The 88,791-nt window shown below is 53.8% G+C and carries 61 protein-coding genes and 3 pseudogenes; 17 read left to right on the top strand and 47 right to left on the bottom strand.

Features of this window, described 5'->3' with window-relative positions; translation table 11 throughout:
- Positions 1 to 264 precede the first annotated feature (264 nt).
- Both yidA and AC07U6_RS14500 read left to right on the top strand, forming a co-directional pair.
- Entirely contained in the window at positions 265 to 1,074 is an 810-nt protein-coding gene (yidA, locus tag AC07U6_RS14505; protein ID WP_494761053.1) for a sugar-phosphatase, read from the top strand.
- 12 nt (positions 1,075 to 1,086) lie between these two features.
- Positions 1,087 to 2,352, top strand: coding sequence for a YidR family protein (locus tag AC07U6_RS14500; protein ID WP_494761054.1), 1,266 nt, complete (start codon positions 1,087 to 1,089; stop codon positions 2,350 to 2,352).
- Here AC07U6_RS14500 and AC07U6_RS14495 read toward each other — a convergent pair.
- Entirely contained in the window at positions 2,333 to 2,692 is a 360-nt protein-coding gene (locus AC07U6_RS14495) for a YceK/YidQ family lipoprotein (protein WP_494764399.1), read from the bottom strand. The genes AC07U6_RS14500 and AC07U6_RS14495 overlap by 20 nt on opposite strands.
- Positions 2,693 to 2,993: 301 nt before the next feature.
- Between AC07U6_RS14495 and ibpA the strand changes: the two genes are divergently transcribed.
- The gene (ibpA, locus tag AC07U6_RS14490) at positions 2,994 to 3,413 is read left to right on the top strand and encodes a small heat shock chaperone IbpA (protein WP_105595327.1); all 420 of its coding nucleotides are present in this window, start codon (positions 2,994 to 2,996) and stop codon (positions 3,411 to 3,413) included.
- 38 nt (positions 3,414 to 3,451) lie between these two features.
- Here the strand turns inward: ibpA and AC07U6_RS14485 are convergent, their stop codons facing one another.
- On the bottom strand, positions 3,452 to 4,702 hold the full coding sequence (locus tag AC07U6_RS14485; RefSeq protein WP_494761055.1) for a valine--pyruvate transaminase: 1,251 nt from the start codon (positions 4,700 to 4,702) through the stop codon (positions 3,452 to 3,454).
- A 435-nt stretch (positions 4,703 to 5,137) separates the two neighbouring features.
- Here AC07U6_RS14485 and AC07U6_RS14480 point away from each other — a divergent pair.
- Positions 5,138 to 5,404 (top strand): annotated as a pseudogene (locus AC07U6_RS14480) (DUF4432 family protein); the annotation flags it as partial.
- Positions 5,405 to 5,863: 459 nt separating this feature from the next.
- On the opposite strand, the gene mgtA reads toward AC07U6_RS14480, so the two are convergent.
- Positions 5,864 to 8,539, bottom strand: a complete 2,676-nt coding sequence (gene mgtA, locus AC07U6_RS14475; protein WP_494761056.1) for a magnesium-translocating P-type ATPase — start codon at positions 8,537 to 8,539, stop codon at positions 5,864 to 5,866.
- Between the two features lie 613 nt (positions 8,540 to 9,152).
- Positions 9,153 to 10,676, bottom strand: a complete 1,524-nt coding sequence (locus AC07U6_RS14470) for a T6SS phospholipase effector Tle1-like catalytic domain-containing protein (protein WP_494761057.1) — start codon at positions 10,674 to 10,676, stop codon at positions 9,153 to 9,155.
- Between the two features lie 413 nt (positions 10,677 to 11,089).
- Here AC07U6_RS14470 and AC07U6_RS14465 point away from each other — a divergent pair, with 413 nt between their 5' ends.
- Positions 11,090 to 12,415, top strand: coding sequence for an MFS transporter (locus AC07U6_RS14465; protein ID WP_494761058.1), 1,326 nt, complete (start codon positions 11,090 to 11,092; stop codon positions 12,413 to 12,415).
- 135 nt (positions 12,416 to 12,550) lie between these two features.
- On the opposite strand, the gene AC07U6_RS14460 is transcribed toward AC07U6_RS14465, so the two are convergent.
- The gene (locus tag AC07U6_RS14460) at positions 12,551 to 14,608 is read right to left on the bottom strand and encodes an AsmA family protein (protein ID WP_494761059.1); all 2,058 of its coding nucleotides are present in this window, start codon (positions 14,606 to 14,608) and stop codon (positions 12,551 to 12,553) included.
- Between the two features lie 194 nt (positions 14,609 to 14,802).
- On the opposite strand from AC07U6_RS14460, the gene kdgK reads away from it, so the two are divergent.
- Entirely contained in the window at positions 14,803 to 15,735 is a 933-nt protein-coding gene (kdgK, locus tag AC07U6_RS14455) for a 2-dehydro-3-deoxygluconokinase (protein WP_494761060.1), read from the top strand.
- Between the two features lie 37 nt (positions 15,736 to 15,772).
- On the opposite strand, the gene AC07U6_RS14450 is transcribed toward kdgK, so the two are convergent.
- The 17 genes from AC07U6_RS14450 to eptB all read right to left on the bottom strand — a co-directional run bounded on the left by AC07U6_RS14450 (position 15,773) and on the right by eptB (position 42,320).
- Positions 15,773 to 16,159: an alginate lyase family protein gene (locus tag AC07U6_RS14450; RefSeq protein WP_494764813.1), complete on the bottom strand. Its 387-nt coding sequence runs from the start codon at positions 16,157 to 16,159 to the stop codon at positions 15,773 to 15,775.
- A gap of 233 nt (positions 16,160 to 16,392) precedes the next feature.
- Positions 16,393 to 17,883, bottom strand: coding sequence for a M16 family metallopeptidase (locus AC07U6_RS14445; protein WP_494761061.1), 1,491 nt, complete (start codon positions 17,881 to 17,883; stop codon positions 16,393 to 16,395).
- 255 nt (positions 17,884 to 18,138) lie between these two features.
- Entirely contained in the window at positions 18,139 to 19,425 is a 1,287-nt protein-coding gene (locus AC07U6_RS14440) for a dicarboxylate/amino acid:cation symporter (protein WP_494761062.1), read from the bottom strand.
- Positions 19,426 to 19,575: 150 nt separating this feature from the next.
- On the bottom strand, positions 19,576 to 21,600 hold the full coding sequence (gene hmsP / locus AC07U6_RS14435; RefSeq protein ID WP_494761063.1) for a biofilm formation regulator HmsP: 2,025 nt from the start codon (positions 21,598 to 21,600) through the stop codon (positions 19,576 to 19,578).
- Positions 21,601 to 21,775: 175 nt separating this feature from the next.
- The gene (locus AC07U6_RS14430; protein WP_494761064.1) at positions 21,776 to 22,783 is read right to left on the bottom strand and encodes a family 8 glycosyl hydrolase; all 1,008 of its coding nucleotides are present in this window, start codon (positions 22,781 to 22,783) and stop codon (positions 21,776 to 21,778) included.
- A gap of 8 nt (positions 22,784 to 22,791) precedes the next feature.
- Positions 22,792 to 23,256 (bottom strand): cellulose biosynthesis protein BcsD, encoded by a 465-nt coding sequence (gene bcsD / locus AC07U6_RS14425; RefSeq protein WP_494761065.1) that lies wholly within the window; start codon positions 23,254 to 23,256, stop codon positions 22,792 to 22,794.
- A gap of 2 nt (positions 23,257 to 23,258) precedes the next feature.
- Positions 23,259 to 27,302, bottom strand: a complete 4,044-nt coding sequence (locus tag AC07U6_RS14420) for a cellulose biosynthesis protein BcsC (protein WP_494764401.1) — start codon at positions 27,300 to 27,302, stop codon at positions 23,259 to 23,261.
- The gene (bcsB, locus tag AC07U6_RS14415; protein WP_494761066.1) at positions 27,302 to 29,794 is read right to left on the bottom strand and encodes a cellulose biosynthesis cyclic di-GMP-binding regulatory protein BcsB; all 2,493 of its coding nucleotides are present in this window, start codon (positions 29,792 to 29,794) and stop codon (positions 27,302 to 27,304) included. Before bcsB ends, AC07U6_RS14420 begins: the two co-directional genes overlap by 1 nt.
- A complete protein-coding gene (gene bcsA / locus AC07U6_RS14410) occupies positions 29,791 to 31,890 on the bottom strand; it encodes a UDP-forming cellulose synthase catalytic subunit (RefSeq protein WP_494761067.1) in 2,100 nt (699 codons plus the stop codon). Before bcsA ends, bcsB begins: the two co-directional genes overlap by 4 nt.
- Positions 31,891 to 31,978: 88 nt before the next feature.
- Positions 31,979 to 32,776 carry a cellulose biosynthesis protein BcsQ gene (gene bcsQ / locus AC07U6_RS14405; RefSeq protein WP_494761068.1) on the bottom strand — a complete coding sequence of 266 codons (798 nt, stop codon included), beginning with the start codon at positions 32,774 to 32,776 and terminating at the stop codon, positions 31,979 to 31,981.
- Complete coding sequence (gene bcsO / locus AC07U6_RS14400; RefSeq protein ID WP_494761069.1) at positions 32,767 to 33,726, bottom strand: cellulose biosynthesis protein BcsO; 960 nt, start codon at positions 33,724 to 33,726, stop codon at positions 32,767 to 32,769. The genes bcsQ and bcsO overlap by 10 nt, the downstream gene beginning before the upstream one ends.
- 423 nt (positions 33,727 to 34,149) lie before the next feature.
- Positions 34,150 to 35,154 carry a dipeptide ABC transporter ATP-binding subunit DppF gene (gene dppF, locus AC07U6_RS14395; protein WP_494761070.1) on the bottom strand — a complete coding sequence of 335 codons (1,005 nt, stop codon included), beginning with the start codon at positions 35,152 to 35,154 and terminating at the stop codon, positions 34,150 to 34,152.
- Positions 35,144 to 36,130 carry a dipeptide ABC transporter ATP-binding protein gene (gene dppD / locus AC07U6_RS14390; RefSeq protein WP_494761071.1) on the bottom strand — a complete coding sequence of 329 codons (987 nt, stop codon included), beginning with the start codon at positions 36,128 to 36,130 and terminating at the stop codon, positions 35,144 to 35,146. Before dppD ends, dppF begins: the two co-directional genes overlap by 11 nt.
- A gap of 8 nt (positions 36,131 to 36,138) precedes the next feature.
- Complete coding sequence (dppC, locus tag AC07U6_RS14385) at positions 36,139 to 37,041, bottom strand: dipeptide ABC transporter permease DppC (protein ID WP_494761072.1); 903 nt, start codon at positions 37,039 to 37,041, stop codon at positions 36,139 to 36,141.
- 9 nt (positions 37,042 to 37,050) lie between these two features.
- A complete protein-coding gene (gene dppB, locus AC07U6_RS14380) occupies positions 37,051 to 38,070 on the bottom strand; it encodes a dipeptide ABC transporter permease DppB (protein ID WP_105593686.1) in 1,020 nt (339 codons plus the stop codon).
- Positions 38,071 to 38,266: 196 nt separating this feature from the next.
- On the bottom strand, positions 38,267 to 39,877 hold the full coding sequence (dppA, locus tag AC07U6_RS14375) for a dipeptide ABC transporter periplasmic-binding protein DppA (protein WP_494761073.1): 1,611 nt from the start codon (positions 39,875 to 39,877) through the stop codon (positions 38,267 to 38,269).
- Positions 39,878 to 40,619: 742 nt separating this feature from the next.
- Positions 40,620 to 42,320, bottom strand: coding sequence for a kdo(2)-lipid A phosphoethanolamine 7''-transferase (eptB, locus tag AC07U6_RS14370; protein ID WP_494761074.1), 1,701 nt, complete (start codon positions 42,318 to 42,320; stop codon positions 40,620 to 40,622).
- A 256-nt stretch (positions 42,321 to 42,576) separates the two neighbouring features.
- On the opposite strand from eptB, the gene AC07U6_RS14365 reads away from it, so the two are divergent.
- Together AC07U6_RS14365 and AC07U6_RS14360 are read left to right on the top strand one after the other, a co-directional pair.
- Positions 42,577 to 43,158, top strand: a complete 582-nt coding sequence (locus tag AC07U6_RS14365; RefSeq protein ID WP_494761075.1) for an HD domain-containing protein — start codon at positions 42,577 to 42,579, stop codon at positions 43,156 to 43,158.
- 154 nt (positions 43,159 to 43,312) lie between these two features.
- Positions 43,313 to 43,921 (top strand): hypothetical protein, encoded by a 609-nt coding sequence (locus AC07U6_RS14360; protein ID WP_494761076.1) that lies wholly within the window; start codon positions 43,313 to 43,315, stop codon positions 43,919 to 43,921.
- 44 nt (positions 43,922 to 43,965) lie between these two features.
- Here AC07U6_RS14360 and AC07U6_RS14355 read toward each other — a convergent pair whose 3' ends face one another.
- The 21 genes and pseudogenes from AC07U6_RS14355 to AC07U6_RS14255 all read right to left on the bottom strand — a co-directional run.
- A complete protein-coding gene (locus AC07U6_RS14355) occupies positions 43,966 to 44,319 on the bottom strand; it encodes a DUF6277 family protein (protein WP_494761077.1) in 354 nt (117 codons plus the stop codon).
- 53 nt (positions 44,320 to 44,372) lie between these two features.
- Positions 44,373 to 47,849, bottom strand: a complete 3,477-nt coding sequence (gene tssM, locus AC07U6_RS14350; RefSeq protein WP_494761078.1) for a type VI secretion system membrane subunit TssM — start codon at positions 47,847 to 47,849, stop codon at positions 44,373 to 44,375.
- 1 nt (position 47,850) lies between these two features.
- Positions 47,851 to 49,365 carry a DotU/TssL family secretion system protein gene (locus AC07U6_RS14345; RefSeq protein WP_494761079.1) on the bottom strand — a complete coding sequence of 505 codons (1,515 nt, stop codon included), beginning with the start codon at positions 49,363 to 49,365 and terminating at the stop codon, positions 47,851 to 47,853.
- Positions 49,362 to 50,717 carry a type VI secretion system baseplate subunit TssK gene (gene tssK, locus AC07U6_RS14340; RefSeq protein ID WP_494761080.1) on the bottom strand — a complete coding sequence of 452 codons (1,356 nt, stop codon included), beginning with the start codon at positions 50,715 to 50,717 and terminating at the stop codon, positions 49,362 to 49,364. Before tssK ends, AC07U6_RS14345 begins: the two co-directional genes overlap by 4 nt.
- 5 nt (positions 50,718 to 50,722) lie before the next feature.
- The gene (tssJ, locus tag AC07U6_RS14335; RefSeq protein WP_494761081.1) at positions 50,723 to 51,214 is read right to left on the bottom strand and encodes a type VI secretion system lipoprotein TssJ; all 492 of its coding nucleotides are present in this window, start codon (positions 51,212 to 51,214) and stop codon (positions 50,723 to 50,725) included.
- A 10-nt stretch (positions 51,215 to 51,224) separates the two neighbouring features.
- Positions 51,225 to 51,590, bottom strand: coding sequence for a PAAR-like domain-containing protein (locus AC07U6_RS14330; protein ID WP_494764402.1), 366 nt, complete (start codon positions 51,588 to 51,590; stop codon positions 51,225 to 51,227).
- Positions 51,591 to 51,593: 3 nt separating this feature from the next.
- Positions 51,594 to 52,205: a DUF3540 domain-containing protein gene (locus tag AC07U6_RS14325; protein WP_494761082.1), complete on the bottom strand. Its 612-nt coding sequence runs from the start codon at positions 52,203 to 52,205 to the stop codon at positions 51,594 to 51,596.
- The gene (locus AC07U6_RS14320; RefSeq protein WP_494761083.1) at positions 52,198 to 53,313 is read right to left on the bottom strand and encodes a pentapeptide repeat-containing protein; all 1,116 of its coding nucleotides are present in this window, start codon (positions 53,311 to 53,313) and stop codon (positions 52,198 to 52,200) included. The genes AC07U6_RS14325 and AC07U6_RS14320 overlap by 8 nt, the downstream gene beginning before the upstream one ends.
- A complete protein-coding gene (locus AC07U6_RS14315; RefSeq protein ID WP_494761084.1) occupies positions 53,306 to 55,507 on the bottom strand; it encodes a DUF2169 family type VI secretion system accessory protein in 2,202 nt (733 codons plus the stop codon). Before AC07U6_RS14315 ends, AC07U6_RS14320 begins: the two co-directional genes overlap by 8 nt.
- 14 nt (positions 55,508 to 55,521) lie before the next feature.
- Positions 55,522 to 57,615 carry a type VI secretion system Vgr family protein gene (locus AC07U6_RS14310; protein WP_494761085.1) on the bottom strand — a complete coding sequence of 698 codons (2,094 nt, stop codon included), beginning with the start codon at positions 57,613 to 57,615 and terminating at the stop codon, positions 55,522 to 55,524.
- Between the two features lie 33 nt (positions 57,616 to 57,648).
- Positions 57,649 to 60,222: a type VI secretion system ATPase TssH gene (gene tssH / locus AC07U6_RS14305; RefSeq protein WP_494761086.1), complete on the bottom strand. Its 2,574-nt coding sequence runs from the start codon at positions 60,220 to 60,222 to the stop codon at positions 57,649 to 57,651.
- Between the two features lie 17 nt (positions 60,223 to 60,239).
- Positions 60,240 to 61,196: a type VI secretion system baseplate subunit TssG gene (tssG, locus tag AC07U6_RS14300; RefSeq protein ID WP_494761087.1), complete on the bottom strand. Its 957-nt coding sequence runs from the start codon at positions 61,194 to 61,196 to the stop codon at positions 60,240 to 60,242.
- On the bottom strand, positions 61,189 to 63,030 hold the full coding sequence (gene tssF, locus AC07U6_RS14295; RefSeq protein ID WP_494761088.1) for a type VI secretion system baseplate subunit TssF: 1,842 nt from the start codon (positions 63,028 to 63,030) through the stop codon (positions 61,189 to 61,191). The genes tssG and tssF overlap by 8 nt, the downstream gene beginning before the upstream one ends.
- A gap of 14 nt (positions 63,031 to 63,044) precedes the next feature.
- Entirely contained in the window at positions 63,045 to 63,488 is a 444-nt protein-coding gene (locus AC07U6_RS14290; RefSeq protein WP_494761089.1) for a type VI secretion system baseplate subunit TssE, read from the bottom strand.
- A 61-nt stretch (positions 63,489 to 63,549) separates the two neighbouring features.
- Positions 63,550 to 64,068, bottom strand: coding sequence for an Hcp family type VI secretion system effector (locus AC07U6_RS14285; RefSeq protein ID WP_494761090.1), 519 nt, complete (start codon positions 64,066 to 64,068; stop codon positions 63,550 to 63,552).
- A gap of 124 nt (positions 64,069 to 64,192) precedes the next feature.
- Complete coding sequence (gene tssC / locus AC07U6_RS14280) at positions 64,193 to 65,719, bottom strand: type VI secretion system contractile sheath large subunit (protein WP_494761091.1); 1,527 nt, start codon at positions 65,717 to 65,719, stop codon at positions 64,193 to 64,195.
- The gene (gene tssB, locus AC07U6_RS14275; protein WP_494761092.1) at positions 65,716 to 66,267 is read right to left on the bottom strand and encodes a type VI secretion system contractile sheath small subunit; all 552 of its coding nucleotides are present in this window, start codon (positions 66,265 to 66,267) and stop codon (positions 65,716 to 65,718) included. The genes tssC and tssB overlap by 4 nt, the downstream gene beginning before the upstream one ends.
- A gap of 21 nt (positions 66,268 to 66,288) precedes the next feature.
- A complete protein-coding gene (locus AC07U6_RS14270; protein WP_494761093.1) occupies positions 66,289 to 67,257 on the bottom strand; it encodes a type VI secretion system protein TssA in 969 nt (322 codons plus the stop codon).
- A gap of 917 nt (positions 67,258 to 68,174) precedes the next feature.
- On the bottom strand, positions 68,175 to 68,603 hold the full coding sequence (locus AC07U6_RS14265; protein WP_494761094.1) for a CaiF/GrlA family transcriptional regulator: 429 nt from the start codon (positions 68,601 to 68,603) through the stop codon (positions 68,175 to 68,177).
- 179 nt (positions 68,604 to 68,782) lie between these two features.
- Positions 68,783 to 71,977 carry an autotransporter outer membrane beta-barrel domain-containing protein gene (locus tag AC07U6_RS14260; RefSeq protein ID WP_494761095.1) on the bottom strand — a complete coding sequence of 1,065 codons (3,195 nt, stop codon included), beginning with the start codon at positions 71,975 to 71,977 and terminating at the stop codon, positions 68,783 to 68,785.
- A 557-nt stretch (positions 71,978 to 72,534) separates the two neighbouring features.
- Positions 72,535 to 73,388: pseudogene (locus AC07U6_RS14255) on the bottom strand (TonB-dependent receptor domain-containing protein); the annotation flags it as partial.
- A gap of 93 nt (positions 73,389 to 73,481) precedes the next feature.
- Between AC07U6_RS14255 and AC07U6_RS14250 the strand changes: the two are divergent.
- The 3 genes from AC07U6_RS14250 (at position 73,482) to AC07U6_RS14240 (ending at position 76,363) form a co-directional block, all read left to right on the top strand.
- Entirely contained in the window at positions 73,482 to 73,763 is a 282-nt protein-coding gene (locus AC07U6_RS14250; RefSeq protein WP_494761096.1) for a hypothetical protein, read from the top strand.
- 126 nt (positions 73,764 to 73,889) lie between these two features.
- Entirely contained in the window at positions 73,890 to 74,870 is a 981-nt protein-coding gene (locus AC07U6_RS14245) for a metallophosphoesterase (RefSeq protein ID WP_494761097.1), read from the top strand.
- An 89-nt stretch (positions 74,871 to 74,959) separates the two neighbouring features.
- Positions 74,960 to 76,363 (top strand): DNA cytosine methyltransferase, encoded by a 1,404-nt coding sequence (locus tag AC07U6_RS14240; RefSeq protein WP_494764403.1) that lies wholly within the window; start codon positions 74,960 to 74,962, stop codon positions 76,361 to 76,363.
- Positions 76,364 to 76,451: 88 nt separating this feature from the next.
- Here AC07U6_RS14240 and AC07U6_RS14235 read toward each other — a convergent pair whose 3' ends face one another.
- Positions 76,452 to 77,726 (bottom strand): flavin-containing monooxygenase, encoded by a 1,275-nt coding sequence (locus AC07U6_RS14235; RefSeq protein ID WP_494761098.1) that lies wholly within the window; start codon positions 77,724 to 77,726, stop codon positions 76,452 to 76,454.
- 321 nt (positions 77,727 to 78,047) lie between these two features.
- Here AC07U6_RS14235 and AC07U6_RS14230 point away from each other — a divergent pair, with 321 nt between their 5' ends.
- Genes AC07U6_RS14230 through argE form a run of 4 tightly spaced genes read left to right on the top strand, consistent with a single transcriptional unit; the run spans position 78,048 to position 81,751 of the window.
- Positions 78,048 to 79,454, top strand: a complete 1,407-nt coding sequence (locus AC07U6_RS14230; RefSeq protein ID WP_494761099.1) for a purine-cytosine permease family protein — start codon at positions 78,048 to 78,050, stop codon at positions 79,452 to 79,454.
- Between the two features lie 56 nt (positions 79,455 to 79,510).
- Positions 79,511 to 79,939 (top strand): RidA family protein, encoded by a 429-nt coding sequence (locus AC07U6_RS14225; protein ID WP_494761100.1) that lies wholly within the window; start codon positions 79,511 to 79,513, stop codon positions 79,937 to 79,939.
- Positions 79,936 to 80,610, top strand: coding sequence for a DUF1028 domain-containing protein (locus AC07U6_RS14220; RefSeq protein WP_494761101.1), 675 nt, complete (start codon positions 79,936 to 79,938; stop codon positions 80,608 to 80,610). Before AC07U6_RS14225 ends, AC07U6_RS14220 begins: the two co-directional genes overlap by 4 nt.
- A complete protein-coding gene (gene argE, locus AC07U6_RS14215; RefSeq protein WP_494761102.1) occupies positions 80,603 to 81,751 on the top strand; it encodes an acetylornithine deacetylase in 1,149 nt (382 codons plus the stop codon). Before AC07U6_RS14220 ends, argE begins: the two co-directional genes overlap by 8 nt.
- An 18-nt stretch (positions 81,752 to 81,769) precedes the next feature.
- On the opposite strand, the gene AC07U6_RS14210 is transcribed toward argE, so the two are convergent.
- Positions 81,770 to 82,678 carry a LysR family transcriptional regulator gene (locus tag AC07U6_RS14210; RefSeq protein ID WP_494761103.1) on the bottom strand — a complete coding sequence of 303 codons (909 nt, stop codon included), beginning with the start codon at positions 82,676 to 82,678 and terminating at the stop codon, positions 81,770 to 81,772.
- 290 nt (positions 82,679 to 82,968) lie between these two features.
- On the opposite strand from AC07U6_RS14210, the pseudogene AC07U6_RS14205 reads away from it, so the two are divergent.
- Positions 82,969 to 83,368 (top strand): annotated as a pseudogene (locus AC07U6_RS14205) (MFS transporter); the annotation flags it as partial.
- A gap of 158 nt (positions 83,369 to 83,526) precedes the next feature.
- On the opposite strand, the gene AC07U6_RS14200 reads toward AC07U6_RS14205, so the two are convergent.
- Positions 83,527 to 84,978, bottom strand: a complete 1,452-nt coding sequence (locus AC07U6_RS14200) for a DASS family sodium-coupled anion symporter (RefSeq protein WP_494761104.1) — start codon at positions 84,976 to 84,978, stop codon at positions 83,527 to 83,529.
- Positions 84,979 to 85,347: 369 nt separating this feature from the next.
- Positions 85,348 to 86,688, bottom strand: coding sequence for an MFS transporter (locus AC07U6_RS14195; protein WP_494761105.1), 1,341 nt, complete (start codon positions 86,686 to 86,688; stop codon positions 85,348 to 85,350).
- 420 nt (positions 86,689 to 87,108) lie between these two features.
- Here AC07U6_RS14195 and AC07U6_RS14190 point away from each other — a divergent pair, with 420 nt between their 5' ends.
- Entirely contained in the window at positions 87,109 to 88,719 is a 1,611-nt protein-coding gene (locus tag AC07U6_RS14190) for an SIR2 family protein (RefSeq protein ID WP_494761106.1), read from the top strand.
- Positions 88,720 to 88,791 lie beyond the last annotated feature (72 nt).

Here is an 88,791-nt window from a genome sequence, read left to right as displayed (position 1 = left end):
CGTCTGCTTCTGCTTCTGCTTCTGCTTCTGCTTCTGCTTCTGCTTCTGCTTCTGCTTCTGCTTCTGCTTCTGCTTCTGCTTCTGCTGCCCGGTCTTGATTCTTTTTCTGCTGTTCCAGTTGCCTTACCCGCATCCCAAACGCGTCCGCCAGCGTTCGCCATTTTTTCCGTAATCCATTGGGTTAACAACTAACTGTGCAACCTGCTGGAGATCGTCAGCTGAATCGCGCTAGCATGGAACAAAACAGAAGCTAAGGAGTGTGGCATGGCGATTAAATTAATAGCGATTGATATTGATGGGACGCTGCTTAACCCGCAGCATGCAGTCACCCCGCGCGTGAAGGCGGCGATTGAGGCGGCGCGCGATAAAGGCGTGGCGGTGGTGCTGGCTACCGGACGGCCGTTCCTCGGCGTACAGCGCTACCTGCGCGAGCTGGGCCTGGAGAAAGAAGGCCAGTACTGCATCACCAACAACGGCGCACTGGTGCAAAAAGCGAACGATGCCAGCTGCGTGGCCGAAGTGCCGGTGACCTTCGAAGACTACCTCTACTATGAGCAGATGTCCCGCGAACTGGGGGTAAACTTCCAGGCGCTGACCCAGAGTCACCTCTACACCGCTAACAAAGATATCAGCCGCTATACCGTTCACGAAGCGGGTCTCACTGGAATGCCGTTGCGCTACCGTACCGTGGAAGAGATGGACCCAACGCTTATCTTCCCAAAAATTATGATGATCGATGACCCGGAGCGGCTGGACGCGGCGATTGCCCGCATTCCTGCTGAAGCTTACGAACGTAATACCATCATGAAAAGCGCGCCGTTCTTCCTGGAAATCCTCAATAAAGAGGTGAACAAAGGCGCCGGTGTTAAGCTGCTTGCGGAACGTCTTGGCCTGCAGCGCGACGAGCTGATGGCGCTGGGCGATCAGGAAAATGACCTGGCAATGCTGGAATTCGTTGGTACGGGCGTGGCGATGGGCAATGCGATTCCGGTGGTGAAAGAAATCGCCCAGTTTGTTACGACCTCCAATCGTGAAGACGGCGTTGCCGTGGCTATTGAGAAATTTGTTCTGTAAAAGGACTGCCCGATGAGTGAACAACAGATCACCTTCGCCCCCTGGCATCATCAGCTGACCAACATTAACGTCTGGACCGCCGACAGCCAGTGGCTGGTCTATGACGTACGCCCTTCCGGGGCGTCTTTTACCGGCCTGACTATTGAGCGGGTCAACGTCAGTAGCGGCGCGGTGGAGGTGCTGTATCAGGCGCGGGACGGTGCGCATGTTGGCGTGGTGACCGTCAGTCCGGATCTTCCGCCGCGCTATGTCTGTATTCACGGACCTGAGCATCCCGACAGCCTGTGGAAATATGATTTTCACTACCGGCGCGGAGTGATTATTCAGCACGGCGTGGCTGAAAATCTGGACGCCTGCGATATTACACCACCCTTCACGCCCGGCGCGTTGCGCGGCGGTTCCCACGTCCATGTCTTCAGCCCGGACGGCAGCCGCTTAAGTTTTACCTACAACGATCATGTGATGCATGAGTGGGATAAAACTCAGGATTTACGCAACGTTGGCGTTGCCGTACCGCTGCATGCGGTGTGTCCACCGAAAAGTCACCCGCGTGAATACGACGGCAGCCACTACTGCGTGCTGGTCAGCCAGACCACGCCAACGCCGAAACCGGGCAGTGATGAGATCAATCGCGCTTACGAAGAGGGCTGGATCGGAACCCGAGGCTATCAGCGCGGCGCGCAGCGGCAGCGCTGGGCGCTGGCCTTTATTGGCGATACGCTGGCGACAAACGGTGAGAAAGTGGCGGAAGTTTTCGTCGTCGATCTGCCTGAAGATAATGCCGATTTTGCCGTCGCGGGGACATTACCGCTGGAAGGTACGGCGACGCGTCTCCCTGCTCCGCCGCTCGGCGTTCAGCAGCGGCGTGTCACCTTCACTCATCATCGCCGTTATCCCGGGCTGGCCAGCACCCCGCGACACTGGCTGCGTAGCGCACCGGATGGCAGCGCGATTGCTTTTCTGATGAAGGACGATAGCGGAGTGGCCCAGCTGTGGACGGTGTCTCCACTGGGGGGCGAACCGCGCCAGATTACCCGGTCGGAGAGCGGCATTCAGTCCGCCTTCAGCTGGCATCCCGACGGCGAAAGCCTGGCGTTTGTCTGCGACAACAGCGTGACTCTTTGTACGCTGGCAACGGGAAAACTGCGCCGTATTACACCGCGCAGTGAAACCGCACCCTCGGCAGATGCGGTGGTCTTTTCTCCCGACGGACAGCACGTTGCCTATTTGCGCAGCCGCGACGGGTATCAGCAGATTTTTATGGCGTCGGTGAATTAGAGACCATCGGGGCCGCCTGCGACAGTCCGTCGGCGGTCCTGTTTTGCTGTTCGCTACGGCGCACGCGCTCGCGCGGTGAGTCCGTATCATCGGTACGATAGTAATCCCACGGCAGCAGCAGCGTATCCATCACGGCAGAGAACGGTAAATCAATCGCCGCCAGCGGTTTCATCGCCCAGCTGCTGTTTTCATCGGTCAGCACGCTGGCACTGGCGCGGGTGCCCGGATAATAGCCCTGACTGGGGCCGGTATGGGTCATAATGCTCGAGCAGCCGCTGGTCGCGCCAAGCGAGGCGCAGGTTAGCAAACCTGCAGCGGTATACTTCTTTAATGCTTTCATCATCTATTATCCCTTCAGTCGTTGCAGCCTGCTGAGATCTGTCGTCAAACGCGGGGAAATCCCGGTCCACTCTGCGGTGGCTGGCACCAAGGCCGACGAACTCATCCCTGAGTGTATGACATTTAGTGCGATCGAGTTAAAAAAATCACAATTTCCTCTTGAAAGCGTCACTGATGTCACCATTTTACTAGTACGGTCAGTGAGGTACCTGCGCCGACAGGGCGGTACCTACTGAGCCAGCGACTCGTCCATAGTGGAGAGTTGATATCTTAATAACTCGCTGTATATCAGGAGCTTAATCATGCGTAATTTCGACCTTGCCCCACTGTATCGTTCATCAATCGGCTTTGACCGTCTCATCAACCTGCTGGAAACCAGCCAGGGTCAGGGGAACAACGGCGGCTACCCTCCCTACAACGTGGAGCTGGTGGCGGAAAACCACTATCGTATTACGATTGCCGTGGCCGGTTTTGCGGAAAGCGAGCTGGAAATCACCTCCCACGACAATTTGCTGACCGTTCGCGGCTCGCATCCTGAAGAGCAGGAGCAGCGCACCTATCTGTATCAGGGCATCGCGGAACGTAACTTTGAGCGTAAATTCCAGCTGGCGGAGCACGTCCACGTGCGGGATGCTCGCCTGGAGAATGGTCTGCTGTACATCGACCTGGAACGCGTGGTGCCGGAAGCCAATAAACCGCGCCGCATTGAAATTCTGAAATAATGCTGATGCAGGGGCCGCCGTTAAGCGGCCCCTGTTGTTTATCCTTCGCTTAACGCCCGCTCTATCTCTTCCGCCAGAATCGTCACGCCCCGCTCAATCACTTCGCTATCCGGCACATAGTTCATGCGCATGCACTGATGCGTGTGCGGCCACTCTGCCTCCAGGCCCGGGAAGAAGAAATGCCCTGGTACCATCAGCACGCCGCGCTGCTTCAGCCGCTGGTAAAGGATTTCAGTGGAAATCGGCAGATCTTTAAACCACAGCCAAAGGAATATCGCCCCTTCAGGTTTATGAATCAGGCAGCGATCTTCCGGCAGATAGCGGCGAATAACCGCGATTGTCTGCTTAACGCGTTCCTGATAGAACGGTTTAATCACCTCTTCCGACAGGCGCAGCAGGTCGCCACGCTGAATCATTTCATGAGCGATCGCCGGACCAATGCTGCCGGGGGCGAGGCTGATAATGCCGTTCATATTGCTGATGGCCGAGATCACCTTCTCATCGGCAATAATGATGCCGCAGCGTGAGCCCGGCAGCCCCAGCTTGGACAGGCTCATACACAGAATGATGTTCGGATTCCACAGCGGGCGTGCTTCGCTGAAAATAATGCCCGGGAAGGGAACGCCGTAAGCATTATCAATCAGCAGCGGAATATCGTGCTGCTGCGCCAGTGCGTCCAGTTTCAGCAACTCGTCATCGGTGATGACATTACCGGTCGGGTTAGTTGGGCGGGAAACGCAGATCAGGCCGGTATCATCGCCGATATGCAGATGTTCAAAGTCCACGCGATACTTGAACTGACCTTCCGGCAGCATTTCGATATTCGGTCGGGTGGAGACAAACAGATCTTCATCCAATCCGGCATCGGCATAGCCAAGATATTCTGGAGCCAGCGGGAAAAGTACGCGCTTTTTCTGGCCGTCAGCGCGATGCCCGGCATACAGGTTAAACAGGTAGAAAAAGGCGCTCTGACTGCCGTTCGTCAGGGCAATATTTTTCGGCGAAATCTGCCAGCCCTGCTCTTTACTCAGCAGTTCAGCCAGGGAGTTCAGCAGGGTACTTTTCCCCTGTGGGCCGTCGTAGTTGCACAGCGCATCCGTCAGCTTGCCTTCATCATGCATCTGCTGCAAAAGCTGGTGGAAATAGTCATTCATAGCGGGGATCTGCGCCGGATTGCCGCCGCCTAACATCACCGTACCCGGCGTGCGTAGCCCCTCACCCATATCTTCCATCAGGCGCGTAATGCCTGAGTGGCGCGTAAATTTGTCACCGAAAGCCGAGAAGCTCATATCCTGTTAATCACTTGTTATTCACTGAGGGTGACCACCTTAACGCTGGCACCGGTGCGATGCAATCTTCGAGCAGCAGGGATCGCACGTGGTCGGGAAAGCCTGCCGGGCGATAACGATTTTTCACTGGCTCTGAAAAAATAGCTGAATCGTTAAGTCTTTTGTGAGAGGTAACTGGCTCAGAATCGCATTAATAATGAAACAGACGATCTCTGTGTGCATTTTAAAGTGAGAAAAATCACGTTTATTCGACTAAAAATGATCAAAGGGTTATGCGGTGATGACTGTCACATTTTTATCTTGCGCTGATTTGTAGTCTTGATGCGTTCTAAAGCTAAATCAATTCAGCAAAAGGGATAATATGATGAAAAAAAGACTTCTGGCAGAGGTAATTACGGCGTTAATCTGTGGTCTAAAGATGGCGTGATCTACACGCTGCTGACCATGTGGAAAAACACCGATACGCAGAAGCAGGGTTACGTGACCGGGATTGAGCCGGGCACGAACTATGCTTATCCGGTGGCGATTGAGAAAGAGCAGGGCCGCGTGAAGCAGTTGCAGCCGGGGCAGAGCACCGAGTTTACGCTGACCTATTCCCTGCTGAAGGATGCCAGCGTGGTGCAGCAGGTTGAGCAGCGGGTGCAGAAAATCCAGGGGGATGAAACCGTGGCGATTAGCGAGACGCCGATCGCGAAGGAGTAGTCCTTTCTAAGCGTTACGGGGCAGGCCGCGGTGGGATCTGCGAAATGGGGCTAACGTTACGGGCAGAACGCCGGGTCGCTGTGAATCCTTCCCTGGGGGCTTGGCTGCCGCATCCCTGCGGCAGCCACCCGGCTAACCTGTCCCGCAACGGTTCCCCTTTCAATTCATTACGTTGCTGCCAGAAGAAATCAGTTGTTCCAGCAGCAACACCAAAGCATGCAGGCAATCGGGGCTATCCGGATAAGCGGACCGTCCGAGCACAGGGAGGTGCGAGGTCGAGCGTACATGGAGGTCCGCATTCCGGATAGCCCCGATAAGCCATGCGCAGAACATGCAGCAACCTCAACCCATCCCCCCTATTCGCTAAATATCATCAGTATCGCCCCGGAAAAAATCACCACGCCGACAAAAAACAACACGATCGCCACCGCTGAATTATCTTTCTTCATCTCGTCCTCCTCAGAACCACTGGCCGAAACGGCGGATGTAAAGGCGCTTCATGCCCTGTGCGACCACGCAGTAGCCCAGCAGCGTGGCCAGCAGCCACGGGAAGTAGCTCCACGGCAGCGGCACCAGCCCAACGGCGTGACCCAGCGGCGAGAACGGGATCAGAATCCCGGCAATCATCACCAGCCCGGTGGCCAGCATCACCGGCAGCGCGGCGCGGCTCTGAATAAACGGAATTTTGCGGGTGCGCAGCATATGCACCACCAGCGTCTGAGACAGCAGCCCCTCCACAAACCAGCCGGACTGGAACAGCGCCTGGCTTTCCACGCTGTTGGCGGCGAACACCGTCCACATCAGCCAGAAAGTGGTGATATCGAAAATGGATGACGTTGGCCCAATCCACAGCATAAACCGGCCGATATTCTTCGCATCCCAGCGGCGCGGCTTGCGCAGAAACTCTTTGTCCATTTTGTCCCAGGGCAGCGCCAGCTGGGACAGGTCATACATCAGGTTTTGCAGCAGCAGATGGATCGCCATCATCGGTAAAAATGGAATAAACGCGCTGGCCACCAGCACGGAAAATACGTTGCCGAAGTTAGAGCTGGCGGTCATGTTCAGATACTTAATGATATTGCCGAAGGTTTCGCGCCCGGTCATCACGCCCTGCTCCAGCACTAACAGACTTTTTTCCAGCAGGATGATATCCGCGGATTCTTTGGCAATATCCGTGGCGGTATCCACAGAGATGCCGATATCCGCCGCGCGCAGCGCCGGGGCATCGTTAATGCCATCGCCGAGGAAGCCGACCGTATGTCCGTTGTGCTGCAGTGCCTGCAGTACGCGGGTTTTTTGCTGCGGCGTCAGGCGGCAGAACAGCGTACGCTGCTCAACCAGCAGGCTGAGCTCATCATCGCTGAGCTGGGCAATTTTACTGCCGCACAGCGGTTCTCCCGGCTCCAGACCCACGTCCCGGCACACTTTGCTGGTAATAATCGCGTTATCGCCGGTCAGCACTTTCACCGTCACGCCGTTTTCGTGCAGTGCAGCAATTGCCTCTGCCGCGCTCTCCTTCGGTGGATCGAGGAAAGTCAGCACGCCGCTGATAATCAGTTCGCGCTCGTCATGGATACTCAGCGGCAGTGAGAGCGGGCCGCCATCAATAGCTCGCCAGCCCACCACCAGCACGCGGAAGCCCTGCTGGTTATAGCTCTCTGCCTGATCGCGAAGGCGCTGACGCGCGTCGTCATCCAGCGGGCGGATTTCATCGCCGTCGCGCCAGTAGCGGGAAACCGCCAGCATTTCGTCCACCGCGCCTTTGCAGACCAGCATCTGCTGTTGGTTCTGGTCAGCCAGCAAAATCGACAGGCGACGGCGTTCAAAATCAAAAGGCAGCTCGTCAATTTTGCGATAGCGCCACAGATCGTTAACTGCCATATTGCCCTGGCTGAAGGCCAGTACGGCCTTGTCCATCAGATTTTTCACCCCGGTCTGATGGCGGCTGTTCAGCCACGCCAGCTGTAGTACGCGTTCGTCGCTGCGGTCGTGCAGATCCAGGTGGTGAGACAGAATGATGCGATCCTGCGTCAGCGTGCCGGTTTTATCGCTGCACAACACGTCCATTGCGCCGAAGTTCTGGATCGCATTGAGCTTTTTTACCACCACTTTCCGTCGCGACAGGGCAATCGCCCCTTTGGCGAGGTTAGAGCTGACGATCATCGGCAGCATCTCCGGGGTCAGCCCCACCGCAACCGCCAGCGCAAACAGCAGTGCATCGCTCCAGTCACCTTTGCTGTAGCCGTTGAGCAGCAGTACGATCGGTACCATCACCAGCATAAAGCGGATCAGCAGCCAGCTGACGCTGTTCACGCCGCGATCGAACGCCGTTTGCGGGCGCTTACCCAGCAGTGAGGTTGCCAGTGAGCCAAACCAGGTATGGCCGCCGGTCGCTACGACCACCGCCGTCGCGCTGCCGCTGGCAACGCTGGTGCCCATCAGGCAGATACCGGGCAGGCTGAGCAGCTCCTGTTCGCTGACCGGCCCGGCAACGTTCGGGCTGCTTTGGGTGTCATATTTCTCGATCGGTAGCGCTTCACCGCTTAGCGCTGCCTGGCTGACAAACAGATCGCGCGAGGCCAGCAGGCGCACGTCCGCCGGGATCATATCCCCCGCCGACAGCCGTACGATATCGCCCGGCACCACCTGCTGTAGCGGGATTTCCATCTCCACCGCTTCACTGTGTGCATGGCTGCGTCGAATCACCGTGGCGGTGGTGCGTACCAGCGATTTCAGCGCTTCCGCCGCTTTGTTAGTGCGGTACTCCTGCCAGAAACGCAGTAAGCCGCTGAGGCTGACCATCACCATCACGATGATCACGCCGGTCAGGTCGGTATCTTCACCGCGATTCAGCGGCAGCAGGTAATCGGTAACGAAACTGATGGCCGCCAGCGCGGTCAGCACCCAGATAAACGGATTATTAAACGCCTGAACCAGCTGTACAAAGGCTGCCGGGGCTTTTTCGCTGGCGACCTGGTTGGTGCCGTAGTGTTCCAGGCGCTCTGCGGCATCCTCAGAGGTCAGCCCGTGGCGTTGAGTATTAAGTTGAGCGAGGGTGTGTTCCTGGCTCCGGCTGGCTGCGCTGGCGATCGCCAGATCGCGTGCCTTTTTCAGGTCAGCGTGATGCATTTTCATCTGCCTGCTCCTTGAATGAAGTTTTTTTACGTGCAGGAGAACGTCCCCTGCAAACGAGGTTTTGTCAGAAAATTCAGGGAAGGAGGCGTGGCAGGCAGACGGAAAGGAAGAGAAACGTTAGTGCGTTATCCTCCCGGGTTCATCCTGCCATCGCCTCTCTCGTGACGGAGGTTCTTTCATCGTGTGCTCCTTGGTTAATCTGCCGGGCAGCAAAATTCGCCTGCATGGCAGAGGGATGCTCTGATAGTCAGCCACGCAGCCGTGCCGCTGGCGAAGACCAGATCGAATGAAATTGATATACGGGATGAAACAGCTCGGAAGAGAGTTGTAGCATGGCCCGCCGTTTTTACGGCAGGCACACATTAAACGGAGTGAACCTGCCTTCAGTAATGTTCAGGTAAGGGGTGACTGTCCAATGAAATGCAGGCTCCGTTAGTAATTTGCCGAGATTCTAATCGCCAGGCTACACAATGTAAACCCGGAGATTAATGACGGTGAGTAATAAAGATTATAAAGGTAACTAATTGATTTAATTTAAATAAACATCCATCTGCGTGAAAGATCTGCTGATTTTTTCCTAAACTGTTTATTAACGAATGTGTAAAACGTCCGTTCACGGCCTTGCTGAGGGATAAATCGTTCGCGTCCAGTTTTCGTCCGGGCGGTCGGGATAATTGATTAATGCCTCCCGCCTGACCGACCTGGAAACGGTGGTCAGCCATTCGCCATCGCGACAGACAAACGCTTCCTGAACGGCACACCAGCTGGCTGAAAAATGCAGATAGCGGCCTGCGATGCGCAGGTCATCATGGCTGAAGGGCTGCGGCGATTTGCCGTTTCTTAGCCGTTTCCCCTGCTCGCGGGCGAATTCGCACAGCGGTACCAGCTCCGGCGGCAGGCTGAACTCGGGATCGTCCTCATCAATTTTTGCCAGCATCACCCCGGCCTCCTGCGCAGCATCCACCATCACTCGCAGTGAGAGCTTCGCCCAGTCGTTGCTCAGACGACGGCGAAAAACCACGGCGGCCCCCACGCGTTTGCGCGGAAGCCTTTCCTGGCTGGGAGGCAGCCAGTTGTCATGCCAGCTTTCAACCTTTAGCACCCCACTGTTCAACAGCGGTTCCAGCGCCGGATTGTCCTGCAGAACTTGCATCATTTCACTGGCCTCGCGCACGACATCGGCCATTCCGTCCGGAGTATCGGCAGGTAAGTAAGTGAACCTGGGCTGGCTGAGGAACTGATGCTCTTCTTCCTGCGGATTGTAACCGCCACCGATATCCGAGTGCGCGCCGGGAAGAGTCAGCTCGGGATAATCAGGCGCAATGCTTTGCAGGCAGAAGTTATAGCGATACTCATGCGCTGCGGCAATTTGAAAGACCCGGTGTGCAACGCCCGGCGGTAATGCCAGATGAAGGCCGCTGCCGTGTGGGCTGTGGGTATCGAATTCGTTGGCCATATTCGCAATACCGGCCACGCCGTCGAACAGCCCGATAAAGCGAGTCTCGATCGTCGGTAGAGCGTGATATTCACTCTCTTTTAAGCCTTCAACAATAGCGGCAGTCAGTAGCGGATCTCGCCCTGCAACACGATTAGCAAAGTGGCGCGCCGACGCCGCACCACGACTGAAGCCGAAAAGGTCGAACGTCAGTCGGGCGATCTGCTCTTTTTTTTTATCCCGACGTATTATTTTCTTTAGCTCAGCAGAGAGTGTGGCAATTGCCTCATCCGTTTTAGCAATAATGCCACTTTTCCCTTCACCGATGGCAAAACCGCTAATGCTGTCTGCTTCACCTGAATGTGTGCCGGTCCCACTGATATATAAACCCAGCTGAGATTTAGCCTGGTCGTCCCCGGAAGAGTTATAGAGAGTAAACAGTCGATAAATATTGGTGTAATGCTTATCATAGCTATTGCGGGAGATATCACCGGGCCTGGCCACGTCAGGAGTGTCCGAAAAGCAAGAGTCACCATTGGTTTTACTACAGCACATATCCAGCCGTTTCAGTGTGTTATTTGCATTATTTCCGGTGCCGTCGAAAAAGATCCCTATCGAAAGCACGCGTTCACGATGTTTATCGGATAGGGCGGAATGAGCGTTGTTCAGGACGCGGGTATCACTGCCAGTAATTTTATCCATAATGACCTTTCCCTGGTGATTGTTGATATTTACTACAGATTTTTTATGCCATCGGAGAGCGTATTTTAATTAATAATTGGTCGGCATTAATTGACTTAAAATATAATTAAGCCACCTGCATAGAAATAGAGATGGCGAATGTGAGGTGAAAACTAGTCAAAAACCCTGGTTAAAGGTCACTATTTAGCCAAAGACAGGCGTTTATCACTGGCTCCTAACTTTTATTTGCCATTTTTTAGTGATTAACTCCGAAAAACATTTTATTTTCCCTGCCATGTTCTCGCAAATATCGCATATTAAACATTATCCTCTTTTCCAGCGGAAACCATAAAGACAGTGCGCACTTTCACCATTGAATGCGATTAAACCTCTGCGTAAGATTCTTTTTCGTTTATTAGAATAAAGAAATAATTATGCAAGCCTCTATCGCTCCATCTATCGCCGCTGAAGACGCTGCACCCGTAAACTCCCGTAGTAAAGTGGTGGTTGCTTCTCTGGTCGGTACGGCTATCGAATTCTTCGATTTCTATATTTATGCCACCGCCGCGGTGATCGTCTTCCCGCATATTTTCTTCCCGCAGGGTGATGCCACCGTCGCCACGCTACAGTCGCTGGCTACCTTTGCGATCGCCTTTGTGGCCCGTCCAATCGGCTCTGCGCTCTTCGGCCACTTCGGCGACCGCGTTGGCCGTAAAGCTACGCTGGTGGCCTCGCTGCTGACCATGGGGATCTCTACCGTCATCATCGGCCTGCTGCCGAGCTACAACAGCATTGGTGTGTTTGCTCCCATGCTGCTGGCGCTGGCGCGTTTTGGCCAGGGTCTGGGCCTGGGCGGCGAGTGGGGCGGTGCTGCTCTGCTGGCCACCGAAAATGCGCCTGCGAAAAAACGCGCGCTTTATGGTTCTTTCCCACAGCTCGGCGCACCGATCGGTTTCTTCTTTGCCAACGGCACCTTCCTGCTGCTTTCCTGGCTGCTGACCGATGAACAGTTTATGAACTGGGGCTGGCGCGTACCGTTTGTACTCTCTGCCGTACTGGTGCTGATTGGTCTGTACGTTCGCGTCTCGCTGCATGAGTCGCCGGTGTTTGCCAAAGTCCAGAAAGAGAAAAAGCAGGTTAAAGTGCCAATCGGTACGCTACTGAGCAAGCACCTGGGCGCGACCGTGCTTGGCACCTTTATCATGCTGGCGACCTACACCCTGTTCTACATTATGACCGTGTACTCGATGACCTTTGGCACCACGCCGGCACCAAACGGGCTGGGTATTCCGCGTAATACCTTCCTGTGGATGCTGATGGTTGCGGTGATTGGTTTTGGCGTGATGGTACCGATTGCCGGTATGCTGGCCGACCGCTTTGGTCGTCGTAAGACGATGATTGTGATTACCCTGATGATTATCGCTTTCGCGCTGATTTTCCCTTCTATGTTGGGTTCAGGTAACCAGGCGCTGGTGATGGCGTTCCTGCTGTGCGGTCTGAGCATTATGGGCCTGACTTTTGGCCCGATGGGTGCGCTGCTGCCGGAGCTGTTCCCGACCGAAGTGCGCTATACCGGTGCTTCTTTCTCTTACAATCTGTCGTCAATTCTTGGCGCGTCCGTGGCACCGTATATCGCCACCTGGTTAGCACACACCTACGGTTTGTTCTACGTTGGCGTTTACCTGGCTTCCATGGCGTTCCTGACGTTGCTTGCGCTGATCAAATGCCGCGAAACCCGTCACGAATCACTGTTTGATTAAACCTTCCGGTGGTTATGCCGCCTGAAGCATGAATCAACCCTCTTCGCCGCCACATTGCTGTGGCGGTGATTTTTTTAGTTTTTAGTCCGCAGCTCTCCGCGCTTCCTCTGACTAAAACGCGTCACGTTGAATTGGCTATTTCCCCTTCATCTGCCCAAGGACTTTCGTACACTGATTCTGGTCATTCTCGCTGGGCGAAATCAGCGCCAGCAGGGCCGCAGCCGGAGCGACAACGGCGCCCAGCGCCACCGCGGCGGCTCCCCGGGCAATCAGCGGGCCGGCTTTCACCCCGGCATCCGGATTTTTAAAGGTACCGCGTACGTACAGCGGCGAGCGCAGGGTGATAATGCGGATGCCTTTGCTTTCCGGATCAATCGACAGATCCAACCGTTCGTTAGCGAAGTTGGTAGTGCCGGTAATATTGATCACCGCATTTTCCGTATCAAAAACAAACAGCTGAGACGAAGCCAACCCGTTTTTGACCTGCAAATTTGCCGCTGCACAGTTGATCTTCACTTCGTCGTCACCAAACAGTTTACCCACCACGTAGTTGCCGACGTTAAGCCCGACAATTTCCATCAGGCTGCGGCTGATCAGACCATCGTTCATCAGCAGCTTCAGATTGCCGTTACTGGTTGCCAGGAGGTCGGCCACCGAATTTCCCCGTCCACTCAGCGTGGCATCACCGTTCAGTTGCCCCAGCGCGCTTTGCATCGCCTGCACGTCCGGGAACAGCTGGCGTAGCTTAAGGCTGCGCGCATGCACATCGGCCCGCCCCTGCAGCGGCGTTGTATCCCCTTCCAGATGGATGGTCGAGTTTATCGTGCCGCCCGCCATGCCGAAGCGCAGCGGATCGAGGCGCAGATCGCCGTTTTTCAGTTTCAGGTGGGTAGACAGATCGCTGAGCGGCAGCGAGCTGCCGTGTTCGATACGTTTGCCGCTGAAGCGCACGTCCGCATCCATCACGCTCCAGCTTTTGCTGTCGAATTTGTCGTGCGGCAGAATGCGATCGGCAGGTTGCGTAGAGACATCACCACGTTTCTTCTTCGCCTGTTCGGTTTTCTCACTGCCTTTGCCCGAGTTCACCCCAATTAACGGACCCAGGTCGGCCATCCGCAGCTGGCGGGATTCCAGCTCGCCCTCCAGTTTTGGCCGCGGCCTGGTCTGGCTGTAGGTGAGCGAGCCACGAATATCGCTGTCGCCAATATGACCATTAAAGTTCTGATAGCGGAACACTGCGCCCCCGGCTTCGCGGAAGCGGGCGCTGAGGTGGCCGTCGGTTTCATACGGCGGGGTATCCGGCAGCAGCACGCCGGTCAGGCCGTAGAGATTTGCCAGCGTGTCGCCGGAGAAGCGCAGCCGAAGGTCAACGCCGCCGGGAGACATCGGATTCTGGATAGTCCCCGCCAGGCGAACCCGGGTTGTTCCGCTGCGTACGTCGGCCTGCACCGGGAACGGCGTTGTTTCACTGCGTAGCGAGAGCATGCCGCCGATCTTGCCTTCACCGGTCAGTTTTTCTTTGTTATAGGTGCCGTTAGCCTGCCAGCCAAAAACAAAGTTAGCAGCGCCTTGTTGCTTGTCATCGCCGCCAGCGAGCTGGGCGTAGGGCACGGGTTTACCCAGCGGATCGACCGTTACCTTAATGTCGGCTTTGTTGATCGCGTCGCGATAGCCGATGGTTCCCTGGTCAAAAACGATATTGTCCAGACGGAATGACCAGGCGGAAGGCGGCTGATTCGGGTCTTTGTTTTCGCTACCGGCCAGATTAAAGGTCCAGTTATTTTTGCCATCGGCGGTTTGCACCAGCTTCACCTGCGGCTGCTGCAGCTTGATCCACGGTAGCCAGACTTCCTTGCCCAGCAGCGCCAGTGGTGAAATCGAGGCATCCACGCGCTCAAGGTGTGCCATGGTCAGGTCGGGGATTTCCGGCGGGTTGCCCAGCATAATGTCCTGAGCATGAATGTGCGGCCACGGCACCCAGCTGCGCCAGCCTGGCTCGGTACGGTTGCGTTCCCAGGCGACGCCCAGATTGCCACGGATGGCAAACGGACGGTTAATTTCCTGCGAAACTTTGCGGTTGATCGTCGGCTTCAGACGGTTCCAGTCAAATGTGGCAATCAGCACCACCAGAGCCACCAGTAGCAGGACCAATACGCCTGCGATCCAGCTGATTATTTTCCCGGTACGCGACATTCGCTTCACCTTACCCTTTTTGCGCTTATGTAAAGATAGCTCAGGGGGAGGGATCTGGCATCCACGAGAGCGGCGGCATCCGTGAGCGCAATAATTAAACTGATATCACGATAAAAATAAAACATTGTTTTAAATATTGACTGGGCCGCGCCGGGCGGCGAGACTGGTGAAAAATTTTCCACGGGTTGAGAAAAATGACACAACAGAAAATTGCCGTAATCGGCGAATGCATGATTGAGCTTTCCCAGCGCGGCAGCGATATGAGCCGGGGTTTCGGCGGCGATACGCTGAACACGGCCGTTTATGTCGCCCGCCAGGTGCAACCCCAGGCGCTGCGCGTGGATTATGTCACCGCGTTAGGGAAAGACAGCTTCAGTAACGAGATGATTGACGCGTGGCAGGGCGAAGGGCTGCATACCGATCTGATCCAGCGGCTGGAAAACAAGCTGCCGGGACTGTATGTGATTGAAACGGATGCCGCAGGCGAGCGGACTTTCTGGTACTGGCGCAACGATGCCGCCGCCCGTTTCTGGCTGGATAGCGAGCAGGGCGAAGCGATCTGTCAGCAGCTGGCACACTACGACTATCTGTATCTGAGCGGTATCAGCCTGGCGATCCTCAGCCCGCAGAGCCGCGAAAAACTGTATGCCCTGCTGGCCGCCTGCCGCGCCAACGGTGGCAAAATTATCTTCGACAACAATTATCGTTCGCGTCTGTGGCAAAGCCGGGAAGAGACGCAGTCGGCCTATCAGGCGATGCTGGGCTATACCGATATTGCTTTCCTGACGCTGGATGACGAGACGCTGCTGTGGGGCGAGGCCGATAGCGCAGAGGTGATTCACCGTACCCGTGCGGCGGGGGTGAAGGAAATCGTGATTAAACGCGGTGCCGATGCCTGCCTGGTGGATACCGGCGCGGAGCCACTGCTGGAGATACCGGCGGTGCGCCTGTCGGCCGACAGCGTGGTGGATACCACCGCTGCCGGGGATTCGTTCAGTGCGGGCTATCTGGCGGTGCGCCTGACCGGCGGTAGCGCGGAAGACGCTGCTAAGCGTGGGCATCTGACCGCCAGCACGGTGATTCAGCATCGCGGTGCGATTATTCCGCGTGAAGCGATGCCGGTATAGGCGTATCGGCGGCGATTGAAATCGATGCAGCCACTCGTCAGCGGCTGAATGCCGGCACCGCCAGCAGCCAGCTGTGACGCTGCGCATCAAGCGTTGCGCCGCGTGCGGCTCTGGCTTCAGGCAGCGCCCAGTCTGCCTGTTCAATTTTCTGCCGGTAGCGCTGGCTTTGCCGACGGTTGTCCGCCTGTACCAGCAGCGGAATGAGCCTGACGCCAACATGGTCGAGGCTGGGGTACGGCCAGTGTTTCCCACTGTCGCTCCAGGGGGCCATGAAATCCAGCGCGGTTAACAGCCCGGCTCCCTGCGGCGTCCGGTAGCGCCATAAATCCCCTGCTCCACTCTGGCTGGCAACGGTAGCCAGTGCGGTTAGCGCGTGCAGGTTAAACCAGCTGTAGTGAAACGAGCGGGTGCGAGCCAGCTCCAGCGGCTGCTTCAGCGCTTTATCCGCCGCGCGATGCAGCGCCTGCCAGGCCGACAGCGTGGGTTCAGGTGCCTGCTGCTGTGATAAACGCTGGCGGTTCAGAGCCAGATCGCTGTCGTTAATGAGGGCATTGGCCCTGCGCGTAACGCCCAGAAGAGAAAGCCGAAAGGAACAGCAGCAGGAAGGGAATCATTCTGCGGAAAGAAAAAGGGCGACCCTGGAAGGCCGCCCTGCGGTTACTGCGCTGGTGCATCCGTTGCTACCGCCGGGTCGGCTGGCGTGGCGGCGGCCTGAGGCGTGGCTTCAACCGGCTTCATAATTTTCTGCCAGCTTTCTTGCAGCTGCCCGGCATTAATTTCCGGTTCACCCTGCGGCTGCATCAGCATCATGGTGATGTCCTGGGTCAGCTGCTGGCGCAGTTCCTGGTTCAGCATGCCCAGCGTCAGGCCGGAGAGAAATGCCTGGCGCAGCTTCTGGTACTGTTCCGGGGCGATATCCACCACCGCGTTTTGCTGTGAACGCAGGCGCTGACTCATCAGCACATCGGTATCGGTGCGGGCATAGGTAGCGAACAGCTTGTTCAGCTCGGTATTTTTTTGCGCCATCAGCGTATCAAATTCCTGCTGGGTCAGGCCATTATCACGTACGTTAGCCATCTCTTTGGCGATCAGGTCGAGGTTGCTACTGAGCGCCGTGTTGTCCGAATCAATATTGATGGCACACTGGGCGCGCTGATACAGCACGCGGCAGTCAAAGCCAACCTGAACGCCCTGGGCTTTATTTTCGCTCAGCACGCGCTGAACGTGCCAGAACAGCGCTTCGCGCGCCAGATCGCCCTGCCAGTAGCGCTGCAAATTCTGTGATTCGCGGATCGGCATCCAGGGATTGTCCCAGACCAGCGACAGGCGGACCTGGCCGAGCGCCGGATTGACCAGATTTACCGGCTGCGGCGGCAGTGGAGAAAGCGTTGGCAGAGGCGCGGGCTGCTCACGTTTACCTTCCAGCGGCGAGAACACTTTGTTGATCTGCTCGGCCAGGCTGCGGCTGTCAACGTTACCGACGACAAAAAGGGTCATCGCATCCGGCGTATACCACTGTTTATAAAAGGCATTAAGCTGGGCCAGATCGACCGGCACTTTCACCGCTGAAGCCGGATCGTGGCCAAGCAGCGTGGAACCTTTAAGGCGGTAGCGCCACCAGACATCCTGAGTATTACTGGGCCAGGTACCGATAGGATCGTCGGCGTTCAGCGCCGCGTTAACCACCTCAGTATTGATGGTCATTTTATCCACGGTCGCCGCCAGCCAGTTCAGGGCTTCTTTCACCATTTCCGGGCGGTTATTGGGCAGGCTGAGGTTATAAACCGTGTAGTTATACGAGGTGATGGCCGGAGGGAGTGGATGCTGTGGATCGATGCTTTGCTGCCAGAGAGAACGCTGCTGTGCGGGTTCAAGGGAGGCGTTGTGCACCAGCGCCAGGCGTGGCAAAAGGTGGCTGTAACCAATTTGCTGGGCGCTTTCAACCAGCGATCCGGTATTCACCAGCAGGCGAATTTCAATACGATCGCTGGGCCGCTGTGGCGTTGTTAATAGCTGCCAGCTGAAACCGTTGTCCAGTTTTCCCTGCTGCCAGGCGGGATCGGGTTGGAGGGTTTCAGCCTGTACCGTGCAGCTGGCTGCTGCCAGTACTACCCCACCAATCAAAAGACGAATTCTGGTGCCCTGCATGTGAACCCCTACTCAATCACAAACCAAAAAGAATCACTGGTGATCTGTTACCTGCTGCCCGCGACGTTTCAGCCGGTCAATAACCCTGGGAAGCCGCTGTATTTTAAAGGAACAGCTTGTTAGACCACGCATCGGCGAGGATGTCACACAGCGGAGTAAAAAATCATAAAAAAGTGTTGGATGTTATTATGCAAATGCCCGCCGCGAGGGCAAGTCGCGTCGAGCATTTCTGTGAAATTTTAATGAATTAAGTGCTTAACTAGCGCTATCAGTGAGATTTTTTTGACTCTTATCAGCATTAAGCATCGCTTTCATCTGTTTTTCATCCAATTGGCCGACCCACTTCGCGACCACCACGGCAGCCACGCCGTTACCCACCAGGTTGGTTAACGCGCGTGCTTCGGACATAAAGCGGTCGATGCCGAGGATCAGCGCCAGTCCGGCGACCGGCAGATGCCCCACTGCGGATAGCGTTGCTGCCAGCACGATAAAGCCGCTGCCGGTGACACCTGCTGCGCCTTTGGAAGAGAGCAGCAGCACTACCAGCAGGGTGAGCTGATGGAATATGTCCATATGGCTATTGGTGGCCTGGGCAATAAACACTGCCGCCATCGTCAGATAGATAGACGTCCCATCCAGGTTGAACGAGTAGCCGGTTGGGATCACCAGCCCGACAACGGATTTCTTACAGCCGAGCTTCTCCATTTTATCCAGCATGCGCGGCAGCGCCGATTCGGAGGAAGAAGTACCCAGTACGATCAGCAGTTCTTCTTTGATATAGGCAATAAACTTGAAGATATTGAAGCCGGCCACGCGAGCAATTAAACCCAGCACGATGACGACAAACAGCACGCAGGTAATATAGAAACAGACGATCAGCTGGCCCAGCTGTACCAGCGAACCGACACCATATTTACCGATGGTAAACGCCATTGCGCCGAATGCGCCAATCGGGGCCAGGCGCATAATCATATTAATGATGCCGAAAATCACCCGCGAGAAGCTGTCAATAAAGTTGAATACCAGCGTGCCTTTATCACCCAGGCGATGCAGGGCAAAGCCGAACAGTATGGCAAAGAGCAGAACCTGAAGAATATTACCGCTGGCAAATGCACCGATAACGCTGCCGGGAATCACATCCAGCAGGAAGGCGACAATGCCCTGCTGTTCGGCCTGTTGGGCATAAATGGCTACGGCTTTGGCATCCAGCGTTGAGGGATCGACGTTCATCCCCGCGCCGGGCTGTATGACATTGACGACGATCAGACCGATAATCAGCGCGATAGTACTGACCACTTCAAAGTAGAGCAGCGCCACCGCACCAGTGCGCCCTACGGCTTTCATGCTCTCCATACCGGCAATACCGGTTACCACGGTACAGAAGATGACTGGAGCAATAATCATCTTAATGAGCTTAACGAAGCCGTCGCCCAACGGCTTCATCTGTGCACCCAGTTCGGGATAGTAATGGCCCAGCAAGATGCCAATAGCAATGGCGGTCAGCACCTGAAAATACAGGGTTTTAAACAGGGAAGTTTTCATAAAATATCCATTATTGGCGGGAATTTGGTAGGGCGAAAATAACACTCGGGTAACGGGATTGATATAACTGGAGGGAATACGGGGTTAGCCATAACGCGAATTTATGAACTGAATCACTTCAGCAAAAGATTCCTATAACCTTCAGGTAAATTAACATTCTTCGCGCTGATTTATCGCCTTTCCAAGGGAAAAATAATAGCGGTCGAACTGGCCACGCGGTAAAGGTTCTGAATAAAGATAGCCCTGGCCAATAGAGATATCACGTGCCAGTAGCCAGTCACGCTGCGCCTCGGTTTCTATCCCTTCAGCTACCACTTCGAGATTGCTGATAGACGCTATCGACGCCACAATTCTCACCATGGTGTCATCATCCGGCAGTGCAGAAACAAAGCTGCGGTCGATTTTAATCTTGCTGATCGGCAGGGATTTAAACTGGTTCAGCCAGTTCAGATTGGCATAGCCCATACCAAAGTCGTCCAGCGCCACGGAGATCCCCGCCTCGTGCAGCGCCTGCAGCAGATGCAGCGCGCGATCGGGCTCGCCCACCTGGGCCGTCTCGGTGATTTCCAGCACCAGACTGCCGGGGGTAATATTGTGGCGATCGATATGTTCACGCAGATGGGCGACCATATCGGCATCGCGCAGCTGAATCGGCGACAGATTAACGCTCAACGTCAGTCCAATGCCCCGCTGCTGCCAGTCTGCCAGCAGGCGGCAGGACTCTTCGCAGACCCAGCGCCCCAGCGAGTTAATCACGCCGATCTCTTCGGCATTCACAATCAGGTCGCTCGGCAGGCACCAGCTGCCGTCCGGCTGCTGCATGCGCAGCAGGGCTTCTGCACCAATCACTTCGCCGCTGCGCATATCGATCTGCGGCTGGAGCCAGAGGGCAAATTTCCCCTCTTCGATCCCCTGCAAAATATCGAACTCCTGGGTCAGGCGCTTCTCGGCTTTTTCCGCCAGCTCAGAATCAAAGAACAGGATCTGATTTTTGCCCTGATGGCGGGCGGACATCATTGCGGAGACGGCACGCCCCAGTAGTTCAGTGGCGTTCTGCTGAGCTTCCGCCCGCTGCGCCATGCCGATGCTGACGTTGGGTCGCAGCTGCATGTGCTGGAGACTGATCGGCTGATTGAGTGTCTGTAGCAGTGTATTGGCCAGCCGCAGTGCGCGGAATGGATTATCTGCCTGCTTAACGAGCAGCGCGAAGTCACAGTTGGACAGCTGCGCCAGCACCGTTTGTCCATCGATGCAGCTGCGGATTTTATCCACCAGCGTCAGGGTCAGCACATCACGTTCGCTGTCGCTAACGATGCCGTTGGCATCCAGCAGCGTCTCAATACGCAGCACCAGCAATGTAAAGACGCCACCGCCTTTTACCGATCGCAAATGCTGTTCAAGCAGTGCCAGAAACAGGGTTTTATTCGGCAGATCGGTGAGCGAGTAATGCGTGCTCAGACGGCTGATATCCTCGTTCATCGCCCCCAGCGTTAGCTGGTTGCGGTTGTAATTGCGGATCAGCAGGCCGATTTCATCGTTACGATGGTAGCGCGGCAGCACCAGCTGGTGGTTCAGCAGCTCCTGCGGCGTGAGGTCCTGTAGGTCCTGGGCGATTTTACGCACCGGGCGAACGATCAGGCGATTGATACACCAGCTGATGGCGACAGAGAGGATCAGCGCCAGCAGCAGGAAGGTCGTGACCATGGTTGAAACGGCGCTGAGGATAAACTGGTACACCCGCCAGGAATCGGCCTGCAGGATTAACAGCGCCAGCGGTTTAGGATTCGCCGGCTCAACGGAGTAGAGCGGCACGGTGATCTGCACCGGCAGCTCAAACAGGGTGGCAATAAACTGCGGCACCGGTTTTTCCGGCTCAAAGTCGGTATGCAGTGCCTGTAGCCCGTTGGGTAACACCACTTCGGCTCTGGCCAGGATACCTGCGGGACGCAGGGAGTTAAGGATAAATTCAGCCTGTGGGATATCCGCCTTTAGCACCGCCTGAGACAGCGGCTGGCGTACCGTACGGGCAACATTTTCCATTTGCTGGGCGTAGTCGATTCTGCGCTGCTGCACAAAGTGGAAAAGCTGTATAACGATAAAGATGCAGATAGTGACGACCGCAATACCCGACACTGTCGCCATTTGCTTAATCGTTAGTGAACGACTGACGCGCAAGCCTGTTCTCCAAAGCCTGAATCCCCGGATTCGTGGCGCATAAGGCAAAAAACTGCCCTGAGTATATCCTATGGCAACCGCTTGTTAAGCACTCACGCTCTGCGACTATCGGTTTAAGCGTTTTCCGATCGTTTTCCTCTCCGGAGTGGACAGGCGACTGGCTCCTGAGAGCCAGTTACTGCTGCTGTTGCAGAAATGCCAGCCAGGTCAGTAGATGCAGGCTGGAAGAGTAGTAATCTTCGTTACTCCCCAGCGCATCGTTGAGATAACCCGTTTCGTTCAGCGTCAGGTCGCGCACTGACAGCAGGCCACCGGCCATATTGTACGGCGCTTTCTCTCCGCTTAACACATCGATCCATGCCGGTGTTTGCAGACGCTGGAAGCCGCCCCAGAAGCGCTGGAACGGAACCAGTTGCGAACTCTGCGCATCATACCAGTGCAGATAGAGCGGGATGCGGACGGCATCGTAACTGAAGCGCGGCGGCCAGGCGGCAGTCGGGGCAAAGGTGCCGTCGGCGTTAAGCGCAACCCAGTCCAGCGGCAGATTAGTATCGCCAAAGCGCATCTGCGCCAGCAGCTCTATCCCGTCTGTAATCAGCTGATTCCACACCTGCAAATGGCTGCGCCGGGCGAAATCACGCCAGGCGGGGAAGACAAAGTAGGAAGGATTCAGGATAACGTAGCTGTTTTTATTGAAGCCCTGGGCACCCGGCAGCATCACCGTGTAGCCGCCAAACGGCACTACGTTCTGTGCCAGAATGGCCCGCTGGATGGTGTCTGACGCTTTCAGGTAGGCCTGCACGTGCCATTTTTCCCCGGCCTGCTGCAGAGCCCAGGCGATCAGCACATCGCCATCGGAGGCATTGTTTTTATCTGCCACCGGGTCAGCCTGAGTCGGGATATAACGCCAGTAAAACAGGCCGTTATTCGGGTTTTTCAGCGTGTTTTGCGTCCAGTTCCACAGCTTGTCAAAACTGGTGCGGTCGTTGTATTGCACAGCCATCAGCATGGCATAGCCCTGCCCTTCCGTATGGCTGACGTTTTTGTTACCGGTGTCCTGAATGCGACCATCGCTGGCCATAAAGCGCGTTTTAAAACTGCCCCAGCCGTCCGCAGCAAAGGCCTGGGTACACCCCAGCGCCAGTACCAGCATAATTACAGTCGCCCTCAACATCGGAATCATCGTTTCACTCAGACCTTATAGCGGAAGCGGAGTGACACATCGCTGGTCGCTTCCACGCTCAGCGAAACGCGCTCGTATCCTCCCTGCTCATGCAGCCAGCGGGCATACAATCCGGTCAGAACTGCGCTCAGGGCAAGGTGCCACTGATGTAGCGGCAGTGCGCCATCTACCGCAGGCAGCGCCAGATGTTCAATAATCATTGCGCTGTCAGAAGGCTGAATATCAATAAAGCCCCAGTTAAATCGCGCCAGAACCTGGTTCATCTGCGTTTCCAAATCGCCAACGGTTGCCGCTTTGCCCAGTGGGTAACGGCCCGCGAGGCTGTCCCCCATCTGTTGCAGGAAAGCCTGACTTTCACGCTCGCCGGCGTTGCCCATCATGCCGCCGATCATCACGCTCAGCAGGTCAAACCAGCCTGGCTGACACTGCTGCTGACGATAATATTGCAGGGTACGATCCTGTAACTGGCTCATGCTTATTGACTACCTCCCAGCATGTAACGGAAATAAAGTTGCGCTGTGCTTTCGTTATATTCACCAAAGGTGTCATAACCCAGCTGACCACCGACGGTGATGTTTTTATTAATCTTGTAATCCGCACCCACATGAAGATTATAGCCAACTCCGCTCTTACTGCCGCCGGAATAGTAGGCTTCTTTGGCAAAACCAGCAGTAACTGCTGATTCCAGCGCAGATTGCCATTCAGGATTGTTCGGATAATAGGCGCTGCGATCCTGGGTATAGGCCTGATAACCCGCCGAACCCCCGATGCGTACGCTCAGATCGTCATAACTTTGCGAGTAGTCGATCGGGAAGGCGACGCTGACGAAGTTTTGCGGGCTGAAGTAGCCGCCCTGACCGTAGCTGTAGTAGCTGAGGTTCTTTTTGAAATCCATCCAGCTCAGGCTGATACCGGTTTTCAGTTCGCGATCGTCGTAGTGGTACGGACGAACGTAGGCGCCGGCGTTAGCGACCAGGCTTTGGTTGCTGGCCACGTTCTCACCCAGATAGCTGTAGACCCCTGCACCAACGTAGAACCCGGCATCGCCATCGTCATAGCTTAGCAGCGCGTTACCGCCGTTCTTGGTCACCTGGCCCCAGTTGCTGCCGGAGAGCTTATCCTGCACGCCGACGTAGGAGAGCAGGCTGTCGGTGACGGCACGGCGCTCACCGGTGAGGATCAGCGTCAGATAATCGGTCAGCTTAGGTGCCCACTTCACGCCACCGACCATGGTGCTCAAGTCCTGACCCAGTGGCGTGCTGCCGAGGTCGATCTTGTAGCTGGTGCCGGTCAGCGCCAGGTTCAGCTCAACGCCGCTGGCGTTCTGCGAGTCGTTGGTACCGGAACTGGCACTGTCCACGCTCGGTTTACGCGTGGAGGCGACCAGATAATTTTTCAGCGCGGTGTTGTTGTTCAGGCTGGTGAGGTTGCTCAATCCGGTGGCGGTCAGCGGGTTCAACTCTTCAAAGGTAATGCCATCCAGCGCGGTCAGCGCTGTCGCCACACCCGGGTTGGTGGTGTTGAAGGTCGCCCGATCGGTCGCGTTAAGCGTGCTGATGTAGGTCTGTTCACTCTTGATGGTTTCCAGCAGGTTACCGATCGCCTGCTCGGTTGCACCGGAGCCGAGTCGGCGATAGGCGTCGCCGCTGGCGCTGCCCGCGCTGAGATTAATCGGCGTAACGGTAAAGTCAAAGTGCGCGTCGCCCAGTGGGGAACTGGTCCAGGTCAGCGGCGCTTTGGCTTCGGTCAGCTTGCTCAGGCCGTTCTCACCGTCGCGGCTGCGGATCTGTACACCGGCCTGAATCCAGGTCCCGGTGTCTTTTTCCAGATCGGCCATCATGGTATCAATCTGCGCCAGCGTCTGATTTTCGCGCAACAGTGGTGCATTGCCCATGGTGAAGGTGGCGCCTGGAATATCGCGGTAATCACGATAGGTCGGCGACAGCTGCCACGGCATGGTTTTGCCGTAGGTTGATGGTGAAGGGCGCGGCGAGAGCGTGGTGCGGTTGATAAACGGGTTATCTGACATGGCCAGACCGCCAATCCCCGCTGTGCTGCCGGTATCTGCGCCAGAAAGACCGATCACCTTGCCGCGCGCCGTGCGCAGGTAGCTCAGCGCTTCGTTATGGTCGCCGTCGGCGTTCGCCACGCGTGCCAGCAGCAGCAGGCGCTCGGGCGACTGCTGACCGCGCAGCCCGGTACTCAGCGATCGCGCACGTGGCACATCGTTTAAGGCCAGCGCCACGTTGATGGCGCCTTCGCGCGCATCCTGATTCGGCGTATCGCGGGTCATCAGGTAGTCATAGACCACACCCGCTTCTTTGTTCATTTTGCCAGACTGATAGAGCCGCGCCATGGCAAACATCAGGTCGATATTCTGCGGATCTTTTTGCAGGGCGGTAATCAGCTTGTCGTAGGCGGCCGCGTACTGCTTCTGCTCGCGCAGGCGGTCAACTTCATTGATCACCACACCGTTACGAATACCGGCCAGCTGGGTTGGCGTACTGCGCGACTGAATTTCCGGGCTGCTGAGGAAGCTTTGCGCCTCGGCACCTAATCCTGCCTGCTCAAGCACGGCGGCCTGTGCGGCATAGTCACCGGCGTTGCCCTGCACGCCACGGCGCATATTGCCGCGCACGACCGATACGGCGGTACTCATATCGCCCGCCTGGGCCAGGGCTTTCGCCAGATTACCGGCATCGGACGGGCTGGATGGCGGGTTAGCTGCCAGCACTTTCAGCGTATTGGCGGCGGCGGCACTATTGCCCTGAGCCAGGTACTGTTTTGCAACATCCATCTGCTGGTTAAAGCTGACCCGCTGTGCCAGCGTGCGCATGTCGGGGTTCTGGCTGCGGGCCGGAATACGTGACAGCAGGCTATTGGCCTGCGCCCACGATCCCGTTTCGCTGGCGAATAGCGCGGCGGCGTAAACTTCATTGCTGGAGGCACCGTTGCGGTAAGCGGGCTGCATTACACCTGCGGCCTGAGCCGAATTGCCCTGCTGCTCATAGATACGCGCCAGATCGAGGCGCAGCCACGGATCTGACGGGAAGCGCTGCATTCCCTGCTGTAGGATCGATACCGCGCGCTGCGGATTACCCGCGGCCAGCGCCTGCTTAGCTTCGTTGCGCACCGGATCGCTGGTGGCGACCGGGCGCGGCGTGACCGCCGCGCGAACGCTGGCCGGCAGCGAAGCCAGCAGCGTATTGGCTTCCGCCGTACGATTCTGCTGACGCAGCACGTAGAACAGACCTTCTTTGGCTGGGCGGTTGTCGGCATCGGTTGCCAGCACGCTACGGAAGGTCTGTTCCGCCTGATCGAGCTGGTTGCTGCGTCGCAGCGCATCGCCACGGAACAGCTTGGCAGAAACGCCTTTCTCGCCTGCGGCCTGAGTCAGTGGCTCACTGAGCGACAGCGCCTGCGCGGTGTTGCCCGACTTCATCGCCTGCTGAGCGGTGGCAAGCTGGCCGTAGAAGCGGGCATCTTCCGCCTGCTGCTGACGCTGCTGGCTGTTGTTTCCGCCTAGTTTAGCCGCACGCTCAAGGTAGTCGGCGGCCTGAGTATAATTACCGTTGCGCAGGGCAACGTAGCCCAGGCCGGCCAGCGCATCCGCATCTTCCGGGTTAACCTGAAGTACCTGGTTGAATGCGTTTTGCGCGCCGGAAACGTCGCCGCTGTTCAGTGCGTTAAAGCCCTGACCTTTAGTTTCGCCGCCGACGTTTTTACGGTAGTAGGCCATCACCGCCGTATCCTGCGGATGGCGCTGCTGGTAGTTCTGATACAGCGCATCATCGGTCGGTTTCGGGCCCAGCCACAGCAGCGCCTGGCGCAGCGAGCGGTCGGCGTCCGGATTCGCCGGAGCCATCGTTTCCAGCAACTGCAGGCCTTCGCGACGGGTGGATTCCTGATAGGTTAGCGCTTTGGCCAGCGCCAGCTTGGCGGCGTTGTCCTGCGGATTCTGAGCACTGAACTGGCGCAGGTTATCGATCGCCTGCGGCAGCATGTTTCGGTCGCCCGCCATCGTCAGATAGTATTCCGCCGCCACGCTGGCAGGCGGCTGGTTGCCGCTGAACGTGTTGCGCCAGGTTTGCAGCGCGGCGGCGGTGTTGCCGGTCCGTGCCTGCTGGCGCGCCAGCGACAGCTGTGCCGCCGGAATCGACTGCATCTGGCGGGCATTGTCCAGCTCAACCAGACGCGGGTCCTGCGGCGACACTTCGCTAAGACGGGTACGCCATTTGGTCATGCCTGCCGTGTCGTCATTCTGCTGTGACCACAGGGCCATCAGATACATCGCCTGGGTGTTGTTGCCGTCCACCATCAGCACTTTCTGTAACGCTTCACGCGCCAGATTGTCGTGCGATTTCTGATGCCAGTAGTTCGCCTGGTCAAAAAGCGCCTGAATGGCCGGGTTGTTATCAGCCGCCATCAACTGCAGGGAGATCACCGACAGCGCAAGGCTGCCGCCGATCATCCAGCGATGGCGAATTCTGGCGCTTAACTGTGTGAGTTGTGTTTTCATCATTCTTTTTTCTCGCCAGAGGAACGGGACGGTTTCGGCGGATGCAGACGGCGCCATGAGTGGCGCTTCAGCAGCACGCAGGTACTTAATCCCACTAATGTCGAACACAGCAGTGCCGCAAGGGCCATCAGTACAGGGTGCTGGTTGACATACCAGACCACCATCATGTACCACGGCATTTGCCCGCTGGGGAACCGGGCGCCAACACGGAAGCTGCGTACACCAGTTTCATCCGTAATGATAGCCGTATCGCCGCGAATACCGGCGTTAATGCGCTGCAGGGTTAAATCGTTACTCAGACGGTTCAGCTGATCGTCGTCGGTAGCGATGGTCATCACCACCAGACGGCTGTCGTTCCACGGTGAGCGATAGCTGACAAACCCACGCCAGTCTTCGTTAGAAGAGAGATAGCGGTCGGCATCCAGCGACTGACGTGACCAGTCACCGGTCAGCCAGCTGCGCAGTTTTTCCAGCGTCCCCTGTACTTTCACGCCCAGCGAATGACCGTGAACTTCATACGGCGAAGCGGCCAGTATCGACTCGTTAAACGCGGTTTGACCGAGCGTGGACACCGCCAGGACATCGCTGTTTTCCAGGCGTTGGCGCATGGCGCCGCCACCCGGTACGCCGAAAACGACGTTGTTGTAGGCCAGTGCGACACCGGTGGCATTACCAGAACGCCCTGCCATGTTTAACAGCGCGCTGATTTCGGCATTAGCCGGCTTCTCAGGCAGCATCAGTACGGTCTGAGAATAGTCAGCCAGACGCGAGAACGGGAACGAGGCACCGACGAAATAGGAGAGGTTCGGCAGCATCGCGAAATGACGTGTGTGGCTCAGATCGATCGAGGAGTCCTCTTCGATTCGGCTCTTAATATTGTTGTTGGTCAGAACGCTACAGGGTGCGTTGGCCTTCGGTTTGATATTGAAATAGAGCTGCAGCTGGTTATCACCGTAAATCAGATACGGGTCCAGTTTAAGCGTGTATTTTTCCTGGCGCGTGTCGCCGCCCAGGCGGTGCCAGATATTCTCCAGCAGCCCGAGTTTATTGACCGTCAGATTACGCAGGAAGGTGCCGTTCAGGGTGACGTTAAGCACCGAGTTATCTTCATCGATCCAGTTTTCAGACGGGAAACGATAGTTCAGCTGCAGCGGCAGCGTATCGCCGTCCCACAGGAACAGATCCGGTGCCGCGCGGAAGTTAACCCGCAGCGCATCATGCCAGATGCCGTTGGCAGTCAGGTTTTGATCCTGGCGCAGCAGCTCGCTAAGGCGAACCGGGCGCTCGGTATTAATCCAGCGCGGGGCGTCATAAGGTTTACGCAGCGGCAGCGTTTGCTGGCCCACTTCCAGCTGGGCGCTGTCCACCTTCATTGGCTGCAGCAGACGAGTTGCCGCCTGGCGCAGTTGCAGATCGTCTTTACCGACGACCAGCAGCAGTTTGTAGACCGGGTTGTCCGGGTTATCGACGATTTTCACTAGCGGTATGCTGGTTTCCGGCAGCGTCAGGCTGGAGATCACTTCACCCGGGTGGCCGAACACCACGCCGTTTTTCTCCGGCAGCTGGCTGCGAAGCACCGGGAAGGTAATCCCACGGTAGTCCGCCTGAATGCCCAGCCAAGACGCCAATATTGCCGCCGCGCTGACTTCGCCCGGCTGAATATTTTCGCCAAACGCCATGGCGACGCTGGAGGAATTCATCCGCAGCGGATCGAGGAATGGTCGCGGGAAATTGCTCAGACTGGTGCCGATATTCAGCTGCTGGCCTTCCAGCGACAGCGTGGTCGTTGGCAGAATAGTCACCTGATACTGATCTTCGCTGTCGCGCTCACACAGGAGCTGGTCGGCATCGTTAATTTTGAAGCTCAGGTTGTTGCTTGAGACCACCATCGCCGCCGGAATATCCAGCTGATAATCTTCACTTTCTTTATCCGACGCGCTTAGCGGCAGGGTTCCCAGCGGCTGACCGTTCATCATTAGTTGCAGCGAGGTATTACGCGCGGCCAGTGCGGAAGAGACCTTCAGCGACAGGTTAAGGCGCGCATGGGTAATGACTTCATCGCCCGGTAGCGTAAAGGTGATACCGGACTGTAGCTGACCACCGGTCAGCAGCACGCCCTGCGGCTGGCCCATCTGTGCAACCGTCACCGTACTGGAGATCGGATGGTTCAAAGACACCATCGGTGAGGTGTCAGCAGGTGGTGCAGGAAGCGGAGGCAGCCCCGGCAGTTCAGCCACTGAACCCGGCGGTAGTGCCGGTTCGTTGCCCGCAGGCAGACTGTTTTCCGCGCCCGTTGCCGATGCCGAATTGTCTGATGCTGCCGCGGGCTGATCGTTCTCTTCTGCTTCCGCGCCGTTACCCTGGTTAGCGGGGACAAAGTTATTCAGTAAGTTGCCAAACTGCGAATTGTTGTTTGCCGTATCTGCGGCGTTGAGATTGCTCAGCGTCAGCGCAGTACTCAGGCACAATGCGTGAAGTATCAATTGCTTCATGTCACTCCATCCTTCTCAGCACGCATACGGCGTTTTTTATTCGCGCGGCGATCTTTCCAGGTCAGCCAGAACAGCTCAAATACTGTACGAATGATATTCACCAGCGAGCGTAGCGGATTATCTTTTGGCCCTTCCGGTTTCAGCCAGGCATCCGCACGGGACAGCACCACGCGCACCAGTTCACGGCGTCGAGACAGCGGGATATCCTTGAACTGGAAGCGCAGAACGCCGGAATCAGCACTGATCAGGTGGACCGGAATCGAGATAGCGCCGGAGTGCAGCATCAGTTCGATCTCTTCAATCTCATCATTCTCGAAGCGCTGATCCGGTGCGGTCAGCTGTGCGCCGCCCATCGACAGGTTGAGGGTATGGCTGCGTGAGGAGATACCGCTGGCATAGTGGACGATGGCCGGAATTTTCACATCGATACGAATGGTTTTACGTACCTGTTTGGTTTCTCGCGCCACGGCAATCGCCGCCATCAGAATCACCAGGCTGAAGGTGGCCCAGCCAACGTTCAGCGCAATAACGTAAGGGTCAACGCCGAAGTAGTCGTGAGCGGTGGCGCGTACGATGCCGCTGATCACCCCGGCTGCCAGCAGCAGGGCGCAGATGACGTGCGGGCGGACGATGTTGAAGTCGAAGAAGCCGACGTCCAGCACGCCGCCTTTATCCGTCACGTTAAATTTGCCGTGTTTCGGCGAAATCATGGTCAGCAAAGTCGGGATAACCAGGTGGAATGCCATCACCGTTTCATAAATTTCACCCCAGAAGGTGGCGCGGAAACGGCCATTCATACGGGAGTTCACGTACAGCGACAGTACCAGGTGCGGCAGCACGTAGGCGAAGATCAGGCTGGCTGATGAGTGAATAATATTCAGGTTAAACAGCAGGTAGGCCAGCGGTGCCGTCAGGAACACCACGCGTGGCAGACCGAACTGGAAGTGCAGCATGGCGTTGAGGTAGCACAGGCGCTGCTGCCATTTCAGGCCCCGGCCCAGCAGCGGGTTGTCCACGCGGAAAATCTGCGTCATGCCGCGCGCCCAGCGGGTACGCTGAACGATATGCAGACCCAGACGCTCGGTGGCCAGACCTGCCGCTAGTGGGATGGCCAGAAACGCCGATCCCCAGCCCAGTCGCTGCATTTTCAATGCGGTGTGCGCATCTTCGGTGACGGTTTCCACCGCAAAACCGTTGATCTCTTCCAGCGCGGAGCGGCGGATAACGGCGCAGGAGCCGCAGAAGAACGTTGCGTTCCAGTTATCGTTACCCTGCTGTACCGGGCCGTAGAACATCGCGCCTTCATTTGGAATTTCGCGGGCGGCTTTCAGGTTACGTTCAAACGGGTCAGGCGAGTAGAAATAGTGTGGCGTTTGCAGCAGCGCCAGCTTGTCATCTTTCAGGAAGGCACCGACGGTGGCCTGCAGGAAGGTACGGGTGGCAACGTGGTCACAGTCAAAAACGGTGATCAGTTCGCCCTTGGTGATTTTCATCGCGTGGTTGAGGTTACCGGCCTTGGCGTGGCGGTTATCGTCACGGGTGATATAACCCACGCCAACGTCAGCGGCGAAGCGGGCGAACTCACTGCGCTTACCGTCATCCAGCAGGTAGATCTTTAATTTGTCACGCGGATAGTCGATACACTGCGCGGCCAGCACAGTGTCGCGCACCACATCCAGACTTTCGTTATAGCTGGGAACGTAAACATCTACCGTCGGCCAGAGTGAAATATCATCGGGCAGCGGTTCAATCGTGCGTTTCAACGGCCAGGACGTCTGCAGATAACCGAGAATTAAAATCAGCCAGACGTAAAGTTCGGCGATAAACAGGCCGATACCCAGGATCGCTTCGACTTCTGAATTGAAGTGCAGGGTTTCGGTCGCACGCCAGTATATATAGCGGGTGGACATGATCGCGGAAAGAAATACCATGATCAGCGACACCGGCTTGCTTTTAATAAAGCCCAGCAGGAACACAATACCGATGGAAATCAGACCAAAGGTATATTGTTTTTGGCTATCCATCGGGGTGATGATGATAACCGCCGCAACGGGCAGTAAGATGAGTAAGAGAAGATAAAACAGGACTTTATTCATAAGTCATCCTGAACACGTGTGGGTATAATTCTTCGTGGCTCACTTCACCACGCGTCTTCAGGCATCCGTGCCAGATTCCTGTGACCCGCTAGCGCGACTGAAGCGGAGCATGCATCTCGCCGTCGCCGACTTTGATATCAAGCAGCGCGGAAAGGCGTTTACTGATCAATTCGATGTCAAACGCAGCAGCGGATACAGGACTGAAATCAAAAATAGACTGCTGCGAGGCATTGGCTTCGGCCACGCTTTCATCGCGGTTTACCACGCCGATAAGCCTGTCACCCAGGCGCTGCTGCATAAACAGCGTCACGTCGCGGCTGATATTGCGGCGGCTGTCGCTCTGGTTCAGAACAAAATAATGCCCTTTGCGGTGATTAAGCGCGCTGCCAATCAGTTTTTCATTTTCCACCTGAGGCAGCAGCGACAGCGAAGCCGTGTCGGCCAGCATCACCACCAGGTGCATATCGGCCAGTGCCGCCATGGCTTTCAGTGCCGGGCCCGGGCCCGGAGAGAAATCAGCGATAATCACCAGGCCGGGATAATTCAACACGGTGTTCAGACCACGAATAATAAAGTTGGGATCGTGGGTCAGGTTATCTTCGAACTGCATACGCTGCTGTTCGGTGACATTACCGTAAGGCAGGACGAAAATGTTACCGCCGGTGGTGAGAATGGACTGGCTCCAGTCGGAAGATTCCGCAGATTTGGCGACAAAACCGCGTCCGTCCGACAGCGGTACACCAAAATGCAGACGCAGCGCATTCTGCACGTCAAAATCGATTGTCAGCACTTTGCTACCGTTGCGGGCAAGCGCGTGGGCAAGGTTGGCTGCCATGGTGGTTTTACCCACACCGCCTTTAGGGGAACAGACGCAAACTAACGGCATGAGGCAATTTTCTCCAGCAGGGATTGTAATGGCATCTCTTTAGAAACGATCTGCTCAGCCGAGCCGTGGGCCGGGCTGAATAACTGTTTATAGCTGATATTTGACGCTGTTGCCGCAGGTTGCACGTGCGGCTGTATCGCCTGACCGCTTGAAAAAAGCGGCGAGGATGCCGGTGGCAGCGACTGATAAAGCGGTGCAGCCTGCTGCTGTGGATACACGGGCTGTGGCGCGACCTGTTGAGGCTGCGAATGATGCAGCGGCTGAGTCGGAACCTGCTGTGGCGCATAGTATGGCTGCTGCACGACGAGCTGCGGTACCGACTGCGGCGCGGCGACCTGCTGTGGCTGTGGTGCTACCGGCGGCGAATTCAGCTGCGGCTGCACAGGCTGAGGCGGGAAACCCGATTGCAGCAGCGGCTGAGCGTTCGACTGAGCTGGCTCCTGCTGCTGTAACAGTGCGTTGAGCTGTGGTGCAGCAGGCTGTTCAGGCGGTGCATCATGCTTTTGTTGAGCGGTATTTGGCTGCGACTTCGCCAACTGATCGAATAGTGAACCTGACGCCTGCGCGACAGATTCCGGGCGCAGATCGGCGACTTTGGCCAGCTGCACCGCCGGTTTCGCTGGTGCAACAGACGGAACTTCCGGCTGCGGTGTCACCGGAACGGGTACTTCAGGCTGCGCGCCCGGCTTCAGCGATGATGAAATGCTGCCGAATAGCGATGCGCCCACCGATGGAGCCAGAAGCACCGACGGATCGATAGGCTGAAGAGCAACAACATCAATCCTCTGACTCTTATCCAGCACCGGATCGGTGCCATCACTGAGCAACTGCTTGATAATAGCCCAGTTAGAGCTGTCAGAATGGGGTGACTGCTCGGACATATCTTTGAATTCGATGTGGTTTGTTTGCGTCTTTTCTTTAAAACGCTGCAAGTCATCATAACTTTTCATAGAGATCGCGCAGAAGGAGGATATTTACGTTAATATAGCACACTCTTTATGAAAGATTCAGATAAATCTTATTTTCAGCTTGAAATTTACTGGTTACTAATCAGAAAATCAACGAGTTACTTGAAAAATTATTTATTGACAACAACATTGTCATAATAGTAACTATATTAATATTGAATAATTTACCGGGTTAAAGATTTTTATTTTACAAAATTGAAAAAGATTAAAAATATTTATTAACCTCTTTTTTAATTTCCCTTTAATTTATTAATATTATCCGTTAACTCGTTATCAATATTGGAAAAAATAGTAATTTCCGATTAATTGACTCTTTTACTTATCTTGAGTGTTTAAGGTGGGTACAGTTTCGGCATTGTGAAAAAGAAAGCGGAGATAATCTCCGCTTAGGCATTATGGTCGTTTTCAGGCTGCCGGTTCGCTCTCATCCTGCTCAACGGCAAAGCAGGCAACCTGCTGCCCGCCCCAGGATTTTAGCTGCGGCTGCAGCTGGGTGCAGGTACCAAACCGACGATGACAGCGAGCGTTGAAGGCACATCCCGGTGGCGGATTCAGCGGGCTGGGCAGCTCGCCGGTCAGTTTGATACGCTCGCGTCGTTCGTCCGGGTTAAGGCGTGGAGTCGCTGAAAGCAGCGCCTGAGTATAAGGATGCCGCGGATTAGCAAAAATCTCCTCTTTGGTTCCCTTCTCTACACAGCGTCCTAAATACATCACCATCACTTCATCGGCAATGTGCTCCACCACCGACAGATCGTGAGAGATAAAGATATAGGAAAGCCCCAGTTCCTGCTGCAGGTCCATCATCAGATTCAGTACCTGTGCCCGTACCGACACATCCAGCGCGGAAACCGGTTCGTCGGCAATCAGGACGTCCGGGTCCAGCATCAGGCCGCGGGCAATAGCAATACGCTGACGCTGGCCGCCGGAGAACATATGCGGATAGCGATCGTAGTGCTCTGTTTTCAAGCCCACTTTCGCCATTATCGCCAGCGTTTTCTCCCGGCGTTCAGCTTTAGTCAGGCTGGTGTTGATCACCAGCGGCTCTTCCAGAATCTGGCTGACTTTTTTACGCGGATTGAGCGAGCCATACGGGTTCTGGAAGACAATCTGAATCTTCTGTCGCCGCATCTGCTGAGCCTGCGGATCGTGCTTCAACAGATCCTGTCCCTGATAGAACAGCTGGCCTTCGGTTGGCGTTTCGATCATCGTCAACAGACGGCCCAGGGTGGATTTACCGCAGCCGGACTCTCCCACCACCGCCAGCGTTTTGCCGCGCTCGAGGTTAAACGATACGCCGTCCAGCGCTTTCACCAGTCGTTCCTGGCCAAACAGGCCTTTTTTAACCGGATAGTGTTTTTTCAGATCGATCGCCTGCATCAACAGGGGCGAATTCGTTGCTTCAGGCTTCATAAGTGGGTCTCCCGGCATCATCCAGTGGGAAGTGGCATTTGGACTGACGCCCAGCAATATCACGCAGTGACGGCTGTTCCGTCCGGCAGCGGTTAGTGGCATACGGGCAGCGTGGGTTCAGCAGACAGCCGTCAGGGCGGTCATATTTGCCCGGCACCACACCCGGCAGCGAGGCCAGTCTTGCTTTGTCGGTGGAAAATTCCGGTAGCGCGCGCAGCAGCGCCTGCGTGTAGGGATGCCGGGGTGCTTTAAAGATATCCACCGCTTTACCGGTTTCCACCACCTGCCCGGCGTACATCACAATAATGTGCTGTGCGGCTTCTGCCACCAGCGCCAGATCGTGGGTGATCAGGATCAGCGCCATATTTTCCTGGCGTTGCAGGTCCAGCAGCAGTTCGATGATCTGCGCCTGAATGGTCACGTCCAGCGCGGTAGTGGGTTCATCGGCAATCAGCAGCTTAGGACGGCAGGCTATCGCCATCGCGATCATGACGCGCTGGCTCATGCCGCCCGAGAGCTGATGCGGGTAGACATCAAGTCTGGAGGCCGGATCGGGAATGCCCACCTGGTTCAGCAGGTCGATCGCGCGCTGGCGACGGGTACGGCGATTGCCGCCCTGATGCACCTTAATGGCCTCCATAATCTGGTAGCCCACGGTGTAGCAGGGGTTCAGGCTGGTCATCGGGTCCTGGAAGATCATCGCGACCTCTGAACCCACCAGCTGACGGCGCTCTTTCTCGGAAATCTGCTGCAGGTTGCGCTGATCGAAGACCAGCTGGTCTGCCATCACCTTACCGGGATAGTCAATCAGCCCCATAATCGCCAGCGAACTGACGGATTTACCGGAGCCGGACTCGCCGACGATACCGACCACCTGCCCCTGTTCAACCTGGTAGCTGATGCGGTCTACGGCGCGGAACGGTGCTTTTTCGTCACCGAAATGCACCGAGAGTTTATCTACAGTTAATAGTGCCATCTCGCTGCCTACTGTTTGAGTTTCGGGTCAAGAGCGTCGCGTAAACCGTCGCCCATCAGGTTAAATGCCAGTACCGTCAGCAGAATGGCAACACCCGGGAAGGTGACCACCCACCAGGCACTTTGCGCATACTGCAGTACGTCGGAGAGCATGGTGCCCCACTCCGGCGTAGGCGGCTGTGCGCCCATACCCAGGAAACCCAGCGCGGCCATATCGAGGATCGCGTTGGAAAAGCCAAGAGACGCCTGCACGATCAGCGGTGCCAGGCAGTTTGGTAAGATATTGATAAACATCTGGCGCATCGCCCCTGCTCCCGCCACGCGCGAGGCGGTGACGTAGTCGCGGGTCACTTCTACCAGCACCGCCGCGCGGGTCAGGCGGATATAGTGCGGCAGGGCGACGAAGGTCAGCGCCAGCGAGGCGTTGACAATCGACGGGCCAAAGATCGCCACCAGCACCAGCGCCAGTAGCAGGCTCGGCAGTGCCAGCATGATATCGACCAGACGCATAATCGCCGCATCGATCGCGCCGCCGACGTAGCCCGCAATCAGGCCGAAGACCACGCCCATAATCAGCGACAGGACGACCACCAGGCAGCCGACCAGCAGCGAGAGACGTGCGCCGTACATCAGACGGGAAAGGACATCGCGGCCAACATCATCCGTACCAAGAAGGTACTGCCAGCTGCCGTCTTCATGCCAGACAGGCGGGCGCAGTAGCGCATCGCGGAACTGCTCTGCCGGTGCATGTGGTGCCAGAACGTTGGCAAAAATAGCGATTAAAATCATTGCGACGACGTAAACCAGGCCGATCACCGCACCTTTGTTACGTTTAAAGTAGTGCCAGAATTCCTGTAACGGGGTCATCGGCTTGGGTACAGCGGGGACGCTGCCCGGATCTACAACAGACATAGTGGCCCCTTATTTCTTGTGGCGTATGCGCGGATTGACTACGCCGTAAAGCACATCAACCAGCAGGTTAACGAGGATAATCAGCGTAGCAACCATCAGCACGCCGCCCTGTACGACTGGGTAATCGCGGCGCTGGAGTGCGTCGATCAACCAGCGACCCAGGCCAGGCCAGGAGAAGATGGTTTCGGTCAGGATGGCGCCTGCCAGCAGCGTGCCGACCTGCAGGCCAATTACCGTCACCACCGGCAGCATCGCGTTGCGCAGTGCGTGAACCACAATCACCCGCATCGGCGTCAGCCCTTTGGCGCGCGCGGTACGGATATAATCCTCGCCCAGTACTTCCAGCATCGCCGAACGCGTCATACGCACAATCACCGCCAGTGGAATGGTGCCCAGCACCACGGCAGGGAGGATCATATGCATGACGGCATCAATGAAGTCGCCCGGTTCGCCCCAAATAAGGGTGTCGATCAGCATAAAGCCGGTCAGAGGCAGCGTATCGTCGAGGAAGACCGTATCGCTGATGCGCCCGGAAACCGGGGTCAGGTTGAGCTGCACCGAAACCAGCATGATCAGCATCATACCCCACCAGAAAATCGGCATGGAATAACCGGTCAGGGAGATGCCTACCGCGGTGTGATCGAAGATTGAACCGCGTTTAACCGCGGCCAGCACGCCAACGGGGATACCGACGATCACTGCAAACAGCATGGCGCAGATGCCCAGTTCCATTGTCGCCTTGAAGCGCGGAACAAATTCGTCCCATACCGGAATGCGGCTTTTCAGCGACATACCTAAATCGCCGTGCAGCACGTTCCAGACATAGGTGAAATATTGCTGCCAGAGGGGCTTATCCAGACCGAGCTGGGCCAGCAGCTGAGCGTGACGTTCAGCGGAGATCCCGCGCTCGCCTGCCATGATCAGTACCGGATCGCCGGGGATCATGTGGACAAACGCGAAAGTTAACAGGGTGATACCAATAAACGTTGGGATAACAAGTCCCAGCCGTCGGAGTATGAACTGCAGCATATTCCGTACTCTCTTCTGTTTCCCGCCGGTCTTAGCCTGCGGGATTATTATTGCTCACATCTTGTAGCCGGGTAGACCCGGCCACGACGCAGCGAACTGCGCCTTGACCTGAATAAACAAGGATTAAACGGGCTTCGAAACATCGAAAGGGGTTGGGGAGCCACCGGTGCAGCTCTTCAACCCCTTATCGGGTCCGTTACTCAGCGATATCGACTTGGGCAAAGTAGTGTCCGCCCAGTGGATCAACCACGTAGTTCGACACTTTTTTGCTCACTGGCTCATACACGGTTGAGTGGGCAATGATCAGTGCCGGAGCCTGGTCATGCATGACCACCTGAGCCTGCTTGTACAGTTCAATACGCTTGTTGTGATCCTCAGTCGCACGTGCCGGCTGAATCAGATCTTCAAACGATTTGTCACACCAGCGTGAATAGTTCGAACCGTCTTTGGCTGCCGCACAGCTGAACAGGGTGGCGAAGAAGTTATCCGGATCTCCGTTATCACCGGTCCAGCCCATCATCACGGTCTGGTGTTCACCGGCTTTCGCGCGCTTCAGATACTCGCCCCACTCATAGGTGACGATCTTGGCCTTCACGCCAATCTTCGCCCAGTCGCTCTGGATCATTTCCGCCATGCGGCGGGCGTTCGGGTTATACGGACGCTGCACCGGCATTGCCCACAGATCGATCGCGAAGCCATCGGCCATGCCGGCTTCTTTCAGCAGGGCTTTGGCTTTTTCCGGGTCGTAAGCGTAGTCCTGTACCGCGTCGTTGTAGCCCCACATAGTTGGTGGGATCAGGTTTTTCGCCGCTTGTCCTGCACCCTGGTAAACCGCATCGATGATCGCCTGCTTGTTTACCGCCATGGTCAGCGCCTGGCGAACTTTCAGGTTATCCAGCGGCTTTTTCTCAACGTTAAACGACAGATAGCCGACGTTCAGACCCGGCTGCTCCATCAGGTTGATTTTGGTGTCTTTCTTCATGCTGGCGATGTCAGCAGGATTTGGATACGGCATCACCTGGCATTCGCCTTTCTGCAGCTTGGCGTAGCGCACCGAGGCATCAGGGGTGATGGAGAACACCAGGCGGTCAATCTTCGGCTTCTCGCCCCAGTAGTCGGCGTTGGCTTTGTAGAGGATACGTGAATCTTTCTGATACTGCTGCAGCTGGAACGGACCGGTGCCAACTGGGTTCAGATCGACTTTTTCCGGGGTACCTGCTTTCAGCATATTGTCGGCATATTCCGCAGACAGAATAGAGGCAAAGTCCATTCCCAGGTCGGCGAGGAACGGCGACTCAGGACGGGTCAGGACGAAACGTACGGTGTTGTCATCAACCTTCTCAATTTTGCTGATCAGGTTAGGCATGTCCATGCCTTCAAAGTATTCGTAGCTGCCGCCGGAAACACCGTGATACTTGTTGTTTTTATCCAGCTGGCGTTCGAAGGTGAAGACCACATCGTCGGCGTTAAAGTCACGCGTCGGTTTAAAGTCTTTGGTGGTTTGCCACTTCACGCCCTTACGCAGATGGAAGGTGTAGGTTTTGCCATCTTCACTGACGTCCCATTTTTCCGCCAGAGCCGGATGCAGTTCAGTGGTACCGATGGTGAATTCCACCAGACGGTTATAGATCTGACGCGAGCTGGCATCGTAGGTGGTGCCGGAAGTAAACAGCTGTGGGTTAAATCCTTCCGGCGAGCCTTCAGAACAATAAACCAGGGTTTTCGCCTGTACGCTGGCGGCCATCATTAGTGCGATCGCGCTGAAACCGACCTTCAGCATCCCGGATTTAGTCAGGGAAATACTCATGCTTAGCTCCAATAGTGATGTTGTGTGTTGCGTGCCGACCGATAATTTTTTTGTGTGGTCTGGCGTAATGCCTTGCGGCGTCAGTCCGGGGAGCGGAGTTTGCGGTTTTCATACGATTGAGAAACCTTCAGACAAATCTCCTTACCTTTTGTGCTGGGGTTTCAATTTGTCAACAGTTTCAGGGAACGTCAATACAATCGTAGTGTATTTACGCAGAGTGTGAGAAACCGCATGCAAATATTAAAAAAACGATTAGTTCTGTTTTGCGGATTAAAAACTTATTACCAAGTAAAAAAACCAGATTAACCGCTAAATGCGCCGCAGGTATCCAGCGGATCGCGTTGAGAAAAAACCTTTAAAATGAACCGAATTACCCCGTCTGTGGCGCGATAAAATTATCCATATGGATAACTTATAGATAAAAATGCTGCAACGGTCCGGTGAAAAATCGTCGTTCAACGTGAATCGGACATCAATATAATTCGTCGCGAATTAAGATGTTATTTACATATATAACATGATGTTAAGTTATTTTTATGCCGTTTTTAATGCGGGTTGAAACAGTGGATAATTTTGCAACAGTAGAGTTTTATGTTGGAGGGGGATATTGTCGGTGGGAAAGGGAACGGGCAGGGTAATTGCTCCTGTCCGGGTGGACGGCAAAACGATTGTAGCCCCTTAGAGCCAGCACCACGCCGGTCCATCGACGTGATTGAGTGTGGGATAGCTAAGCCAGAGGGGCCTATTTCGCCGCGGCAGGTTCTGCCGCTGCTTTCGGGTCCGCGCACCAGTTATTCGCCTGCTTAATACCGCCGTTGGGTGAGGTATAGCCCAGGCAACCCATAATGGTATCGAACAACTCTACGTGGCGATGTGTTTTGCCCGCGCGTTGCTGCTCCTGCAGGCGCTCAAATGCACTTTTATTGTTGGCATCAGCCAGATATTTGTCCGACGCCCAGACAATCATCGGCACGCGGAACTGCTCCGGTGGGGCCATATTGCGCGGCGTGCCGTGCAGGTGCATATTGTCGGTGATAGATTCACCGTGATCCGATGCGTAAAACACGATGGCTTTCTTATCGCGCAGCTGATCGAATACGCTATCCAGTACCGTATCGGTGTACAGCACCGAGTTATCGAAGGCGTTAATCAGCATGGCTTTACTACAGGTGTCATCTACGCCCATACATTCCGGCTGATAGCGCGCGTACTCACGTGGATAGCGCTGTGAGTAAAGGTAATGGGACCCTTTAGTGTGTAGCACCACCAGATGTTTACCCTCGGGATGGCGATCGATCGACGCTTTCAGCTCCGGGATCAGCAGCATGTCATCTACCGACTTGCCCTGATTACGCTGCTCTGAGCCAATCTGTTCGCGGAAGACATAGTTGTCGGCGTCGGTATTGTTGTAGAACCAGACTTCGCTCTGCATAGCGAACAGCTCAGAGCTGAATCCTAGCTCTTTCAGCACGGCGAAGACGTTCTGCTCTTTCAGGGTGCGTCCCGGGTTGTCCATGGTGCCGCCCTCGCGAACGAACATGCAGCGCAGAGAAAGCTTGGTGGCGGTATCACAGGATTCGCCGCGGAAGGCGACCAGATTTTTTTCATGGGAGAGCTTAGGTGTGGTATCGCGCTCATAGCCCAACAGGCCCATGTGGTCCCAGCGCGTGGTTTCGCCAATGACAAATACAACGTAGGTATCATCCAGACCTGCAGAAGGCGCAACGTAGGTGAATTTCTTCGCCGGATCGAGCAGGTCATCATGTTCCATTTTTTCATCGTAGCTGGTGTAGGTAAACAGCCCCAGCGCCGATAGCCAGTTTGACGGCAGATAAGAGTGGGCTACCACTCCACCGTAGCTTGGCAGGTCAATATTGGTCAGTTTCTCATTGGCGCTTTGCAGCTTGTCGAAGTAGCGAATCGGCAGCCAGACCAGAGCGACGGCCAGCAGCAGCGTCAGCAGTGGTTTAATACGCTGGCCTGGGGTTTTGAGCTGTTCCAGCAGCGTCATTCGTTGTTTATTGGTCCAGATCAGTACCAGCGGCACGATGCTGACCAGCACCATCCAGAGAATGAAGTGAAATCCCACCACTTCTTTGGACAGGTCGATATCGGTGGTCATGACCGACGCGACAATCCCATAACCAATAACGACATTGAAGAAGGTCATGTAATAGCTGGCCGAAACGGATATCAGCAACAGCAGGGTTGCCGTAACGCGATAAAACCATTTCCCACCCAGCGACAGCAGGCGCATCAGGAAGAAGGTGAGCAGGACCGCAGCGGTCACTTCGGCCAGTGCGGAGAGCCACTGCATGGGGTTGAAACTGGAAAACAGAGGATCAAAACGTCGGTAAAATACTGAAAGGTTGAGGAAAATACCGATATAAACGGCCAGCAACAGAGATAACTTTTGCTGGGTAAGCATTTTAATATAATTCATTGGGATTTTAGTCCTGGCGTAACCTAAACAATATCTATACACATTCTGAACATTTATCAGACCCTGGTGCTGTCAGAGAGTTCGGAAAAAACCTATAAACATAAATTCCCTTTTATAAACAAACTATTCTTACAGGATAAAAGCCGATACTTTTGACCATGGCCGTTCGTTAATCACGCAGTGTGATGGTCTTTTGTTAACTAACAGTTCAGCCGACACAGTCGTCTCCTTTCGAAGCCTGTAGGGGAACATCACAATGTATACACTCGAAGAACGTGCACGGCGCTATGCGGCTAAAGCACATGCGGCGGCGGGGCAAAGACGCAAGTATACCGATGAACCCTATATCGTCCATCCCGAAGCAGTAGTGGAACTGGTTCGCAGCGTCAGTAATGATGAAGAAATGCTGGCTGCCGCCTGGCTGCACGACACCGTTGAAGATACTTCTGGCACGCTCGGTGATATTAAAGCGCGTTTTGGTGAACGGGTCGCCTCTCTGGTTTCAATGCTTACCGATAGTGAAAATCTTCCCGGCCAGAACCGCGTTGCGCGTAAAGTCGCTCACTTTCGCCATACGGCGGCGGCGTCACCTGATGCCCAGACGATTAAGCTGGCCGACATTATCGACAATACCCGTTCCATTATTCATTTCGATCCGCCTTTCGCCAGTATCTATCTGGTGGAAAAGCGCGTGCAGATAGCTTTACTTACCGCTGGAAATCAAACGCTATGGCAATCCGCCAATCGAATTATTGAACAGGGTATCCATCAGCTCGGCCAGCCTCCTTACAATGTTCCCGACAGCTGGTTTGCTCTTCAGGAAGCGAAATACCGGTAAGCTAAGTATTGATGGCCAGCGGAAACAGGCTCCATCTCTAAGCAGGCAGCCACCCTGGCATTCTGTGCCATTGTATGGTCCACGGCATAGAATGCCAGGAATTCAGATTTCACATCCCTATAATTGCCTGCAGATTAGCTTACCGGGGGCAATAATGTCTGAAGACCTGCTTACAATTAGAAATAAAATTTGTGTTTTTATTATCTTTGCAGCATTTCTCAGTGCGATGATGGGATTAGTATTTATTGATGTTGTCTGGATGAGTGATGAGGTGCACGAAGCTTCCTTTACGGAAATCACTCAGGAATTAATGCTGGGCGTGATTGTAGTTTTGTTTATTCGTCATGCCAGAGATTCGGTGGATCAGCAGCCGATACGCATTCTTGTGGCTGGATTTTTTGGCTGTATGTTGATTCGTGAGCTGGATTTTTTGTTTGATAAAATCAGCCATGGAAGTTGGTTTTGGTTTGCTCTGGCAGTAACGGTTGTTTCACTTATCGCCGCGCTGAGGCACCCTCGTTATCTGATTTCGGGCCTGGCTGATTTTATGCGTCACCCTGCCTGGGGAATGATGGTGGCCGGCATGCTCACTATCCTGGTGTTTTCACGCTTGTTTGGTATGAATGAGTTATGGCGGCATCTGATGCCAGACGGTTATAACCGTACGGTGAAAAACATGGCAGAAGAAGGTAGTGAGCTGCTGGGATATACCCTTTGTTTGTTTGCCAGCCTGGGTTATTTATATCCCTGCAGGCAAAGATGATAAAACGGGCAGCCAGAGGTCAGGCTGCCCGGATAATATTATAGCTACAGCGTTTTTTTACCGGTCAGAAATTCAGCTTTCTCTTCCGGGAATCCCCTTGACACCGTATCGCGCAAATCTCCTTTAGGTATTTTAAAGTCCGCTGGCATTTCACCTTGCAGCATTTTCTGATGGTTGTTTAGATCGTTTTGTAGACTGGCAAAAACATTTCTCATCTTTTCCGTCATATCCTGACAGCCACCGATCGTATTGTTTATGACCGACGCCGCCGTGTCGCTTCCCGACAGATTCATTGCGCTCATACCTGACATAAACTCCTCAGAGAGGCTTGATTGCGCTGACTGGGAAGATTTCATTGAGCTGAGGATCGTGGAAATAATTGCATTAGCATCCAACATGGTCATTCACTCCTTAAATTAACTTTATGGAAGACTGGCTTACCACCAGTCAGTTACATCGCCTGTGGGCACGAGAAGTTTTTTAACGCACGAGACCACAGAGGAAAATCCTTCATCGTTGAACGCAGCTCAAGCCGGAAATAACCCGGTACCGCTGCCATTGCCATGGTCAGCTCCCGCCGGTCACTACCCAGTGAGGTGGAGGAGTTGGTGTCATACATGCGAAAAATAGCCCATGGCCCCTCAAACATCGCGGTCTGAATGCTGCCGCTGGTAGTTTTAAAGGTCAGGCGGATATAGCTACCGCCCTTCGGACCAGGCCAGTCAATGCGTACCGGTTGGCTGCTACCGTGACCGTAATTTATTTGCTGACCGTCGATATCCAGAACCGCTTCCTCAATATTTGCCGACAGAGAAACCGGGCGGATAAACATGGTGAATGAAGGCTTGTCACCGTTGGCAAAGAAGGTGTCGCGGATGAGTGCCGCATTTTCAAACGATCTAACGGTTGCTGCACTGACCATCCCTCCCTCCTTCGCTTTCCAGGGGCGAGAATTCATATCGATCAGGCCAGCCAGGTTTTGGTCAAAGAAAGTCTGCATCGCTCCGTTTTTGCCAAACAGGCGGGCAAAATCCTCAATGCCAACTTCTCCGCGCGCACCGCGTGAGAAAGGATAGCGCTGGCTCACCGTACCGTTACATAATCCGGAGGCAATTGAGGCCGCCCCTTTACTGAGATTCTGGCGACTCTGCTGCAGGCTTTCGCTGCTGCCAAGCTGGATCAGGTCCATCATTACGCTACGGATCGGTTCAGGCTGTCGTGCAGCGTCAATACGTGAGCGCTCCAGCCCGCTGTTCTGTGGAATCGTTTGGCCACTGCGCAACGCTGTAGCCAGCGCGGAGATCTGATTAAACAACGCGTCGAAAACCCGCGTCATCGGATCGCTGCCGCCGCCGCCGGTACGCACGTTGGATAGCTCAAGGCCAAGCCTGCGTAATTGCTGGAAGCGATCTTCCACGGCATCTTCTGGTAGCAGACGAAAACGAGAGCGTTCACCGCTAATCTCATCAACGATAGTTCGCTTTTGTCGTTCCAGGTTGGTTCGCTGGCGGTCAAACCAGCTGGTTGCACCACTCTGGTCACGACCGGTCAGGCCGGTCTCTCGCGTGGCAAAACGAACCAGATTTGCCAGTGATGATGAGGGATCGCCCAATTGGCGCGCCAGCTGAGCCGCATCTTCCAGACCGTTCACTGGGCGGGCGCGTACGTCGTTCAGAAAGGCAGTCCAGCTATTGGCATACTCCAGCAAATACAGCTTACGGGCTTCATCCGTCAGCTTCTGTGTTGAGGTCAGCGTCTTGATGCTGCCGGTCGCCCCGCCATCCTGCATTACCCAGGCCTGTTCTTTAATCACGCTTTCCGCCATCAGCTGGACCTGAGGCATAAACAGATCACGGTAGCTGGCGCGGGTATAGAACTTAGATATCGCCACATCGCTGACTGTTGCCTGTCCCTTGCGGCGTAGCGTCAATGTAACATCGGAACCCGCCGCACTGGCCAGTGTGATGTCAGGCAGATTAGAGGAGCGATTTTTCTCGTCAATGCGCCTGACCACCCGCTGCTGCAGCGGAATATTGGCTGCCTTCACTCGTGCAATACGTATCAGGTTAAAGTCCGGCTTCATCGCGGGGGTATCTTTCAGGAGAAACAACTGTCGTAGATGGTAGCTGAATATCTCTTTATTCATGTCTGTATAACCAGCTGGTGCAAACTGCTCCCAGCGTGCCATGAACCAGCTAGTCAGAGCATCTTCTTCCCGATGTTCTGGCTCTGTCAGCATGATGTAAACCTTAAGCGTATTGTAAACATCATCGCGCGTTGAAGCGACATCGCGGGAAAGTGTGCTGGCGACATAATTTTCCACCGCTGGCCAGAAAAACTTCAGCAGATGGCGATGATAGGTACGCGTTGTGGCATCGTTAATCAGACGATGTTCAAAGTAGGGATTACCCAGCGGTGAAAGAATCTGCTGTACCTGAACATTCATGTAGCCCAGCTGCTCGTAAGCCGCGATCAGGTCGTCCCCGACGCGGTTGGTCAGCGGCACTTCGCGCACCAGCCGACGGCTTTCATCAAAATGTGCACCGATCCAGGCGATGTAATCATTTTCCCAGAAGTATCGGCTGACCAGTGCCCAACCTCCGACCGCTAGCAGGGCAACAACCAGGCAGTAGCGCAGCATCAGGCGCATACGCTCCGGCCAAGGCAGGGTCGAGGAGATGCGCTGAAGTGTATGGCGCCCTGCCACCGCCTGATCCCAGGCCGTCTGGTATAGCGCACCGTTTGAGCGTCCCTCATAAATTTCGGCTTCAGAACGGTTAAACAGCGTGTTTTCTACCGGTACGGGCTGTGTACTGCCCAGCCACAATTGTTGCAGCCGGGTGACATAGCCCACCGGCGTGGCGGGGAAAATTTGCTCCAGCATATTAAACAGGGGCTTGCCCAGCACGCCGAGAGCCTCAACAAAAAACAGCAGCTGTTTTCGGTGCTCTGGGGAAGGTACTTCATGCAGCAACTCCAGCGTATACTGGCTGACGCGGTTGACCATTTGCTGGTAGCGTGATTCGTCTGCGGATAAATCCTGCTGATGCAGCCGATCAAACGCCACGGTAAACCCAATCCCCTTTTGCAGCAGCTCATCGCTCAGGAACGCCAGCAGCGTTTTCCCTCCTGCCAGTTCATCAATATGGTTAATCATCATATAAACAGGCAGATCGCAGCGAGACAGAGTCGCAATTTCCAGCAGGCGTGCACGCAGCGAATCAGCCAGTGACTTACGCTCTGTGAGGGATGCATTGAGGATCCAGCTACCGTCAAGGCAAAGGAAAATGCCGTCCAAAACCGGGTGTTTGCGAAAGCGTCGTAGTAACTTAAACAGTCGCGTCTGAGCTAGCGCAGTCTCTTCACTCAACCCATTAAGCTGTGTCCATTCTCCGGCGGTATCAATAAACACTGCCCGCTCAGTCAACCACCAGTTGCAATCCTGGGTCGGCCCAATATCCACGGTTTGTTTCAGGCCATACTGCTCTGCAAGGATAAAGGTTTCGTTACTTTCGCTGAGCAGCGAGGTTTTGCCGCTGTTTTCCGGCCCGAGAATCATAAACCAGGGACGATCGTTAAGGTAACGCTGGCTGAATCGGTAACGCAAACGCTGCCAGCCCGTACGCTGTTTCGACAGGCCGACATATTTCAGCGTGCGGATGGCATCATAAAAACGTACCGTCACGCGGTCACGCGACAGCGTTTTATTTCGGGTTACAAATGGGGTACGTACCTGGTGGATCAGCCAGCCAATGAACAGCGCGACAAAGGGCCAGCACGCCCAGCAGGCGATGGGTACGATGAGCAGTACGCGGACCCAGACGGCGGCAAAAGGTTGCCAGGTACCGATATATACGAGTGGGCCAATCCACCAGATAATGGCACAAAGGATCAGTGCCAGGACCACAATCAATGCTCGACGTATCATGTCAATTCCCTTTGCTATCTGAATTTTTTGTTTCGCGAATCGCTTCCATGAGGTCTCTGATACTCTGATTCATCTCAACGTCTTCAATGTTTTCAATCACATCATCGCGATTACCAATCTTCCACAGAATGTCTACACGTCGGTTTTTACGCCGCCCTTCTTCGCTGGTGTTTTCCGACAGCGGTTCTGTATCACCTTTGCCTACCGAGCTGATTTCGCGCTGGTATTTCTCGTTGAGGCTCATCACCTCGCGTAGTTTGGTCGCCACCGTATCCGCGCGAGCTGCAGACAACCTGAGGTTTGAGCCTTGGGTATCGTTGCGGAACGGCTGATTATCCGTATGGCCAATCACTTCCAGATCGCCAGGCCAGGGTGCCAGCGCTTCGCCAAGGCGTTCGATATTGCGTTTGCGCTGAAACTCTGCCGACAATACTGATTTTCCGGTAGCAAACGCTCCATCTGAAGTGAAAATCAGCAGCCAGCCGCGAGGGTCTTCCCGGACTTCCAGCCAGCCTTCTTGCAAAATCCGCGGCAACGGCTGGGGCAGCGTGGTCATAATATTGATCCGCTGCGGTTCTGGAGGAGTCCACGCCAGAATTGCGCTACGTAAACTGCGTGATGACTCGTGCAAATACCAGGTGGCGGCACCGTAGCAGATCAACAGGAGCAGCGCGCCACCGCAAAATAGCCGAAATGGCGTCATGTGCCTGACCTTGCCACCGACGTTTATCGGTTCAACCTGAGCTAACGTTTGCGTCGGATTTTTTGTGTAGAGCAGCGTATCCAACTGGTGGCGCAAATCAGCCAGCAATACCGACCCGCGCTCGATCACCAGAAACTTTCCGCTAAAACCCAATGACAGAATCAGATCGTAAAAAGCCAGAACCTCAGTCTTCTGCTGAGGTTCGGACCAGTATTGGTGTAGGTGTTCAAAGCACTTTTCGCCTCCCCAGGCATCCTGATAGAACTCCACCAGTAGCGTCAGGTTCAGCGAATCTTTGCCGTTAACATCCCCCAGAGTTTCATCGATATAGGAGAACAGCAGATAGGTGAAATGATGGACATCATCCGGCAGATATTGCTGCTTAAGCAGCGTCTGCTGAAAATACTGCGCCTCACGAACAAACTGTGCCCGCAGAGAACCATCATCATTTTTCATCTGCCCCCTGACGCGTTCCACCAGCAGTAACAACGGCATGGCCGCCTTGATTATTGGATTATGCCAAGTGCCCGCGCTGATCCCTGGGCGGGCAAGCGCGCTGCGGTGGGGTAGATCGTCTGCTATCGCGAGCCGATCTGTCGCCGCCGCCGGGTCATCCGTCAGCGGTGGCAGAGACGATTGTGCAACGGTATGCTGCTTTCCTCCCTGCCATGCCAGGGTTGCCGCGCCTAGTGCGGCACCGGTAGCAATTAACGCCTGATTACGGGAAAGGTTGCCGGTATTCAGCGGTTTTCTCGGTGGCGGCAGATGTTGTCCATGCAGCGCGGCTTTAATTTTTTTTTCAAAATCATTCATCCTACCCTTCCCTGGCGTAAGCCCCAGACGTCTAAGCGGAGTTCAGGAAAATCACCGACGATACTCAATGCCATGGCTGAGGCAGCCATCATCTCTTTGAAGATTGGGTCTGCCGAATCAACTTCAAAATAGGTACTGTTTGGGTAGTAAGGAATATGACGCGGCGGCGACGACATCGGGATCAGCCGTGCACCGGGCAGCTGCAGATCGATAAGGTTGATAATTTTTTCTACCGGGCCCATTTTTACCTGTGCCGGGAAGTAATTACGCAGCATATCCGGCGGCAGCGAGCTGCTGATTGCAAAGACCACTTTTTCCAATCGCAGTTGTGCATCATTCTGGCAGATAAGGATATTGTCGCCGCGCTCGGTAAAGGTTAGCGCCACCGCAGGAGCTTCAATCACCAGCGACAGAGCCCGGCGAATGGCTCTTAGTAGAGGGAAGTAGCAGCGATGAGGCTCATTGTGCTGGTAGATCAGATCCGTACGGTTCCACGTGCGTTCTCCGTCCGGAATAATGCTAAGCCGTCCCAATAGCCCCAGTAGTGTGAAATAAAGCGTCTCTGGGTGGGTTTGTGGGTTTGTCAGCAGGTGTGTAATACGTAGATGGTACTCACTGAGTAACTGCAACAATAATAGCTCCAGAAGCTCTGACAGGCCGCCGACTGCCAAAGGGACGTCAGTGCGAAACACATTCTCCAGTCGTTGTGCAATTAATCCGACCAGCTCAGACGTGGCGGCGACCAGCAGGGAAGAAGCATGAAAGTCCAGCATTGGGGGTAAAATTTCATCGTTCATGCGCAAACGACCATCCTGCTGGCGATCGCTAATTATCCCCACCGGCAGGGCTGCTTCCGCACTGCTGACATTTTCCAGCAGCTGTAAACGGCAGCTGAGGCGCGCCAGTTCCAGCGTGACAGTGCGCGGTGTTCCTTCGCTGGCCCCGCCCAGGTTACGGTCAGCAATATCCGCATCGACTGGCTCAAAACGGCTGTTTTCCCGACGGCGATCGAGATCGAGATGCACGTTGCCGGGCATATCCATTAACACCGTCAGGCAGACCTGTTTACCGATACTGTTTTCGCTAACTACCAGAGGAAGAGGTAGAGGTTCATTTTCTGGAAGATTGAAGGGGGTTCCGTCAGGAAAGATGCCGCGAGCTTTTTTTAGTGCGATTTTACCCTGCTCAAGTAGAGCGTGATCGATCTCAAGCTCGCAAAAACCCCAGTGATATGCATTCAGCGCATTAACGCGCTGGTTCAGCGTATGTTCAAAAAAACGCTCCTGCTGCTGAAAATGCTGCGGCTCCATCAGCATGCCTTCAACCCAGGCCGTACGTTGTTTAGAAAACATTATGATCATTCCTTTGTAGGCGTAATCGCAGCGATCCGATTGCGATAAACTAGTATGTTGATAGCCGTTTTCTGTATCATCGGCCAGGGCAGTTCCAGCAGAAAGTTCGCGCCGTTAATCTGCTGAAATTCGGCGGCAACAACCAGCCAACCGGGCTGCTCTACTGGCATCTTCAACAGAAATGTTTGCCGCGCTGCCGGGAGCAGAATGGTGCTGTAGCCAGCCGTTCCCCCATCGTTCCTCGTGGCCTGGGCACAGGGCGCCCCTGTTAGCGCGCCATCCGGTAACCAGCCCTGCTGTAGCGTCTGATAGAGGCAAACCCTGACCGGTTGCGCATCGCCGCTGCTATTGGGGTTAATCATCGCATCGGCGGTAAAAGTCAGTGTGAGCTGGCGGACGCTATTTATCTGCTCCGGTGCAGATGAAAACAGGCTACAGGCACAGAGCATTCCACTCGTGCCCAGCAGCATGGTCATCCTTGACAACGTAACCCACATTCCCCCCTCCTCAGGCGTTGACGAAGTACTTCGTTTGGCTCGGTTCCACCTGTGAAGTGGCTGTATTATTATTATTGGTCACACTCATATCGCCCTGTCTGGTAGTCGGCATTGAGTGCAGAAAGTATTTGTTCGACCCCTGCATAGGCTGCATTTGGGCTGAGTTCGTACCCGATGCCGTACCCAGCGTAGCGCCAGCGTCAATTGTTGAGGTACGGATCGTAGCCATATTTTGTTGATTGCTCCCCATCATGAAATAGTTGCTGACGTTAGGAGTTCCGGTCGTGTTGGGTGCAGTATTCGGTCCAGTTGACGGGACCATCGGATCTCCACCAACAAAGCTCATACCTGCACCATTAGTATTTGCAGCAGTCATCATTCACCCCATATGTATCTGGCTGCCGTCCATTTTCAGCACCGCATCAGCGTTGATCGTCGCAAGCTTGCTATTCACACGATAACTCTGCTGAGCCTCTTGTATGATATGCCTCGCCTGTACCGTATCGGCCTGCATGACGACGCGTTCGGCATAGTCGCAGCGCAGCTGAAATACCTGTGCTATCTGCCGTAGGCTTTCCGAAACCCAGCGACAGGAGCGAGAAACCAGCGAAAGATGCTGGGTGCTGAGTGCCAGAGTGTGCTGACCTTCCAGATTCAGTTCGTCGGCGCGAATGGTCAATTGATGATGGTGGCTGCTGAGCGTCAAACCACGCGTTGTATCGGCGCAGTAGAGCACGTCGATCACCACGATGTTGCCCAGATCTTCGACAAAACGCACGCGATCGCCCTCTTCCGGCTGTGTCAGGCAGCTGGTCGCTATTCTGAAAATGTAATGGCGGTAGCCTTCAATATAAAACTGGCCCTGGGTGTCAACCATCAGCGTGGCGACACGAGCCTCGCTGGTCACATCTCGCGGTGCGACAATTTCTAATTTAGCCTCACGTTGGCAGAGATTAGACCAAACGGTTGGTGCAAAACGAGTATCAGACATAACGACTTACTCCTGAAGGTAGTGAAGGGAAAGAGAGGGCTGCGTCCGGTCCTGGCTGAAACTGTGCGTACCATCGTTCGATGTCAGCCATCAATGCTTCCGTAACGGGATCGCCCTGCGTCCCCGGTATTTCTGCATCGTGCAAACGAGCCCCAGAAAGAGATTCAATCGCGGTATTTTCCGATATGCGTGATTCACGAAGGTTCGCGTGCTGCCAGCAGCAGCCATCGACGGTGCAATCAATAAACTGCGCGCGCTGCAGCAGGGCTTTTTCCAGCCGTGCCTCACTTAATTTGCAGCGAGTGAAGCGGGCATCCGTTCCCTGAATCGCCTGCATATTGCAGCCGTTCATTAGACAGTCGGTCAGCGTGGCTTCGTTGAAAATACTGCTGTTGAAGTCGCTGCCAGTCAGATCGCATGCGCTGAGCTGGCTCTGGTGAAAGCTACCCAGCGGCAGTGACTGCTGGCTAATATCACACTCCTCCAACTGGCACTTAAACCAGACAGGGCCTTTTCCCGGCGTAAGCTGCAATGAGCAGCTGCTGAATACGCTACTACCAGAAACCCAACGCTGAATGCTGCTTTCGCGCCAGTGGCACTGTTCCAGTGAGCAGCGATAGAGATTCCAGTCCTGCCCTGTTATCACGCCAAAATGCAGATGAGAGAGAGCCACCTCCACCAGCGTGAGCAGGGCGATTCGACAGGCAGTGACCTCACTTTCTGACCAACTTCCCTGCTGAACATCCACTCTTTCCAGTTGGCACTGCTCCAACAAGACGTTTTTCCATTCGCACCGAAAGCAGTAAATCTGCGTCGCGTGCAGGTGCTGGGCGTGGCACTGGTTGAGCTGACAGTCAAGAAACATGCATTGCTGCATTGAGCCACCAGCGAACACAATCTGGTCAAACTGACAGCGCTCAAAACGTACTTCCTTCAGATGGGCCGCTGACAGCTCTAACCGGCTGAACTGGCAATCAATAAAATGCAGCTTGTGCAGATCGTCCGGCAGGGGGGCATCCGGCGAAAAGTGCTGCTTGCTGATGGTACGACTCAGCTCCGGTACTTTTTTCAGCGCCTTGCTAAATGACTCCAGGTCCAGATTACTCATGGTGTTCCTCCGGTTTTGCCATATAGCCCTCCTGCGAGTGGGATCGCGGTAGCCATATCGCCCCAGTCAACAGACAGCTGATAAAGCAGGTTTCTTCATCGCGCTTGATCCTCGCCATTGCCGCACCGGCAAGGTTACACTGCAGAAAACTGGCGCTGCGTAAATCCGCATGATAGAACTGGCCCTGCTGCAGGCTGGAAGCCTGCCATACTGACCCGGTCAGCAGAGCGTCCTTCCAACGGCCACCAGCAATATCGCTGGACAGAAAACGTGCATCCGTTAGCGTCGCCTGGTCAAAATTTCCCACATCAACACTGCAGTGCTCTATGACGGCACCGTTCATTTGAGCGCCTTTGCAGCCCATTTTCTCCAGCCTGCTGTGGCAAAAATGGCTGGAGGATAAATCCGCTCCCAATGCCACCGTCAGGCTGGAAATTTGGCACTCACTGAACGAGACATTCTGCCAGTTACCTCCCAGAACTGAGGTTGCTGTGGCCTTAACGCGCAGCAGCTGCGACTGCTTCAGTACGCTCTGATTGAAAATGCATTTCTCTAACGTGCAGCGGCTTAGCTGCGCTGAGTCCATGTGTGTATCGTCGAGGGCGACGTTATCCCACAGATTTTCCGTCCAGCTACTGCGACTAAAGTCGCTCTCGGCTATCTGGCAATTTCGCCATTCGCACTGATTAAACACAGCACCGCTGCACCGACATTTTTCAGCGATAAGATATCGGGCCGTGACCTGCAGCCAGCGAATGGATCGCAGATCGTTTTCCTGTAGTGTGGCATGCTCAAACGTGACGTTTTTTAGACACGCCCCCTGCCAGTTAGTCTGTTCAAACCGGCAATGTTCAAATACGCAATCCTGTAACGTGGCCGAGGAAAAATTGCTGGTAATAAAACGACAGTAGCGAAATGTCTTACCACGGAGTTCGACCAGCTTCAGGTCGCAAAAGGTTTTATTATCCAGTTCATCCTGCTCATCAATTAGCGTGGCGGGATCCCTATTTGCGGGCCATTTTCCCCAGTCGAAAGGCTTTACCGACTCTTTGGGAGGATTCTCGCCGTACCCTTCAATTAACAGACGCACCTGATGATAGAACTCTGCGCCGATGGCTGGGTCCTGAGGTCCGACGGCGGCATTCGGGAAGCTTGGATGGTGTTCCGCGCAGGCAATAACCTCTAGCGTGCTTTCTGGCGGCATAAGATCGGGATCGCAGAGAAACTCAAACTGCGATGCCTTTTCCGCCGTCCGTCGTGCGAAAACGCCCCGATAGTGGTGCTCATCACGCGGAAGTTCAGCCTTATCAAGGCCAACCATCAGCGTCTCTACCGATTCATCCAGCATCTCCTCCAGGGGTAGCTGACCGGTGAAGATAATCAGAGCAAGGTCACTGTCAGGAAGCAGCAGTAGCGTCTTGCGTTGCAGGTTAACCATTTCCGGGGGGCGCTCACGATACTTTGCCAATACGACCGCCTGCACTGCGGGAAGGGTGCAGCGCAGAGAGCTGTCATTATGTAACCCTTCCAACTCTACGGTGACATCCGCCGGCCATTCCGGGCTGTCCAGCCACTGTTCTACGGCCGCCATTTGAAAATAGCGTGGGTCAATATTCTCCGGTAGACCGGGGAAGACCTGCTCAAGATATTCCTCACTATTCATAAATGGCTGAACCTGCTGAATATACTGCAATCTTGCTGGGAACTGATGAGGCACCGGCGATGGAGCCGCCAGCCGTTCGGCGTTGGATGACGTCAGTAACGAGATATTAGCCAACGGCTTTCCGGCGGGATTAAGCCGTCCCTCAGGACCCTGCCAGGTCTGGGAGTGATCCAGCGCCATGCGGGAAAACGGCTGTGGAAGGCTTTCCTCATTCTGGCGATCGCCGACTATTTTCCAGCTTCTTTCCAGCCTGCCGACGCGCACTCGTGCATGCGCCGTCGGCACAGGGGGATCGCGAAGGACATGCCCTGCCAGCAAAAACTCGGCAAAAGGCTTGGGCTCAGCGTTATCAATAATCGGCATGATATGCGGTGCATCGTTCCATGCCTGCCAGATTTTAGCCTCCGTAGCGAACTGCGTTGGTCGGGTCAGGTAGCATCCGGCAATCACGCTGATACCGAGCGTACTATGTTGCCCTAGCTGATAGGCCGCTTTTAGCAATACCAGCTGCTGCGGTTTGATAATTCTCATGTGTTGTCCTTACGCTAATTCGCCATCTGACAGCCAACCACAACCATTGACATTCCCATTACGCTGATACTGGAACCTATCACGTCAATCGTTGATCCCACTGTGCTGATGTTGGATCCCATTGCGCTGATGTTGGACCCCGTCGCGACGATGTTAGAGCCGATTGCCGAAACAGCATTTCCCGCCAGAGAGGTGGATGCACCGGCAAGTGAGGTAGATACACCAGTCAGCGAGGTGGCTATGCCGGTAGCGGAGGTAGATACTCCCGTAATCGCAGTTGCTATGCCGATATTCGCAAAGTTGATCCCAACCGTGCTGTTGCCAAGGCCGGCTATGTCACTTTTTATGGCGGTCGTGGCCGAAGCCAACATGCTAAAACTAGTGTTTACGCCGAAATTACTGGTGCTGGCTGTGATATTCTGAACGCGATTAGCGATTGTTGACGCATGGTTAGCAAGGGATTCCACGCGATTTTCGGTCTGGCTAATATGGTTAACACGATAGTTAATCTCATTGCCGGTATCTGCTGTCAGAGTCCGTTTTACCACCACATACTGATCCTGACCGATATCCGTCACGTCATTACGCTCGACGGTAGTTTGCAGATCGCGCTCAGCGTGCATCATCAGCCGCTCATTATTTCGCTTATCGTCAAAGGTTAGTTGGCTTGCGTGCTGGGGTTGACCCATTTTTAGCGAGCGTGAAATCATCCCTGAATAGTTAATCTGTTCCGGCAGCCGGTAAGGTGGTGGGTTATCGCCATTGTAAACAATACCGGTCACCATCGGCCGATCCAGATCGCCATCGACATAAGTAACCAGCACTTCCTGACCGACGCGTGGCATCGCCAGTACTCCCCAGCCTTTCCCAGCCCAGGCCTGAACCACCCGGATCCAGCAGGAGCTGTCCTCTTCGCTGGTTTTATAGCGATCCCAGTGGAAGTGCACGCGGATGCGGGCATGTTCATCCGTGTGCACTTCCGATTCAGGTGCACCGACCACTGTGGCACTCTGCAGGCCAGGCATCCGTGGTGGCGGAGTAATACGCAGCGGTCGCCAGGCTACATCGTCATTAATTGCGGTGAAGCGGCAGACAATATTGCGTCCCTGGCTGCTGCTGTCCGGGCCATCCTGAACGAATTCATAGTCGCAGCGTAGTAGCTTGTAACCACGGTTACGGCGCAGATCGGGATGCAGCAGCAGCTCAAAGCGCCGCGCCGGCAACAGGCCGACCGCATTACTTTCACCGTGCAGCAGCTGTCCCTGTGCCTGTAGTTCTTCCAGACGCACGCGGGCCAGCCATTCTCCGCGTTCGGTATCGGTATAGCCTGTAGCATAGTCGTACCATTCCAGAGGGGTTTCAGAGAGTCCTTTAGTATTCTCTTCAGCTTTAGTTTGTAGATTTTTACGCGGATTAAGGTAGTCAAAGTCCCGTAGAACAATTTCATTTGGGCTGACAATGCGGTGACGTTCAATTCGTTGTATCCCCTCTCTGATAGCGCGCCCCTCCTCTGCATCCGGAGTGAACAGCAGCGTCTGGTAGAGTGCGGGCAGATCGGAGAAACTCTGGCGATCGCTAATCACCATGGTGTGACCATCGTCTGTGTGCTCAATCGAATAACCAATGCCTTCATCTTCAAGCAGGCGGTTGATAAAATTAAAATCGGTTTCAGCAAACTGTACGCAGTATTCGCGCGCCGTGTAGGTGCCTTCAATATCCAGTCGGTAGTTGGCTACACCATAGCGCTCAAAAATTTGTGAAATAATTTCAAGTACATTCAAATTCTGGAAAATACGACAGTTGCGGTTTTGCTGTAAAAACCACAACCAACTGCTCAACGTCAGGCCGAAAACATATTTATTACCGTGCTGGCCGCGATCTTCACCACCGATAATATAAGCATTAAATGGCCGCCTGCTGCCCGAAGGTTCCTCAATGGATACGGTCACCATTTTTCCCAGCAAGGGATCAAAATCGACATCGGGCTGTTTACATTCAAAATCCAGCTGATAGCGGGACGCCCGCGACAGGCTCTCCTCAGACTTAAAGCTGAGGGGGAAAGCACCTATGGAATTTAACTCTGCATTATTCAATTCAATCAGTGACATACAACCTCCATGTTGCTACTAGTGAAATATTTATCAGGCAAACGTGAGTATCAGGTCATCATTCTCAATGCCGAGTTGGATCTCATTCAGCTCTTGCCGGTCACGCTGGCGCTGCAATATTTCATTGCCGATCGGCGGTAGAATGGTCTGGTGTAAAAGCCCCTCCACGGCGCGGCCGCTGGAAGGGTGCAGCAGCGCACGGGCAGTAATCCAGCCCGCCACATCACCGCTAATATTCAGGTTGGCACCGGTTTCGGCGAACAGCCGCTGGTTCAGCTTGTTCAGATGACTGTCCGCAATATCACGGATGGCTTCCTCACTTAGCGGTACAAAGGGTAGTAATGTCATTCGCGCTAGCAGCGCCGGTGAGAAAACGCGGTTCAGCGCCTCATGTACTATTGGTCGTAGTGTGGATAGTTTGAGCTGCTCTTGTTCGCTTGCTGCTGCGATGATTGCCTCACTGCCCGCATTGCAAGTCAGCAGGAAGAAACAGTGGCGGAAGCTGACCTGTCGCCCTTCACCATCTTCCATCACCCCCTTGTCAAATACCTGATAGAAGACGTCATGAATATCCGGATGCGCTTTTTCAAACTCATCCAGCAGAATAATTGACCAAGGTTTACGCCGGACAGCTTCGGTCATTTTCCCGCCCTTGCCATAGCCGACATAGCCTGGCGGTGCCCCTTTTAGTGCGGAAACGCTGTGTGCCTCCTGGAATTCACTCATATTGAAGACGATCAGGTTCTGCGCCCCTCCGTACATGGCTTCTGCCAGGGCTATTGCGGTTTCCGTTTTCCCGGTCCCGGTAGGACCGGCAAGCATAAATACGCCGAGTGGCCGCTGCGGGGCTTGCATACCGGATCGGGCAATACGAACAGCCTGTGCCAGCTCCTTGATTGCTGCCGTCTGGCCAAAAATATGTTCCGACAGCCGCGGTTCCAGTTGGAGCGCATTATCGATATCGCTTTGCAACATGCGTCCTGAAGGAATGCCGGTCCAGTCGGATAGCACATCGGCGATCACTCGTTCATCAACCCACGGATAAACCAGCGGTGTATCATTCAGGCTGGCAAATAGCTCAGCCGGAGCTGGCAGGTTTTTCCCCGCGTCCTGCATCGCGCAGTACTGCTGAAAAACCTCCTGTTCCTGCTGATACTGTAATGCCAGCTTATTCCGTTGTTCCTCCCTTTGAGCGATACGTTTTTCCAGTTGCGCCAGCCGCCGCCTTGTGCCGTTCTCTGCCAGGTTTTCTGCTAGCAGATTGCTGCGCTCAAGCACCAGTGCTTCAATCTCTGCCAGGCAGTCGGTGAGCGCCGGTGGTTTGCTATTGTGGCTCAATGCCACGCGGGCGCAGGCGGTATCGAGCAGGCTAATCGCCTTATCCGGTAGCTGGCGGGCAGGTAGGTTACGCTGAGACAGGCGCACCGCCGCCTGCAGTGCCGTTTCCCGGATAATGACCTGGTGATGCTGCGAAAATTTTGGTGCAATCGCTCGCAGCATCGCCACGGCGTGTTCTTCATCAGGTTCGTTGACCAGAACCGTCTGGAAGCGGCGGGTCAGTGCCGCATCAGGTTCGATAAACTGCTTGTATTCGGACCAGGTTGTGGCTGCAATCATGCGCAACTCGCCGCGTGCCAGCATTGGCTTCAGCAGGTTTACCGCGTCCCCTGTTCCGGCCTGCCCGCCTGCACCAACCAGCGTGTGGGCCTCATCGCAAAACAGAATGATAGTGCAGCTCGCATGGCGAATGGCGTCGATCAGCGCTTTTAAGCGCGTTTCAAACTCGCCACGAACGTTCGCACCAGCTTGCATACTGCCCAAATCGAGCGACAGCAGTCTGGCGCCCTGTAAACCTGGTGGAACTTCACCAGCGGCTATATGTCTTGCCAGGGCTTCAACAACCGCGGTTTTGCCTACTCCGGCCTCTCCGACCAGGATCGGGTTGTTTTGCCGGCGGCGCTGGAGAATATCGATTAGCAGGCGCAGTTCTTTTTCACGGCCAATCACCGGATCGATTTCACCGGCGGCGGCCTGTGCCGTCAAATCGGCGCACCAGCGCGTTAGTGCGGATCCATCAACAACATCGTTCTCTGTATCGGCTGGCGTGCCGGTTTTTGTTACGCTGTTTTTAACCTGTTCCAGCGAGCCTTCCGTCAGGGCCGCATAATGTTCAAATACCTGCGGTATCGGCAGCTTCTTGAACTCCTCACTGAGCCGGTACAGGCCGCGTTGAGCGATTGGATCCTGTAAGATGCCCAGTAAAATATGTACAGTCCGCACTGGACCGCCGTCATCGTTCAGTTGGCTAATCACCAGCCCTCTTTCTACGGCATTTTCTACTTTTGCCGAGAGATCGCTGACTGTGCTGGAGCGGTTAGGCATGGTGTGCAGGATTTTTTTTAATGAATCCGCAACGCGGACCTGATCAATCCCATAGTGCCGAAATAGCAGCGGTATATCACCCCGCTCCTGGCTGGCCAGCACGCTAAGCCAGTGCTCCAGCTCAACGTACTCATGACGAAATGTGCGGCACAAACGCGTCGCATCAACAAAGGTTGAATAGGCAAATTGCCCCAACCGGGAAAACAAACGTTCACGCTGATCCACCTTAAACCTTCCTTATTTCAGGTTGCCGAATACCAGACTGACTGGGGAACAATCCCCTCCCTGGCTTTTAACCAGCCGCTGCGACCCGTTTTTCCCTGCCCTAACCGGCAGGCCATTTGCGGCGTGGTCCGGATAAGCAAACGGATTTCAATGGCATACTGATGGCGGAAAAATGCCTGACAGCTTTTTGCCAGGCAGAGCAGACGAGGCTCTCCGCGCTGATAAAGCTGGTAGTCTGGGGCTGCAAGCGGGCCAATTTCCACCCGCACTCCGTGTTGAGCATCGTAAAAACGCTGCCCCAGCCTTGTTGCCCCCAGAGCTCCCATTTTGTGCTGCTGAAAATCTTCCGGCTCTTCAATCCACATCCCCTGATTAATCAGGATGCGCAGCGGCACGGAGAAATAGTGGGTCAGCATGCGCTGAAGTTCGTTGACCGAACCACGCCCTGGCAGCCAGGCACCCGGCCAGGTCTGACGTAGCTGATGTAAATGCTGCTCATCGCCTGAGGTCTGTTTGACGCCTGCTATCATTCTCAACCGCTGTAAGAAGGCATTTTTCGACGGAGTACGATCGTGGCCTACGACCGGGTTCAGCTGGCTCCATGCGCGATAGTTGAGTATCGCCAGCCGCTGGCTGAAAATGGCTACGAACGCCTGAAAAGCGCGGTTACGCAGTAGCAGCACTTCGGAACGTGCATGTTCGGTAATATGGATAGGCAGCGGACCATAAGGTGCAAATAGCCCAAAATAGCGGGCCATAATCTCCAGGCGTTCTCCCGTTATCGTCACTTCTATCAGCTCCCTCGGAGCGAATGACGTATCTGCTGGTTGGGTAATACGCAGCCGGCTGAGGCTGTTATCGTTCACCTCACCTAAACACGGTTGTCCGGGACTCACCCGTTCCAACTCGCGCATCAGAGCAAAAAAATCCTGTCTGGCGCTGAAATATCCATCGGAAGTAAGCAGCTCAGACATTGTTCAATGGCCCCCAGTTCGTCAGTGGTTCACCGTCCATTGATAGCGACATGCGCAAACTCTGATTTAATTCGCAGTACTGGCTCAACGCATGATGCAGAACCATGGCAAAGATCACACCACCCTGGTCAGAGTGGCTGCTGCGTCGAAGATCCAGAGCCAGCTCAGCGCCACGTGTCCAGGCAAGTGGGCCACTACCGCGATAACGTTCAAAACGATAATTTACCGATGCCCGTTGAATGCTTTCCACCCGCCGCTGGTGGCTTTGCTCTCCCGGATCGGCAAATAGTTTCAGCCAGTCACGCAGCAGCATTGAGCAGTCGTTAACCCTCGGCAACGCATAGCGTAGCGGATTGACTGCGATAAGCTGTAAAGCCTGCCAGGCCATATCCAGCGTGGGAACTGCACGCGGGGCAGAAGGGTGGCGAACTATCTCCAGTTGATGTACCGGCAGCGTCTGCTCCAGCTGAAACTCTGGCTGCTGCAGATATGTCGGAATTAAATGCCGTTCGCATACCCGGACTTCGACCAGCAAAGATTTCAGTGAATTCGGCGCAACACCTTCGGCACCCGTTGATAGCGACAAAAACAGATTTTCTTCCGGGAGCCACGCATTATGGTAGCGGGAGGCCCGGGGTTCACGACAGCGCCTGAGCGACCAGCACGCCGGGATGACTTGATGTTGATAGCGGCGATCGCCCTGCATGGCGGAAAGTTGTACCTGGTTATCCTCCCGATCAATGCCTTTGACCTGGCAGATACTATGTACTTCGTACAGCGACATATTGAGCTTATCCACTACCAGCGGATGCTCGACGCGGTCCGGGCTAAGTAGAATCGGGCTGCAGTGGCGGTGATAAAGATTAATGACTGGAGTGGCAAACAGGGAAAAGTCCTGTGCCTGTATCTGGTCGATCAGTGACAGCATCCGCTTATCCAGCAGGAAATAAAGTTCAAACTCATGCGTTCTATCGCATTGCGCAAGGAATGATGCTAATCCGTCAATTTCCAGGGTGCAGAAGCGGCCCGGTGCGGCGAAATATTCACGCATCAGGCGGCACCCCGGCAGTTCACCGATGGCCTGTGGCAGAAGCGAATCTTCATCACGCAGCCCACCCAGTCGCAGCGACTGCGGGCTAATCTCCCCGACGATCGTCTGAGCGCCATTTCTGCTCCAGGCCACCATTTTTTGCGTGTGATTCAGCAACAGCGTCAGCAGCTGGTGCGTTTTTACCAGATCGCTTACCACTGTCAGGCGAAGAGGTGAAAACTTCAGTTCCGAGACGGGCATTACCCCTCTGGTGCTGAAGCGTATTTTAAGATACCCCTGGTTATGCTGAAAATGGCGCATAACCAGTTCAGGCAGTGAGCCGGGCGGAAGCAGGGTATATTCGGCCTCCTCAATCACCACCGGTTGGACATGCAGTGTGGTTCCTGTGGTGAAGGTGGCTGGTTTACCGTTCAGTGAAGGATCGCTCAGCACGACCTTACTGCCTCGGGGTAGCTCGGTGCGGGCATTCCACTGCGGATAGGCCATATCAGGACGGAGGGATAATGTTGCTATCGACGGTACCGGCGCATACCAGTAGGGTGCCAGCCGTTCCAGCATATTCAGAGCAAACTCCGGCTGCTCATAGTTAAGTCGCTGCTGGATCCGTGAACTGAGGAAGGCTGCGCCTTCCAGCAGCCGCTCAACAAATGGGTCAAGTACGCCATCGTTGTGCATGCCAAGGTGACGAGCTACCTGCGGGTTTTCAATCGAAAACTGTTTTCCCGCCTGGCGAAAGTAGCGCAACTCTTCGTTATACAGGTTCAGGAAATCATCATTTAGCATTTTATCCGCCCCCTCTATAGCACCTGAATTGCACCGCAGGAATAATCCAGGGCGATACGCAAATTGACCATTGTGGTATTACCCGGAATCGAAAAAATACCGCTAATATCAAACAGTATGGCCAGAACCATGGTCTGCCGATCTTCAAATACCGGTTTCACCTGGATAGTTCGTGGATCCAGTCTCGGTTCGAATGTGATCAGAATCTTATGTATATGCTGAGCCAGCGTTAATGCATCGGTGCTGATTGGAATTTTCTTACTCAGCGATGGCAAACCATAGTTGAGTACCGAATTGGAGCAAAAATCGTATTTTTCTAAATTCAATTCCCCGCTGCGGGCAGCATCGTTGAGTAATCGTTCGATATCACGTAGAAGAATTTCGCGCCACATTGAATCCCTGAAAGGATTTTTTCTATCGCTTAATTTATCGAATAAAATAGGCTGCGAGGACTTCATTGTTTTCACCGAAATAATAGTTGCCCATTGCAGGGCAACTATTGATTATTAAATACAGAAATTAAATGCGAGCATTAAGTTTCAAATCATAGCCAGATTTAATCACTGCGCCCATAGAACCATCATTATTCTGTTCTTTGTATTCGATTTCGATACGTGCAAAGTTCAGTTTAATAAGGTCAGTCGGCAGAGCGGTATCTACCTCCTGGAAGTTAATTTGGTCGATCGGCATATTACCAACCGTTTTATATGATGATACCAGGCAGTTGCTGAAGGTCACAGTCAGGAAGTCTTTCTGGCCCTGGCCTGATTTACGACAAACCAGTTTCGCCTGCGGAATGTGTTCACCCATGGCACACATCAGGAAAAGTTTCGGTGATGCTTTGTTGTTAAGCATACGAAACTCAAAGTCTTTCATCTCAACTTTACCTGTACCACCGCCGCTACCGTTTCCCCAGCGACCGGCGTTCTCTTCCGCCCATTGCCATGCATCAAGCTGAATCCATCCGGGATAATTTTGGTCCGGTGATTCACCCTCAACGCCTTCAATCTTCAAAAAGTAGTCTACTAAAGATGACATTTTTATCTCCTTTATTGATGTATTCCGATATATATCGGCACTCGCAGATAAAAACGAATTTTCCAGCCACGGAAATAACACTCCTGGAGTTTTTTATATAAACTCTGGCAGTCATGATTCGTTTTTACCTGTCCCCACCCTGTTTGGCGGATGGAAGTTTTGATACTAAGCGTAAAGAAACGGTCATACCTTCTAGCTGATAGTGAGGTCGTAAATAAAAGTGCGCCCGGTAATAACCTGGATCGTCCGGCACATCCTCAACGTTAACTTCAGCGGCGGCTAATGGTCGCCGGGCTTTAGTCGCCTCGGTGGAAACAGTCGGGTCGCCGTCAACGTAATTCATCAGCCAGTCATTTAGCCAAACCTGCATATCGTTGCGTGAACGGAATGACCCCACTTTGTCGCGCACAATACATTTCAGGTAGTGGGCGAAACGACAGGTGGCGAAAATATAGGGTAAACGCGATGACAGTTTTGCGTTAGCCGTTGCGTCATCGTCCTCGTATTTTCCCGGTGCATGAAGCGTACAGGACCCAATGAAAGCCGCGAAGTCTGAGTGCTTTCGGTAAACCAGTGGCAGGAATCCCGCGTCCGACAGTTCCTGCTCGCGTCGGTCAGAAATCGCTATCTCGGTCGGGCACGTCAGTTCATAACCTCCCTCTTCTGAAGGGAAGGTATAAGCCGGCAGTTCTTCAACGGATCCGCCAGACTCGATACCGCGGATTCTGGAGCACCAGCCATACTCATGAAATGCACGGTTGATATTGACCGCCATGGCATAGGCCGAGTTCGACCAGGAAAAATCCTCATCGTTTTCCGGGCGTACCGTCTCTTCATAGGAAAATGATTCAACGGGATTTGTCTTCGAGCCATACGGCAGGCGCGACAGGAAGCGCGGCATGGTCAGAACCAGATAGCGCGAATCGTTACTTTCACGCAGGCGGCGCCATGCTGCATATTCCGGGGTAGTAAAAATTTTCCCGATATCGCGCGGGTTGCTCAGCTCCCGCCATTTGTTCATCTGCATCAGCGAAGGTGCTGCAGCAGCGATAAAAGGGCAGTGCGCCGCTGCCGAAACTTTCGCTATTTCAGTGAGCAGCGAAACACTCAGCGGGCTGTGGTCGAACTGGTAGTCTCCAATCAGACAGCCAAAAGGTTCACCACCAAACTGGCCATATTCATGCTCATAGATTTGTTTGAAAATCGGACTTTGATCCCAGGCTGTACCGCGATAGCGCCGTAGGGTGCGCATGAGCTCGTCCTGAGTGATATTCAGTACACGAATTTTCAACGTTTCTGTAGTGATGGTGTTATCTACAAGATAACTTAGCCCGTTCCATGCTGACTCCAGCTTTTGGAAAGAGGGATGATGAATAATCAGATTCATCTGCTCGGACATTTTTTCATCAATATTCGCAATAAGAGATTCGATTGTGAAAATAACGTCCTTATTCACTTTCACTTTATGGCGATTAGTAAAATCTGCCAGTGTACCGATCGCCGTGCGGACCGCCGCCGACGCTTCCATCGTCCTCGGCCGAAAGCTGCTTTTTAATAACGCATCCAGTTCATCTTTCTCACCTGTGGGTTCATCAAAAAGCAGTGGTTCTTCGTTATATTGCGGGTCGGTCTGAGTTTCTATTTCACTCATTGTCCTTCTCCCCCATGATGTGGTTGATCTTCCGATTCAATATTTCTGATGCTTTCTTCCCCTTCTCTGACCAGCCTCTGAAGGAAATCAGGCTGCTCAAGCAATTTTCTCACCACCTCTTCTGCACTGGACTTACCATCCATATAGGTAATGAGCTGGGCCAGATGCTCACGCGCTTCCAGCAGGGCCGCCATTTGTGGAATACGTCTCGCCAGCTCGCCGGGTAGAAAGTCATCCATCGATTCAAATTCCAGATCGATATCCAGCAGGTCATCCCCTTCGCTGAGGGTATTTTCCACAAAAAATTGCAGATGTGGTCTGATTGCCCTCATACGATCGTTAAAGTTATCCTGATCGAATGTCAGGAACTTGCGTTCATCAACCGGAGGCAGATCGCTCTGACGATCTCCTGAAAGATCTGACATTACTCCGGTAACGAAAGGCAATTCGACTTTTTTTTGCGAACCATAAAGCTCTACGTCATATTCAATTTGTACACGGGGTGCATTATATTTTCCGATAAATTTCTGAGAACTTTCCTTTGCCATCCTGATCTCCTTTTTCAGATTTTATTTTCCAGTAAACTGCTGTAACGTTGTCAGGGCATCAGGAAGCATATCTTCAACGATAGCCGCAAAATCCATCCCTATCATTTTTTGCGATCGCCTGATTAAAATAGGGGCAGGATGGCTTGGCTCATATTTTTCAAAATAGTCGAGAACCATATCTAACGTCAGAGCCAAATCCTGACGATTTTTTATAACCTTACCGATTGCAACTTCCTCTGATTTTTCAAAATTCTCTATGGATTTATTTTCTTCACCTTCATTTTTTTCATTTAGCGATGAAATATAATTAGAAACATCTTTAATCCAATATAAAAGTTGGCTGCAATCCAGCTGATATCCGCTGCTATTAGAATTTGCTCTTTGGACAATACTTTTCAACAAGTTCATGGTTTGAAAAAGCTGTTCAGCCAGTGTGGGTAACTGAACTGTTTGATACCAGTCGTTAGCCTGAGAAATAGCTGAAACTATTTGCGAAAAATGCAACGCGTGTTGCTCATCGCCGCGATCGACTAATGAGAGAAGTTCTAGTTTTACCGGTACTTCTGGGCTAAGCATACTACTTTTATACTGTGACAGACACTGTACCGTGGACAGCCAGCTCAGAACGGCAGCCAGTGCGTCATCGTAGGCGTAGCCGGGCCCCAGCGCTTTTTTTTCCGCATCCGATAAAGAAATATCAGAAAGAAAACGGTCTATTTTCACCAGGCTTTCATATAAAGCAGAGCAGCCATTGGTATGCATACTCGCCCTGAGAAGCCATATCTCTACTCTCAAATTGAATTTTTTATTTAGTAACTCTATACAGTTTGCCTTTATTTCCCCCCAGTTAATCGATTCGACTGTTGTTATACCTTCCAGCGGATCGTTACCTGAATCTATTTTTTCTAAAGAATATTCAACATCGATATACAAAGGGTCGAGTTCAATTTCTTCCATGAAATCGCCCGCCGGGTACAATAAATCATCCATGATTAACCCTCTAAAAAATAAGCTAAAAAATACTACCAATTACCTTATTTAAATATTAATTCCACAATAAGGACGTGGCTTACATTGCGACAATAAATATGTAATATCCAATTGTTTAAAAAGATTAATAATTGCCATTGTGATAGATATTGACTATCAAATTTTGCTTTTTGATCGGTTTCTTTGATAAGTTGTTTTAACAGTTACTTATTTTTATTTTTTAAAATAACCATTGGTTAATATATATTTTAAAAAAAATAATATTTATTAATAAGAAAGTTCCCACTTAGAATGTGTAAAATCTATGCGTGTTAGTTTAAATATTGAATTAATTAAAAGTTTTAAAGTTTAAAGTTTAAAAAAAGCACCAATAAAAGGAAAACAAACATCATTTGTGTTATGGGTTTGATTAACAAAGCTAAATTTGCAAAGAGGTCTTACCAGTTTATTTGTTAATCCCCAGCAAATATCTGGTTTTCTCAATGAGAAAACCAGATTAGTCAAATTTAGGATAAGCTCCTGGTGTTGTTCTGGAGGATTTTCTGAGGATGTTCCTGGAGATAAGATGGTAGTCTTAATTATTTCTGTAGTCCTGGCTGTAAGGATAAGGTTTTTAATTGCACGCTTTAATTATTCTAAATATATAAGATATTCTAATGTATCTGTGGTTGTAGTAACAACATAGCTGGACTGAATTCTATAGTAAAACCCGATGTGAAAAATTATTTTTATATACCGATTGAAACAGTGCCGACGGAATGCAACAACAGGAATGAAGAGGGATAACTCATCAAAAGCGTAATAAACCTATCGTATAAAAACTATTAATATCAGCATCTTATGTAGATGGAGAAAAGGGAGATAGAAGGGGGAACATTAAGCCAAAGGGAGCTTATCCTCGCAAAGGACTGCATCAATCATGCTGATGTGGGAAATAAAATACGTTGTTTTTTTAGGTCCTCGATACATGTTTGTGGACTGTCATTTCTCATTCGCAAGTTACCCTGGTCAGAGAAATAAACCTGCTCAACCTTGATTTGGTGGCACAAGCGGCGCGTTCCCTGAACTTTCACCTTTCTTGTCTGGCAGATTATGACTTCTGTCTTGCGTAAAATATAAGACAGCTGAAATGATGCCCGGCGCTCGGTGATAGCAAAGACAGTAGAAACTTGTTTATGCCCAATCCAGGTTTTCTGCATCAGCCCCCACAATGCAATCAGGACATACAAAGGTTGATCGGCGTGCTCACTCAATTCGGCGGGAATGCGACCACCGTCATGATTACTCTGTTTTACAACTTTTGCTGTCCCATTAAGCTGAGAAGTAACGTTTTTGACTTTACTCATAATCATGCTGTCCCTGTATGATAAGAAATGTCTTATGCTGATGAGAATTAATGTTTTTTCTCATGTGCAAACGGTAAAAATGGGCAAAGAGTCTTTGCCCAACCCGCAGTGATACAGAAAAAATAACTATGTGTGGCTAGGAAATATTTCCCCATTGCGATTAGCAATGGGGAGAGGTTTTACCAGGAGTAATTCACACCTACGTTTGCCTGCCATGGGCGCTCAAGATTATCCCCGGTGGTATAGTTAAAACTGGCATAACCACCAACGTTCTTCATCAGTTGAACTTCTGCACCGCCGCCAATTTGGAATGCAGCGCCATCGATGCTGTTATTCATAATAACGTTATTCAGCTTCATTTCATTGCTATCAGCAAATTCATTAAGAGCTGCCAAATGCAGATAAGGTTTGATATAACCTTGATTCAGATCGAATGTATAACCAACATCAGTACCGATTTCACCTACCACTGATTTGAAATCATCGCCATTGACAACCATGCCGTTATTCATGGTGTAGTGCGCGCCGTCAATGGCACGGCCGGTTGCTTTGACGTACGGTTCAGCAAAGTAACCGCTTTCTTCCCAGGTGTAACCCAGTTTCATACCCAAGCCGTAGCCATTGGTAGAGAAATCAGAGCGTGAACGCTGCCCATCCAGAGTTCGTGCGTCGCCACTGTTGCTGAAATGGTTATACTGCGCAGACGTATCAACAAAGACGCCATTTTCGAAGCGGCGAGACAGATAGAACTGTGCGCCGTAGCTATCCAGGTCGCCACTGCTGTTCATCACATTAAGGTCAGAACGCGCTGACGAGAACGCCAAACCGGCTAACCAGCTACCGCCGTTTTTCGCATCGAACAGGTTATCAACGCCCAGCATAACGCCGTTAGTATCTAACTTAAATCCCGCGCCGGCTGATGTCGTATTGTGATTTTTTCCACCGAAGTAAGAGATCCATACACCACCGTCATCCCTGGCGTGGCGTGAAGCATTCATATGTAGGTTGAGTGCATCAGACTCCATGCTGGCAATATTCACCTGCGCCGCAGCCATGCTGAGTGCCGTTGCAGCGCTGTTTGACAGATGGCCGTTGTTTTTAAAATAGACGTTACGTTCGTCATGCACTTTGTCATTCAGGATATCCTGAACGTCATACTGGTAAACACCCAGCTCGGTACGGCCCGTGAAATGCGCGTCACTACCTTTATCCAGATAATTAACGAAGCTGTGAGGATTTACGCCATTAACGCGGTCACGATCGGCAACGTAGCCGCCTTTGACGTACGGTTCTACGCCAGAGTTAGCGATTTCAAGGCGATATTCGCCTTTCGCTGTCCCCTTGACCTGCACTGAACCATAAGTGTAATCACCCCCCAGGTTGAGCAGTGGTTCAGCCACGGCTTTACCGACGGTAATTACCGATGTCTGATAATGGCCTGCGCTGTCCTTGTCCTGGTTCAAATTACCATGAACAACAACGCGTGCAGAGCCCAGGTCTTCATAGCGGCCGCGATCGCCCAGGGTTGGGGTATCGTCTGCCAGATTGATTAAGTTCAAAGTGGAGGCAGACAGATTCATATCGTGTACGTCGCTGATCGCCAGGCCACCGTCAGCTGTCGCAGCAGCGTTCCACACCGCACCGTTTTTAACGTTGATGTCCGGGTTCCATGAAGAAACCAGGCTACCGTCAGGGCGAGTTACGTTGGTGATGCCCCCGACTTTACCGTTCAGCGTGCTGTGATTCAGGTTGACGTTGATCGGTGTCCAGGCGTTGTTGGTATTCGCCAAAATGGTATTGCTAACGCTGCTGACGGCATTGTTATAGATAGAGGTCGCGGACAGTGAGGCATCGATCGCACCCTGGCCCAGAATCACCGGTGCATTAGCATCGGTTACATCGGTCAGTTGCACAACGTAGCCAGTAGTACCACGAGCGGTGATATCGCCATTCAGTACCGTATTATTGGTCAGATTTAGCGTCGTGCCGTTATGTTCACGATCCATTACCTGCGGATTAGTAATGCTGGCACCGCTTGCCACGTAATCACCGGTCTTTGTATCGCGTACCACGGTGACGTTGATGGTTGGGACATAACCGTCATGAGTCAGATTGACGTTGCCATTTAACGTTGAGTGGTTCACATCCACACGGTTAGCGTGACCGGACATGTTCAGAGCGGAACCGGCATTGTTTACCCCGGCGGTCAACGTCGAGTTATTGGCCACCGACACGAACAAACCGGAACCGGAGATGGTCACTGCGGTTGATTTGCTATCGGCATTACGGCTGTAGTTGCCGTTATTTTTATGGCTACCGTCATAATTATCGTCTTCACGAACGGCAGCAATGTTTTTAGCCGTAATCTGGACATTGTCTAAAATAACGTTTGGTGTTTTCGCCACCTGGTGGGTCAGCGTTTGATTGGCAGCAATATGATTACCTTTGCCATCAACCGCATAATTCACGCTGCTGCTGTTAATACTTAATCCGGTTGCGGAAGGACGCTTGGTATAGACATGCTCTTCACCGGATACATTTCCTGATGGATTAACCGGTACGGAATCCGAATTGAGCGTGTTATCGATAGTGGTGTTTTTAATAACCAGGACATCACGAGTGCGATCCTGCGTGGTATTTTCCTGTAAGTTACCATCAACAGAAACGGCTGCCACGCTCTGATTCAGGCTTTTCACCTGAGAGTAAATAGCCGCATTTTGCAGACCGAAAACACCGCCGGTACGTTCTACAGGTGCAATGTAAACATCCGAGTTCTGATCAAGAATAATTGCTTTGCTAACGGTTAATGGGATTTTATTCCCGGCAGTATCAAGGACAAAGGTACCGTCAGATTTTTTCTGATATTGAATAGCGCCGCTGGCATCACGCTGATATAGCGTAACGGTTTGCAATTTTTGATAGCGGTTATTTGCCGTGCCCATTTTCAGGCCATCAACCATCCCGACCGGCACCGAATAACCTTTAGCGGCAGTTGCTTTAGCCAGACGCTCACCATGAACGGCACGCTGATAATCTTCGAAAATAATGTAGTTAGCATCGCCGGGCAGGCTGGGAATGCTGGCATTAAGGTATTCTTTGTAGCCGGTACTGTTTACCAGAGCATTGAAGCCTTGAGTATCGGTATTAATGGCAACCCAATCACTTCCGGTCACGGTGTTATTTATAACAGGCAGGTCACTGCCGCCAATAAATACGGCTCCACCGCCGGTATATTGGCCCTGAGCATCATGGCTGAGTGCTGCCTTGTCTTTTACTGCGATGGACGATGACACGGTTGCGGCAAATGCTGGGGCGCTAAGGCTGACGATGACCGAGGCCGCCAGAACACTTAGCTTAAAACTGTTTTTTTTCATCACTGCAATTCCTTTTATAATAAACAATTAAACAGTTCGCCTCACTGGCTCCTGTTTTACTTCATTAATCTTTAAGCATAAAATCTCACGCCAGAAATAAATGAAATTATCTCAGCGAAAACTAATTACAGAATTAGCTTAGAAGAAAATAGAATCCTTTAAATCATCCTCCATGAAAATTAACGTAATATTACAAATCTTGTCGATTGCAGCTAATAAGTGTAAAGCAAAAAATAATTATCATCTTGATAAGAATCTCTTATCGATATGGTGAGGGAATATGAATGATAAAATCAACCTAAAAATCACTCATTAATAATTTTGTATGAAAATGATATTAAAGTCTCAATATTATAGTTTAATAAAATTAAATATCGAATTGGTGTTAATTTAACGGTTTATTTGTTGTTATCGAAGGTAAATGCGCTCGGTGTTATGAGGTTACGACAATCTGATGATCGGTAATAAAGCAGTGAAGGCGTCGTTTTTTCAACGGCAAGGGTATTTTTTCGCAGGGAAAGAGGTAGAAAATATCGGAAGTTACTCACTCTCCAACGTCAGAATATGCTCTGAAAATATTGGAAGTTCAGTTCCAGCGTGGTTCCAATTGCGCGTTCACGAAGCGTAATTGGTGTATTTCTGTCATTTGAACTGATACTCAAACTGTGATCGTTATCAAATAAATTCTGCACATATAACGTTGCACGACCATATTTAAAGGTATAGGCCAGCTGCGCATTAGAAACCCAGTACGGCGATATGCGGCCGCGGTTATCATTATCATAAGCTGAGTAATAAGAACCGCTAAACTTCACGTTACCACTCAGTTCAACGCCCGGTATCAGCATATACTTCGCTCCCACATTAGCCGTATAGCCCGGCGCTCGCGGCAGAATGTTGTCTTCATTGGTACTGCCGTTAAACTCTCTGATCTTGGTTTGCAGCAGGCCCACAGACGTATTCATTTCGAAATCGAGCGTTGGCTTCCAGATAGCGCCAAACTCTGCACCGTAGGTCACCACTTTATCGGCATTATCGATGATCGATGAACCTGATGACAGCGTGTAGGGTAGCTGCATATTTTTGTAATCGTTATAGAAAACGTTACTGGTCAGATCGAGGTCGGCCGCATCAATATGGTGGCGGGTATACAGCTCATAGTTCCAGACATATTCCGGATCGTAGGTGTAGGTTACAACCGGCGTGGCGAAGGTGATACCCGCACCGCCAGCATTATAGCCTCGGGCGATTTTCGCACCAAAAGTCTGGCCCTCAATCGGCTTCCACGTCACGTCCAGCTTCGGCAGGAACACGTTGTAGGTTTATCGAAATTCACCGCAGAGGCACCACCGCTGCCAACGCGACGGCGACGCTCACGTTCCAGACGGCTGGAGGCGGTAATATCAACCTGCGCGAGCTGTCGCCGGATACCCGCATTACGCCGGACATACTGCCACCGCAGGGTAAAGTATTCAGCCAGACTCACGCCAATCTGCTACGACGGTTGATCGAGCGCGAGCAGCCGCTGCTGCGCGACCTGATGACGCGGCCGGAGGTGGTTGGTTCCACCTACTGGCAGGTTATCGGCACGGTGGAAGATGCGGTACGTGAAATCCGTGAACGCTTCGAGGCCGGTGCGCTGGACGGTATTATCGCCATTCCGGGCGGTTCGCCGGGCTGCATGGATCTCACCTTTAACCAGCTGATGTCGCGCCTGAGTGAAGAAGGCCTGCTGCGCCGCGAATATTTATCCACAACGCTGGCCGGGCACCTCGGGGTGCGCTGAGTCTTATCGGGCTGTCGCTTCCCGGCGGCCCGTTTTCTGTCGCACAAACGTCACTAATCAGCAATAAAAATGTCATTCCGCCCGGCGAGGATAGGACTCTTATTTATTGCCTGGATCTGCTGTACGATGTCCCTTAAAACGCTGCAAAATCCGCTTTCCCAGCCGCAGCGGCGGGCGCTGGGCGAGGCCGGAATTCTATACCAGCCCCCAGCCTTACGCTCGCCGACACCGGTCGGCAGCACACTGCGATTTGGCTTGATTGCCGATCCCCAATACGCAGACGCCGATCCCGATGTGGAAAATAACCTCTATTACCGCCACGGCCTGCACAAGCTTTCGTCGGCGATTAGCACGCTGAACGATCTGTCGCTCGATTTTGTTGCCACGCTGGGCGACCTGGTCGATCGCTACTGGTCAAGCTACAGCGAGCTGTTGCCGCGCTATGATGCCCTGCACCATCCGCATGTCGCGGTGATCGGCAATCATGATGCGCAGGTGATTTCCGAGCATCTGGCCGCGCATACTCCGCCGCTGGGCCTGCCAAAAAGCTATTATCATTTCCGCCTCAGCGGCTATCGCTTTCTGGTGATCGACGGTAACGATATCAGCCTCTACTGTAATGCGGGCAACGGTGACGACCTGCAGCAGGCACGCGAACAGCTTGATGAACTGATTGCACAACAGCAGCCGCAGGCCCAGCGCTGGAACGGTGCGATCGGCGAGAAGCAGCTGGCGTGGATTGAACAGAATCTGCAACAGGCGCAGGCGCTGGGGGAAACGGTCATCGTGTTTGGCCACTATCCGCTGGCACCGCTGAAAAAACACATTCTGTGGAATGGTGAAGCGGTGGCAGATCTGCTGTACCGCTATCAGGTCCGTGCTTACTTTGCCGGTCATGACCATCGTGGCGGTTACTACCGGCGTGGAAATACCGATTTTATTACTCTGAAAGGGATGCTCGACGGCCCGGATAACGTGCCTTTTGCCGTTGCCGAACTCAACGGGAAGAGGCTTATCGTCACCGGTTTTGGCGGTGAAATCAGCCGTATCCTGCCACTAAGCCACGGCGATCCGCTGCACGAGGTGGATAGCGAGAGCCGTCTGTAAAATCCGGGTCAATTATGTGATAGCCTGTCACGAACTTAACCCGGGATATTATCGTCATGAAAGAATTACCGCCTGCCGTGCAGCCGCTGATGGCCGGTTCCCGTGAAGGATTACAGGCCCGCATCGCGGAAGATCTCGCACTGCTGCTGCGGGTGTTGGAAATTTACGATCGACGTACCGTTGCCGAGCATTTGCAGTCGGTCGGCGGCAGCGGCTGGACGCGTGAGTCGGTGAGCCGCTGGATAAGCGGAAAGTCCGCACCACAGGTATTAACCGCAGCGGAAGTCAGCGCGCTTGAAGCGATGCTGCCGCAGCCACCGTCGCATCATCCCCACTATCCGTTTCGCTTTATCGATCTCTTCGCCGGGATCGGCGGCATTCGCAGCGGCTTTGAAGCGATTGGCGGTCAGTGCGTGTTCACCAGCGAGTGGAACCCGTACGCGGTAAGAACCTACCGGGCTAACTGGTTCAACGATGAGCATGAGCACACGTTTAATACCGATATCCGCAAGGTCACGCTGAGCGACAAACCCGAGGTTGCTGAAGCGGAAGCTTATGCTCATATCGATCATCAGATCCCGCAGCACGACGTGCTGCTGGCGGGTTTTCCCTGCCAGCCTTTCAGCCTGGCGGGCGTCAGCAAAAAGAACTCCCTCGGCCGTGCGCACGGTTTTGAATGCGATACACAGGGCACGTTGTTCTTCGATGTGGCGCGGATTATCGCCGTCAAAAAACCGGCAATCTTCGTGCTGGAGAACGTAAAAAACCTGAAAAGCCACGATAAAGGCAAAACGTTTCGCGTGATCATGCAAACGCTGGATGAGCTGGGCTATGATGTCGCTGACGCTGATGTTAACGGTACGAGCGATCCCAAAATTATCGACGGCAAACATTTTCTACCCCAGCATCGCGAGCGTATTGTGCTGGTGGGATTCCGCCGCGATCTCGGGCTGGCAAAAGACTTTACCCTGCGTGATATTGCGAAATTTTATCCGCCGCAGCGCCCTGCCTTCGCCGACCTGCTGGATAAGCAGGTTGAGAGCAAATATATCCTGACGGTAAAACTGTGGGAGTATCTCTACAACTATGCGAAGAAGCACCAGGCAAAAGGCAACGGTTTTGGCTACGGACTGGTGTCACCTGCCGATCGTCAGGTGGTATCACGCACTCTTTCCGCGCGTTACCACAAAGATGGCTCTGAGATCCTGATCGACCGGGGATGGGATAAAGCGCTGGGCGAGAAATCGTTCCATGATGCGGCCAACCTTGAACACCGGCCGCGCAGGTTAACGCCGCGTGAGTGTGCCCGTCTGATGGGCTTCGAAAAGCCGGGCGAAAAGACGTTTCGTATTCCGGTGTCGGATACCCAGTCCTACCGCCAGTTTGGTAATTCGGTGGTGGTGCCTGCCTTTGCCGCCGTGGCCCGACTGCTGGAGCCGGTGATTTTGCAGGCGGTTCAGAAAACCCGTGCTGCCGAGAATGCGGCAGGCTAATACGGCCTGAAAACGGATCTGTAACGGCGCGGAAAGCGGATATGTCCCCTTTCCGACCACGTTCTTATCTCTCCGCCGTTTTTTGACGTTACTCCTTCCGCGGCGACGGCACTTCCTGCCAGGTAAGGTAGTTGCGCTGAATGGCAATCTGGTCGGCGATATATTTGGCATCGTGCCATACGCCCCAGATAAATGATGAACCGCGCCTGGAGAGCCACGGTAAACCGAGGAAATAAACTCCGGGTTCTGATGATACGCCGCGCTGATGCTGAGGTTTGCCCTGTGCATCAAAGGCATTAACGTTCAGCCAGCGATAATCCGAGGTAAAGCCCGTCGCCCAGATAATCGTAGTGATGTTATGTTCGGCCAGATTCAGCTGTAGCTCCGGTGAGGTCATACAGGCAGGCGCCGGACGAATGACTCGCGCCTGCGGCTCTTCCGGCAAATCCTGACCGTTGCGTGTGACCCATTCATCGGCAGCATCGAGCAGGGAAAGATAGTTCTCATCCCCGCGTACGATGTTCTGCGCCAGGTCGTTTTCAAATTCCGCCACACCGTTGGCAAAACGCTTCGTGCGGCCAACCAGTCTGACACCTTCCTCCGCCAGCTTGCGGAAATCAACCGTATGGCCGCCGTTTGCGCCGCTGACGGCGATCGTCACATGTTCTTTGCCCGGCTCTGTGGTCGCTTTATCCCACAGGCCAAGCACCCCTAACCACCAACAAAAATCGCGCCCGCGATAGCTGCGCGGCGGCCGGTCGTGCGGACCAACGGAAAGATAGACGTCTTTCCCGGCGCGATTCAGTTCCTCGGCGATCTGCACACCGGATGAACCTGCGCCTACGATCATCACCGCCCCGGCGGGAAGCTGAGCGGGATTACGATAGTGTGCCGAATGCAGCTGCGTCAGTTCTGCCGTTTGCGGCACAATAGCCGGAATGACCGGGCACTGGAACGGGCCGGTAGCCACCACCAGATGGCGGGCTTCAAACACGCCGACGGAGGTTTCTACACGAAAGCCGGGCTTGCCAATGTTGCGATCGACCCGCCGCACCTCTACACCGGTGCGAATGGGTGCATTGAAGCGGCTGGCGTAGGCTTCCATATAGTCTGCCACGCGCTCTTTAGGTACAAAGCCATCAGGACTGATACCGGAAAACTCCATGCCGGGAAAGCGGTCGTGCCAGGCTGGGCCATTGGCTACCAGTGAATCCCATCGCCCGGTACGCCAGGCTTCAGCAATACGATTTTTTTCTAACACAATGTGGGGGATGTCCAGCCGCGTCAGGTGTTCGCTCATTGCCACACCTGCCTGACCGGCACCGACAACCAGCGTATCAATGAAGGTTATTTCTGGCGTCATCTCTCTATCCTCAGGCTTATTGAATCGTCAAATGCAGCCTAGGGAGCGAATCAGATACGGTAAAATATTATTAAGTTCATCACTGACGATAAATTAACGATTCAGACGGCGGCGGTGAGTGCTCGCGCAATGTTATCTATATATCTCAGTTGTTAAATTTTCGTTAAATCAACACTGGTTTGCCCTGCGAAGTTTTTTCATTCTCTCTGACCATAAACTTACTAATTTACCCGTCGAAAAAAGAGTGCGCATTATCGCCTCAATAAAAAACGATGCGTCAACGCCTCGAAACCCCTGCACTTTCTGACATTGGAGCCTGCTATGTCGCCAACAGAAACTTCGCCCCCGCTGATTGAGAAACACACTATTGGCTATGTTCCCCCGGCCGATCGTCACGGTAAAACCCGCGATCTGTTTACCCTGTGGTTTGGCGGAAATATCGCCCCGCTGCCGATCGTCACCGGTGCACTGGCCGTTCAGCTGTTTCATCTGAACTTGCTGTGGGGTGTGGTGGCCATTCTGGTCGGCCATCTGGCCGGCGGCGCGTTGATGGCACTGCACTCCGCGCAGGGGCCGCAGATGGGTATTCCGCAAATGATTCAGAGCCGCGCGCAGTTCGGCTCGCTGGGTTCTTTGCTGGTGGTGGCGATTGCCGGGGTGATGTATGTCGGTTTTTTTACCTCGAATATCGTCCTGGCCGGTGAGTCTCTGCACGGTATCGCTCCCGGCGTACCGCTACCGGTCGGGATTGTGATCGGAGCCGTGGGTTCCGGGATAATCGGCATTATTGGCTACCGGTTTATCCACGTGCTGAACCGCATCGGGACCTGGGTGCTGGGGATCGGTATCGTGCTGGGTTTCGGCTACATCTTTAGCCATATCCATACGGCGGATTTCCTGACGCGCGGTGGATTCTCCCTCTATGGCTGGCTGGCAACGGTATCGCTGGCGGCGCTGTGGCAGATCGCCTTTGCCCCCTATGTTTCCGATTATTCCCGCTATTTGCCGGAGGATGTTTCCGTGGCAGGCACCTTCTGGGCGACTTACTGGGGAACGACGCTCGGCTCCAGCCTGTCATTCATCTTTGGTGCCGTGGCGGTACTGGCGACCCCGCCGGGCCTGCAAACCATGGAAGCCGTCAGAGCAGCCACCGGTGCGATTGGACCCCTGATGCTGGTGCTTTTTTTGCTGAGCGTGATCAGCCATAACGCCCTTAACCTGTACGGCGCGGTGATGTCGTTAATTACTCTGGTGCAAACCTTTTTCTGGCGCTGGATACCCGGCAGTAAAAGCCGTGCAGTGCTGTCGGCTATCGCCCTCGTGATCTGCTCCGTGGCGGCGATCTTTGCCTCGGCGGATTTCATCAGCCACTTTGTGGATCTGGTGCTGGCGCTGCTGGTGGTGCTGGTGCCCTGGACTGCGATCAATCTGATCGATTTTTATGCCATCCACAAGGGCAACTATGACATCAGCTCTATTTTTCAGGTAGATGGCGGGATTTATGGCCGCTACAACCCGCAGGCGCTGCTGGCTTACGGCATCGGCATTGTGGTGCAGATCCCCTTTATGAATACACCGCTCTATGTTGGCCCCGTTTCCGCGTGGATTAACGGCGCAGATCTCTCCTGGCTGGTCGGCCTGCTGGTGACTTCACCGCTTTATTACTGGCTGGCCAGCCGCAACAGTGCGTATCGCCGCAGGCAGCAGAGCTACTGCCGACCAGTCTGATTTTTCTACTGGCCGCTTTATGCGGCCTCACTAACCCGTTTTACAGGAGTTAAGAGATGAGTAAACCGACGCATACCCGCATTCGCATGTTTAATACTAAAGCCACCTACCCGAATCAGAGCCTGGATAACGATCTGTGCCAGGCAGTGCGGGCAGGGAACACCATTTACGTGCGTGGCCAGGTCGGTACCGACTTTTCCGGAGCGCTGGTGGGCTTAGGCGATCCGCGTGCGCAGGCAGAGCAGGCGATGAAAAACGTGAAACAGCTGCTGGAAGAGGCGGGAAGCGATCTGTCACATATCGTCAAAACCACTACCTATCTCACCGATCCTCGCTACCGTGAGCCGGTTTATCAGGAAGTGGGAAAATGGCTGAAGGGCGTTTTCCCTATCTCTACCGGGCTGGTGGTGTCTGCGCTGGCGCAGCCGCAGTGGTTGATGGAAATTGATGTGATTGCCGTAATCCCGAACGAGGAGGCGCTGTGACCTTTTCAATCGCCGCCCGCTGTAGTGAAACCGGGCAGTTTGGCATTGCCGTCAGTTCCTCCAGCATGGCGGTCGGCGCGCGCTGCCCGTGGGTACTTAGCGGTGTCGGTGCGGTATCCAGCCAGAATATCACCCTGCCCGCTCTGGGGCCGGAAATCCTTGCGGCCCTGGATCAGGGGGCGACCGTGCCGGGAGCGTTAGATGCCGTGCTGGCTCGTGACGAACACCGTCAGTATCGCCAGGTGACGGTCATTGGCCGTGATGGCCGAACCGCCTTCTTTAGCGGCAGTCACACGCTGGGGGTACATGATGCGGTTCAGGGGAAAGAGTGCGTGGCGGCGGGAAATATGCTGGCAGGGAAACAGGTGATCGTCGCTATGGTCAGCGCCTTTGAGGGTAGTCATGGCCCGTTGGCAGAACGCCTGATCCTTGCGATGGAAGCGGGGCTGGCACAGGGAGGAGAAGCCGGGCCGGTGCATTCCGCCGCGCTGAAAGTGGTGGGCGATCACAGTTGGCCGTTAATCGATCTCAGAGTTGACTGGGCGGATGCTGCACCATTGGCCCGGCTGAACGATCTCTGGCGCGCCTGGCAACCTCAGGCGCAGGACTATCTGACACGAGCACTCGATCCGCGCAAAGCTCCCGGCTATGGGGTTCCCGGCGATGAGTAGCCCGGTACGCGATTTACTGGCGCAGCTGCTGGCGTTTGATACCACCAGCCGTGAATCCAATCTTGCGCTGATTCACTTTGTTCAGGGCTGGCTGGCGGAGCACGGCGTTACGTCCCGGCTGCTGCATAATGACAGCGGAAGCAAGGCGAATCTGTACGCGATGATCGGCCCCGATTTAGCGGGTGGCGTGATGCTCTCCGGCCATACCGATGTGGTGCCGGTCGATGGTCAGACGTGGAGCGTGCCACCGTTTGCTTTGACGGAGCAGGACGGTCGCTACTACGGGCGCGGCAGTACCGATATGAAGGGATTTCTCGCCTGCGTGCTGGCCTCGGTACCGGCGTTTGTCGCGGAGCCGCTGCACCTGCCGCTGCACCTGGCGTTCTCCTACGATGAAGAGGTCGGCTGTCTGGGCGTGCGCAGCCTGACGGACCTGCTGGCTGATGCGGCCAGTAAACCGGCGCTGTGCATTATTGGCGAACCCACGGAAATGCGCCCGATTTACGGCCATAAGGGTAAAATCGCGATGCGCTGCGACGTGCGCGGTCACGCCTGTCATTCCGCCTATGCGCCGCAGGGGGTGAATGCGATTGAGTATGCTACCCGGCTGATTACCCGGTTGATGGATGAGGGTGACCTGCTGGCTGAGGCGCAGGACAGCCGTTTCGATCCGGCTTTCAGCACGCTGCAGGTTGGCACGATTTCCGGCGGTACTGCGTTAAATATCGTGCCGCAGTCCTGCCAGTTTGACTTTGAAATCCGCCATCTGCCCGATGCTCCGACAGGCGCGGTGATTGAGCGGATCGAGCAATATGCACAGTGCGAGCTGCTACCCGCTATGCGGCAAAAAACCGACGGTTGTAGCATCACCTTTCAGCCGCTCAGTCAGTACCCTGGTCTGCTGACCGATCCCACGTGTCGGTTCGCCAGCCTGCTGGCCGAATGGTGCGGCAGCGACCGTTTCGGCACCGTTGCTTTTGGCACGGAAGGCGGATTATTTCATCAGGCAGGTATGACTACGCTGGTTTGCGGTCCGGGTAGTATGGAACAGGGGCATAAACCGGATGAGTTCATCAGCGTGGAACAGATCGATGCCTGTATGAAAATGCTGGGTAATCTGACCCAATGGCTGCGCGCCTGAGCGGCGCGCAGGCCTATTTTACAGCATGTCCGGAAGCTCGGTTTTGCAGTACTCCACGAACAGCCCGGCGGGCTTGGTCAGCCGATCGCCAGCCAGCCAGACGGCGGCCAGCCCGGAACCCTCCACCTCATCTTTCAGCTCCACCATGGCCAGCGGCTTCCCGTCGTAGCTGAACTTTCCGCTCGGGCGGGTTACCAGCACGGCAAAACCAAAACCGTAGCCAACCATACCGCGCACCATCTCAATCGACGGTGAGCTGAAGACGATATCCGGCGTGATGCCCGCGCGGGTGAACAAGCTGATAAAGTAGTTACGGCTGGGCTGCACATCCAGCAGGATCATCGGTTCATGCGCCAGTTCAGACAGGGAAACCGCACTCTGCTGCGCCAGTCGGTGCTCCGCAGGTAGCAAAATGTACGGTTTTCTAGGTGTGACTAGCGGCTCCACGGTCAGGCTATTGTCGAGATCGTGCTGATAGAGCAGCGCCACGTCGAAGCGGCCTGCGGCCAGCCCCTGCAGGAGTTCATGTTGCTCGCCGTCGCGGATCATAATCTCCACGCCGGGATACAGTGCCTTAAAGCCGTGGATCAGCTTAGGAAGAATCAGCGGGGCGACCGTTTCAAAGCAGCCGATATCGATTTTACCCGCCACAATGTCCGTATCGGCCAGCGCATTTTGCTCAAATTCGTGGGCCATTCGCAGCAGCCTGACCGCCTTACGATGAAAACGGGTACCGGAAGGCGTTAGCGACACGCCCTGTGCATGATGGCGAATAAAAAGCTGTACGCCGAAGCTCTCTTCCAGAATCTTTATTGCCGTTGAGATCGACGGCTGTGCGATAAATAACTTACGGGAAGCTTCCGCCACGCTGCCACATTCCACCGTCGTGACGAAATACTTCAGCTGACGCAATGTGTAGTTTGCCATAAACCATCCTTATTCGTTCTCAGGATCATATCCGGCAAAATGGCGGCGATAAAGCGTTTATCTGTGTTGAACTTCACGAATTTTGCAGTCAGTTTTAGTGGTTTAGCTAAACGTTAACGTTGTCAAGGACAGCGTCTGGCGTTGCGATAACGCTGGCATTGCTGTTAGCTGATAAGCGGACAACATTATGCTCAGGATCGGGCATTTAACCTGCGCAAAGAGACGACATGAACGCTGAGATAACCCTGCCCCTGCGGCAGCAGAATAGCAATATTCTTCGCCTTGACACCGCTCAGGCGCTGGTGGCCGCGCTGGTGCTTTCCGGCGTGAAGTCGGCCGAACCGGTGGCGCAAAGCAAGCTCGGTGCCGGTGGCCGCCCGCTGGCAGAAATTGTTCGCCAGACGGGTTTTGCCCGCGTGGTGTTTACCGGCGCGGTTGCCTATATGGTGATGAACTTTTTGATGACCGCTGCGCCGCTGGCGATGCATATGCACGGTATCTCGCAGGAGGCCTCAAACCTGGGTATCCAGTGGCACGTGATTGCCATGTGCGCCGGGTTTCTTTGCCGGCGGGCTGATTAGCCGCTTCGGTGCTTCTCGCGTTGCTGCTGCGGGGCTGGTGATTACCGGTTTGTCGGTACTGGCCGGGCTGGCCGGAACGGAGATCGTACATTACTGGGTATCGCTGGTGCCGGTGATAGTGGCGCTGCTGACGCTGATATCGATAAAAAAGCGCGGATAACCAGGAAAATACGGCTAACCACTCAGGTGCAGGCCGACAGGTAAGCAATGCAGGCAACCGCTCAGCAGCGGACAGGCTGAGCGCCTGGCCGCTGGCGAACGTGAGCGTTACCAGATGCCCACGATTTTCATCCACGCGCCGCCGGCCAGCAGCCAGATAGCGATGGAAACGAGCGACACCAGGAAGCTGACACCCCACCACTGGCCGGTAGAGTTATATCCTGAACCGAACAGCGCCGGGCCGGGTCCGCCGGAATACTGTGTCAGCCCCATCGACAGATTCGAGGTGTAGCCCAGCGTCAGGGCGGCCAGCAGCGGCGGTACGCCCACCGAAACGGCAACGGCCAGGAAGGCCAGATACATTGCGGAGATATGCGCCATCGCGGAGGCAAAGAAATAGCGCGTATAGAAGTAGACCAGAATCAGCACAAGGAACACCAGCAGCCAGTCAAAGTGGCCGATATAGCCGACGATGCCTTTAGAGATCCAGGCAATCATGCCGTATTTGTTCAGGGCATTGGCCATCATCACCAGCACAGCGAACCAGAACATCGTATCCCACGCCGTTTTCTCTTCAATAATGTTCTTCCACGACATGATATTGGAGAGTAGCAGGATCGCCAGGCCAATAAAGGCCGACAGCGTGGCGGGGATCTGGAAGAAGATATCGCCTGCGGTCCACAGCACGATCAGCAGCACGAAGTCGAACGCCAGAATTTTTTCGGCAAGGGACATCGGCCCCATCTTGCGCAGCTCTTCCCGCGCGATGCCCGGTATTTCCGGCGTCTTTTTCAGTTCAGGCGGATAAATATAATAGAGGCACAGAGGAATAATCAGCAGCGTTAGCAGACCGGGCACGATGGCGCCTAAGAACCAGATCCCCCAGTTAACCTGAATCCCCTGACTGGCGGCCAGCTCGGCAATCAGCGGGTTCCCGGCCATCGCCGTCAGGAACATTGCGCAGATAATGGCATCAATCTGCGACACGCAGATCATCAGGAACGCTCCGGCCTTTCTGGCCGTTGGTCCCGGCTCGGACTGGTACGCCGTGGCAATCGACTGGGTGATGGGGTACATGATGCCGCCGCCGCGCGCCGAGGCGGAAGGAATACCCGGGCCGAGTACCATATCGGAGAGCGCCAGACCGTAAGCCACGCCGAGCATGCTGTGCCCGCATTTCGAGATAAACCACAGCGCGATGCGCTTGCCCAGCCCGGTTTTAATCACCGCGCGGGAGATAAACATCGCAATACCGATCAGCCAGATGGTGCCGTTGGCAAAGCCGGACAGCGCGGCAACCTTGCCGTTGCCGCCGCCGGAGATTGGCGTCAGGCCGGTCATCGCCGAGACGACCAGTGCCACCATGGTTACCGCGCCCATCGGCATCACTTTTAAAATAATCGCCAGAATGGTCGCGGCGAAGACCGCAAACATATGCCACGCAAAAATATCCAGCCCGCTGGGCGGTGGCGTAAACCAAATTAGCAGGCCCACAAAGAGCGTGAAAACACCCTTCCACAGTGGAAATGCCAGTTTTACCTGCACTTGTTCAGTCATCATTATTTCCCTTTATTTTCCCCTATGCCCTTTTTGAACAAAAACAGCTGCCCACGCCTTGATGGATATCAAGGATGGTAATTAATCCATCTTAATTTACTTAATACGCGGGAGATGCGGGTAGAAACGGCCTGTGCGAGGTGGATGAGTGATTTTATATTCGGGTTTATTCAACGGAGAGGAATTAGAAAGAGGGCGTTAAGTTCGGTATCAGCTGAATAAATAATTCAGTCATACGTGTTTTTAATAAAGGTTATGCCACTACCGATTACCCGTTAGCATTTGCGATGACGCTTATCCCGCTGACCATTCAGCTAACTGCGTTTGCCCTCAAGTTTATCCTGCCCCCAGGCGGGAGCAGGATAACGGGGTTTATGCGGCGCTCAGATTCTGCGTTTTATAGCGCTGCAGCTTATACAGCGTGGCTGCCGCTGCGAGCAGTGCCGGAACGCTGAGGAACATCAGGATACTGTCGGCCTGCCATTGTTGAGAGAGCAGCTGTGCACTCATCATGGTGCCTGCCACGCCGCCAAAGCGCCCGACGCCCTGCATCCACGCAATTCCCGTGGCACGGCAGTGGGTCGGATAAAAGGTGGCCGCCAGCGTTTGCAGACCCGACTGCGCGCCGTTCATGGTAATGCCCATCAGGAAGATTAGCCCACCGAACAGCACGATATGGTTGTTCTCGAAGCCGAGCGCCAGTGCAAACAGCATCGTCAGGGCAAAACCGGTCATCACTACCTTGTGAGCCTCCCACCTGTCCATCATCCAGCCCGCCAGCAGAATCCCCGCCGTGCCGCCGAAGGTAAACAGCGAGGTCAGCCAGGCGGATTCCGCCAGGGGATAGCCCATCCCCAGCATCAGCGTCGGCATCCAGCTCAGCAGCACGTAATAGATTACCAGCCCCATAAAATAGGTCATCCACAGCATTAGCGTACCGGCCAGCCACGGCTGACTGAACAGCTGCGCCACGCTGCCTTTTTTGCCAGTGATGCGTTCCTCATCCAGATAAAAATTCGTTACCTGCGCCAGATTCCCGGCGATAAACCGCCGGGCAATCCGCCGGATTTGCACAATATCTTTACCGCGATGGACCAGGAATTTGACCGACTCCGGCAGGAACAGGACCAGTAACACGGTGAGCGCCAGCGGTGCGATTGCTCCGGCCAGCAGCACGCTGTGCCATCCGTAGTTGGGGATCAGCCAGGACGAGATCGCCCCGCCGCCCGCCGCACCCAGCGGAAATCCACAGTACATGGTATTGATTGCCATAGAGCGGCAGCGCTTCGGGGCAAACTCAGAGACCAGCGTAATCGCATTTGGCATCGCTGCGCCCAGCCCGAGTCCGGTCAGAAACCGCCACAGCGTCAGTGTATTGAGCGTCTGCGCATAGGCGGTTCCCAGGCTGGCAAGCCCGAAGAACAGGCAGGAGAAAACCAGCACCTTTTTACGACCCAGCCTGTCCGAGGCCGGTCCGGCGATCAGCGCGCCGATGGAAAGCCCGAGCAGCGCGGCGCTTAATACCGGCCCGAGGTCCTGCCTTTTAATTCCCCAGTCGGCCGACAGCGTAGGGGCGATATAGCCCATCGCCGCCGTGTCGAAGCCGTCGATGGCGAGAATCAGAAACCCCAGGATGATAATCACCCAGTGAAAGCGTGAAACCGGTGCTTCATCAATTGCCTGCTGGATATTCACTTTACCCGAATAAACCATGTAACCCCCGCCGTTGTGATGTTGCCAGTGTCTGTCTTCTGCTCATGTATTTTCCTGTATATACATTTGCAATCGGTGCAAAAAATTGTCAAATCGGCTTAGCGTAAGTGTTAAGTAGTCGTTGTTTTTGGATGAAAAATGGACGGTTGATGAGGTTGGGGTTTTTAAGCGAAAGGCGGGGTCAGTCCAACTATAGGACAGGATCGTCTACCGGGGCGGGGTCAGTCCATGACGAGATCTATCTAAAGCCTCCTGACTTTTAGCCACCTAAAAGAATGGCGACCAAAGTAGTGGCAATTCAGGTCGTTTGCTTTGAGATAAATCACTCGGATGACCAAGGCTTTTTCACTACCAATGTTCATCACATAGCTACGAGTAGTAGAATCCAAGCATAAATTAACGCTTAGAAAAGTTGAGCTCATGAGATTCCACCCTGAAGGACCTTCCATACCCGATATCCTCTTAGAACGCTGTGATACAGGTCGAGTTGTATTCCTTTGTGGCGCAGGGGTTTCGTTGCCTTCAGGGATGCCAAGCTTTGTACAGCTTACCCAGCATGTAATTGAATACTTTGACCCGCCACACGATTCAGAAATCATGGCAGCATTTCGCCCATGGCTACACGATCAATCTTCGGCGAATGTCCCTCTCGATCAAATTTTCAACCTCCTACATCTGGAATATGGCAAGAATGAGGTGAATGCTTTGGTATCAAAGCGTCTGGGAACTGCAAGCACTGACATAGATGTCGGACGTGAGCATGCCCTGATTAAAAGAATTTCCTCAAATCAGAGTGGAGTACCACAGATTGTCACAACGAACTTTGACCGACTGTTCGAGGTTAATCAAGCGCAAGATAATCTAACGCGATATGTGCCGCCAGCTTTCCCAAATCTGAATTTCGGTTCGACAATTGAGGGAATTACATATCTTCACGGCCGTCTGGTCGACGAAAATGCTGTAAACCATCCTTATGTGCTGAGCAGTGCAGACTTTGGACGAGCGTATCTTTCAGAAGGATGGGCGACAAATTTTATTAAGCTTCTTCTGGAACGATACATCGTTGTTTTGGTCGGTTATCAGGCAGAAGACCCACCAGTTAAATACCTCCTTCAAGGTCTCAATCATGATGGTCAGTATGATCGTTCCAGACTTTATGCATTTGATCGCGGCCTTGCCGAGGACATCGAAGCCAAATGGCGTGACAGAGGAGTTACAGCCATAGCCTATTCCGATCATCCGGCCCTTTGGAAAACATTGGAAGCATGGGCTGAACGAGCAGATGATCCACGTCGGTGGCGAGCTTCTATTATCGCTAAAAGCCAGCAAGATCCGAAAGTTCTAGCGCCGTATGAACGTGGTCAACTTGCCCATATACTTCGCACTGCACAAGGTATGAAATTGTTCTCTGAAGCTTTTCCTCTTCCCCATCCCGAGTGGCTTTGTGTAATGGATGCAAATATTCGGTCAGCCAAACAGAAGAAAAGATCCTACGAACTTGATGACAATGATGCAGAGACCTTCGATCCGCAAGAAGCTTATGGGCTTGATGACGATCTGCAAGATATCTCTGACGATGAACGTAAACGTGGAGTGATTAACGATAATCTTCTTGAATGGCGCGACGAAGATGATAATCCGTCAGATTACCATCGCTTAGCTGGATGTTTTGAGGCAATGCCGAAACGATTGGATTATCTCATATCCTGGTTCTGCAAATCTCTTGATAGCCCCGTGATGGCTTGGTGGGCTATCCGAAAAATCAATATTCATCCTCTACTACTACAAAATATTGAACGCAATATTGAGCATTCAACATCAATCCACAAACGCTCTCGTCACCTGTGGAGCTTAATTCTAGAACATCATAAAGATCCCCGCAATCGTCGTTATGACGTCGATTGGTACGACTTAAAAGCTCGAATTACAAACCAAGGCTGGACAGCAGGAGTTTTACGAGAGTTTCGTAGGGTAATGACACCCCGATTGGAAATGAAATTGCCGTATGGATTGGGTGAAGTCAGACTGTAAGTATCCCACCAAAACGGCCCATTCACTTTTAGAGATCTTCCGACATACTATTTATGTCCCCGAGGAGATCGC

Source organism: Erwinia sp. GW821-FHT03D09, assembly GCF_059420805.1.
Note: the sequence above shows the minus strand (reverse complement) of the source record. Positions and strands in the feature narration are given on the sequence as shown.

Excerpts from the sequence above, each read along its gene's own strand:
- yidA (WP_494761053.1), top strand. The coding sequence starts at position 265 with ATGGCGATTAAATTAATAGCGATTGATATTGATGGGACGCTGCTTAAC.
- AC07U6_RS14500 (WP_494761054.1), top strand. The coding sequence starts at position 1,087 with ATGAGTGAACAACAGATCACCTTCGCCCCCTGGCATCATCAGCTGACC.
- AC07U6_RS14495 (WP_494764399.1), bottom strand. The coding sequence starts at position 2,692 with ATGAAAGCATTAAAGAAGTATACCGCTGCAGGTTTGCTAACCTGCGCC.
- ibpA (WP_105595327.1), top strand. The coding sequence starts at position 2,994 with ATGCGTAATTTCGACCTTGCCCCACTGTATCGTTCATCAATCGGCTTT.
- AC07U6_RS14485 (WP_494761055.1), bottom strand. The coding sequence starts at position 4,702 with ATGAGCTTCTCGGCTTTCGGTGACAAATTTACGCGCCACTCAGGCATT.
- mgtA (WP_494761056.1), bottom strand. The coding sequence starts at position 8,539 with ATGAAAATGCATCACGCTGACCTGAAAAAGGCACGCGATCTGGCGATC.
- AC07U6_RS14470 (WP_494761057.1), bottom strand. The coding sequence starts at position 10,676 with ATGGATAAAATTACTGGCAGTGATACCCGCGTCCTGAACAACGCTCAT.
- AC07U6_RS14465 (WP_494761058.1), top strand. The coding sequence starts at position 11,090 with ATGCAAGCCTCTATCGCTCCATCTATCGCCGCTGAAGACGCTGCACCC.
- AC07U6_RS14460 (WP_494761059.1), bottom strand. The coding sequence starts at position 14,608 with ATGTCGCGTACCGGGAAAATAATCAGCTGGATCGCAGGCGTATTGGTC.
- kdgK (WP_494761060.1), top strand. The coding sequence starts at position 14,803 with ATGACACAACAGAAAATTGCCGTAATCGGCGAATGCATGATTGAGCTT.
- AC07U6_RS14445 (WP_494761061.1), bottom strand. The coding sequence starts at position 17,883 with ATGCAGGGCACCAGAATTCGTCTTTTGATTGGTGGGGTAGTACTGGCA.
- AC07U6_RS14440 (WP_494761062.1), bottom strand. The coding sequence starts at position 19,425 with ATGAAAACTTCCCTGTTTAAAACCCTGTATTTTCAGGTGCTGACCGCC.
- AC07U6_RS14430 (WP_494761064.1), bottom strand. The coding sequence starts at position 22,783 with ATGATTCCGATGTTGAGGGCGACTGTAATTATGCTGGTACTGGCGCTG.
- bcsD (WP_494761065.1), bottom strand. The coding sequence starts at position 23,256 with ATGAGCCAGTTACAGGATCGTACCCTGCAATATTATCGTCAGCAGCAG.
- AC07U6_RS14420 (WP_494764401.1), bottom strand. The coding sequence starts at position 27,302 with ATGAAAACACAACTCACACAGTTAAGCGCCAGAATTCGCCATCGCTGG.
- bcsB (WP_494761066.1), bottom strand. The coding sequence starts at position 29,794 with ATGAAGCAATTGATACTTCACGCATTGTGCCTGAGTACTGCGCTGACG.
- bcsA (WP_494761067.1), bottom strand. The coding sequence starts at position 31,890 with ATGAATAAAGTCCTGTTTTATCTTCTCTTACTCATCTTACTGCCCGTT.
- bcsQ (WP_494761068.1), bottom strand. The coding sequence starts at position 32,776 with ATGCCGTTAGTTTGCGTCTGTTCCCCTAAAGGCGGTGTGGGTAAAACC.
- bcsO (WP_494761069.1), bottom strand. The coding sequence starts at position 33,726 with ATGAAAAGTTATGATGACTTGCAGCGTTTTAAAGAAAAGACGCAAACA.
- dppF (WP_494761070.1), bottom strand. The coding sequence starts at position 35,154 with ATGAAGCCTGAAGCAACGAATTCGCCCCTGTTGATGCAGGCGATCGAT.
- dppD (WP_494761071.1), bottom strand. The coding sequence starts at position 36,130 with ATGGCACTATTAACTGTAGATAAACTCTCGGTGCATTTCGGTGACGAA.
- dppC (WP_494761072.1), bottom strand. The coding sequence starts at position 37,041 with ATGTCTGTTGTAGATCCGGGCAGCGTCCCCGCTGTACCCAAGCCGATG.
- dppB (WP_105593686.1), bottom strand. The coding sequence starts at position 38,070 with ATGCTGCAGTTCATACTCCGACGGCTGGGACTTGTTATCCCAACGTTT.
- dppA (WP_494761073.1), bottom strand. The coding sequence starts at position 39,877 with ATGAGTATTTCCCTGACTAAATCCGGGATGCTGAAGGTCGGTTTCAGC.
- eptB (WP_494761074.1), bottom strand. The coding sequence starts at position 42,320 with ATGAATTATATTAAAATGCTTACCCAGCAAAAGTTATCTCTGTTGCTG.
- AC07U6_RS14365 (WP_494761075.1), top strand. The coding sequence starts at position 42,577 with ATGTATACACTCGAAGAACGTGCACGGCGCTATGCGGCTAAAGCACAT.
- AC07U6_RS14360 (WP_494761076.1), top strand. The coding sequence starts at position 43,313 with ATGTCTGAAGACCTGCTTACAATTAGAAATAAAATTTGTGTTTTTATT.
- AC07U6_RS14355 (WP_494761077.1), bottom strand. The coding sequence starts at position 44,319 with ATGTTGGATGCTAATGCAATTATTTCCACGATCCTCAGCTCAATGAAA.
- tssM (WP_494761078.1), bottom strand. The coding sequence starts at position 47,849 with ATGATACGTCGAGCATTGATTGTGGTCCTGGCACTGATCCTTTGTGCC.
- AC07U6_RS14345 (WP_494761079.1), bottom strand. The coding sequence starts at position 49,365 with ATGAATGATTTTGAAAAAAAAATTAAAGCCGCGCTGCATGGACAACAT.
- tssK (WP_494761080.1), bottom strand. The coding sequence starts at position 50,717 with ATGTTTTCTAAACAACGTACGGCCTGGGTTGAAGGCATGCTGATGGAG.
- tssJ (WP_494761081.1), bottom strand. The coding sequence starts at position 51,214 with ATGTGGGTTACGTTGTCAAGGATGACCATGCTGCTGGGCACGAGTGGA.
- AC07U6_RS14330 (WP_494764402.1), bottom strand. The coding sequence starts at position 51,590 with ATGACTGCTGCAAATACTAATGGTGCAGGTATGAGCTTTGTTGGTGGA.
- AC07U6_RS14325 (WP_494761082.1), bottom strand. The coding sequence starts at position 52,205 with ATGTCTGATACTCGTTTTGCACCAACCGTTTGGTCTAATCTCTGCCAA.
- AC07U6_RS14320 (WP_494761083.1), bottom strand. The coding sequence starts at position 53,313 with ATGAGTAATCTGGACCTGGAGTCATTTAGCAAGGCGCTGAAAAAAGTA.
- AC07U6_RS14315 (WP_494761084.1), bottom strand. The coding sequence starts at position 55,507 with ATGAGAATTATCAAACCGCAGCAGCTGGTATTGCTAAAAGCGGCCTAT.
- AC07U6_RS14310 (WP_494761085.1), bottom strand. The coding sequence starts at position 57,615 with ATGTCACTGATTGAATTGAATAATGCAGAGTTAAATTCCATAGGTGCT.
- tssG (WP_494761087.1), bottom strand. The coding sequence starts at position 61,196 with ATGTCTGAGCTGCTTACTTCCGATGGATATTTCAGCGCCAGACAGGAT.
- tssF (WP_494761088.1), bottom strand. The coding sequence starts at position 63,030 with ATGCTAAATGATGATTTCCTGAACCTGTATAACGAAGAGTTGCGCTAC.
- AC07U6_RS14290 (WP_494761089.1), bottom strand. The coding sequence starts at position 63,488 with ATGAAGTCCTCGCAGCCTATTTTATTCGATAAATTAAGCGATAGAAAA.
- AC07U6_RS14285 (WP_494761090.1), bottom strand. The coding sequence starts at position 64,068 with ATGTCATCTTTAGTAGACTACTTTTTGAAGATTGAAGGCGTTGAGGGT.
- tssC (WP_494761091.1), bottom strand. The coding sequence starts at position 65,719 with ATGAGTGAAATAGAAACTCAGACCGACCCGCAATATAACGAAGAACCA.
- tssB (WP_494761092.1), bottom strand. The coding sequence starts at position 66,267 with ATGGCAAAGGAAAGTTCTCAGAAATTTATCGGAAAATATAATGCACCC.
- AC07U6_RS14270 (WP_494761093.1), bottom strand. The coding sequence starts at position 67,257 with ATGGATGATTTATTGTACCCGGCGGGCGATTTCATGGAAGAAATTGAA.
- AC07U6_RS14265 (WP_494761094.1), bottom strand. The coding sequence starts at position 68,603 with ATGAGTAAAGTCAAAAACGTTACTTCTCAGCTTAATGGGACAGCAAAA.
- AC07U6_RS14260 (WP_494761095.1), bottom strand. The coding sequence starts at position 71,977 with ATGAAAAAAAACAGTTTTAAGCTAAGTGTTCTGGCGGCCTCGGTCATC.
- AC07U6_RS14245 (WP_494761097.1), top strand. The coding sequence starts at position 73,890 with ATGTCCCTTAAAACGCTGCAAAATCCGCTTTCCCAGCCGCAGCGGCGG.
- AC07U6_RS14240 (WP_494764403.1), top strand. The coding sequence starts at position 74,960 with ATGGCCGGTTCCCGTGAAGGATTACAGGCCCGCATCGCGGAAGATCTC.
- AC07U6_RS14235 (WP_494761098.1), bottom strand. The coding sequence starts at position 77,726 with ATGACGCCAGAAATAACCTTCATTGATACGCTGGTTGTCGGTGCCGGT.
- AC07U6_RS14230 (WP_494761099.1), top strand. The coding sequence starts at position 78,048 with ATGTCGCCAACAGAAACTTCGCCCCCGCTGATTGAGAAACACACTATT.
- AC07U6_RS14225 (WP_494761100.1), top strand. The coding sequence starts at position 79,511 with ATGAGTAAACCGACGCATACCCGCATTCGCATGTTTAATACTAAAGCC.
- argE (WP_494761102.1), top strand. The coding sequence starts at position 80,603 with ATGAGTAGCCCGGTACGCGATTTACTGGCGCAGCTGCTGGCGTTTGAT.
- AC07U6_RS14210 (WP_494761103.1), bottom strand. The coding sequence starts at position 82,678 with ATGGCAAACTACACATTGCGTCAGCTGAAGTATTTCGTCACGACGGTG.
- AC07U6_RS14200 (WP_494761104.1), bottom strand. The coding sequence starts at position 84,978 with ATGATGACTGAACAAGTGCAGGTAAAACTGGCATTTCCACTGTGGAAG.
- AC07U6_RS14195 (WP_494761105.1), bottom strand. The coding sequence starts at position 86,688 with ATGGTTTATTCGGGTAAAGTGAATATCCAGCAGGCAATTGATGAAGCA.
- AC07U6_RS14190 (WP_494761106.1), top strand. The coding sequence starts at position 87,109 with ATGAGATTCCACCCTGAAGGACCTTCCATACCCGATATCCTCTTAGAA.